General features: G+C 71.3%; 110 protein-coding genes, 1 tRNA gene and 1 pseudogene (2 of these 112 only partly in view). 57 read left to right on the top strand and 55 right to left on the bottom strand.

Annotation, left to right across the window (positions count from 1 at the left end):
- From ACFYZA_RS15230 to ACFYZA_RS15220, 3 genes are all read right to left on the bottom strand, one after another.
- Positions 1-480, bottom strand: the 5' portion of a protein-coding gene (locus tag ACFYZA_RS15230; protein ID WP_388490650.1) for a DUF6071 family protein. 402 nt of this gene lie to the left of the window's left edge; only the first 480 of its 882 coding nucleotides appear in the window; the start codon lies at positions 478-480; the stop codon falls past the left edge of the window.
- 22 nt (positions 481-502) lie between these two features.
- On the bottom strand, positions 503-1,972 hold the full coding sequence (locus ACFYZA_RS15225; protein ID WP_388490647.1) for a carbamoyltransferase: 1,470 nt from the start codon (positions 1,970-1,972) through the stop codon (positions 503-505).
- 300 nt (positions 1,973-2,272) lie between these two features.
- Positions 2,273-2,818 carry a GrpB family protein gene (locus ACFYZA_RS15220; protein WP_388490645.1) on the bottom strand — a complete coding sequence of 182 codons (546 nt, stop codon included), beginning with the start codon at positions 2,816-2,818 and terminating at the stop codon, positions 2,273-2,275.
- A 291-nt stretch (positions 2,819-3,109) separates the two neighbouring features.
- On the opposite strand from ACFYZA_RS15220, the gene ACFYZA_RS15215 reads away from it, so the two are divergent.
- Together ACFYZA_RS15215 and ACFYZA_RS15210 are read left to right on the top strand one after the other, a co-directional pair.
- Positions 3,110-4,240, top strand: a complete 1,131-nt coding sequence (locus ACFYZA_RS15215) for an FAD-dependent oxidoreductase (protein ID WP_388490643.1) — start codon at positions 3,110-3,112, stop codon at positions 4,238-4,240.
- A gap of 228 nt (positions 4,241-4,468) precedes the next feature.
- A complete protein-coding gene (locus ACFYZA_RS15210; protein ID WP_382584942.1) occupies positions 4,469-4,816 on the top strand; it encodes an STAS domain-containing protein in 348 nt (115 codons plus the stop codon).
- 47 nt (positions 4,817-4,863) lie between these two features.
- Here the strand turns inward: ACFYZA_RS15210 and ACFYZA_RS15205 are convergent, their stop codons facing one another.
- Positions 4,864-5,085, bottom strand: a complete 222-nt coding sequence (locus ACFYZA_RS15205) for a hypothetical protein (protein ID WP_382584939.1) — start codon at positions 5,083-5,085, stop codon at positions 4,864-4,866.
- 719 nt (positions 5,086-5,804) lie between these two features.
- Between ACFYZA_RS15205 and ACFYZA_RS15200 the strand changes: the two genes are divergently transcribed.
- A complete protein-coding gene (locus tag ACFYZA_RS15200; protein WP_382584937.1) occupies positions 5,805-6,410 on the top strand; it encodes a hypothetical protein in 606 nt (201 codons plus the stop codon).
- Between the two features lie 92 nt (positions 6,411-6,502).
- Here the strand turns inward: ACFYZA_RS15200 and ACFYZA_RS15195 are convergent, their stop codons facing one another.
- Entirely contained in the window at positions 6,503-6,997 is a 495-nt protein-coding gene (locus ACFYZA_RS15195; RefSeq protein WP_388490640.1) for an HD domain-containing protein, read from the bottom strand.
- 380 nt (positions 6,998-7,377) lie between these two features.
- Between ACFYZA_RS15195 and ACFYZA_RS15190 the strand changes: the two genes are divergently transcribed.
- Both ACFYZA_RS15190 and ACFYZA_RS15185 read left to right on the top strand, forming a co-directional pair.
- Positions 7,378-8,469, top strand: a complete 1,092-nt coding sequence (locus tag ACFYZA_RS15190; protein ID WP_382584930.1) for an NlpC/P60 family protein — start codon at positions 7,378-7,380, stop codon at positions 8,467-8,469.
- A gap of 6 nt (positions 8,470-8,475) precedes the next feature.
- On the top strand, positions 8,476-9,387 hold the full coding sequence (locus ACFYZA_RS15185; protein ID WP_382584927.1) for a hypothetical protein: 912 nt from the start codon (positions 8,476-8,478) through the stop codon (positions 9,385-9,387).
- Positions 9,388-9,630: 243 nt separating this feature from the next.
- Here the strand turns inward: ACFYZA_RS15185 and ACFYZA_RS15180 are convergent, their stop codons facing one another.
- From ACFYZA_RS15180 to ACFYZA_RS15155, 6 genes are all read right to left on the bottom strand, one after another.
- Complete coding sequence (locus ACFYZA_RS15180; protein WP_382584924.1) at positions 9,631-10,038, bottom strand: hypothetical protein; 408 nt, start codon at positions 10,036-10,038, stop codon at positions 9,631-9,633.
- A 161-nt stretch (positions 10,039-10,199) separates the two neighbouring features.
- Positions 10,200-10,571 carry a VOC family protein gene (locus ACFYZA_RS15175; RefSeq protein WP_382584921.1) on the bottom strand — a complete coding sequence of 124 codons (372 nt, stop codon included), beginning with the start codon at positions 10,569-10,571 and terminating at the stop codon, positions 10,200-10,202.
- 264 nt (positions 10,572-10,835) lie between these two features.
- Entirely contained in the window at positions 10,836-11,264 is a 429-nt protein-coding gene (locus ACFYZA_RS15170; RefSeq protein WP_388490637.1) for a TlpA family protein disulfide reductase, read from the bottom strand.
- 7 nt (positions 11,265-11,271) lie between these two features.
- Positions 11,272-11,721, bottom strand: coding sequence for a DUF4395 domain-containing protein (locus ACFYZA_RS15165; protein WP_388490634.1), 450 nt, complete (start codon positions 11,719-11,721; stop codon positions 11,272-11,274).
- 361 nt (positions 11,722-12,082) lie between these two features.
- A complete protein-coding gene (locus tag ACFYZA_RS15160) occupies positions 12,083-12,526 on the bottom strand; it encodes a hypothetical protein (RefSeq protein ID WP_388490631.1) in 444 nt (147 codons plus the stop codon).
- Positions 12,527-12,665: 139 nt separating this feature from the next.
- Positions 12,666-13,112 carry a TIGR03618 family F420-dependent PPOX class oxidoreductase gene (locus tag ACFYZA_RS15155; RefSeq protein ID WP_382584909.1) on the bottom strand — a complete coding sequence of 149 codons (447 nt, stop codon included), beginning with the start codon at positions 13,110-13,112 and terminating at the stop codon, positions 12,666-12,668.
- Positions 13,113-13,316: 204 nt separating this feature from the next.
- Here ACFYZA_RS15155 and ACFYZA_RS15150 point away from each other — a divergent pair, with 204 nt between their 5' ends.
- Positions 13,317-14,762 (top strand): radical SAM protein, encoded by a 1,446-nt coding sequence (locus ACFYZA_RS15150; protein WP_388490629.1) that lies wholly within the window; start codon positions 13,317-13,319, stop codon positions 14,760-14,762.
- Positions 14,763-14,808: 46 nt separating this feature from the next.
- Here the strand turns inward: ACFYZA_RS15150 and ACFYZA_RS15145 are convergent, their stop codons facing one another.
- A complete protein-coding gene (locus ACFYZA_RS15145) occupies positions 14,809-15,450 on the bottom strand; it encodes an MBL fold metallo-hydrolase (RefSeq protein WP_388490626.1) in 642 nt (213 codons plus the stop codon).
- Positions 15,451-15,529: 79 nt separating this feature from the next.
- Here ACFYZA_RS15145 and ACFYZA_RS15140 point away from each other — a divergent pair, with 79 nt between their 5' ends.
- The 3 genes from ACFYZA_RS15140 (at position 15,530) to ACFYZA_RS15130 (ending at position 17,143) form a co-directional block, all read left to right on the top strand.
- Positions 15,530-15,955, top strand: coding sequence for a MarR family winged helix-turn-helix transcriptional regulator (locus ACFYZA_RS15140; protein ID WP_388490624.1), 426 nt, complete (start codon positions 15,530-15,532; stop codon positions 15,953-15,955).
- 222 nt (positions 15,956-16,177) lie between these two features.
- On the top strand, positions 16,178-16,606 hold the full coding sequence (locus ACFYZA_RS15135; RefSeq protein ID WP_388490621.1) for a DUF6234 family protein: 429 nt from the start codon (positions 16,178-16,180) through the stop codon (positions 16,604-16,606).
- A gap of 174 nt (positions 16,607-16,780) precedes the next feature.
- Positions 16,781-17,143 carry an ATP-binding protein gene (locus tag ACFYZA_RS15130; protein ID WP_382584895.1) on the top strand — a complete coding sequence of 121 codons (363 nt, stop codon included), beginning with the start codon at positions 16,781-16,783 and terminating at the stop codon, positions 17,141-17,143.
- On the opposite strand, the gene ACFYZA_RS15125 is transcribed toward ACFYZA_RS15130, so the two are convergent.
- The gene (locus ACFYZA_RS15125; protein WP_388490618.1) at positions 17,137-19,131 is read right to left on the bottom strand and encodes a SpoIIE family protein phosphatase; all 1,995 of its coding nucleotides are present in this window, start codon (positions 19,129-19,131) and stop codon (positions 17,137-17,139) included. The two genes, ACFYZA_RS15130 and ACFYZA_RS15125, sit on opposite strands and share 7 nt — an antisense overlap.
- 190 nt (positions 19,132-19,321) lie before the next feature.
- Entirely contained in the window at positions 19,322-20,098 is a 777-nt protein-coding gene (locus ACFYZA_RS15120; RefSeq protein ID WP_388490617.1) for an isocitrate lyase/phosphoenolpyruvate mutase family protein, read from the bottom strand.
- Between the two features lie 245 nt (positions 20,099-20,343).
- Here ACFYZA_RS15120 and ACFYZA_RS15115 point away from each other — a divergent pair, with 245 nt between their 5' ends.
- Entirely contained in the window at positions 20,344-21,528 is a 1,185-nt protein-coding gene (locus tag ACFYZA_RS15115) for a serine hydrolase domain-containing protein (RefSeq protein ID WP_388490615.1), read from the top strand.
- A gap of 52 nt (positions 21,529-21,580) precedes the next feature.
- Here the strand turns inward: ACFYZA_RS15115 and ACFYZA_RS15110 are convergent, their stop codons facing one another.
- From ACFYZA_RS15110 to ACFYZA_RS15095, 4 genes are all read right to left on the bottom strand, one after another.
- A complete protein-coding gene (locus ACFYZA_RS15110; RefSeq protein ID WP_388490614.1) occupies positions 21,581-22,102 on the bottom strand; it encodes a dihydrofolate reductase in 522 nt (173 codons plus the stop codon).
- Positions 22,099-22,896 carry a thymidylate synthase gene (locus tag ACFYZA_RS15105; protein ID WP_388490612.1) on the bottom strand — a complete coding sequence of 266 codons (798 nt, stop codon included), beginning with the start codon at positions 22,894-22,896 and terminating at the stop codon, positions 22,099-22,101. Before ACFYZA_RS15105 ends, ACFYZA_RS15110 begins: the two co-directional genes overlap by 4 nt.
- A gap of 155 nt (positions 22,897-23,051) precedes the next feature.
- A complete protein-coding gene (locus ACFYZA_RS15100) occupies positions 23,052-23,582 on the bottom strand; it encodes a carbonic anhydrase (protein WP_382584877.1) in 531 nt (176 codons plus the stop codon).
- A 98-nt stretch (positions 23,583-23,680) separates the two neighbouring features.
- Positions 23,681-24,400, bottom strand: coding sequence for an alpha/beta fold hydrolase (locus ACFYZA_RS15095; protein ID WP_388490610.1), 720 nt, complete (start codon positions 24,398-24,400; stop codon positions 23,681-23,683).
- A gap of 109 nt (positions 24,401-24,509) precedes the next feature.
- Between ACFYZA_RS15095 and ACFYZA_RS15090 the strand changes: the two genes are divergently transcribed.
- Complete coding sequence (locus ACFYZA_RS15090; RefSeq protein WP_388490608.1) at positions 24,510-25,073, top strand: TetR/AcrR family transcriptional regulator; 564 nt, start codon at positions 24,510-24,512, stop codon at positions 25,071-25,073.
- 397 nt (positions 25,074-25,470) lie between these two features.
- Positions 25,471-26,199 (top strand): family 16 glycosylhydrolase, encoded by a 729-nt coding sequence (locus ACFYZA_RS15085; RefSeq protein ID WP_382584868.1) that lies wholly within the window; start codon positions 25,471-25,473, stop codon positions 26,197-26,199.
- Positions 26,200-26,226: 27 nt separating this feature from the next.
- Here the strand turns inward: ACFYZA_RS15085 and ACFYZA_RS15080 are convergent, their stop codons facing one another.
- Together ACFYZA_RS15080 and ACFYZA_RS15075 are read right to left on the bottom strand one after the other, a co-directional pair.
- Positions 26,227-27,687: a carboxylesterase/lipase family protein gene (locus ACFYZA_RS15080; protein WP_388490606.1), complete on the bottom strand. Its 1,461-nt coding sequence runs from the start codon at positions 27,685-27,687 to the stop codon at positions 26,227-26,229.
- Between the two features lie 222 nt (positions 27,688-27,909).
- A complete protein-coding gene (locus ACFYZA_RS15075; protein WP_388490603.1) occupies positions 27,910-28,812 on the bottom strand; it encodes an MBL fold metallo-hydrolase in 903 nt (300 codons plus the stop codon).
- 132 nt (positions 28,813-28,944) lie between these two features.
- Here ACFYZA_RS15075 and ACFYZA_RS15070 point away from each other — a divergent pair, with 132 nt between their 5' ends.
- A complete protein-coding gene (locus ACFYZA_RS15070; protein WP_388490602.1) occupies positions 28,945-29,790 on the top strand; it encodes a helix-turn-helix transcriptional regulator in 846 nt (281 codons plus the stop codon).
- A 467-nt stretch (positions 29,791-30,257) separates the two neighbouring features.
- The gene (locus tag ACFYZA_RS15065) at positions 30,258-31,199 is read left to right on the top strand and encodes a phospholipase (protein ID WP_388490599.1); all 942 of its coding nucleotides are present in this window, start codon (positions 30,258-30,260) and stop codon (positions 31,197-31,199) included.
- Between the two features lie 101 nt (positions 31,200-31,300).
- Here ACFYZA_RS15065 and ACFYZA_RS15060 read toward each other — a convergent pair whose 3' ends face one another.
- Entirely contained in the window at positions 31,301-32,749 is a 1,449-nt protein-coding gene (locus ACFYZA_RS15060; RefSeq protein ID WP_388490596.1) for an amidase, read from the bottom strand.
- 167 nt (positions 32,750-32,916) lie between these two features.
- Positions 32,917-33,108: a thiomuracin/GE37468 family thiazolyl RiPP peptide gene (locus ACFYZA_RS15055; RefSeq protein ID WP_382584850.1), complete on the bottom strand. Its 192-nt coding sequence runs from the start codon at positions 33,106-33,108 to the stop codon at positions 32,917-32,919.
- 238 nt (positions 33,109-33,346) lie between these two features.
- On the opposite strand from ACFYZA_RS15055, the gene ACFYZA_RS15050 reads away from it, so the two are divergent.
- The 9 genes from ACFYZA_RS15050 to ACFYZA_RS15010 all read left to right on the top strand — a co-directional run bounded on the left by ACFYZA_RS15050 (position 33,347) and on the right by ACFYZA_RS15010 (position 45,600).
- Entirely contained in the window at positions 33,347-34,372 is a 1,026-nt protein-coding gene (locus ACFYZA_RS15050) for a hypothetical protein (RefSeq protein WP_388490593.1), read from the top strand.
- Complete coding sequence (locus tag ACFYZA_RS15045; RefSeq protein ID WP_388490590.1) at positions 34,369-35,739, top strand: nitroreductase family protein; 1,371 nt, start codon at positions 34,369-34,371, stop codon at positions 35,737-35,739. The genes ACFYZA_RS15050 and ACFYZA_RS15045 overlap by 4 nt, the downstream gene beginning before the upstream one ends.
- Positions 35,739-38,420, top strand: coding sequence for a lantibiotic dehydratase (locus ACFYZA_RS15040; protein ID WP_388490589.1), 2,682 nt, complete (start codon positions 35,739-35,741; stop codon positions 38,418-38,420). The genes ACFYZA_RS15045 and ACFYZA_RS15040 overlap by 1 nt, the downstream gene beginning before the upstream one ends.
- A gap of 65 nt (positions 38,421-38,485) precedes the next feature.
- On the top strand, positions 38,486-39,400 hold the full coding sequence (locus ACFYZA_RS15035; protein WP_388490587.1) for a lantibiotic dehydratase C-terminal domain-containing protein: 915 nt from the start codon (positions 38,486-38,488) through the stop codon (positions 39,398-39,400).
- Positions 39,401-39,456: 56 nt separating this feature from the next.
- Positions 39,457-40,707: a lantibiotic dehydratase C-terminal domain-containing protein gene (locus ACFYZA_RS15030; RefSeq protein WP_388490585.1), complete on the top strand. Its 1,251-nt coding sequence runs from the start codon at positions 39,457-39,459 to the stop codon at positions 40,705-40,707.
- The gene (locus ACFYZA_RS15025; protein WP_388490582.1) at positions 40,704-42,017 is read left to right on the top strand and encodes a hypothetical protein; all 1,314 of its coding nucleotides are present in this window, start codon (positions 40,704-40,706) and stop codon (positions 42,015-42,017) included. Before ACFYZA_RS15030 ends, ACFYZA_RS15025 begins: the two co-directional genes overlap by 4 nt.
- 49 nt (positions 42,018-42,066) lie before the next feature.
- Positions 42,067-43,482 (top strand): hypothetical protein, encoded by a 1,416-nt coding sequence (locus ACFYZA_RS15020; RefSeq protein ID WP_388490581.1) that lies wholly within the window; start codon positions 42,067-42,069, stop codon positions 43,480-43,482.
- Positions 43,475-45,445: a TOMM precursor leader peptide-binding protein gene (locus ACFYZA_RS15015; RefSeq protein WP_388490578.1), complete on the top strand. Its 1,971-nt coding sequence runs from the start codon at positions 43,475-43,477 to the stop codon at positions 45,443-45,445. The genes ACFYZA_RS15020 and ACFYZA_RS15015 overlap by 8 nt, the downstream gene beginning before the upstream one ends.
- A gap of 81 nt (positions 45,446-45,526) precedes the next feature.
- A tRNA-Met gene (locus tag ACFYZA_RS15010) sits at positions 45,527-45,600 on the top strand.
- Positions 45,601-45,670: 70 nt separating this feature from the next.
- Here the strand turns inward: ACFYZA_RS15010 and ACFYZA_RS15005 are convergent.
- Complete coding sequence (locus ACFYZA_RS15005) at positions 45,671-46,330, bottom strand: TetR/AcrR family transcriptional regulator (protein WP_388491012.1); 660 nt, start codon at positions 46,328-46,330, stop codon at positions 45,671-45,673.
- A gap of 180 nt (positions 46,331-46,510) precedes the next feature.
- On the opposite strand from ACFYZA_RS15005, the gene ACFYZA_RS15000 reads away from it, so the two are divergent.
- The 5 genes from ACFYZA_RS15000 (at position 46,511) to ACFYZA_RS14980 (ending at position 50,563) form a co-directional block, all read left to right on the top strand.
- Positions 46,511-46,993 (top strand): hypothetical protein, encoded by a 483-nt coding sequence (locus ACFYZA_RS15000; protein ID WP_388490576.1) that lies wholly within the window; start codon positions 46,511-46,513, stop codon positions 46,991-46,993.
- Between the two features lie 5 nt (positions 46,994-46,998).
- Positions 46,999-48,864 (top strand): alkyl/aryl-sulfatase, encoded by a 1,866-nt coding sequence (locus tag ACFYZA_RS14995; protein WP_388490575.1) that lies wholly within the window; start codon positions 46,999-47,001, stop codon positions 48,862-48,864.
- Between the two features lie 159 nt (positions 48,865-49,023).
- A complete protein-coding gene (locus ACFYZA_RS14990; RefSeq protein WP_100575597.1) occupies positions 49,024-49,185 on the top strand; it encodes a hydrophobic protein in 162 nt (53 codons plus the stop codon).
- A 302-nt stretch (positions 49,186-49,487) separates the two neighbouring features.
- A complete protein-coding gene (locus tag ACFYZA_RS14985; protein WP_388490573.1) occupies positions 49,488-49,856 on the top strand; it encodes a WhiB family transcriptional regulator in 369 nt (122 codons plus the stop codon).
- 137 nt (positions 49,857-49,993) lie between these two features.
- Positions 49,994-50,563 (top strand): GNAT family N-acetyltransferase, encoded by a 570-nt coding sequence (locus ACFYZA_RS14980; RefSeq protein WP_388490570.1) that lies wholly within the window; start codon positions 49,994-49,996, stop codon positions 50,561-50,563.
- 41 nt (positions 50,564-50,604) lie between these two features.
- On the opposite strand, the gene ACFYZA_RS14975 is transcribed toward ACFYZA_RS14980, so the two are convergent.
- From ACFYZA_RS14975 to ACFYZA_RS14910, 14 genes are all read right to left on the bottom strand, one after another.
- Positions 50,605-51,594 (bottom strand): GlxA family transcriptional regulator, encoded by a 990-nt coding sequence (locus tag ACFYZA_RS14975; protein ID WP_388490568.1) that lies wholly within the window; start codon positions 51,592-51,594, stop codon positions 50,605-50,607.
- Positions 51,582-52,229, bottom strand: coding sequence for an HD domain-containing protein (locus tag ACFYZA_RS14970; RefSeq protein WP_388491009.1), 648 nt, complete (start codon positions 52,227-52,229; stop codon positions 51,582-51,584). Before ACFYZA_RS14970 ends, ACFYZA_RS14975 begins: the two co-directional genes overlap by 13 nt.
- Positions 52,230-52,417: 188 nt before the next feature.
- Entirely contained in the window at positions 52,418-52,930 is a 513-nt protein-coding gene (locus ACFYZA_RS14965) for a hypothetical protein (RefSeq protein ID WP_388490567.1), read from the bottom strand.
- Between the two features lie 126 nt (positions 52,931-53,056).
- The gene (locus ACFYZA_RS14960; protein WP_388490564.1) at positions 53,057-53,842 is read right to left on the bottom strand and encodes an alpha/beta fold hydrolase; all 786 of its coding nucleotides are present in this window, start codon (positions 53,840-53,842) and stop codon (positions 53,057-53,059) included.
- A gap of 222 nt (positions 53,843-54,064) precedes the next feature.
- The gene (locus ACFYZA_RS14955; protein ID WP_388490562.1) at positions 54,065-54,736 is read right to left on the bottom strand and encodes a DUF4097 family beta strand repeat-containing protein; all 672 of its coding nucleotides are present in this window, start codon (positions 54,734-54,736) and stop codon (positions 54,065-54,067) included.
- A gap of 158 nt (positions 54,737-54,894) precedes the next feature.
- Positions 54,895-55,653 carry an alpha/beta hydrolase gene (locus ACFYZA_RS14950; protein WP_388490559.1) on the bottom strand — a complete coding sequence of 253 codons (759 nt, stop codon included), beginning with the start codon at positions 55,651-55,653 and terminating at the stop codon, positions 54,895-54,897.
- Between the two features lie 191 nt (positions 55,654-55,844).
- The gene (locus tag ACFYZA_RS14945) at positions 55,845-56,018 is read right to left on the bottom strand and encodes a hypothetical protein (protein ID WP_388490556.1); all 174 of its coding nucleotides are present in this window, start codon (positions 56,016-56,018) and stop codon (positions 55,845-55,847) included.
- Positions 56,019-56,082: 64 nt separating this feature from the next.
- On the bottom strand, positions 56,083-56,721 hold the full coding sequence (locus ACFYZA_RS14940) for a DUF3887 domain-containing protein (RefSeq protein WP_382584792.1): 639 nt from the start codon (positions 56,719-56,721) through the stop codon (positions 56,083-56,085).
- Positions 56,722-56,846: 125 nt separating this feature from the next.
- A complete protein-coding gene (locus ACFYZA_RS14935) occupies positions 56,847-57,488 on the bottom strand; it encodes a ScbR family autoregulator-binding transcription factor (protein WP_388490554.1) in 642 nt (213 codons plus the stop codon).
- A gap of 123 nt (positions 57,489-57,611) precedes the next feature.
- On the bottom strand, positions 57,612-58,361 hold the full coding sequence (locus tag ACFYZA_RS14930; RefSeq protein WP_382584785.1) for a TetR/AcrR family transcriptional regulator: 750 nt from the start codon (positions 58,359-58,361) through the stop codon (positions 57,612-57,614).
- Positions 58,362-58,523: 162 nt separating this feature from the next.
- Positions 58,524-58,898 (bottom strand): VOC family protein, encoded by a 375-nt coding sequence (locus tag ACFYZA_RS14925; protein ID WP_382584782.1) that lies wholly within the window; start codon positions 58,896-58,898, stop codon positions 58,524-58,526.
- Between the two features lie 98 nt (positions 58,899-58,996).
- Positions 58,997-59,179, bottom strand: coding sequence for a hypothetical protein (locus ACFYZA_RS14920; RefSeq protein ID WP_388490552.1), 183 nt, complete (start codon positions 59,177-59,179; stop codon positions 58,997-58,999).
- Between the two features lie 109 nt (positions 59,180-59,288).
- The gene (locus ACFYZA_RS14915; protein ID WP_388490549.1) at positions 59,289-59,954 is read right to left on the bottom strand and encodes a hypothetical protein; all 666 of its coding nucleotides are present in this window, start codon (positions 59,952-59,954) and stop codon (positions 59,289-59,291) included.
- Positions 59,951-60,553, bottom strand: a complete 603-nt coding sequence (locus ACFYZA_RS14910) for a sigma-70 family RNA polymerase sigma factor (protein ID WP_382584774.1) — start codon at positions 60,551-60,553, stop codon at positions 59,951-59,953. The genes ACFYZA_RS14915 and ACFYZA_RS14910 overlap by 4 nt, the downstream gene beginning before the upstream one ends.
- 508 nt (positions 60,554-61,061) lie before the next feature.
- Between ACFYZA_RS14910 and ACFYZA_RS14905 the strand changes: the two genes are divergently transcribed.
- From ACFYZA_RS14905 to ACFYZA_RS14895, 3 genes are all read left to right on the top strand, one after another.
- The gene (locus ACFYZA_RS14905) at positions 61,062-61,616 is read left to right on the top strand and encodes a LemA family protein (RefSeq protein WP_388490547.1); all 555 of its coding nucleotides are present in this window, start codon (positions 61,062-61,064) and stop codon (positions 61,614-61,616) included.
- Positions 61,613-63,124 carry a DUF2207 family protein gene (locus ACFYZA_RS14900; RefSeq protein WP_388490544.1) on the top strand — a complete coding sequence of 504 codons (1,512 nt, stop codon included), beginning with the start codon at positions 61,613-61,615 and terminating at the stop codon, positions 63,122-63,124. The genes ACFYZA_RS14905 and ACFYZA_RS14900 overlap by 4 nt, the downstream gene beginning before the upstream one ends.
- A gap of 249 nt (positions 63,125-63,373) precedes the next feature.
- Positions 63,374-63,607: a hypothetical protein gene (locus tag ACFYZA_RS14895; RefSeq protein ID WP_382584765.1), complete on the top strand. Its 234-nt coding sequence runs from the start codon at positions 63,374-63,376 to the stop codon at positions 63,605-63,607.
- Positions 63,608-63,835: 228 nt separating this feature from the next.
- Here the strand turns inward: ACFYZA_RS14895 and ACFYZA_RS14890 are convergent, their stop codons facing one another.
- On the bottom strand, positions 63,836-66,118 hold the full coding sequence (locus tag ACFYZA_RS14890) for a hypothetical protein (protein ID WP_388490542.1): 2,283 nt from the start codon (positions 66,116-66,118) through the stop codon (positions 63,836-63,838).
- Between the two features lie 149 nt (positions 66,119-66,267).
- Between ACFYZA_RS14890 and ACFYZA_RS14885 the strand changes: the two genes are divergently transcribed.
- Positions 66,268-67,500: an aromatic acid exporter family protein gene (locus ACFYZA_RS14885; RefSeq protein WP_388490539.1), complete on the top strand. Its 1,233-nt coding sequence runs from the start codon at positions 66,268-66,270 to the stop codon at positions 67,498-67,500.
- A gap of 67 nt (positions 67,501-67,567) precedes the next feature.
- Here ACFYZA_RS14885 and ACFYZA_RS14880 read toward each other — a convergent pair whose 3' ends face one another.
- Both ACFYZA_RS14880 and ACFYZA_RS14875 read right to left on the bottom strand, forming a co-directional pair.
- The gene (locus ACFYZA_RS14880; protein WP_388490537.1) at positions 67,568-70,507 is read right to left on the bottom strand and encodes a type 2 lanthipeptide synthetase LanM family protein; all 2,940 of its coding nucleotides are present in this window, start codon (positions 70,505-70,507) and stop codon (positions 67,568-67,570) included.
- Between the two features lie 149 nt (positions 70,508-70,656).
- Positions 70,657-70,857, bottom strand: a complete 201-nt coding sequence (locus ACFYZA_RS14875) for a DUF6229 family protein (protein ID WP_382584750.1) — start codon at positions 70,855-70,857, stop codon at positions 70,657-70,659.
- A gap of 294 nt (positions 70,858-71,151) precedes the next feature.
- On the opposite strand from ACFYZA_RS14875, the gene ACFYZA_RS14870 reads away from it, so the two are divergent.
- The 3 genes from ACFYZA_RS14870 to ACFYZA_RS14860 all read left to right on the top strand — a co-directional run bounded on the left by ACFYZA_RS14870 (position 71,152) and on the right by ACFYZA_RS14860 (position 73,944).
- Positions 71,152-72,489 carry a phosphatase PAP2 family protein gene (locus ACFYZA_RS14870; RefSeq protein WP_388490535.1) on the top strand — a complete coding sequence of 446 codons (1,338 nt, stop codon included), beginning with the start codon at positions 71,152-71,154 and terminating at the stop codon, positions 72,487-72,489.
- A gap of 335 nt (positions 72,490-72,824) precedes the next feature.
- A complete protein-coding gene (locus ACFYZA_RS14865; protein ID WP_388490533.1) occupies positions 72,825-73,379 on the top strand; it encodes a hypothetical protein in 555 nt (184 codons plus the stop codon).
- Between the two features lie 58 nt (positions 73,380-73,437).
- Entirely contained in the window at positions 73,438-73,944 is a 507-nt protein-coding gene (locus ACFYZA_RS14860; RefSeq protein WP_388490530.1) for a hypothetical protein, read from the top strand.
- A 19-nt stretch (positions 73,945-73,963) separates the two neighbouring features.
- Here ACFYZA_RS14860 and ACFYZA_RS14855 read toward each other — a convergent pair whose 3' ends face one another.
- The 5 genes from ACFYZA_RS14855 to ACFYZA_RS14835 all read right to left on the bottom strand — a co-directional run bounded on the left by ACFYZA_RS14855 (position 73,964) and on the right by ACFYZA_RS14835 (position 78,973).
- The gene (locus ACFYZA_RS14855) at positions 73,964-74,461 is read right to left on the bottom strand and encodes a hypothetical protein (protein WP_388490529.1); all 498 of its coding nucleotides are present in this window, start codon (positions 74,459-74,461) and stop codon (positions 73,964-73,966) included.
- Positions 74,458-75,723, bottom strand: coding sequence for a molybdopterin-dependent oxidoreductase (locus ACFYZA_RS14850; RefSeq protein WP_388490527.1), 1,266 nt, complete (start codon positions 75,721-75,723; stop codon positions 74,458-74,460). The genes ACFYZA_RS14855 and ACFYZA_RS14850 overlap by 4 nt, the downstream gene beginning before the upstream one ends.
- 417 nt (positions 75,724-76,140) lie before the next feature.
- A complete protein-coding gene (locus ACFYZA_RS14845; protein ID WP_382584732.1) occupies positions 76,141-76,968 on the bottom strand; it encodes an aldo/keto reductase in 828 nt (275 codons plus the stop codon).
- Between the two features lie 86 nt (positions 76,969-77,054).
- Positions 77,055-78,470 (bottom strand): NAD-dependent succinate-semialdehyde dehydrogenase, encoded by a 1,416-nt coding sequence (locus ACFYZA_RS14840; RefSeq protein ID WP_388490524.1) that lies wholly within the window; start codon positions 78,468-78,470, stop codon positions 77,055-77,057.
- Positions 78,471-78,736: 266 nt separating this feature from the next.
- Positions 78,737-78,973 carry a chaplin gene (locus ACFYZA_RS14835; RefSeq protein ID WP_382584726.1) on the bottom strand — a complete coding sequence of 79 codons (237 nt, stop codon included), beginning with the start codon at positions 78,971-78,973 and terminating at the stop codon, positions 78,737-78,739.
- Between the two features lie 175 nt (positions 78,974-79,148).
- Here ACFYZA_RS14835 and ACFYZA_RS14830 point away from each other — a divergent pair, with 175 nt between their 5' ends.
- From ACFYZA_RS14830 to ACFYZA_RS14810, 5 genes are all read left to right on the top strand, one after another.
- A complete protein-coding gene (locus tag ACFYZA_RS14830) occupies positions 79,149-79,778 on the top strand; it encodes a DNA polymerase ligase N-terminal domain-containing protein (RefSeq protein ID WP_388490521.1) in 630 nt (209 codons plus the stop codon).
- A gap of 155 nt (positions 79,779-79,933) precedes the next feature.
- A complete protein-coding gene (locus ACFYZA_RS14825; RefSeq protein ID WP_388490519.1) occupies positions 79,934-80,461 on the top strand; it encodes a hypothetical protein in 528 nt (175 codons plus the stop codon).
- Between the two features lie 2 nt (positions 80,462-80,463).
- A complete protein-coding gene (locus ACFYZA_RS14820) occupies positions 80,464-81,675 on the top strand; it encodes a histidine kinase (protein ID WP_388490518.1) in 1,212 nt (403 codons plus the stop codon).
- A complete protein-coding gene (locus tag ACFYZA_RS14815) occupies positions 81,672-82,349 on the top strand; it encodes a response regulator (protein ID WP_382584714.1) in 678 nt (225 codons plus the stop codon). Before ACFYZA_RS14820 ends, ACFYZA_RS14815 begins: the two co-directional genes overlap by 4 nt.
- Before the next feature lie 142 nt (positions 82,350-82,491).
- Positions 82,492-82,848: a hypothetical protein gene (locus ACFYZA_RS14810; RefSeq protein ID WP_382584711.1), complete on the top strand. Its 357-nt coding sequence runs from the start codon at positions 82,492-82,494 to the stop codon at positions 82,846-82,848.
- Positions 82,849-83,038: 190 nt separating this feature from the next.
- On the opposite strand, the gene ACFYZA_RS14805 is transcribed toward ACFYZA_RS14810, so the two are convergent.
- The 3 genes from ACFYZA_RS14805 to ACFYZA_RS14795 form a co-directional block, all read right to left on the bottom strand.
- A complete protein-coding gene (locus ACFYZA_RS14805) occupies positions 83,039-83,488 on the bottom strand; it encodes a PRC-barrel domain-containing protein (RefSeq protein ID WP_388490516.1) in 450 nt (149 codons plus the stop codon).
- Positions 83,488-84,072 (bottom strand): PRC-barrel domain-containing protein, encoded by a 585-nt coding sequence (locus ACFYZA_RS14800; protein WP_382584706.1) that lies wholly within the window; start codon positions 84,070-84,072, stop codon positions 83,488-83,490. Before ACFYZA_RS14800 ends, ACFYZA_RS14805 begins: the two co-directional genes overlap by 1 nt.
- Before the next feature lie 258 nt (positions 84,073-84,330).
- Entirely contained in the window at positions 84,331-85,047 is a 717-nt protein-coding gene (locus ACFYZA_RS14795) for a restriction endonuclease (protein WP_382584703.1), read from the bottom strand.
- Between the two features lie 329 nt (positions 85,048-85,376).
- Between ACFYZA_RS14795 and ACFYZA_RS14790 the strand changes: the two genes are divergently transcribed.
- Positions 85,377-86,318 carry a Rieske 2Fe-2S domain-containing protein gene (locus ACFYZA_RS14790; RefSeq protein WP_388490513.1) on the top strand — a complete coding sequence of 314 codons (942 nt, stop codon included), beginning with the start codon at positions 85,377-85,379 and terminating at the stop codon, positions 86,316-86,318.
- A 55-nt stretch (positions 86,319-86,373) separates the two neighbouring features.
- Here ACFYZA_RS14790 and ACFYZA_RS14785 read toward each other — a convergent pair whose 3' ends face one another.
- Positions 86,374-87,087 carry a DUF2867 domain-containing protein gene (locus ACFYZA_RS14785; RefSeq protein ID WP_388490510.1) on the bottom strand — a complete coding sequence of 238 codons (714 nt, stop codon included), beginning with the start codon at positions 87,085-87,087 and terminating at the stop codon, positions 86,374-86,376.
- A 264-nt stretch (positions 87,088-87,351) separates the two neighbouring features.
- On the opposite strand from ACFYZA_RS14785, the gene ACFYZA_RS14780 reads away from it, so the two are divergent.
- The 4 genes and pseudogenes from ACFYZA_RS14780 to ACFYZA_RS14765 all read left to right on the top strand — a co-directional run bounded on the left by ACFYZA_RS14780 (position 87,352) and on the right by ACFYZA_RS14765 (position 90,372).
- Complete coding sequence (locus tag ACFYZA_RS14780; RefSeq protein WP_388490508.1) at positions 87,352-87,939, top strand: TetR/AcrR family transcriptional regulator; 588 nt, start codon at positions 87,352-87,354, stop codon at positions 87,937-87,939.
- Between the two features lie 147 nt (positions 87,940-88,086).
- Positions 88,087-88,371, top strand: a pseudogene (locus tag ACFYZA_RS14775) (TM2 domain-containing protein); the annotation flags it as partial.
- 76 nt (positions 88,372-88,447) lie between these two features.
- Positions 88,448-88,804, top strand: a complete 357-nt coding sequence (locus ACFYZA_RS14770) for a DUF2752 domain-containing protein (protein WP_382584691.1) — start codon at positions 88,448-88,450, stop codon at positions 88,802-88,804.
- 314 nt (positions 88,805-89,118) lie between these two features.
- Complete coding sequence (locus ACFYZA_RS14765; protein ID WP_388490506.1) at positions 89,119-90,372, top strand: MalY/PatB family protein; 1,254 nt, start codon at positions 89,119-89,121, stop codon at positions 90,370-90,372.
- 74 nt (positions 90,373-90,446) lie between these two features.
- Here ACFYZA_RS14765 and ACFYZA_RS14760 read toward each other — a convergent pair whose 3' ends face one another.
- On the bottom strand, positions 90,447-90,956 hold the full coding sequence (locus ACFYZA_RS14760; protein WP_382584684.1) for a DUF664 domain-containing protein: 510 nt from the start codon (positions 90,954-90,956) through the stop codon (positions 90,447-90,449).
- Positions 90,957-91,119: 163 nt separating this feature from the next.
- Between ACFYZA_RS14760 and ACFYZA_RS14755 the strand changes: the two genes are divergently transcribed.
- Complete coding sequence (locus tag ACFYZA_RS14755; protein WP_388490503.1) at positions 91,120-92,379, top strand: glycosyltransferase; 1,260 nt, start codon at positions 91,120-91,122, stop codon at positions 92,377-92,379.
- A 98-nt stretch (positions 92,380-92,477) separates the two neighbouring features.
- On the opposite strand, the gene ACFYZA_RS14750 is transcribed toward ACFYZA_RS14755, so the two are convergent.
- On the bottom strand, positions 92,478-96,245 hold the full coding sequence (locus tag ACFYZA_RS14750) for a hypothetical protein (protein WP_388490500.1): 3,768 nt from the start codon (positions 96,243-96,245) through the stop codon (positions 92,478-92,480).
- Between the two features lie 156 nt (positions 96,246-96,401).
- Between ACFYZA_RS14750 and ACFYZA_RS14745 the strand changes: the two genes are divergently transcribed.
- A complete protein-coding gene (locus ACFYZA_RS14745; protein ID WP_388490498.1) occupies positions 96,402-96,869 on the top strand; it encodes an RICIN domain-containing protein in 468 nt (155 codons plus the stop codon).
- Between the two features lie 107 nt (positions 96,870-96,976).
- Here ACFYZA_RS14745 and ACFYZA_RS14740 read toward each other — a convergent pair whose 3' ends face one another.
- Entirely contained in the window at positions 96,977-97,831 is an 855-nt protein-coding gene (locus ACFYZA_RS14740) for an NAD-dependent epimerase/dehydratase family protein (protein WP_388490496.1), read from the bottom strand.
- Positions 97,832-97,958: 127 nt separating this feature from the next.
- Here ACFYZA_RS14740 and ACFYZA_RS14735 point away from each other — a divergent pair, with 127 nt between their 5' ends.
- The 8 genes from ACFYZA_RS14735 (at position 97,959) to ACFYZA_RS14700 (ending at position 106,001) form a co-directional block, all read left to right on the top strand.
- Positions 97,959-98,789, top strand: coding sequence for a helix-turn-helix transcriptional regulator (locus tag ACFYZA_RS14735; protein ID WP_388490495.1), 831 nt, complete (start codon positions 97,959-97,961; stop codon positions 98,787-98,789).
- Positions 98,790-98,975: 186 nt separating this feature from the next.
- Positions 98,976-99,995, top strand: a complete 1,020-nt coding sequence (locus ACFYZA_RS14730) for a phosphoglycerate dehydrogenase (RefSeq protein ID WP_388490493.1) — start codon at positions 98,976-98,978, stop codon at positions 99,993-99,995.
- Positions 99,992-100,789, top strand: a complete 798-nt coding sequence (locus ACFYZA_RS14725) for a hydroxypyruvate isomerase family protein (protein WP_388490492.1) — start codon at positions 99,992-99,994, stop codon at positions 100,787-100,789. Before ACFYZA_RS14730 ends, ACFYZA_RS14725 begins: the two co-directional genes overlap by 4 nt.
- Positions 100,786-101,454: a hypothetical protein gene (locus ACFYZA_RS14720; protein WP_388490490.1), complete on the top strand. Its 669-nt coding sequence runs from the start codon at positions 100,786-100,788 to the stop codon at positions 101,452-101,454. Before ACFYZA_RS14725 ends, ACFYZA_RS14720 begins: the two co-directional genes overlap by 4 nt.
- Positions 101,455-101,604: 150 nt before the next feature.
- Positions 101,605-103,002 carry a gluconate:H+ symporter gene (locus tag ACFYZA_RS14715; RefSeq protein ID WP_388490487.1) on the top strand — a complete coding sequence of 466 codons (1,398 nt, stop codon included), beginning with the start codon at positions 101,605-101,607 and terminating at the stop codon, positions 103,000-103,002.
- Between the two features lie 153 nt (positions 103,003-103,155).
- Positions 103,156-104,427 carry a 3-oxo-tetronate kinase gene (gene otnK / locus ACFYZA_RS14710; RefSeq protein ID WP_388490484.1) on the top strand — a complete coding sequence of 424 codons (1,272 nt, stop codon included), beginning with the start codon at positions 103,156-103,158 and terminating at the stop codon, positions 104,425-104,427.
- Positions 104,428-104,539: 112 nt separating this feature from the next.
- Positions 104,540-105,175: a 3-oxo-tetronate 4-phosphate decarboxylase gene (otnC, locus tag ACFYZA_RS14705; RefSeq protein ID WP_388490483.1), complete on the top strand. Its 636-nt coding sequence runs from the start codon at positions 104,540-104,542 to the stop codon at positions 105,173-105,175.
- Positions 105,176-105,251: 76 nt separating this feature from the next.
- Positions 105,252-106,001 carry a substrate-binding domain-containing protein gene (locus ACFYZA_RS14700; protein ID WP_388490481.1) on the top strand — a complete coding sequence of 250 codons (750 nt, stop codon included), beginning with the start codon at positions 105,252-105,254 and terminating at the stop codon, positions 105,999-106,001.
- 34 nt (positions 106,002-106,035) lie between these two features.
- On the opposite strand, the gene ACFYZA_RS14695 is transcribed toward ACFYZA_RS14700, so the two are convergent.
- From ACFYZA_RS14695 to ACFYZA_RS14685, 3 genes are all read right to left on the bottom strand, one after another.
- On the bottom strand, positions 106,036-106,719 hold the full coding sequence (locus ACFYZA_RS14695; RefSeq protein ID WP_388490479.1) for a GntR family transcriptional regulator: 684 nt from the start codon (positions 106,717-106,719) through the stop codon (positions 106,036-106,038).
- A 140-nt stretch (positions 106,720-106,859) separates the two neighbouring features.
- On the bottom strand, positions 106,860-108,569 hold the full coding sequence (locus tag ACFYZA_RS14690) for an L-lactate permease (RefSeq protein ID WP_388490478.1): 1,710 nt from the start codon (positions 108,567-108,569) through the stop codon (positions 106,860-106,862).
- A gap of 161 nt (positions 108,570-108,730) precedes the next feature.
- A complete protein-coding gene (locus ACFYZA_RS14685) occupies positions 108,731-109,501 on the bottom strand; it encodes an IclR family transcriptional regulator (protein WP_388490476.1) in 771 nt (256 codons plus the stop codon).
- A 97-nt stretch (positions 109,502-109,598) separates the two neighbouring features.
- Between ACFYZA_RS14685 and ACFYZA_RS14680 the strand changes: the two genes are divergently transcribed.
- Both ACFYZA_RS14680 and ACFYZA_RS14675 read left to right on the top strand, forming a co-directional pair.
- Complete coding sequence (locus ACFYZA_RS14680; RefSeq protein WP_388490475.1) at positions 109,599-110,765, top strand: pyridoxal-phosphate-dependent aminotransferase family protein; 1,167 nt, start codon at positions 109,599-109,601, stop codon at positions 110,763-110,765.
- Positions 110,766-110,837: 72 nt separating this feature from the next.
- Positions 110,838-110,905, top strand: partial view of an FAD-binding and (Fe-S)-binding domain-containing protein gene (locus tag ACFYZA_RS14675; RefSeq protein WP_388490473.1) — the 5' end (the start) only. Its footprint extends 2,905 nt past the window's final position; only the first 68 of its 2,973 coding nucleotides appear in the window; it begins with the start codon at positions 110,838-110,840; the stop codon falls past the right edge of the window.

The raw sequence follows: 110,905 nt of genomic DNA, 5'->3' as shown, positions 1-110,905 counted from the left end.
GTTGAAGAACGCGTGCGCGACGCCATGCTGCTCCAGGAAGGCGTGCAGCGAGGCGACTTGGGTGACGTAGCGGTCCTCGGCCTCCTCCCGGGAGACCGCGGTCTTCCGGTACGCCGTGACGAGTCGGTCCAACTTCCTTATGTCGTAGGCGTGATGGGGCACTACCTGCCGGTACTCCCCCGCGACATGGAACTCGCGCCGGGCGGGGTGTGTCCAGCCCACTGTGACCATCAACGCCCTTGGTGACAGGCCTTGTTGGAGCCAGCGGGCGACGAAGTCGATCGTCGTGCGCACGATGCGGTCGTTGGACCCGCTGGGCATCGCGTCGTTGTACACGCCGTCGGCGTCGAGCATGGCACGCAGCTGACCCGGCCAGCTGTAGCGCCAGCGGTACTCGTGGTCCAGGCAGACTCCCGTCGAGGGGTCGTCGGCCAGTTCGGACCCGTAGGTCATGGAGCAGCCGTTGGCGTAGATGTACACCTTCCCACCGCCTTCCCCCACGTCAGAAAACCGGAACCTGGTACTTCCTCGCGAAGTCCTGGGCGTCCTGCCAGGTGTTGACCAGCGGTTGGCCCCGGATGTTGAGGCTCGTGTTGAGCAGCATCGGGCAGCCGGTGCGCTGGTGGAACAGGGATATGACCTCGTGCAGCAGCGGATTCTGGTCGCGGCGCAGTGTCTGCACTCGGCTGGTGCCGTCCACGTGGCAGACCGCCGGGTACGCCTCGGGCTCCCGGCACGCCACCACGTACTGCATGTACGGGGCTTCGCGGACGGGCATCTCGAAGATCTTGTCGGCGTACTCGGCCAGGACGACCGGCGCGAACGGCCGGTAGCGCTGCCGCTTCTTGATCGCGTTGACCTTGTCCTTGGTGGCCGGGTCACGAGGGTCCGCGAGCAGGCTGCGGTTTCCCAGCGCTCTCGGACCGTACTCCGCACGCCCGTTGGCGAGGCCGACGATCGAGGTGTCGAGCAGGGCGTCGACGATCCGGGCCGGGTCGGTCCGGCGCTGGATGTCGTGGCCGAGATAGGGGCCGTCCCACGGAATGAATTCGCGGGTGTGGGCGGCCAGCGCGCCCAGTGCCGAGCCGGCGTCCCCGGGGTTGGGCGGAATCCAGATGTCGTCGAACAGGCCCATGCCGGCGAGCCGCCCGTTGAAGAGGCAGTTCAGCGCTACGCCTCCCGTGTACACCAGGTTCTTCGACGGAACCGACCGGGCGACCCAGCGGAAGAGCCGGGTCAAGAACTCCTCCAGTACGGCCTGGGCGCTGCTCGCGAGATCGGGTGCCTCGGTGATCTCCGGATGCCAGCGTGGTCCGAGACCCCGGTGCAGGCTCCGCTTCAGTGCGAAATCCGGAGCGTCCCTCTCACTGAGCAGTTCCGTTTCGAGGAGTGCGCGGTGCCGGGGTTTTCCGTATCCCGCCATGCCCATGAGGATGTACTCCTCCTCATTGGGCTTGAGTCCGGCGCGCTGAGTGACCGCCGAATAGAACAGACCGAGACTGTGTGGATACCGGACGGAATGCACCTTTCTCAGGCGACGATTCCGCGCGTGCCACACGGTCAGCGTGTCCCATTCACCAATGGCGTCGACCACGACCACCGCCGCATCGCGGAACGGAGACGTGAAATACGCGCCCGCGGCGTGCGATTCATGATGGGAGACGAAGTGGATCGGCTTACCGCGCAGCGCGGGGAACCGCTGGATATAGCGCTGCGGACCGGCGCCGAGCGCCGCGGACACATTTCCGGCCCGGGCCTGACGCAGTCGCTTGAGCAAAGGGCGCTCGTAGTAAACGACCCCTTCGACCTTGTCGACGTGCTGCAGGGCGTCATCCAGCAAAGCCCCGTTCAGGAGAGGGTCGTTCTTCTTCCTGCTGTACCGCTCACTGTGCGACGCGAATACGATCCGGCCGTTTCTGAGGACAGCCAATCCCGCATCGTGCGCAAGACAGCTGACACCGACAAGAGCCACCCGCACCTTCCTAACGCTGGACTGTGTCTCCACCGTCCCTGCCCTGACTGTCTATCAGTTGAGGACCGGTTCAGCGGAACAGGCATACGTCAGCCTACGTACCGTCGAGAGATCGGCACAGGTGTTTTTTGGTCGCCAAAAAGACGATTCCGATCCTGTGATCCCGCGCGAGAATGGATCTTGATTACCGATGACCGCGATACGACGCCCCGGTGAACCAGCCGCCTGACCTCTGCGTTCTCCAGCCGCACGGCGGGGAACCCGGGCACCCCGTGACAGGGAACCGGCCGCGGCCTCGGGTCAGGCCGGATGCCGTCGGCCGCTCCCCGCCGATCGGTCGGCGTGGGCGCGCGTCTGCGCCAGCACACCCTCGACGAACGCGGTTTTCCCCGTGCTGTACGCGGCCCGGTCATGGCGGTACCGGGCCGCGAGATCCCGCTTGAGTTCGTCGTAGCGCCGCGCGCTGTCCGCGTGCGTCCGAAGGAAGTCACGGAAGGCGAGATGGCGGGCCAGTTCCGGGCTGTCGGCGGCGCACACATAGAGATGGTGGACGGGTGTCCCGGCAGGCGCGGCGAAGGCTTCCCGCCCGGGAATGCCCATGTCCCCTTCGTGTGCGTACCCCAACTCCCGCAAGGCTTCCACCGCCTCGGGCATCGACGCGCGCGTCGGAATGACGACATCGATGTCGATGACCGGCTTGGCCGACAGGCCCGGGACGGCTGTGCTGCCGACGTGCTCCACCCGCAGAATCAGGGAACCGAGACCCCGCCGAACAGTGTCGGCCAGCCCTGCGAAAACCAGGGGCCACTGCGGGTCGTACTCCACGATGTACACCGGCTCGGGCATGCGATCGTCCTCCCCAAAGACCTGCCCCGCTCGCGCCGGGCTCTTTCCGGATGGCTTGTATGCATCTTGCATCCTTCGGCTGCCCGAAGTGTAAATTATACCTTCGCAATTGGCCGGGCGATCTGCGCCCGGAGACCTCAATTCTGCTGCCCTCCAGGCCGTGCGGCACCAAGGAAATGACACGGATTCACGGAGGCACTACGAGACCCGCTCCTGGCCGGCCGCCCTCGGGACGGGGGGAACCGCGCCGCCGCGGAGACCACTTCTTCACGAGCGATCCGAAGGAGCACTGTGCAGGGAGACCGCGTGGCGGTGGTCGGCGGAGGGATATTCGGCTCGACAGCCGCACTGGAGCTGTCCCGAAGCGGATACTCCGTCGTGCTTTTCGAGCAGAACCGTACGTTGTTGTCGTCGGCGAGCAGAGCCAACCAACGGCGACTGCACCGTGGTTATCACTATCCACGCGGGATGGACACGGTCGCGGCGGTGTTACGCGCGTTCGGCGCCTTCAAGGCCGAGTACGGTGCGGCCATCTACCACGGGTCGGCGCACTACGTGGCCATCGCCCGCAGGAGCAGTCTGGTGACGGCCGACCGCTACCTTGCCTTCTGCGACGGCGTCGGGCTGCCGTACCGCGAGGAGTACCCGCCGTTCCTGCGAAGGTCATCGGTCGAGCTGTCGCTGCGCATCGCGGAGGCACACATCGACATCGACGAGCTGCGTCGCCTGTGCGCCGCCAAACTCGCCACCGCGGGCGTGGAGGTACGGCTGGGAACCCGGGCCGCCCGGCGCGACCTGCGCGAGTTCGACCACGTGGTGCTGGCCACGTACTCCTCGATCAACGACATCCACCCGGGGCCGGTCTCGGCCATGCCGGAGTATCAGTTCGAGGTCTGCGAGAAGCCGCTGGTCTCCCTTCCCCCCATGTACCTCGGTCACAGCCTGGTCGTCATGGACGGCCCCTTCATGTGTCTGGACCAGGTCGCCGGCACGCGCCATTTCCTCCTCGGCAACGTCGACCACGCCATTCACGCCACCACGGTGGGCAGGTTCCCGCTCGTTCCCCGTGCGCTCATGCACCACGTGAACGCCGGGCTGGTCCGCAGTCCCCGGGTGACCCGCTTTCCCGACTTCCGTCGCTTCGCCCACGAGTTCGTGACCGGCTTCGACGAGGCCCGGCACCTGGGCTCCTACTTCACCGTACGAACGGTCCTGCCCCACGTGGAGACCACGGACGACCGCCCCACCCTGGTGCGGCGCCTGGACGAGCGGAACGTCGCGCTGTTCGGCGGGAAGATCACCACGTGCGTGGACTCCGCCCGCCAGGTCGTGGCCCTCCTCGGCCAGGATCCGCCCGCGAAGGCGCGCCGCCGGGACGAACAGGCCCATTCCCAGGCCCACTTGACGTCCCCGCGTCACTGAACTCCGCGAGGTCGCCGGACGTCGCCGTGGCCCCCGCCTCTCCAGCTCGGGGCCCGACCACGAGACAGAGCCGTGTGTCCGAGCCGGCGGTGGCGGTCAGCCAGAAGATGGTGACGTCGGTCAGGATCGCGCCGGGCAGCGCGGACCGCGGGGGTGGTTCACCGGCGGGACCGAAGCGCGGGAAAATAGGGCGCGTGCCCAGACCCCGCACAGCAGGAGCCCAGCCCCATGCCCGATAGCAGTTTCCGCCCCGACCCCGTCGCAGCCCAGTACGCGAGGGGCGGCTCTTCGGTCGTCGTCGCCCGCGGCGAGCTCGACGTCGACACCGTGCCCCTGCTGGCACAGGCCCTGGAACGGGCTGCCGCCGCAGCGCCGGTGGTGGTTCTGGACGTCGGCGGCGTGACGTTCGCTGACTCCACCACGCTGAATCTGCTCCTGCGCACCCACCGGGCCACCACACTGCGCATCGCCGCGCCGCAGACCCAGCTGCTGCACCTCCTGGAAGTCACCGGCGCCGACCATGTCCTCCGCCTCTATCCGAGTACGGACGACGCCTGCGCGGCAGCGGCTTCCTGAGGCAGCGGCCGGATCCTCGGCGTCGGCCCGCACCTTGACCGGCGACGCTAGTCGCCGGTCCCGCTGTCGTCGTTCCAGCGGGGGTCCGACCCCCACTGCTCGTTCCGCGCCTTGGCTGTCTCCATGGCGTGGGAGGCGTCTTCCTGACTTGCGTACGGGCCCATGCGGTCGGCGCCCCGGCACTGCGGGCCCTGTTCGACCGTGCCGTGCTCCAGGCAGTAGAACCACTCGCCGGACTTGTCACCGGCCGTTTGCTTGATCTCGGACATGCCCCACGACTGCCCCCGCCGAGGCGCGGCAATCACGAGGCTCCACCGAGTGCCGACCATGGGCGGGCGAACGACGGGCTCGACAGCTTGGGGCCGGGATGCCGACCAGGATCGTCATCGACGCGCTGGACGTGGCACGCGGGAACCGCTTCTGGCAGGAAGCGACATGAGGCAGGACCGGCGGACTCAAGCCCGGAAAACGGGCGAGTTCCCGCGACCCTGCGGGAAACGAGTACCACCTCACTTCCTGACCCCGCGCGCCCCACGGCCGCCCCGTCGAAGCCCCGCGCGGCGATGCCGTGCCTTGCGCCCCATCAGGAAGTGACAAGGCGTCAGATCGCAACCAGCGGAGCGGGCTACACGCGGCAAGTGACCCGTGTCACAGAAAGCCCGGCGGGTATCCGGCCGTTGAGGGGTGCGAGCGGCGCGCCCCGTAGGGGCGGGAGGCGACGGCTATGGATGCGAAGCCGGACGCGTCACCGCCCCGCCCAGACCGCACGGCGGGGCGGTGAGCAGACGGCCCGAGGCGGTGCCGCCCCCGCGACGGCGGCAGCCGCGACCGACCGTGACCGCGCGCATCTCCCAGTCGTCCACGAGTCCCGCGTACCGTCAGGGACCTGCCGAGCCCCGCCGTCACCCCGTCACTCCCGCAAGCTCGACCGCCCCGCCACCCGGCCCGCCCTTTCGTCGATGTCACCGCTGGAACAGGGAGAATGTCCATGCGTCTGTACGCCCAGACCCCGGCGCGCCGGAGTCGTCAGCTGATCGCGGATCTGATCGCTCTGCTCCTGATCGCGATCACGGTGAAGTTCGCCCTGGTCGTCCGCGAGGCGATCCTGACGCTGGCCGAGCCCGGGCGGAAGGCCCAGAGCGCGGGTGACAGCCTCGCCTCCAATCTCGGGGACGCCGGGGACGCGGCCTCCAAGGTCCCCTTCGTGGGGGGCTCGTTGAAGAAGCCGCTCCAGTCCGCCGCCGACGCCGGCACCAGCCTCTCCGACGCCGGCCGGTCGTTGCAGGACACGGTGGGGCAGATCGCCACGCTCACCACGATCGCCCTGATCGTTCTTCCCACCGCCGTCATCCTGGTGCTGTGGCTCGTTCCGCGCATGCGGTGGATGCGGCGCACCGCCACCACCCGTCGCCTTCTCGACGCCTCCGGCGGGGCCGACCTCCTCGCCCTGCGAGCACTGACCGGCCCCCAGCGTCCTCTGGCCGCTGTCCCCACTCCGCCGGGCGGCCTGGCCGACGCCTGGCGTCGCGGAGACCCGGACGTCATCGCCGATCTGTCGACCCTGACGCTCCGGCGAGCCGGTCTTCGACCCTGACGAGCGGGCAGCGGTCAGGACCCCGGCCCACTGCCCGCTGCCCGCGCCGGGGACACGCACGAGCATCCTGCCCATACATGGCCGGCCTCTCCTCAACTCTCGTTCAAGAGGCCCGGGTTGACGATCGCGACGATGGCCTCGACGTCCCGTTCGTCCACGGCCGCCCACAACAGGTCCCGTGCGGCCCGGTACTTCACCGCGAGCCGCGTCCGCAGGTCCGGGGGAAGCCCGCCCGTCCGGTCGGGGCGGCTGTTGTGCGCGTTGTCGGCGATCTTGACGAGGGTGGCGTCCCGGTCGGCGGTGATGCGCCGGATCTTCGCTTCGTACGGGACGCCGTCCTGGTTGGTGACGGCCTCGACCACGGAAACCACCTGCGGCGGCACTCCGGCGGCACGCAGCCGCTCGCCCGTCCACCCGGTGTCCTCGATGACGTCGTGCAGCAGCCCCGCCATGACCAGATCGTCTCCGAACGGGACGAGACCGGCGGCAACGGCACGGACGTGCTCGACGTACGGAACGCCGAGCTTGTCGACCTGCCCCTCGTGCGCGCGGCTCGCGAAATCGTCGGCTTCCGCCACTGTCCGCATAGCGACTCCCGCACCGAGAACTGGAATGACCAAGGCGCTCGGCGCATTGATGGCGAAGCCGGGAACCGCATCAGGTTGGCGTCCAGCGACGAGCCCCTGACACGTTAGTACACGGTCTCGGCCGGGAGCCGGGGGTGGTCGAGGCATGCGATGCGATGGGCCGGCTCGGCCGGCGCAGGCAGCGCGACGAAAAGAATCGGCCAACTGTGGTGTGCGAGTTGGCCGCCTACGCGTTGACACGCGTGGGGGTACGGTGATCAGCCGTTCGTGTGAGGGTAGTGTGTTCACCGGTCGAACGGATCTCCGTATGACCCGAGTTGGCCACCTTAATGGTAGGTCGTCATCCGAACCCTCGTATCCGGCCTCCGAAAGTGGCGCTGATGAACGTGTCGACCGGCGGTAGACAGCTGCGAGGCCGGGCCTCCCTGACCGCCCTTGTCTGCGCGATGGCCCTGATGCCCGGGCTGAGTTACGCGGCTCCGAACGACCCCAAGCCCGGCGACGGCGGGTCGCTCGAGAAGATCCGGGCCGAACTGGACGGCCTCTACCGCGAGGCAGAGGTGGCCACCGAGGCGTACAACGGCGCCAACGAGAAGGCCACCCAGCAGAACAAGCGGCTGGCCTCGCTGCGCAATGACCTCGCTCACACCCAGAGCCGGGTGGACGTGCTGCACAACCTCGCGGGTGCTGCGGCCCGAACGCAGTACCGCGGGGGCTACTTCGGCTCCGCGGGCATCCAGTTGCTGCTCGGTGACCATCCCGAGCACGCGCTGGCGGACGCCGCTCAGGCCGACCAGGCAAGCCAGAGCCTCATCAGCATCTACGAGTCGCAGAAGTCCACCCGCACGGAGCTCGACCGGCAGACCGAGACCGCCACGAAGGATCTGCGGGAGCTGCAGCGCACCCTCGCGGACAAGGCCGGGGCGAAGGAGAAGATCCAGAAGAAGATCGCCGACGCCGAGCGGATCGAAGCGGGGCTGGAGAAGGAACAGGTCAGCGGGCTGGCCCAGTTGGAGAAGCAGCAGACGGAGGAAGCCAAGTCCAAGTGGCAGGGCTCCGGTCCTGGCGGCGGGTCCTCGGACAAGGGCGGCGGAGCGCCGGGCGGCGGGACGGCGGTGAGCGGAGCGGCCGGGAAGGCCGTCGCCTTCGCCATGGCCCAGATCGGCAAGCCGTACGGGTGGGGGGACGTGGGACCCTCGTCGTACGACTGCTCGGGGCTCACCTCCGTAGCATGGGCGTCGGCCGGACACCCCATCCCCCGTACCTCGCAGGCGCAGTGGCAGGGGCTGCACCGCGTCAGCCTGTCATCCGCCCAGCCCGGCGACCTCATCATCTACTTCAACGACGCCACGCACGTGGGTATGTACATAGGAGGCGGACAGATCGTCCACGCCCCGAGGCCCGGGCGTACGATCACGACCGCTCCGGCCGCCTCCATGCCCATCCTCGGCGTGGTCCGACCAGGAGGCTGAGGGGATATGTCCTACTTGCCCGCACCCCGCGACGAGGGGAACCTGCCCGCACTCAGCGCACAACCGCTGGTCCGTCTCGACGCCTACGTGGCCGAGGACGGTTCGACGGTGGTCAACGGCCATCTGCTGGTGATGGGCGGCACGCAGCCGCCCAACGAGGCGATCCTCGATGCCGTGACCATGTTCGCCCGCACCCTGGGCGCCCCGGTGGCGGCCACCGTCATCGACCGCACCGTGCAGCAGGTGGCACGGCTCCGGGTGTACCCCGACGGCTCGAGCCGCACCATCGCCGAAGAGGAGGACCTGCCGCCCGGCCACGAGCGAACCGCCGAGGAGGAGCAGGCGTTCCCCCCGCTCGCCCGGGTCGAGCGGATCATGCAGCACGCGCAGCGCGAGGAACTGCACGCCGCGTTCGTCCTCGCCAGCGCCCTGCGTGAGCACCTGACGCTGCGCAGGGGCGTGGAGGACGACCTGTCCCTTGAGGCACGGGCGATCGAGGCGTACATGGCCTACCTGCGCGGCGACTACACGGTCTCCACGGTCCTCGCGCTGACCGTCGCGCGCATCCGGTGCCGTACCGACCTGAATCGGGCCGCGCCCGAGGTGGCCCGCGCCACCGCGGCATGGCAACGGCTCGCGGACGAGGGCCAGGTGGCGGCCCGGGGGCAGGAACTGCTCTACATGTGGGACCGGTTGTCCGCCGAGGGCCTGGTGCAGCACCAGGCCCACCACACCATGGCCCTCGCCGTCCGGAACCGGCTCGAGCGGGGCAGCCACTACGTGGAGGCGCCGGCGAGGCCCCCGATGGCGGCCCTTACCGCCGGCCAGGGTCCCGCCGCCCCGGAGGACCAACCGCTCAAGCGCAGCCGCAGGGGCCTTCGGCGCTTCACCAGGTGGCCGGGCCGGGCCGCCGACTGAGCCGGATCCGGCTACAGCAGTGGGGCACGCGAAATCGGCTCGATTTGGCGTGCCCCTCTGCGCGTCGTCGCGCGTGCCCCGCTCTGCGGTATGCGTCGTCTCGCGTGCCCGCTCTGCGGCCACCGGCGACACCCATCCGTCAACAGCCCTGGCGAACGCCCCGATTCGGGCATCCGTCAACAAGCGATGGCTACGCCCCTGGTTCGGGCGGCACCCGCATTCCAAGGGAGCGGCGGTTCTCCGTTAGAAGCGACCGCCCGTGACGCGGGTGAAGGGCCCCTGCCCACGCCGGGCAGCCACCCGTCCGAGGCTGTAGGCACCGGCCAGGGCCGCCAGGGCGCCCCCTCCGGCACAGGCCGCGATCTGCTTGCGCTTGCGGACCACTGTCCACGCCGTCGAGGCGGCCTGAACGGACTTGCCCGGAATAGTGGACAGCAGCTCGCCGCCGGCCTTCGCCTTGGAGCGCAAAGCCACCACACTGCTGAGCGTGTTGTCCGTGGTCTCGGACGCTGCCGACTTGGCATCGGTCGCAGCCGATGAAGCCTTGGTCGCAGCGTTCCCAGCGGCCCTGGCTCCGCTGTTCGCAGAGCGAGTCGCGCTCTTGGCCGCGGTGCTCTTCGTGGTCTCGTTGTTCTTCGCTGTTTCCGACATGGACTCCGTTTAGCCGCTCTGGCCGAATCGAAACCGTCCGAACGCGTTGGGCGAGCCGTACGCCTGGTTCGGCGCGGCCGAGGTCGTGAGGCGCTTTCCGATCGAACTCCCCGCACGAACACGGGACTTCACTGCAAAGTCGTGGTCGGCCCGGTCTGCGACTACTGCCGCTCCGTCGTCGGGGCGGGCGGCGGCCCCTCCAGCGTGAGGAGGTAGCCATTGGGAGTCCTGAGCCGCACCGTCCAGAACCCCGCCGGGTGCGGCTGGGGCCCCTTCAGTACCGGGAGCCCGCGCCGTACTGCCAGGTCGTGCACCGCACAGACATCCACCACTTCGATCTGCCAGGCGAGATCCCACGGCGGAACGTGATACGCCGAGCTCTGCGGCCTGTGCACACCGAACAGAACGGGCCCGCACCGCAGGGACGTGAAACCGGAATAGGTGATCTCGGCAGTGAACCCCAGCGCGGAATAGAAGGCCACCTCGGCCTCCAGATCAACTACCGGTAAAACAGGCAGAAGACGCTTGAACACACTGCCTCCACGATCCCAGCCCAAACCCCACCCCAGAGACCAGAAAGCTACCCCACCGGCCGGCTCGGGGACGCACCAGCCCCGTCACGGTTCAACGAGCCGGGCCGGCGGTCGGACAGGGAGCCGGAGAAGCGCCAGTGAGGGCCAACTCGGCTGCCGCGTAAGCACTTTGACGAAGAAGCCTTCGGCCGTCCCCTCCAGGACAGCCGGCTCGACAGCGCTTCGGCGGGGCGCGGCGGGAGCCCTCGTAGCGAATAAGGCCTTTCAATCAGCCGTGGCCAGCTCCAGCGCAGAGAGAACGTCGGACTCGCTCGGCGCCCCGGAGGCGCGGCGCACGACGCGACCGGCGTGGTCGAGGACGAGGACGGTGGGCGTGCGCATCACATCGAGGCGGCGCACCAGATCGAGCCGCATCTCGGCATCGATCTCCACGTGCCGCACGCCGGGCGTGGCGGCGGCCACCCCGGCCAGCAGGCGCCGGGTTCCGGGGCAGGCCGCGCAGAGGGCCGTCGAGAACTGCACCAGCGTCGCCCGCTCACCCAACTCCGCACCCAGCTCGGTGGGGTGCAGCCTCGGCGCGTCGCCCCGGCCGCCCTCGCGGAGCCTGCCGCCACGGCGGGCCCGTGCAAGGCCGAAGACGGTCGCGGCCACCAGCACCACGGCTGCCACGATCAGCCCGGTCGGATCGCTCATGGCTTCCTCACCCCTGACTCAGCCGGGCCCGGCCGCGGATCGCGAGCAGGTAGACCTCGCAGCCCAGGCAGTAGCCGAAGACGGCGTTCAGGAAGGCAGCGGCGAGTGCGGCCGCGCTCGCGGCGATACCGAGCCAGGTGACACCCGAGAGGTAGCCGACCGTTCCGACGGCCGCGAAGCCGAGGCCGACAGCCTGCGCGAACCGCGGCGGCGTCTCGTCCTCGAGGTCCTGCGGCGGCCCGATCCGGGGCCGCACCACCCGACGGTAGAGCCAGCCGTACGGGGACCAGCGCAGTCCCAGGACGGCGCCGAGGGCGAACACGACAGCCTGGCCGGCGAGCAGCAAGCCGCTGCCCGTGACCAGAACCAGCAGCAGAACAAGTGTCGTGAGCACGGCGGCGAAGCGCGGCCCACGCGGGTCGAGTCGGGCGGACACACGGGAGGTGCGGTCGGGCATGGCGAACTCCGGGGCGTTACGAACGGATCCTGGCCTGTCGGGTGCGTGGTCACCGACACGCTGCGGACCACACCCGGCCGAAGTCGATGTGGGCCCTGCCAACCAGGAACGCCGCGGAGAACATGCCGCCATTGCAGCAGCCGCCCGCACCACGGTCAATCAACGGCCACCTGCCGGACACGGCACATGGATCCGCCGGTCGGGCGTGTGTTCTTGGCAGCAGCGCTGTGCTCCACGTGACAACCGCTGGTGCCGCCTCCGAAGAGGAGGGCCGAAGTCAGAAGAGCGGCACGGCAGGACGGGCCTGCGCCGCGCGGCCGCGAGCAGCGTTCGTGCGCGCTGTCCGCGGCCGCGCCGGCGATCAGTGGACGCGTACGGTCACCACGTCAGAGGCGTGCAGGCGCACCGGCTTCTGGTCGTGCTTGCTGGTCAAGCCGTACAGCACCGCCCGGAATCGCAGGTCCCCGCGCCGCGCGGACGTGCCCTGCGCGGTGACCTGCGCGTCGCCCTTGACCGGGGCGCTGCACGTCTCCTGGTGCCATCCCTCGCCGAAGCCGTTCTCCTCCAGGCACAGCTGATGCAGGTAGCCGGCGCTGTCGTCACCGCCGTGCGCCTTGACCGTGATGGTCTTGCCGACCTGGGCCGTCTTCGGCGCCGTGATCTCCACGGCGCCCTTGGCGGATGCCGGCGCGGCGGCGAGGGTCACCGAAGACAGGCCCAGCGCGGCAGTGGCGATACCCAGCGTGCCGATCACCACCGCCCGGCCGGCCCGCGACTTCATCCCGGTCTTCTTCGTCCTGGTCATGGACTTTCCTTCCCTGGGTCTCCCCCGCGAAGCGCCCAACGCGCTTGGCTGACTACCCAGATGGGCCGACCGGGCCGCCCGTTGCACCCCGCCGGCTCCGTTACACAGCCACGACAAAACGAGGCCCCGGTACTGCTGATCAGAGGGCAGGGCCGGGCCCGCCGGGCCGGAAACGCTCCACCCCTACGATGTGCCGCACCTTGAGCGGTCGCACGATCACCGCGACCCGCTGCTCCCCCGGCATGATCCACTCGAAGCGCTCGCTGCCGAGGTACTTGCGGGCCAGGCCGTCCATGCGCTCGTGTGCCTCATCGCCGGTGACGAAGCGGGCCACCACGCCACTGATCTGCACACGGTCGAAGGGGTCGTCGGCGTCCGCGTGCGAGAGATAGACGCGGGGGTCATGGCGCAGGTTCTCCTCCTTCACCCGGCCCACCGAGGTGTTGAACGACAGCTCCCCCTCGCCCTCCAGGTCCACCCACATCGGGCTGACCTGTGGCGCTCCGTCGGGGAACACGGTTCCGACGTACCAGATGTTGGGGGCTTGCAGTCGGGCGCGGACAACGTCGTCGAATGCGGCAGTCATCCCGGCACGCTACCCACCATGATCGGTGGCATGTCCCAAGTGGTCCACGCAAAGAGGCACCAGGTGGACTGGCGACCCCGGAATCGCCCTGCCTAACGTCAGCCGTGGTCAACGCTCCGCCGCACGTCGTGCCGCAGGGCGTCCGTCCTTCGCCACGTAACCGGGGGGTACGTCAGGATGTCTGCCGTCGGAGATTCCGGGCTCTTGGGGAGCCGGTTCGATGCACTCGCGAGCAACACGATCGACTACTGGATGCTGCCGGACGATCCGTCCCTGACCAACCACGGGGTCCTCGACGCCGTATCGGCGGCACCCGTTCTGCCCGACGCCTCCCTGCAGCTCTACATCCACGTGCCGATCTGCGCGCAGAACTGCACGTTCTGCGCGTTCACCGGCGCGAACAGCATCAGCTACAAGATGGCGGAACGCTATTCGAAGCTCGTGATGTGGCAGCTGACGGACCTCATGGACCGCGTCCAGGTGAACGGCCGGCACATCAGCTCCGTACACATCGGCGGAGGCAGCCCGGACCTCCTCGGGTCCCATGTCGGCCGGATCCTGGAAGGCGTCAGGGCGCTGCCGGGCTGCACCGACACCACCGAGTTCTCGGTCGAGATGACCCTGAGCACCACCCGTCCGGAGTTCATCGAGGAACTGGTCCGCCACGACGTGACGAAGGCGTCGTTCGGAATCCAGACGCTCGACCCGGACCTCCGGACCCACATGCGCCAGCCGCGCTCGCTCACGCACCTGTCGAAGGTGCTCGACATGATCGACGGACGCATTCCCGTCGTCAACGCGGACCTCATCACGTGTCTGCCGGGCCAGTCCCTCGCGATGGCCCTCGACGATCTGCAAGCCCTCATCGAGCACCCCTCGATCAACGCGATCAGCTCCTACCTGCTGACGTCCGGAGCCTCGCCGTCCCTGATCGGCGGGCTGCTCTCCGGCGCCCTGCCCCAGCAGGCATCCGCGCACGACCGCGCGCTGATGCGCCTCAACACCTACGGCACCCTGCTGCGCGAGGGGTGGGTGCGTCGCGGCACCAACACGTACATCGACCCGTCCGCCGTGCCCGCGACCACGCTCGACAAGATCAGCGGCAACGAGTGCCTGGGACAGAGTCACCATGCGGCGTTCCTGCTGGGCGTCGGCGCCAGCGCGATCTCCAGCATGCCGGGCGTCCGCCTTGAGCAGGTGAGCTCCCTGGGCCAGTGGATGGCCGCCGCCGAGCGCAAGGAACACCCGCTGCACCTGCCCAAGTGCGCCACCGTGCCGCAGGCCGACGCCGCCCTGTGGGTCTTCCCCCTTCGCCACGAGGGGCTGCCGCAGCACCGGTACGACTGGATGCTGGCCAACGGCGCACTCGACGACGAGCAGGTCGGAACCCTGGGGACGCTCTGCGACGAGGGACTCGTACGGCACACGGCCAAGGGTTACGAACTCACCGTCCTCGGTGAGGTGTTCATGGGCCACCTGGTACGCCTCCTGAAGAAGGAGGCCAACCGCAAGGCCGTCGACGACTACATCAGCGAGGGACTCGCCCTGGGCAACGCGATCGCCGTCGGTGAGCTGGAGGACCGCCGCAGCGTGAACAACCGCCAGGTCGCCGACCTCCACCTGAGCGCCGGCGTCGCATCGACGCCCTGACCCACCAGCGCCGAGCCGCGCGGCCGCCGTCCGTCGTCGCCCGGCCTCAGCCGACCGTGATGGACGCGCCCGCTGTCAGGTGACGGTACGGGGCGCCGGTACCGGGACCGTCGTCGCCCAGGAATCCCCGGATCATCGCGCCGCCCACCTCGTTGAGGGCGCCGTCATGTATGGCGCAGGCCTGTTGCGGGGCCACCGCACGCACGTAGTCGATGAGTTGCCCGGTGGTGGACCAGGGGCCGTGCACGGGCAGCAAGAGGGTGTCGACGGTGGTGTCCGGGACGGTGAGCGCGTCGCCCGGGTGGAACAGGGCGTCGTCGACGAGGAAGCCGATGTTGCCGACGCGCGGAACGTCGGGGTGGATGGGCGCGTGCCAGGTCCCGTAGACCTTCACGTCGAAGCCGGCCGCGGTGAAGGACTCCCCCTCGCCGACCGCGGTGACCCGAGCGCCGAGGCCGTCGAGCCGCCCGGCGACGGAGGAGTTCGTCCAGATCCTCAGGGCCGGGTTGTGCAGGGCGGCTTCGCGAAGAACGGCCTCGTTGAAGTGATCGAAGTGTTCATGGGTCACCAGGACCGCGTCGGCGCCGTCCAGTGCTTGCGGTTCGGTCAGCCCGCCCGGGTCGACGACCAGTCGGCAGCCGTCCTTCTCCATGCGAACGCAGGCGTGCCCGAACTTGGTGAGAAGCATGGTGTGTTCTCGGCCCTTCCCGGAATTTATACAACGTGGTTGTACAGATAGGTTACATACTCCGGGTAGGATTCGGACCATGAACGATGACGCGCTGGCCGAGGACCTGCGGCAAGTGATCGGAGAACTGGTCCGCACGGTGCGGGCCGCCGACACGATGCCCGCCGGCGAGGCCGCCATCCTCGGCCACCTGGCGCGGGGTGGCGCCCACACCACGGCCGACCTCGCCCAGCTGCGCGGTGTGACGCACCAGGCGGCGTCCAAGTCCGTGAAGGAGCTCCTCGGCAAGGGCCTGGTGGGATCCGAGTCCCATCCCAGCGACGGCCGCAAACTCCTCCTGCGCATCACCGACTCGGGCCGAGCCCACCTAGAGCGCGAGCGTGCCCAGCGCGCCCGATGGCTCAACACGGCCATCACCGACACGCTCGACCCCGAAGAGCGACGCCAACTCCGGCAGTGCGTAGCCCTCTTGGGCAGGCTGGCCGCCCACTCGCCCCATCAGTGACGGTTGGAAGCTCTGGGCGACCCGGTCAATTGGCTTTCACCTATGGGCAGTTGGCCGCCGTTGGCGCGACGCGCGCGGGTGGGACACGACGACCGGGCGCAGGCGGCGCATCCGGGCCCGTGGGCACCGAATCGGGGTGCGGACCGGCGTGCGGCCGACGCGTGCGGGACTGAGTACGCGTACTCAGGCGCTCCCGAGGAGGGACCTGGCAGGGTGCGCTCCATGGCACAGCCACTTCCCGAACCATCGACGCGCCGGCGCTTCCCCTGGTCCAGCAGGACGCCCCTCGGCACGGATCTGGCCGGGGGCATCCTGCTCCTCATGATCGAGGCCGCCCTTGGCGTGTGGAAGCTCTTCGGCGACGGCATGGAGGTCTGGGCGGCCCAGGGCGACCGGACGAGGATCGACGCGTCCGATCTCTCCGGCATCGCCTGGCTCGGTCACTTCCTCGTCGTCGTCCTGATCCTGGCCGTCGTCGCGGCGCTGTGCCGCGCCCCCTGGACGACGGTGCTGCAGCTCCTCGCCGCCGGCGCGGCGGGCGCGCTGCTCGTTCTCGCCCAGCACAGCTACGACCAGCACCACCCTGACCCTCCCCCGCCCCCGAACCCCCACTACACCCCGTGCTACAGCGGCAGCGGCCGGTGCAGCTGAAACACCGGGGTGGGGCGGGCCCGCCGACGCCCTGCCATTTGTCACAAGCGCCGGGGTACCTAGGTCCTCATCCATGGAGAAAACGGCCCCATCGACTGAACACCCGTCTCCTTCCCCCAAAGCCGGGCAAAGGGTGCGTACCGAAGTGCGCCCGGACGGGAGTGTTCCAGATTGATGCTGACCCTCAACTCTTCACAGATCGGCCCGTCGGCCGCCCGAAAGGCCACGGCACACTACTGCCGCGCGATGTGCCCATGGGTCGATGCCGACGAAGTCGTCCTCGTGGTAGGCGAGTTGCTCGGCAATGCCATTCGCCACACCCGCGGCCCCTGGCACCTCTACCTGGACCAGCGGCAGGGAAAGCTCGTAGCCGGAGTGCGCGACCACAGCAACCAGGCCCCCGTCCCGCGCGCCGGTGATCCTCGGGGCGGGGGCGGCTTCGGACTCGGCATCGTTCGCCGGCTGGCCACCGAATTCAGGGTGATACCTCACCAGCAGGGCAAGACCGTCCAGGCCAGTTGGAGCCGGCCTCAGTAGCCCCGGCGGACCACGAGCACGGCCCTGTCGTCGACATGGCCCGTCAACGAGTCGCCCTGTGCCATGACGGTGTCCGCTATGTCCGCCAGGGGTGCCGTGCGCCTGCGGAAGGTGACGTCGCAGACGCCGGCGAGTCCGGCGTCGATCGGCAGCTGCGGCCCCTCCACCAGGCCGTCCGTGACGAGGGCGAGCAGGTCACCGGGTGCCATGTTCAGGACGTGTACGGGAAAGTCGCTCCCCGCGAGCACACCCAGAGGAGGGCCGCCCGGGTACTCCCGGACCTCGGCCCCGCCCTCGGCGGCGTGCACCAGCGGGACGTGTCCGGCCCGCGCGGTCTTGACCCGGCCGTCGGGAGTGAGCAGGGCGTACAGACACGTCGCGAAGACCGGCAGCCTCATCTGAAGCATCAGGTCGTTGGTGCGGGCCAGCACCCGGTCCGGGGCCGGATCCTGCCAGGCGTAAGCGTGCATCGCCGTACGCACCTGTCCCATCAGCGCCGCGGCCTGCACACTGTGCCCCTGTACGTCACCGATGATGCAGGCGGTGCTGCCGTCCGGCAGGGCGATCACGTCGTACCAGTCACCGCCGACGTCCAGGCCGTGGTGGGCGGGGCTGTACTGTGCCTCGATCTCGTAGCCCGGGGCGGCCGGCAGCATGACGGGCAACAGGTTGCGCTGTACGGTGCTGGCCAGTTCGGCCCGGGCGGACTGCAGCCGGATGCGCTCCCACGCCTGGCCCGCGAGGTCCGCCATGACGCCGGCGAGGGTCTGCTCGTGGTTCGAGAGGTTGTGCGGCCGGTCGAAGGTCACGACCCATCCGCCGAGCGGGAAGGCGCCCTGGCCCCGCAGGGGGATCATGATGAACGACTCGGCGGCCGTCGCGTCCAGCAGGCCGTGGGCGAGCGGCCAGGAGCGCCGGTAGTCGTCCCGGGTGGCGATGAACAGAGGGGTTCCGGTCCGGATCGCCTCGGTCAGGGGCTTGGGCGCCTCCAGGGGCAGACCGTGCAGGGAGCGGGCGAGGGCGGGATCGATGCCCGCGCCGAACGTCACCCGCAGTCTTCCCTCCTCCACGAACGCCAACAGCGTTCCGGTGCCCCCGAAGGCGGGAGCCACCCGGTTGAGGATCGCCGTCGTCAGCTCGTCCTCCGTGGCCGCGGCGACGAACGCAGCGGCGAGCTGCTGCACGAGGTCGCCGCGGCGCCGCGCGTCGGCGTTGGCCTTGAGGAGCGACTGGTGGCGCTCCACGGCCGCGGTCGTGTTGATCGTCGTCCCCACGACGCGGCGCCTACCGTCGAAGCCGAAGCGGACCAGCCGGGCGAGGGTGCGCAGCCAGTGCGGACGGCCGTGCTCGTCCGGCATCCGGAAGTCGACGTCCACCTGTCGGGCATGCCCTTTGCGCAGTGCCCAGAACGCCTCCTCCACCCGGCCCACGTCCTCCGCGTACACCAGCCCGAGCAGCTCGGCGAGCGGCATGCGGTCCCCCGGGCCCATGCCGTTGTACAGGCGCTCCCCGTCGAGCCAGCTGAACGCGTCCGTCTCCTCGTCATAGGTCCACAGGGAGTGGTCCGCCAGTACGGTCATGGACCGCAGGGCCTCCCAGTGCAGCCACTCCCCCTCTTCCTCCTCCTCGATCTCCACCAGAAGCGCGTGACCGCCGTCGCACCCGTCGAAGCGGCGCGCCGACGTCATGCAGATGACCGCCCCGTCCGCGTGCGCGTACTCCAGCGGCTGCCGGCAGACGCGGCCGCCGCCCTCCAGCGCGTCCAGAAGGAGCTGGCGGGAGATGGCCACGCTGGTCGGGGCGAGCAGATCGGCGAAGCTCCGCCTCGGGGACGCGCCGTCGAGGAGAGCCGCCCGGACCCGCGAGCCGGCCAGGACGAGCTCTCCCGCCCCGGCGGTCTCGCCCGTGGGGGCGAGCAGCATCCACATTCCGTCGACGCCGAGTGCCTGGTAACGGGGACAGGCGTGGGCGGGGGCGTCTACACACATGGACATCGACCTCGGAAGTGAGCGGGCGCGGCAAGCCTCCCTGCGGGCGGGTCTTCCATCCCAGCCGACGCGCGGCCCGGCTGCCGCCCGCGAAAGTCATCTCCTGCGGGGCGAAGGTCCCCTACGACCCGTCAGCTTCGGGCGGCGCATTCCTTGCGGCGAGACCCGCTCCGTTCCCCTGCCCGGTACCTCAGTCCCTCTGCTGGGCCCGGTGGTGGCGCACGAGGCGTTCCTGCATAACGCGGTAAGGCGTCGCGTTGGGTGGGGTGCCGCCGTCGCGTACGTCGGTGGCGGCGCGCACGGCGGCGTCCATCGCGGAGCGGTAGGGCAGCGATCCGGTGCTGACGCGCCGCACCCCGAGCACGCCCAGCTCCGCCAGGGTGAGCTCGGGGTGGACCAGGGTGTTCACGGGTGCGTGGATGCCGTTCACGAGGTCGCGCAGCTCGGAGGGGTCGGTTGCGCCGGGGATGAAGATGCCGTCGGCGCCCGCCGCCACATAGGCGTTGGCCCGCGCAAGGCTCTCCTCGACCGTGGCCTCCTGGCCGAGCCAGTACGTGTCGACGCGGGCGTTGACGAACAGGGAGGGCGAAGTGCGTTTGATGGCTGCGACCTTGGCCGCGTGCCGGGCTGGGTCGATCAGCCTCTCGTCGGTGCTGTCCTCGATGTTGATGCCGTCGACGCCGAGGCCGGCGGCGTATGCCGCCACCTCCTCGGGGTCGTCGCCATAGCCGTCCTCGATGTCGGCGGAGAGGTAGAAGGGGGCGCCCCTCAGCTTCTGGGCCAGGACCTGCGTGGCCTGCTTGCTGGCCCGGCCGCCGTCGGGACTTCCGCCGGAGGCGGCGACGCCGAAGCTCGTGGTGCCGACGGCCGGGAATCCGGCGTCCGCGAGGGCGAGCGCCGAGGCCACGTCCCAGGCGTTGGGCAACAGGAGCGGGGCGGCTCGGTGGTGGAGGTCGGTGAACGTCATCTCCGTGGTGCCTTTCGGACTAGGTGGCCGGGCGGCCACCAGGATTCACTCGGCGGGCGTTGCGCTGCCCCACGGTACGACCCGGCACGTCGCAGCTCAGCAGGCGTGGGCGCATGCGTGCTGCGCTGGGCGGGTCACCTCGGGGCCCGGGGCGTTTCGGCGGTACGTCGGCAGGTGATGGATGGCGTGCCGGGGCAGCCAGAGCAACGGACCGTCCCCGCCCCGTCGTCCACCGGAGGCCCGTCGTGTCACTGCGCTCTCGTCGTCTGCCCCTGCCCCGCCACGCCGGGCGCGCGGCCGTCGTCCTGCTCGCCGCCTCGCTGGCGCTGGCCGGCCCCGCCGGGGCGGTGTCCGGTGGCAACGGCGACGAGGCGCTCCGCAACCGCCTCCGGGAGCTGGTCGACCGCCCGGACGGCCCGCCCGGTGCCATCGCGGTGCTGCGGGACGGCGGTCGGGTGCGGGTGGTCGAAGCCGGGGTGGCCGACATCGGCACCGGGCGTCCGCCGCACGCCAACGACCACATGCGGTTGGCCAGCGCCTCGAAGGCGTTCAGCGGCGCGGTCGCACTCCGCCTGGTCGACCGCGGACTGCTCGGTCTGGACGACACCATCGCCCGCCGGCTGCCCGAATTGCCGCGCGCCTGGGGTTCGGTGACGCTGCGTCAGCTCCTCCAGCACACCAGCGGACTGCCGGACTACAGCAGGGCACCGGAGTTCGCCGACCTGATCCGGGCCGACCCGCACCGGGTCTTCGACTCCCGGCACCTGCTCGACTTCGTCGCCGACGAGGACCTGGAATTCGCCCCCGGCTCCCGCTACCAGTACTCGAACTCCGACAACATCGCCGTTGCCCTGATGGCCGAGGCCGTGACCGGGCAGCGCTACGAAGACCTGCTGGCCTCCAAGGTCTACCGGCCCCTCGGGCTCACCCGTACGAGCCTCCCCGTCGGCTACCGACTGCCCGACCCCTACCTGCACGGCTACGACGTGGAACCGGGCAGCCCGCCGGAGGACGTCTCCACCCTGTTCGGTGCCTCCGGGTCCTGGGCCTCGGGCGGCATCGTCTCCACGCCGACGGACTTCAACACCTTCGTGGCCGCCTACGCCGGCGGCAAGCTGATCAGCGACGCGACCCGAAGGCAACAGCGGTCCTTCGTCACCGGCGCCTCCGAGCCGGCCGGCCCCGGCGCCAACCGGGCCGGGCTCGGGATCTTCTCGTACGCCACCCGGTGCGGAGTGGTGTACGGGCACACCGGCAACACCGCGGGTTACACCCAACTCGGCGTAGGCACACCGGACGGCCGCCGCAGCCTCACCGTCACCGTCACCTCACAGGTGAACCAGACGTCCAACCCCGATCTGCTGGCACACCTGCGCGCCGTCGAGGAGGACTTCGTCTGCGCCCTCCTGCGTTCACCCTCCAAGACCTGAACCGGCGCCGGTCGGCGGTCCGCCTCGTACCGGGCCGGCCCGGCACCCGGGATCAGGCCGGCGAGCCGCTCGGGTCCGGCGCGTACCGGCGGATGCGGTAGCGCAGACCGGTCACGGAGGTCTGCCAGCCCTGGTCCTCGGTGACGCCCCATCCCGGGCCCGGCGACGGGGCATGGGTGTCGCCCTTCACCGTGACGTCGACCTCGGTCACCGAGAGCGTCGTGGCGTACGCCATGGCGGCCCGGTAGATCTCACCGCCGCCGATCACCCAGATCTGCGCGGAGGCGGACGCCTCCCCCTCCGCCGCGCGCTCCAGCGCTTCGGCCACGGATCCGGCACGGTCCGCGCCCTCGGCCGCCCACCGCGGGTCACGCGTCACCACCACGTTGCGCCGGCCCGGCAGCGGACGGAATCGCGGAGGCAGCGAATCCCACGTCCTGCGTCCCATCACCACGGGATGCCCGAGGGTGGTGGCCTTGAAGTGCGCCATGTCCTCGGGCAGCCGCCAGGGGATCGTGTTGTCCGCACCGATCACACCGTCGAGGGTCTGTGCCCAGATCAGCCCGACGTTCATACGGCGACCGGGGCCTTGATGGCCGGGTGGTGCTGGTAGCCGGCCACTTCCACGTCGGAGTACGCGTAGTCGAAGAGCGAGTCGGCCTTCCGCAGCCGCAGCTCGGGGAACGCGAAGGGGCTGCGCGAGAGCTGCTCGGTCACCTGGTCCACGTGGTTGTCGTAGATGTGGCAGTCCCCGCCGGTCCAGATGAAGTCGCCGGGTTCGAGGCCGGTCTGCTGCGCCACCATGTGGGTCAGGAGGGCGTAGCTGGCGATGTTGAACGGGACGCCGAGGAACAGGTCCGCGCTGCGCTGGTACAGCTGGCACGAGAGCCTGCCGTCGGCGACGTAGAACTGGAAGAACGCGTGGCACGGCGCAAGTGCCATCTTGGACAGCTCGGCGACGTTCCAGGCGGAGACGATCATCCGACGGGAGTCCGGGTCCTGGCGCAGCGTGCCGAGAACCTCGGTGATCTGGTCGATGTGGCTGCCGTCGGGGGCGGGCCAGGAGCGCCACTGCGCGCCGTAGACCGGCCCGAGGTCGCCGTTGGCGTCAGCCCATTCGTCCCAGATGGTGACGCCGTTCTCCCGCAGCCAGCCGATGTTCGAGTCGCCGCGCAGGAACCAGAGCAGTTCGTACACGATGGACCGCATGTGCACCTTCTTCGTGGTGACCAGCGGGAATCCCTGGGCGAGGTCGTAGCGCAGCTGGTGTCCGAAGACACTTCGGGTACCGGTGCCCGTGCGGTCGGCTTTCGCGGTCCCGGAGGCGAGCACCAGCCTCAACAGGTCTTCATACTGATTGTCGGCCATGACCAGCGATTTTACCGCCGTCCCGGACCGCTCCCTTCCCCCCTCCACCGGCCGACGAGCGCGCCTGCCGTGGATGCCGGGGCACGGCGGGCCGGGCCCGCCGCCGTGGCGAAGGCCGCGACCCGCCGGTCGGAGCGCTGACCGGGGTCGGCTCCCTACTTGCGGACGACCGTGGTGAGCAGACCCGTCCCCAGGTCGTAGACGTGCCCCGACACCTCGACGCCGGCCGACAGGAGCGGGAAGGAGCGCAGCAGATCGACGTCCCTGCGCACGGTCACGGCCGGGTCGAGAACCGCCAGCTCGGCGATCGTCGAGTCGTCATAACCACCCTTGCCGACGAAGTCCCGGCGCAGCTCGTCGTCGGCGAACAGCGCGGATCCGCAGTCGGTGTGGTGGATCACGGCCAGGTCGAACCAGTCGGCGTCCGGCGTCTTGGCCTCGTGCAGGTGGCTGATCCAGGCCACGTCCTGAAGGGTGGCGGGCGTGACCCGCCCGCCCACGTTGCGCAGCACGATGGCCTCGCCGAGTTCGACGCCGAGGATCGCGGCAGGCTCCACCCGGGGATCGAGGCAGGTGATGACGAACGTCTGCTTGAAGGGAATGAAGGGGATCTCCGGCACATTGAGGCGGGCATCGGTGTTCGCGAAGGCCTGGTTGCGCTCGATGTACGTGGCGAAGTGGGACACGGTCTTCTCCTGCGACGCGATAAGGGGTTCGGGCATAGGTGAGTCGACGGGTGGGAGCGGGCGCCCGTCCAGGCACCGCGGTCTCAGGCGCTGGGGTCTCAGGCGCCGACGCGTACGGCCTCAAGGATGAGTTCGGTCACCTCCTGCGGATGCGAGACCGGGACCGCGTGTGAGGACTCGACCTCGACGGTGTGCGATCCCGCGCGCCGGGCGGTGAACCGGAGGAGCTCCGGAGGGAGCGAGAAGTCCCGGGTCGAGACCAGCGCCCAGGACGGCACGCCGTGCCAAGTGGCCTTCGCCGGCAGGGTTTCGCCCAGTGCCGCCGGGTCGATGGGGCGCTGAGCCGCAGCCATCACGGCCACCACGTCCGGTGCGACGTCACCGGCGTACACCTCGCCGAACGCCTCCGGCTCGAGGTACATGTCGTTGCCGTCGGGGCGGGCGACGACCGTCGTGGTGGCGGGGCCGAGCTTGCTGCCGGGGAACTTCTCGTTGAGCTCGGCCGAGCTCTCCCCCGCGTCGGGCTGGAAGGCGGCGATGAACACCAGCGCCCTGACCTTCGGATCCCGGGCGGCGGGATGCGAGATCACCGAGCCCGCGTAGGAGTGCGCGACGAGCACGACCGGGCCGGGCACGGTCTCCAGGAAGCTCGCCAGGTACGCGGCGTCGGACGCCAGGCCGCGCAGTGGGAGGGCAGGTGCGACGACCCGATGTCCGGCGGCCTGGGCCCGCCGGATCACCCCGTTCCACACGGACGCGTCCGTCAGCGCGCCGTGTACCAGCACGATCGTCGGGGTCGTGTCGTTCGTAGCGCTCATGGAATGGCTCCTCATCGAGGTCGATGTGAACAGAACGTTCGTTCTCCCTCTGAAGCTACGGGCGTCCCACTCGCGTGTCAACAGAACGTTCTGTCTCTACACTGGGCCCATGTCCACACCGCCCCCGAGCCCCCGCGAACGCCTCCTGGAAACGGCGAGCCGCTTGTTCTACGCCGAGGGCATCCACACCGTTCCGGTGGACCGCCTGGTCACCCAGGCCGACGTCACCCGCGCCACGTTCTACCGGCACTTCCCGGCCAAGGAGGATCTGGTCGTGGCCTACCTCCGGGCCACCGACGCCCGGCTGCGCGACGCCGTCGAGGGGGCTGTCGCCCAGGGAGCCGCCGAGCAGGGCGTCTCCGCGATCCTCGACCTGATCGGCGAGACGACGTGCGCGGCCGGTTTCCGGGGTTGCCATTTCATCAACGCGGCGGCGGAGTATCCGGACGCCTCCGACCCCGTACGCGAGGCGATCGCCGAACATCGCGCCTGGTTCCAGCGGACGGTCACCGAACTGGCCGCCCGGGCCGGCCACCCCGACCCCGCTTACGCCGGCCGCGTCCTGGTCCTGCTTCACGACGGCGCGCTGGCCGGCGCGCAACTCGACGATCCCGAAGCCGTCCGCGTGACGGTGCGCCGCGCGGGCCGCGATCTGCTGGGCCTGCGCGACTGATCCGGACCGCTGGACGGCATCGACGCCGCCGTCCGCGACCTCGCGGTCCTCGAAGCGGGCGAGGGGCTCCTGCGCGGCGGCCGCGCACGGACCTCGCCCGGCGCACTGGATGCGGGACGAGACGGGCTGAGCGGCGCGCGCGGGTGCCGGCACGTCGACTGCGATCGCGCGCCGCTCGTGAACTCCTGTTCACGCTGGTGCAGTTGAAGATGCCGAACGGCCTCCTGAAGGGTTCGGTTCGGAGGGCGACCGGATCGAACCGGACGTTCACAACCCGCACCCACAAGACAGCCGTCGCGGGCGGTCTTGTGAAGTTCTGAACGGACTTCTACAGTCCGTGGCACAACGGCCATGGAACCGCTCCCACGGTCCTGGTCATCCGAGTGAGGGAGCCGCGATGTTCTCCGCACGTGTGAGATCCGCCCGATGGGCGGGCGCGTTGCTCGCCGCCCTGTCGATGGTCCTGCTGGGACAGCCGCCTGCTCACGCCTCGTCGTGGGGTACGCCGCAGACGGTCAACTCGTGGAACGTCATCAACGGACGGTGGACCGCCAACCACGAACTCGAGACCTACACGCCCGACTGCGTCTGGTACGAAGGCAACACGCTGGTGATCAAGACGTACAACGCGGGTGGCGGCCAATACCGTTCGGGCCGCGTCGAGTCCAAGTCCCTTTATGGCTACGGCACTTACAGCTTCACCGCGAACATGCCCAATGGGCGGGGCCTGCTCCCCGCGGTCTGGGGCGCCTATCTGAACCCCTGGCTGCCCGAGATGGACGCGGCCGAGATCGTCGGACAGAACCCCACCGCCGTCTACCAGACGTTCCACGACACCAACAACGCCCAGACCCAGTGGGCCAGGAACAACGCCTCGGCCTGGACGAACAGCTACCACACCTACTCGTTCTCCTGGTGGCCCGACCACATCGACTTCTGGGTGGACGGCGGCTTCAGTGGCACGAAGTGGTACACCACACCGCCCGGCACCGGCATGCACTTCATCGTCAACACCGCGGTGGGTGGCGACTGGCCCGGCAACCCCGACGCCTCCACCTGGGCCACCGCCGACGGCGCCCGTTATCTCAAGGTCTCCGCCATCACCTACACGCCGTACTACCCCTGACCCGGGGGACCCCCAGGCCCGAGCCGCTCAACCGGCGGCTCGGCTGTGCCGGGGCGCGGCGGTTCGTGTCGCGCTCCCGGCACCGCCGAACCGGCGGATCGGCCCACCGCCGGTGAACACCGGCCAGCCGGGGTCGCCGGTCCGGGCGAAGGCGAGCCACGTCGCACGCATCTCGTCGGCCAGTGCGGCGGGCGGTTCGGGCGCCCCCAGCAGGCCTCGCTCCCCACGCAGGGCAGGGAGGCCGAGGCGGTCGAACACATAGGGAAGCTCCACCGTGTGGGCCGCGCCCAGGCTGCCGCCGATGGCGGGTGACCGCCAGGCGAATTCGTAGACGTGGGCGCGGCCATGGGCCTCGGCCAGTCTCCGGCTGCCGGCGCCGAACAGCGCGTCCCCGAGGACCGCCGAGCGCAACTCGCCCTCCCCGGCGGCCGGATGCCGGTCCCGATAGGCGGCGAGGAACGGGCCGGCGGCACCGTGGGCAGTGGCTGTCGCGCGTACGTCCTCCTCGGTCGAGGTCGTCAGTCCGCCCTGGGGTGCCAGGTACAGGTTGCCCTCCTCCGCGTTGGTGCCGATGAGCAGATCGACGTCCGCCAAGGGGCTCTCGGCCGGCTGTCGTTCGAGTACGAGGCTGAAGGCGCTGAGCCCCATGAGAGGGTCTGGCCGGTCGTCCGTCCGCAGGTCGAGGCCGGCCAGCTCGGGTATGACCCGGACGAGCGGTTCGTCGGGGACGTGTGCGAAGGCGGCGGCCGTCGGCGCGATGCCGAGGGCCGTCGCGGCCTTGCGCGTCACCCTCGCCGCCTGCTCGGCGGAGAACGCTCCCAGCCCGCTGCCGCTCTGCACGATCGCCCGGTGGACGAGCCCCGCCGCCGCGGGCGTGGCGAGTACGGCGCCCACGATCGTGGCCCCTGCGGACTGGCCGAACAGGGTGACGTTGTCCGGATCCCCGCCGAAGCCGGCGATGTTGCTCCGGACCCAGCGCAGAGCGGCGATGACGTCGAGCAGACCCCGGTTGGCCGGCGCATCGGGGAGGTCCAGGAATCCCGCGATGCCGAGCCGGTAGTTGAGCGTCACCAGGACCACTCCGTCGCGGGCGAACGCGGCACCGTCGTACAGGTCCGCGCTGGTGGAGCCGGCCACGAAACCGCCGCCGTGCACGAACACCATCACCGGGCTGCGACGGGCCTCACGCGGGGCCCATACGTTCACCGTCAGGTAGTCGTCGCCGGGGACCCAGCCCGGGCCGAAGTACGGCGACATGTCGAGGGCGCCGAAGGCGTCCCGGCGGGGCTGCGGCGCGGTGGGCCCCGGGGCCAGGGCGTCGCGCACGCCCGTCCACCCCTCGTGGGGGCGGGGCGGCGCGAAGCGACCGGTGCCCAGCGGAGGTGCGGCGTAGGGCACGGCGAGGAAGCGCCGCACCGCGTTGTCGCCGGAGCCGGCGGTGCGGCCCAGGACGCGGCCGGCAGTGGTGGTCACGATCGGTTCGGACATGGATCTCCCGCTTTCGTTCGCAGGGGGCTGGGGTGCGAGTGGGTCGTGGACGGGGTGGTGCCCCGCACGGCTCGGACGGACTGCCTTGCTCCGGATCCGGGCCACGGGGATCCGGACGACGCGGCTCTCCGGATCCGGCGCGAGGCCTTCGGCGCGGCACGGGATTAAGGCGCGCCGCAGAGCTTCCGGTGCGTCGCGGGGCTTCAGATGCGTCGCGGGGCTTCAGATGCGGGCGAAGGGCGCCCAAGCCGCGATGTCGAACGCGTCCCCGCTGCGCACCACCTCCGCCCCGCCCGAACCGGCCAAATGTGCAGGCAGGACAAGCGAGTTGGTCTCACTTGCCTGGCCCAGCAGGCGTCGGCGGGTGGCCCTCGCCTCGGCCGGGTTCTCGCAGAAGCAGCTGTTGACGTCGGGCGCGACGAACTGAAGCGGCGTATGCAGCAGGTCGCCGACGAAGAGAGCGCGATCAGTGCCGGATTCCAGTCGCAGTACGGAGGACCCGGGTGTGTGGCCGGGCGCGAGATCGAGCCGGAGGTTGCCGTCGATGACGTGGCCGTCGTCCCACAGGAGTGTCTGACCCGCCTGGTGGACCGGCGCCACGCTGTCCTCGAACACGTTCTGGTTCCCACGCCCCAGCTTCGGGACGTGACCGTTCTCCGGATTCCAGAAGTCGAAGTCGCGCGCCGGCATCAGATACGTGGCGTTCGGGAAGGTGGGCACCCAAATGCGGCCCTCCAGACGGGTGTTCCAGCCGACGTGGTCCACGTGCAGATGCGTGTTGATCACCAGATCCACATCCTCCGGCCGCACACCCGCCTTGGCGAGCTCACCGAGGAAGTCGCTGTGGCGACGGCTCCAGACCGGCGCGTAGGGACGCTCCTTGTCGTTGCCCACGCCGGTGTCGACCAGGATCGTCCTGCCCTCGCTGCGCAGCAGCCAGGTCTGGATCGCGCTCATGCACACGCCCGAGGCGGGATCGACGAAGTCCGGCTCCAGCCAGGACGCGTGCTGCCGCCATGCCTGTTCCGGCGCGTCGGGAAAGAAGGTGGCGGGATCCAACTCGACCGATCCGTAGTACTCGACGACCCGCATGATCGAGACGTTCCCGAAAACGATCTCCTGCATGACTTGCCCCGTCCGTCGGCGTGATTGAAGTCCTGCCAACTTCGCCCCGGAACGGACTCGGCACCAGTCCCGGCCCGTGCCTACGCATGACAGGGGCAGGCTGGCCGTCGAGGGCGCGGGCATACTCGACTCATGGCGGTCTCCCAGCAGCTCAGCGAGTTCCTACGGGCCCGAAGGGCCCAGGTGCGGCCCGTGGACGTGGGCCTGCCCGAACTGCCGGGCAGGCGGCGGGTGACGGGGCTGCGACGCGAGGAGCTCTCGCAACTCGCGGGCGTCAGCGTCTCCTACTACACCCGCCTCGAACAGGGCCAGTCGGTCAACGCCTCCGACGGCGTCCTGAACGCGCTCGCCACCGCGCTGCGGCTGGACGAACACGAGCGCACACACCTACGGGAACTCGCCTCGCAGCGCCGACGGCCCCTCGGGCGTCCCCCGGTGGAGTGCGTGGACGCCCCGACCCGTGACCTGCTGCGTTCGGTGGGACACACGCCCGCTCTCGTCCTCGGCCGCCGTACCGACGTACTCGCCTGGAACCCCCTGGCCCACGCCCTGCTGGCCGGCCACCTCGCCCCTACCGCACCCGACCGGCCCGAGGAACGGCCCAACCTCTCCCGCATGCTGTTCCTGGACCCGCACACCAGAGAGCTCTACGTGGACTGGGAACGCAAGGCGCGGGCGGTCGTGGGCAGCCTGCGGCAGATCGCCGGGCGCCACCCCGATGACGCGCTGCTGGCATCACTGGTCGGTGAACTGTCCATGGCGGCGCCGGAGTTCGCCGAGCTGTGGAGCGATCACCGCGTCCGGCCGTGCGAGGCGGACGCGTACCGGCTGCGTCATCCCCTGGTCGGCGAGCTCACGGTCACCCAGCAGATCCTGGTACCCGCCCGCTCCCCCGAACAGTCCCTGGTCCTGGTCACCACGAAGGAGGACTCCAGCTCCCAGGACGCGATCGCGCTCCTGCGCGAGTACGCCTTTTAACACTGGGCGGGACGGGCTTGCGGTCTGTGTGTGGGGAGATGAGCCACTGGTCGTCGCCCCAGGCCCGGGCGATCACGCCGCCGGCCATGACGATGCCGAGGGTGAGCCGTCCGCAGTTGTGATGGATTTGTGAAGGCGCGGGACGGCGTGCAACGTGCGGGGCCCTCGGCTCATCTGGATGGTCGGCGAGGCACGTCGAGTGTGGCGATGCGGGGGACTCGCCGCCCGACCTCAACCCAAGCGCCGGGCGTCCCACATTCATTCACTGCAACTCGCCTTACAGACAGTTCAGTTGACCCACCAAAGGTGAGTCAACTCTGTCGACACCTCGGTGAGCCCGACAGCAACCTCAACCGGTCACCGGCCAACGGCCGCTTCAGGACACCGACCTCTCATCCCAACTCGAAGGAGCAGTCTCCTTGACCACTCACTTACGGCGAGGCACCCGCCCTCGCGCATTGCTGGCCATGCTGGCAGCGCTGTGCGGAATCGTCGGCGCCACCGCGCTCAGTACGAGTCCGGCTTCAGCTGCCGACAATCGCCACGCGATCTACGCCATCGCCCACCGCGTCGACACTCTCGACGGGGTGGACGCCGCGATCAAGCACGGTGCCAACGGCATCGAGATCGACGTCTGCGCCTGGTGGAACCCCAACGAATGGCGCGCTTACCACGACTGCTCCTCGGCCGGTGACAACCGGTACGGACCCAGCTTCGACAGCATGATCGACCGCATCGTCTCCAACGCCAACGCCGGCCGCCGACTGGCGCTCGTCTGGCTGGACATCAAGGATCCCAACTACTGCGGAGAAGCACCCAACCGCACGTGCAGCGTCGCCGGGCTGCGCGACAAGGCACAGCGGCTCACCGCCGCCGGAATCCAGGTGCTCTACGGCTTCTTCGAGTACCACGGCGGCAGCACCCCCGACGTCGGCGGCCGGGGCTGGCAGAGCCTGGAGGGGAAGCTCGGCCCCCTGGAAGGCATCACCACGACCGGAACCCGCGACCAGGTCGTGGGCGCCTTCAACCGGTCCGGCTCGGGATTCCCCAACGGACGTCGGGTGATGGACTACGGCGACTCCGACATCACCAAGGGCTTCGGCAACTGCACGGAAGCCACCTGGAACACGTGCGCGGAGCTGAAGAAGGGCGCAGCCGACCGGTCTGCCGGACGGCTCGCGGCAACGTTGTCGTGGACGACCACGTACAACGATCCGTGGTACGTCGACAAGCTGCTCGGTGACGCGCACGTGGACGGCATCATCGCGGGCTACGGCGCCTTCACCGGGGTGCGCGAGTACGACGACAGCTGGCAGTGCGCCAACGCCGTCAACCTCGTCCGCGACTGGGTGAACAAGCACGGCTCCACCCACCGCATGGCCAACAGCTCGGACCGCCTCTTCAAGTAGCGGCGACCCGGTTCGGGGCCCTCACGCCCCGAACCGTGCGGGCCTTCGAGGCCGTCGGCCGGGATCCCGGCCGACGGCCCTTTGAGCATCCACGCTAAGCACTACGGCGCCTGGAAGCCCCCGATGCTCTGTTCAAGGAGTTCGGCCAGGCGCAGCGGGGTGCGGTCTTCGAGCATCGGCCCGATGAGCTGAACACCCACTGGCAGGCCTTCGGGCGATCGCCCGGTGGGTATGGCGGTGGCGGGCAGTCCGGGCATGGTGGCCAGGCCGGCCCAGACGAGCTGGTCGAGGTACGGGTACTCGACGCCGTCGACGTCGATCCGGCGCCCCAGCAGATCGGGGTGGTGGTCGTGCGGGAACGCGACGGTGGGTGTGATGGGACACACCACGACGTCGAACTGGGCGAAGAGCTGCCGCCAGCCGTGGCGGTGCGCCTCCCGACGGTCGTTCGCCGCGATCCAGTCCCGGTGGCTCAGGACCATGCCGCGTACCCGCGCCGCGTTGAGACTCCGGTCGTCCACGGCCAGTTGGGCGGCGTCGGCCCGCAGTTGCTCGTACACCTCGACGGGAAAGTGCGCGGTCGAGGCGGAGAACAGCAACTGCGTGTAGATCTGGGCGGCTTCGGTCAGATCGGGCAGCAGCGGGCTCGCCCGTTCGACGCGGGCGCCGCCCTCCACGAGCGCGTCCACCACCCGGTTCACGCCCGCGCGGACCGCGGATCCCGTCGCGATGAGGGGATGCCGTTCGAGGACCAGGACACGGAAGTCGCTGAGCCGGTCGTGACGCGCGGCCGGCGGCCGCACGTCGTGTGCCACCCCGAGGGTCAGCGGGTCCGGGCCGGCCATGACGTCCAGCAGAAGTGTGAGGTCACGGGCCGTGCGCGCCATCGGGCCGACCACGGCGAGGTCGAGCTCGGTCGGCAGGGCCGGCGCGGTGGGCGACACCATGCCGCGGCTGGCCGCGAGCCCGAGCGTCGGCTTGTGCGCGTAGACCCCGCAGAAGTGGGCGGGGGTGCGCAGCGACCCGCCGATGTCGGAGCCGATGGACAGTGCGCCGAATCCGGACGCCAGGGCCGCGGCCGATCCCCCCGAGGATCCACCCGACGTACGACCGTGGTCCCAGGGGTTGTTGGTCGTGCCGTAGATGTCGTTGAAGCTCTGGATGTCCCGCAGTCCGAGCGGCACGTTGGTCTTGCCGAGGATCACCGCGCCCGCGGCCTTGAGGCGGGTCACCTGTAGCGCGTCCTCGGCCGGCACATAGTCGCGGTGGGGTGCCATGCCCCAGGTCGTGGGCAGGCCCGCGACGTTGTACGACTCCTTGACCGTGACCGGAATGCCGAGCAGCGGCCGGTCCTCGCCTCGGGCGCGCGCCTGATCGGCCTCGCGCGCCGCGGCCCGCGCACGGTCGAAGTCCCGCACGCAGATCGCGTTGATCGCCTTGTCGTCCCCCTCGATGCCCGAGATCGCTTCGTCGGTCAGCTCCACCGAGGTCACCTCACCGGCGCGCAGCGCAGCGATGAGTTCTTCCGCCGTTCGAAAGTTCCACTTCATGAATCGGACGGTACGGGTGGGTTCGGGGAGCCACGAAATGTCTTTTCGCGCAACGACGTTGGCGTGGTGACATGCGCCCGACGGGAGTGCATGCGCCAGGTGTGGTCGAGGCAGGACAACCGACGCGCGTGCCGGGCCTTACGGTCCGCCCGGCACGCGCTAGCGGCTCAGGAACAGCTGCAGTTACAGCAGTTCGGCGGCGGAGCGCAGCAGAAAGACGCGCTCACCTCCGTCATGCCGTGACCTGCCGTGAGCGACTGGCTGTGCTCGTCCCCGGCCAGCGAATCCAGGTCGAGGTCCAGCGCGAGGTCCGCGACCGCGGCAGCGAGCGAGGGTGAGCCGTTGCTGTTCTCGTTCATCAAAGCCCTCCTTTCGATCCGAATGGAGCATCAACAGGCTTATTTGGACGTCCAGTTGGGACACTAGCGTGACGATTGTGAACTGTGAAGGGGGTGGACTAGACCATTCGCCTCGGCTAGTGTCGGCCGCCCGGAGGCCGCGAACGCAGCCCCGTCCGGCGCTTTCACGCCTGCGAGGGCGGGCACCGCCGGGCATTGCGTCGGGGCGATCCCTTCGAGGCATCCCGTGGAGGTGGAGATGAGGCCGAGGCTGCTTCCCGACACCCATCTGCTGCCCTCCGACCGGGGCGTGGTGATCACCGGCCCCCGGCACACGGCCGCCTTCGCGCTGCCAGGAATCCATCCGTGGCTGGAACGGCTCCGCCCGTTCCTGGACGGCGGCAACAGCCTGGAGCAGCTCACCGCCGACCTCCCGCCGCAGGCCGCGCGCCATGTCCGAACCCTGGTGGAACTCCTGGCCCGGGAAGGCTTCGTACGCGACGCCTCGGCGGATCTGCCCCACACGCTGAGCCCACAGACGCGTTCGCACCACGCCGCGCTGATCGACTACATCGCGGCACGCGCGGACTCGCCCGAGCACCGCTTCGAGCGCTATCGCGGGTGCGCGCCGCTGGTGGTCGGTTCCGGGCGGGTGGCCGGCGCGCTGGTCCTCGCTCTGCTCGGCTCGGGTGTGGCACATGTTCGCCTTCGACCGAGCGAGAGCCAAGACGCGGGCGAACAAGCTGCCGGGGCCGTCACGGATGTGGCCCGTCTCCATGAGTGCGTCGCGCTGCTCCGGAAGGAGGGCGGCTCCTTTCACTACGAGCCACTGAGCGGCGGCGACCCTTCCGAACTGCCCCCGGACGTCGGCGTGGTGCTCTTCGGCTCGGACGTGTCCGACCCGAAGTCGGCGGACCCGGCCCGCGCACTCGCGTTACGTGGCGGACTTCCGTACGGGCAGGTCGTGGGGCGGGGCGAGCACGTCGTGATCAGTGCTGTGCGTCCCGTGCAGCATGTGCGGTGTCCGTCAACACCGGCTGCCAGCAAGGGTGTTGTGCCTCATCGACGCTCGTCGGACGTGGAGTGTCCGGCTCCCGTGCGCCGGCCGAGCCCCTACCTCGGTGGTCCGATGGCCGCCCTCGCCGCGAACCAGCTCTGCCTGCGTCTCCTGCGCACGGTGGCGGGCCTCGACCACATCGCCAGGCCCAACGATCCGTCTGCGACGGCCGAGCCCGCAGTGCTGGATCTGGCCACCGGACGCTTCCTCGGCGCGGAGCCGGAATGACCGGCGTGACCGGCCAGGCCCCCCGGAGCCTGACGAGCGACGAGGTCCCCCAGAGCCGCACGGCCAAGGCCCCGTTCCCCCCGGAGCTCTGGGCGGAGGCGGTCTACTCCCGCCGGGCCATCCCGGCCACACTCGCCACGGGCCGCCCGGCCCCGGGACGGGCCGAGGCGGAACCGGACCCGCTCCCCGACGAGCCACGCCTTCCGCTGGCTTCACCGCCGCTCCACCTCGCGCCCTCCCCCGACGCCCCGGCCGGCCTCTCCGACCCCGCCGTCCTCGCCGCGCTGTTGCACTATTCCCACGGCCTCCTCCAGCACGATCTGACCCCGGGCGGCTGGCCGCTGCACCGTGCGGTGGCTTCCGCCCGATGCCGCTACCCGAGCGAACTCACCCTGGTCACACCCAACGCGTCCTTCCGGTTCGATCCGCTTCACCATCAACTCGCCCTGCTGCATGGGTCTGTGATGAGACATCAGGAGGACGAGGCAGGGGCGACCCGTTTCATCGTGATCACCAGCCGGTTCGCCCGCACGGCACGGCTCTACGGCGACTACGCTCCCCGCCTCTGCGCCCAGGAAGCGGGAATGCTCCTTGGCGCGGTGCACCTGGTCGCCGCCGCGCTCGGCCTGCGCGCCCGTCCCGGCCAGGACCAGGAGACGCTCAACGAGCTCTGCGCGGACTGGCTGCCCACCACGGGAGAGCACCCGATGGGCTACCTGGAGATCGAGCGCTCCGCAACGGCGGGCCCGCGCAGCACCACGGGCCCGCGACACCCGGCCAACCGGGCCTGGCCCCCACCCGAGCTGGCCTCGGTGCTGCGGAGCCGGCACTCGGGCGCGGCCATATTCGACCCCGAACCCGCCCTCGCTCCAGGGGAGTTGCTCACCGATCTGGACGCCGCCCTCGCCGCAGCGCCGTTCGGGGACTTCTCCTGCCATCTGCTGGTACAGCGCGTCACCGGCTTCTCGCCGGGCCACTACGTCCACAGCGATGGGCAGCTGCGGCAGGTCCGCGACCGCGACCCGCTCGCACTGCTCGAACAGATCGGGCAGACGGAAGGCCGGGTGTCGATGAACTTCCGCTCGACCGCGTGCACCGCCTACCTCGCCGTCGGGCGTGGGACCGCCGTGGCGCGGCACGGCGACGACGCCTTCCGCAGACTGCATCTGAGCGCGGGGGCGGCCGCCCACCTGCTCTGCGTGGCCGCGGCCCGCCATGGCCTGTCCGCCCGGATCCACAACGGCTACGACGCGGCCACCGCGGAACGTCTGCTCGGGCTCGCCCCGGGCGAGGAGACGGTGCTCTTCCAGGTGGCCATCGGTGCGGCCCGGCCAGGAGCGGCCTTTCGCGTCCCGGTGGTGTTCTGATGGGCCGGAACGCGCCGCCCTCAAGCCCGGCCACCACCCCCGTGTCCAGCCCGGCAGGCGTACGGACCGCCGGACTTCCCACCACCGCGCTCGACTCCTCCCGCATCCCGCGCAGTACCGAACTGGCCCTGCGCACAACGGCGTTGGACCGGCGCATCACCCTCGACGCGGCACAGATCAGCGATGCGCTGTACGCCTTGATCGGCACCGAGCGGGCCCGCCCCTTCAAGGCGCGGCTGGTGGGCCTGCGCCGAGCCGTGCACCAAGGCGCCCGCATGGGCTCACTGCTGGACACGGCCGCCCCGCCCGACCTGCTCGGCACCGCACTCACCGAGCGTCTCCAGCACCACGCCGCACTGCGCCGCACCCGCGCCGACACGTTCGCCGAGCTCGAACGCGTCCTTCCGGCCGAGACCCGGTCGGCCGCCGAGGCCCTGGCCGCGCTCATCCGTGACCAGGAGTTCGCCGCCGGTCTCGACTACGCGAGTCCGGATCTGTACGAGGACCTGCTGCGCTGGGGCGGCGAGGGCGGGGCGCCGGGGCGGCGACCGCTCGACGGGGCAGCCGTACGGCTGGCCAAATACGCGGGCCGCGCGATGGCCAAGCCCAGCCCGTTGACCACCTTCGCCGCCAGTGGCTTCGGGCGCTGGGTGCCGGGTATCGGCGTCGGCGTACGCCTGCAAGGTTCGGCCAGGGCCAAGGTGGCCGAGGTGAGTCTGCTGCCGCTGTCCCGGATGGCCGCCGCTCTCGCCCACGTGCCCGAGCTGGCCGGGGCGGTCCAGTTGCGCGTCAATCCGCTGGCCACCCCGGTGCCGTCACCCGAGGGGGAACGGTGGCTGTTCACAGCTCCGGGGCCGTCCGGCGAGGTGCGGACGCTGCCCGCCACACCGGCGCTGGCGGCGGTCCTGGCGGCGGTCCAGGAGACCGCCGGTCCTGAGCGGCTGCGCATCCTGCTCGGCGCGACCACCCCCGGGAGCGGCGCCGACGCCGTCATCGCCCGGCTGGTCCGGATCGGCCTGCTGGAGGTCCGGCTCGGCCTGCCCGACCAGGAGCTCGACGCCGCCACCCTCTGCGACTGGCTGGGTGGGCGGTTGCCCGAGCCGCCTCATGACGCCCGCCTCGCGCCCCTGCTCGCCGACCTCCGCGCCGTCCGCGAGCAGGTCGACGCGGCTCGGACCGCCCCTCCCGGCTCACACCGGCACATCGCGTCCAGCCTGCGGCAGCACCTCACGCAGGCCACGAGGCGCCTCCAACTCCTGGCCAGCGACGACGAGTTGGGACGCGATTCCCTGTACTTCCACCACATGGTCGCAGTCGGAGCCGCCGCCGAACTCGACCCGGCGCACTGGCGGCCGGCGTTGGCGGACCTCGCACTCGTACCCGCTCTGCTCGCCCCGTTCGACACCCTCACGCCGCCGCGCGAGGCACTCCGGCAGCACGCCGTGACCACCTACGGGGAGGGTTTCACACGGCCGTTCACCTCATTCCTCCAGGACTTCGGGCAGTGGTGGGCCGCCCCCGAGTCACACGCTCCCATCGAGCGTGACTCGCGGCGGCAGGACGAGCTGCGCCGCCTGATCGCCACCACACCTCACGAACCCGACGGCACCATCCGCCTCGACCCGCAGTCCGTGCGGGACCTCTGCGGCACCTGGACCGACCCGGCGGCCTCCGGCGACAGCCACGCCTGTTACGTCCAGGCGCTGCCCCATCCGAGTTCGGGCCTCGGACTGGTACTCAACACGGTCACCGGCGGCCACGGCACCGGCAGAACCCGGATCGCCCGACTACTCGGCACACGGGCGGACTTCGGGGCAGCCCGGGGCGAGGCGCTCGACGACGGGACGACGGACGGCGGGCACCTGCACGTCGAGCTCGACGCGGTCTTCGGCAGCGCCCTCAACCAGCGCCCGACCGCCACCCGTTACGCGATCGACCTGGACGGCGCGACCTCACACCGGCCACCCGAGCAGCTGATCCGCCCCGCCGAACTGGACGTCGCACACGACCGGGACACACAGCGCCTGAACCTGGTGCACCGGCCCACTGGCCGAGTAGTACGGCCACTACACCTGGGCCTGCTCGCCACGCCCCTACTCCCGCTGCCCGCAAGGCTGTTGGTGGAGGCCTTCGGGCAGACCTCGTACGCCTTCTGGTCGGACTGGCCCCAACTGTGGCAGCTGCTTCCGCCGGACCGGACCGGCCCACCCGGCCGGGAGCCGGGCACAGCGTCGAGCGCGGGCTGGGTGAAGATGCCCCGCCTGGCACTCGGCTCATTGGTGCTGCGCCGTGCGACCTGGTTCATCGACGCGGGGCAGGCTCCCGCACGTGGCGCCGGTGAGTCGGACGCCGGCTACCTGGTGCGAGTGCACACGTGGCGGGCGGCGCTCGGTCTGCCGCAGCGCTGCTTCCTGCGCGTCCTCACCCCGCGCCCCGCCGACGGCTTCACCGGCCCCGCTCTGCACGACAAGGACCGTAAGCCGGTGTATGTCGACTTCACCCACCCCCATCTCCTGCGCGTCTTCGAACGGGCGGCAGCCGGCGGCCGCCCGCTGCTGCTCGCCGAGGCCCTGCCCGACCTCCACGACGCGCCCGCGCACCGGGACGGCCTCCGTTACGCGACCGAATTCGTGATCGAGCTCCCGAGCGCCCCGGCCGACCGGCGGACGCCGACATGCTGACCCATACACCGGCAGGCGTGCCGGAACCGGGGACGGGGGACCGGCCGGCCCGCGCTGCGGCAGGCGTGCCGGAAGCGGAACAGGCCGGCCACTGGGTGAGCGCCCATGTGCATACCGGGCACTCGCTCGACCTGGTGCTGGGCACGCTCGTTCCGCCGGTCCTCGCCGAGCTGCGGCAGCGCGGCCTTGTCGACCGCTTCTTCTTCCTCCGCCACTGGCAGGGCGGCCCCCATCTGCGACTGCGGGTGCGGCTCACCGCGCCCGCGGCCGAGCCCGAGGTACGCACCGCCCTGAGCGCACACGCCGGGGCGCTTTTCCGCGACCTGCCTCCCTCGCAGGCCATGTCGGACCGTCAATACGAGTCCCTGGCAAGAGAGTTGGCGGCCCATGAGCCCGAGAGTGAGCCCGGCACTCTCGCCCCCAACGACAGCCTCGCCTTCCACGACTACCGCCCGGAGCACGGCAAGTACGGGCATGGCGGCGCTCTGCGAGCCGTCGAGGACGCGTTCGCCATCTGTAGCGAGCTGGCACTCGCCGCCGTGCTCGCCGACTGGGGCCCGGCACAGCGGACGGCACACTGTTTCGCGCTGTTGACCGGCAGCCTGGACGCCAGTGCACCGACGGGCCGGCCCACCCCTGACGTGCTGGTTCAGTACGGGAGCAGGCGTGCCGCCCTGCTCACCGTCGCCCGCGCGGCACGCGCTACAGCGGCGGCGGACCCCGGCGCGGACCCGGTGAGCCGGTGGCTCGCGGCCTGCCGGAGTGCCCAGCGCCAGTCCGCCCTTCCCTCGCGACTGGCCGGCCATCTGACCCACCTGGCGTGCAACCGGCTCGGTGTACGACTCGGCCAGGAATCCACGTTGCGCTCCCTCGCACTGCTGGCGGTAAGGGAGTTGACGGACAGTCACCCGCCGCGTGGGGCCGGTTCGCCGGGCCATCGGGGCGACCGCACCGGACACAGCGGTGCCGGACCACCGTGAACCGGTCTCCGCACCGACACACCCGGACAGCACAGACCCGTCGAGGAGCGAATCCCGTGACAGCCATCCCCCAGGCGGAAGAGCCGCAGTGGCGTGCGGCCCACATCGCGTACTTCGGTGCTGACACCGACCAGCTGATCCTGCACGCCGTACGTCCGGTGATCGAGCGCTGCACCGGCCGCGTCGAATCGGCCTACGTGCTGCGGCACTGGCGGCGCGGCCCGCATCTGCGCCTGATCGTCCGGGCCACTCCCGCCGTCTTCGACGAGGTGGTGCTGCCCGCCGTCTCCGAACTGATCGGAGGCCATCTCAGGACACACCCGTCCACCTCGGCACCCCTCGACGAGGCCGCCCTCCTGCCGTTGCACCGGCGCCTCGCGGCCGCCGAGCGCGAACCAGGGCCGCTGACTCCGTTCTATGCGGACAACTCGATCACCTGGGAGGAGCACGACCGCCGGGTCGATGTGCTGGGCTGCCCGGTCGGCGCCGACGAACTGGCCCTCTTCTACGAGCAGACCAACGGCCTGCTGTTCGAGCACCTGGAGTCCGTCGCCCTGGGACTCCCGCGCGAAACGGTGGCCCTGCGCCTGATGCTCGCCACCGCGCACACGCTCTGCCGACACCCCCAGGACCCGTCGATCCGTCGCGGGTTCGTCTCCTTCCGCTCGCATGCCGAGGGCTACTTGAGCACGGTGGGCCCGCAGGTGCGGGACGCCTTCGAGGAGCGGTACGCGGCCAACCGCGCGGTGCTCACCGCGCAGGTGCGCGCCGTGGTCGCGAGCTTCGATTCCGCTGCACCTGAGACCGGGGCGGGCTCTCACTCCGGCTCTCACTCCGGCTCCGGCTCCGGCTCCGGCTCCGGCTCCGACAAGGCATCCGCGCCGGACCGGGCCGCGGCACTTCATCGCTGGGTGGCCACGATCGACCCGCTGGGCGGCCGCTGGACCGCCCTGTACGAAGCCGGCGAGATCCCCGAGGCGGCGATTCCGACCGACGAGGAGAACGGCATCGGCGAACTGGTCACCTCCAGCCCGTTGCACCGGGCGATCAGCGGCAGCGCCACGTACAAGGAAATGATGTACCGGGACCCGAGGTTCCTGCGCTACCGCCTGATGCTCAACTACACGTACCTCCATCTCTCCCGTCTGGGCCTGCCCGGTCTGACCCGCTATCTGCTCTGCCACCTCGCCGCCAACGCGGTGGAGGAGGTCTACGGGGTCAGCGCGCTCGAACTGGTCCTTGCCACCGCCGCGGGCGGCCCCGATGCCCCGGAGGTCGCCACGGCACCCGCGCGGACGCGCGGATGAGGAGCACCTCGCCGGCTCCCCCGCACGATGCCTACCCTCCGCACGCCGAGACCGGAGGGGCGGCCGCGCGGCGCTATCACGCGCGGTACGGCTCGGTGCTGCCCGCCATCGACCCGGCGGCGGGCAGCGCCGCGCCGAAACGCCATCCGGGCACGCCGCTCCTCCCGCTGCCGTTCCCCCCAGTCCTCCCATCGCCGCCGGGCGACCGCGGTCCGGCCGCCGCCATGGAACGCCTCGGCGCTCTCCTCGCTCTGCTCAACGGCGTCACCCGGGTCGACTGGACCGGCGCGGGCGTGACCGTCGGCCGGCCCGTTCCGTCCGGCGGCGGCGCCTACCCGGGAGAGGTGTACGTGGCCACCGCCGACGGCCTCTGCCACTACCTGCCTTCGGCCCACGCCCTCGAACTCCTCTCCCCCGTCGATCACCGGGCCGACATCGCCCGCGCGCTGGATGGGCCACCGCACGATCCCCCGGAATCGGCTCTGCTGATCACGACTCGGCTGGACGCGAATCTGGCCCGCTACGGGCCCTTCGGCCACCGCCTTCAGGCACTCGACACCGGCGTCCTGACCGGGCAGGCGCTCACCTTGCTGGAGTCGGCCAACGCCGCGCCGACGGCGCACGCTCTCTTCGCGGACGAGGAACTGGGCCACCTGCTCGGCCTCGACTTCGCAACGGAGCGCGTCCACACGGTCGTCACCGCACGGACGCCCGGGGCGATCGATCCCGACGTCCCGCTCCTTCGCCGCCGTACGGCACGGTCCGGCTTCGAACCGGTCCCCCTTCCGTCGGCCACCCTTCTCGCTGTCCTGGAGGAGGCTGCCCGCCCGATCCCCCTGGACCATGCCGCCCCCGCCGACTGTGCCCTGTACGTGGTCGCCCACCGCGTCACCGGACTTGAACCCGGCTGCCACCGGCGCGACGCACGCACGGGTGAGCTGGTTCGGGTCGCCGGTGGCATCACCCCTCGTGGCCTGTTTCCACCCAACGGGCCGGGAGAACTCGCCGGTTTCGAGGCCGCCTGCGCCGTGCTCGTGACCGGCGACTACGAGTCCGGCTACCCGGGGCACGGCGACCGTTGGTACCGGATGCTCAACCTGCGGGCGGGCGTCATCGGTCAGCGGATCGGCCTGGCGGCGGCACGTGCCGGGCTCGGCGCCGGGCTCCGCTGCGATGTCGACACCCCGGCCGCCGACGCCGTACTGGACACGCATCCCGACCGCACCACGCTGCTCGCGGTCCTGCTCGGCCAGGAACGCGGCAACGGCACACCCACCTGCCATCTGCTCGGCGTTCCGGGCCCGCCGTGACCCGCCCCGGCACCCCGACCGCACCGCCCGCTCCCCGGCCGAGGAAACCTTGATCACCTCCGACTACGCACCCCTGCTTCGCCCCGACGTCTTCCTGACCCCGAGCGGCAGCGGCACCGTGTACGTGCGCTCCAGCCACGGCACCGACCTGATCGCCGCCCCCGGCATCGCCGGTTGGCTGGACCGCCTCACACCGTTCCTGGACGGCACTCGTAGCGTGGGCCAGCTGGTCGACGGCCTCGACGAGGCCCGTGGCTCCATGGTGCTGCGGGTCCTCCAACTCATGGACGAGCACGGCCTGTTGGAGGACCGAGCGGCAGCCGACCCGCGCACCGCTTCCTACCCACGGCTGAGGGCGCTGGCCCTCGGCGCTCCGGCCGCGACCGGCGCCCTGGCGAACGCATTGCGGCTGACCGGCCTGACGGCCGTCACGCCGGTGGCCGGTCACGCGGCGGCCCGAGCCGCGGTGGCGGCCGGCGGCCACGACGCACTGCTGCTGCTCGCGGGGGGCGACGACCCCCGGTCCGTCGCCCAACTCGACGAGGACTGCCGCACACACGGCCTGTGGTTCGCCGCCGCCGTGCGTGATACGGAATCCTGGTGGCTGGGCCCGGCGCTCACCCCCGGGCCGAACCGCACCGCCGGCGGCTGGCTCGGCGCCTGGCTACGCGTACAGGGGACGCGAGCGATGCCGCGCTCACCCCAACACCCCTTTCACGTAACCGAGTTGGCGGCCACCCTGCTCGCCCATCATTTCCAGCGGACCTTCCTGAGCCCGCCCACGGCCGCGCCGCAGGAGCCGGAACCACTCATCCGGCTGGACGCGGCGGCCCTCACCACGACCCGCCACCGCTACCGGCCCCACCCGGCCGCACTGCCGGTGGTGCCGGAGTCCGAAGCGGGGTTCCTGGCCAAGATCGCCTCCCTGCGCGAGGGGTCGCCCGTCAGCCCCGAGGAGTTCTCCCGGCGCGCAGCCGGCCGCATCGACCGGCGCGCCGGCCTGCTCGCGGAACTGGACGAAGGGGCGCTGCCGCAGTTCCCACGGCATGCCTCCCGGGCCGTGGTCCGCGACCCGGACACCGGTCGGGCGGAGCACCAACTCCACGCCACCGGGACCGACTTCACCAGCGCGCGCCTGCGCACCGCGCAACGCGCTCTGGTGTTCTACGCGCTACTGGCCCTCGACCCCCGGCGGTTCGTCGCCGCGCCGGACGGCCCCTCGCTGTGGGCCTGGTCTCCCGAGCACGGCACCGCCCACCTGGTCCCGGTGGCGGCCGTACGCGCTCGGGGCCCGCAGGCGCCAAGGGGGCTCGGCTCGGGCGCCACCTTCGACGAGGCGGTGGCGGCGGCGCTCCGCGACCAGCGCGGGCCCGCGCGCGGCCGGCTCATCGTGCCGCTCGATCACGATCCGGCCGCCACCGGGATACTGCCCCACCTGCTGAGAGCGGTGCGCTTCGATGACTGATGACCTCCTGCCGCCTGACATCCGGGTGCACCACGACGGCGGCGTGCTCGGCCAGGCCCTCGTGCGCCGGTCGGACGCCATGCCTCGACACCGGAGTAGGGTCGCGCTGCTCGCGGCCGATACATCTGACGCGGCGTCAGCGTACGTACAGGCACTGGTAGTTGAGCGGAACCCGTTCCTTCCAGTGGTCGCCGAGCTGGACCGCGTCGTCATCGGACCGCTGGTCCGCCCCGGCGAACCGGGCTGCCACCGCTGTCTCGCCGCGCGCCGAGCCGGAGCCCGTGGCGACGCGGCAGAGGAAGCGGCCCTGCGCGCCACCTACGGCAGCCGCCTCACCAGCGCCGTCTCCCCGCTGCTCACCCCGGTCGCCGCCGACCTCGCAGCGGCCCTCGCCCTGAGCCGGCTCACCACCACAGCCGCCGAGCACGAGGTCACCATGATCCGCCTTGCCGACCTCGAGATCACCCGGCACCGCTTCCTGCCCGACCCGCACTGCCCCGACTGCGGCGGCCTGCCCGACGACTCCCCCGTCCGTGCCACGATCCCCCGCGTCCCCCGGCCCAAGCCGGACCCTGCGGCCCTCCGCGTCCGGGACCTGCGGGCGGAGCGCGAAGTGCTGGAAGCCCGCTATGCCGACGACGAGACCGGCGTGCTCAAGGGGCTGCGCTCGCGCGGACTGCACACGCTGCCCTTCGCCGAGGCCAAGGTCGGGCCGCCCGAGTCCGTCGACGGTGGTTACGGCCGTGCGCTGGACTTCCGCAGCGCCAGGGTCACCGCGCTCGCCGAGGCGCTGGAGCGGCTGGGCGGAGGGCGCCCGGGAGGTCGCCGCACGGTGGTACGCGGCAGCCATCGCGAACTCGCCGCCCGCCACCCCGGCGGCGTACTGGATCCGGCGACCACCGGCGGCCACGAACCCCACCGCTACGAGGAGCGCGGCTTCCCCTTCCAGCCCTATCACCCCGACCTCGTCATGCCGTGGGTGTGGGGCTACTCCCTGACCCGCGAGCACCCGGTCCTGGTCCCCGAGAGCCTGGCCTACTACCGCCTTGGCCGGCACGAGCCGCAGTCCGCCCGGCCCTTCGTCTCGGAGATCTCCAACGGCTGCGCGCTAGGCGGTTGCATCGAGGAGGCGGCGCTGTACGGCCTGCTCGAACTCGCCGAACGCGACGCCTTCCTGCTCACCTGGTACGCCCGGCTCCCCGCGCCGGCGCTCGACCCGCACAGCGCGCGCGACCGGCGGATCGGGCTGCTCGCCGACCGCGTCCGCGAGCGCACCGGCTACCGCGTCGAGGTCTTCGACGTGACCGGCGCCGAGGGCATCCCCTGTTTCTGGGCCGCCGCCGTGGACGTACGGCCGCACTCCGCTCCCGGCGCCGCGCCTCCCCGCCCCAGCGTGCTGTGCGCGGGCGGCTCGGGGCTCGACCCCGAACGGGGCGTGTTCGGCGCACTGCACGAACTGGTCACCGCCATCGAGGCGTACCAGCTGATCTACCCGCAGCGTGCGCAAGACGCGGCCCGTATGCGCGACGACCCCGAGCAGGTCCGCCTGATGGACGACCACGCCCTGCTCTACTGCGACCCGATCGCCGCCCGCCGCCTCGACTTCCTGCTCGCCCCGGGCGGCCGGGAGCCGCTGGAACGCCGCAGCCTGAGCGAGCTCAGCGCCCGCTACGCCTGGCCACGCCATCCCGATCTGCGCACGGATCTGGACGAGTTGGTGGGCCGCTTCGCCGCGACCGGCCTGGAAGCGATCGTCGTGGACCAGACCACCCCGGTGCACGCAGCGTCCGGCCTCTCCTGCGTCAAGACCATCGTCCCGGGGCTGCTTCCGATGACCTTCGGCCATCACCTTCGCCGCGTCACCGGCCTCGACCGCGTACTGACCGCGCCCCACCGCCTCGGCCACGCCCCCCGCCCACTCCACCCGGAGGAGATCAACCCCCATCCCCACCCGTTTCCCTGACCATCTCCGCGTGGGGACTTGAGCGCGGTGCGACCTGTTGGTCGAAGGCACGGAATGCGTGACGTAAGCTGGGTTCACCGACGCGGGGTGGAGCAGCTCGGTAGCTCGCTGGGCTCATAACCCAGAGGTCGCAGGTTCAAATCCTGTCCCCGCTACTGCGAGACAAGGCCCGGAGCGTTCGCGCTCCGGGCCTTTCTCGTGAATTCCCTTGCCCGGTTGGGCAGTTCAGACCCCCAGCACCTCGAACGCTTCCCGGAGCAGGGCGCGGATGACCGCGGGGGCCGGCTGGGCGTGGCCCAGATCGGTGTGCGCGATCACCGCGCTGCGGACGGCCGCCACCGCGGTGCGGGCGAGGACCGAAGCCCGCAGGGAGACGCGGGGGCCGTCCGGGGTCCTGGGGGGCTCCCCCAGGCGTTCCGCCAGCGCCGTGGCGACGCCGTTCTCGAAGTCGAACAGCACGGCGAGCGCGGGCCGGGAGGCGCGCGGCGCGAAGCGGGCGGGCGGTCCGCTGAAGAGGAGGGCGAAGCCGGTTCCGGGACGTTTTTCGCCCAGGACGAGCAGGGCGTTCAGTACGGCGGTCAGCGGAGGCTCGTCGGGCGGGCGGGCGAGGATCTCGTCGCGCAGCGGGTCCAACAGGTCGATGATCTCGCTGAAGACGAGGTCTTCCTTGGAGGGGAAGTAGCGGAAGAAGGTGCGCTCGGTGACGTCCGCGGCGGCGGCGATGTCCCGGACGGTCGTCTTCTCGTAGCCGTTCTCCTCGAACATGCGCAGAGCGGCTCGCTGGAGGGCGACCCGGGTGGCCGCCTTCTTCCGCTCGCGCAGGCCCGGCCGCACACCTGACCCGGTATCGGTCCCGTTCTCCGTCTCCGCCCCCGAAGGCTTCATCGTGCTCACGTCGGGCGATTCTGGCACGCGCGCCCGGAAACCCGGCAGCCGACGCCTCACCGGCGTCAACGGTGGCGGTCGCGACATCTCTTCCAGCTCCAGCCCCCATCACCACTAGAAAAAGTCAGGACTGACACTTTACGGTGGCCCACATCCCGGCCGTCCCGTGAGGAGTCGCGCATGCCGAGCACCGAGTCACCCGGTGGGCCTCGCAGGACGCCTCGGACGGCGCGGCCCGAACCGGCGTGCCGCGCCGTCCGTCTCGGGTATCTGGCCGCCGGCCTTGTGATGTCGGGCATGTGGCTGCGTGGCGCGGATCTGCCCGCGTGGGAGCACGCGCTGCGCGTGCTCGTGGTGGTCCTGGTGGTCCCGCCGCTCGTCCACCTCGTACGCCGTCGGCGCGAGCGGCGGGCCGACACCGTGCGGTCGCCCCGAGTGCCGCTGCGGCGCCTCGTCGCGCTGAAGGTGGCTCTGGTCGCCGCCGCGCTGTGCGGTGAACGGCTGTTGCTCCGGATCGGCCTGCCAGGGGCCGACGCGATCACCGCGGCCGCTCTCCTGCTGACCGTGTCCCTCGCCGGTCCGCCCTTCCACCAGCGGCAGTTGAGCCCGGCTCCACCCGGCCGCCACGAACACGGCCCCTCCCCCGTACCGAAGGAAATGTGAGCACCATGACCGCGCACAGCACCGAGCACCTCGACTGGGACGACGACCAGGACTTCGCCGACGCCGACCGCGGCTTCCTCGGGCGGCTGGACCCCTGTGTCGTGCGGGACGCGGAAGGGCGGCTCGTGTGGGACAACGACGCCTACGCCTTCCTGGACGAAGAGCCGGTCGCGCCGTCGACGGCCCACCCCTCCCTGTGGCGCCAGGGCCGGCTGACCGCGAAACAGGGCCTGTACGAGGTGGTCCCCGGCATCTACCAGGTGCGGGGACTGGACCTGTCGAACATCACGTTCGTCGAGGGCGAGCGCGGCGTCATCGTCATCGACCCGCTCATCAGCGAGGAGGTCGCCGCTGCCGCGCTCGGGCTCTACCGCGGACATCGCGGGGAGCGACCGGTGACGGCGGTTGTCTACACCCACTCGCACGTCGACCACTTCGGCGGTGTGCGGGGCGTGGTGGACGCGGACGACGTGGCGTCCGGCGCGGTGCCGGTGCTCGCTCCGGCGGGCTTCCTGGAGCACGCGGCGAGCGAGAACGTCTTCACCGGGCCCGCGATGAGCCGCCGCGCCGCCTACATGTACGGCGCCGCCCTGCCCAAGGGGCCGGCCGGGCAGATCGGTTGCGGTCTGGGGCAGACGACCTCGCTCGGCACGGTCGGACTGATCGCACCCACCCTCGCCATCTCCCGGACGGGCCAGGAGGAGGTGGTCGACGGCGTCCGCATGGTCTTCCAGCTCACCCCGGGGACCGAGGCGCCGTCCGAAATGAACTTCCACTTCCCCGACCTGCGGACGCTGTGTGTCGCCGAGAACGCGTGCCACACCCTGCACAACGTGCTCACTCTGCGCGGCGCGCTCGTCCGCGATCCCAGCGCCTGGGCGCGCTATCTGACCGAGACGCTGAGGTTGTTCGCGGGAGACTTCGACACCGTCTTCGCCTCGCACCACTGGCCGACCTGGGGGCAGGACCGGGCGGTGCGGTTCCTGGAGGAGCAGCGCGACGCGTACGCGTATCTGCACGATCAGTCCGTGCGGCTCATCAACGCCGGCCGCACCGGAGCCGAGATCGCCGAGGAGCTGCGCTTCCCCGAGCGGCTGGACCGCGCCTGGCACGCCCGGGGCTACTACGGAACGCTCAGCCACAACGCCAAGGCGGTCTACCAGCGGTACATGGGCTGGTTCGACGGCAACCCGGCCCACCTCTGGCAGCACCCGCCCGTCGAGGCCGCCGGCCGGTACGTGGATTTCATGGGCGGGGCCGATGCCGTACTCGCCAAAGCCAAGGAGTCCTACGCGGACGGCGATCTGCGCTGGGTCGCCGAGGTGGTCGGCCACGTGCTGTTCACCGATCCGGACAACGCCGAGGCACGCGCCCTTCAGGCGGACACCTTCGAACGGCTCGGCCACGCCTCCGAGTCGGGGCCCTGGCGCAACTTCTACCTGATGGGCGCGGCGGAACTCCGCCACGGCATCATCGGCACCCCCACCCGCAGCGCCCCCGACATCCTGGCCGCGCTGACCGCCGAGCAGGTCTTCCAGTCCATGGCCGTACGGATCAACGGCCCGCGTGCCGCCGCGGCCGGACGGCTGTTGCTGCGCTGGGAGTTCACCGACACGGGCGAGGCCTGGACGCTGCTGCTGTCCAACGGGGCCCTCACCACCATGCCTGGCGACGCACCACGCGGTGAACAGCCGCAGGCGACGCTGCGGTTGACACGTACGGTCCTCAACGCCGTCCTCGGCGGGCTGACCACCTTCGGTGACCAGATCACCACGGGCACCGTGACCATCGAGGGCGACGCCATGGCACTCGCCCGATTCAGCATCCTGCTGGACGCTCCCGACCCGAACTTCCCGCTGGTCACGCCGTGAACATGCGCTCCCACCACGGTTTCGCGGGCGCCGGGGGACGGGGTATCCACGCAATCGGGCGGGCATAGCGGTGCCCTGTTAAGAATTCCATAAACAGTCGTGTCCCGGCTGTGTGGAGTCGCCCGAGCGGGGCATTCGGTGGCTCGGAGGTTGATAACTATGGTTCCCCTGCTTCTCGTTCTTCTGCTCGCTCTGATCCTCTTCGGTGCGGGCTTCGCACTGAAGGCCCTGTGGTGGATCGCGATCATCGTGCTGGTCGTCTGGCTGGTCGGCTTCGTCGCCCGCCCCAAGGGAGGAAGTGGCCGCTGGTACCGCTGGTAGGCGCCGGTCGCCGAATACATCACGTGTGGGCTCCCCGCCCGATCAGAACGGCGGGGAGCCCACACGCACGTCGAATACGGGAATTCCCGCGTCGCCCCGGACCGTTGTGTGCCGATTCCCAGGACCTGTGTCGGCACGGCGGAATATCGGACCGCCCCATGGACCGTGCAAGATCACCGATCGGGGGTAGGTGTCCGCCCGAAACGACGTATATGCCGAAGTCTGTCGCCGATCGCGCCTCCGCGCTGCGCGCCGGGACGCGCGGGCGATGTCGCTGGGCGGTGGAAAGGTGGAAGGGCGTGGTGGACGTGCTGGCTTGGAGTGAGAGAGCGGCGTGTGGGCAGGGCGACGCGGACGCGCTGTTCGCCGAGGGATCGCGGCAGCACGACGCCACCGCCCTGTGCACCAGGTGCCCGGTACGGACGGAGTGCCTGGCGCACGCCTTGGACCAGCGCATCGAGTTCGGGGTCTGGGGCGGCATGACGGAGCGCGAACGGCGCGCCCTGCTACGCCGGCGGGCCGACGTGACCTCCTGGCGCGACCTCCTCGAAAGCGCGCGTGCCCAGCACACCCACCTGGCCCGGGGCCGCACGAAGGGCCCTCGCGGGGAAGCCGGGCCGGCCCGTCCGGAGGTGCACAAGACGGCCCCGTCGGTGTATGCCCCGAGCTGAGCGGTGCACCCGGGTGGAAGGGTGCGGGTGCTTGCTCGGGTGCGTCGCCTCGTCACTCGGACCGTGGTGATCCAGTAACTGGCCACCCGGCGGGGGTAGTTGGTGCGTGCCGGCCGGACCGGTCGTAGGGTCGAGCCATGACGACCGCTGACACCGGGGACTACGAGTTCCGCGCTGCCCGGCCCGAGGACGCCGAGGCCATCGAGGCACTCGACGGGTCCTTCACCACCGACACCGTCTTCCACGTGACCGTCACCGAGGACGGTTTCGCCCTCCGGGAGATTCCGGTGGACCCGCCCCTCCACAAAGTCTTCCCGGCGGACGACACCGACTCCGAGAACGGCCTCACGGGCGACGAAGACCCCAACATCCGGACCTTCGTCGCGGTCGGCGCCGACGGCTGCCCGGCAGCCTTCGCCACTGTCACCTACGCCCCGTGGAACCGACGGCTGACCATCGCCAACCTGGAGGTCGCTCCGGCGCACCGGGGCCGGGGCGTCGGCCGCGCCCTCGTGGACCACGCCGCCGGGTTCGCACGTGAGCGCGGCGCCGGGCACATCTGGCTGGAAGTCACCAACATCAACGCCCCGGCGATCCGCGCCTACCGGCGTATGGGCTTCACCCTCTGCGGACTGGACATGGCTCTCTACGACGGCACACCGTCAGCGGGTGAACGCGCCCTCTACATGAGCATGCCCTGCCTCTGAGCCCCGCTACGGTTCCCAACTCCGCCCAGGAGACGGCCACTTCACTGGTGCGCGGTGGTGCGGAAGCGGGCGCGGTAGGCGGTCGGGGTGATGCCGAGGGCGTGCTGGAAGACACGGCGCATGGTCTCCGATGAGCCGAGGCCGGACTCGTGGGCGACCTGGTCGACGGAGTCGTTGCCCGCTTCGAGGAGGACCTGGGCCGCTTCCAGCCGTACGGATTCCAGATAGCGGCCGGGCGTCATCCCGGTCTCCCGCCGGAAGAGCCTGCCGAGGTGACGGGCACTGACACCGACATCACGCGCCAGGGACTCCAGGCTGTGCGGGGCGGCCGGGTCCGTTCCGACGCTGTCCATCACCTGCCGCACCACGGGATTCCCCGCTTCACGAGGTGCCAGGCGGGCACTGAACTGGGACTGCCCTCCGGGACGGGCCATGAAGACCACCAGTTCACGTGCCACATCCCGGGCGACATCGGCACCGTGGTCGTCCTCGACCAGGCACAGCGCGAGGTCGATGCCCGCGGTGACACCGGCGGAGGTGATGACGTCGCCGTCCTTGACGAAGACGGGGTCCGTCTCGACCGTCACTCGCGGATACGCGGTCGCCAGCTGCGTGGCGAGTTGCCAGTGCGTGGTGGCGCGCCGCCCGTTGAGCGCGCCCGTCTGCGCCAGGACGAAGGCTCCGGCGCACACCGAAGTGATCCGCCGTGCGCGGCCGGCGAGTTCCGTGACGAGGTCGAGCAGCCTCTGGTCGCCGACGGCGCGCTGCCAGTCGCGTCGGCCGGGCACGACGACCGTGTCGAGCCGCGCGGGCAGACCCTCCGACGTGTCGTCGACGCCGATGCGCACGCCCGACGAGGTGCGTACGTCGGTGCCGGTCGGCGAGACGACGCGTACGTCATACCGGGCGCCGTATGCGTTGGCCGTGGTGAAGACCTCGGCGGGGCCGGTGACGTCGAGCAGCTGTACCCCGTCGAAGGCGGTCACCACGACCGTCCTGCTCGCGGGCTCGCGGGTGGCTACTCGGCCCACGGCGAGTCCAGGATGGTGCGCACGAAGTCCCCGCGCTCGAATCCGGGCACGTAGTGCGCGAGCACATCGGCTTTGACGTTGCCGAACGTGGTCGCGGGCTTGGACCGGATCCCGTCGGTGAAGGCGTCCAGGATGCGTCGCTTGAAGCCGGGACGCGGGTGAGCCGCGACGACCTCGGCGCGGTCCGCCTCGTCCAGGTCGTGGTAGCCGATGCCGAGGACGTCGTACTCCACGCCGGCGGTCACCAGCGCCACCTCGGGCTCCATGAACTCGGGGATGCCCGGGGTGGTGTGCAGTGCGATGGCGGTCCACACCCGTCGGATGCTGTCCTCCGGTACCCGATGTGCCTGAAGGAAGCGGCGGGCTTCATCGGCACTGTCCACCTCGAACCGTCGCCCACTGCCGTGGAAGGGTTCGCCCAGGCCCAGGTCGTGGAACATCGCCGCGATGTAGAGCAGCTCGGGGTCGAAGCTGAGGTCCCGGTCGACTCCCTGGAGGCTGCCGAAGAAGTACACGCGGCGTGAGTGGTGGTAGATCAGCTCACTGGTGCTGTCCCGCACGAGCTCGGTGGTCTCCCGCGCGAGCTTCGAGTCCGGCACCCGTACGCCGGCCGGTGCGAAGGAGTCGTTCGTCATCGCCATCACCCGCTCCTCGTTCCGCCGGTCCTTCCGGCAACACCCCCAGTCTGCGAACCACCGGATCGCCGCGCCATGGCTGTACGGCCGTACAACCCACAGATACGGACACCCGGGGCCTACGGGCCCGCGTCAGCCCCTGGTGCCGCCGCGCGTGGGCCCGCGCCGGCGGCCGAGGGGGTGCTGTCTCACAGCTTGCCGAGGACCAGGCCCCGCCATGTCCAGCCGAGCTGGAGGACCAGGTCGCGCAGGGGCTCTCGCATCCGGGCGCTGTCGAAGCGGAAGGTCTCCGTCGCCTCCAGGCGTCCGTCCGCCCCACGCCCGATGGTCCACTGGCGGCTGACGGTCCGGCTCGGCCCTCGGGTGTACTGCGACGTCACCTGAAGCCTCGTCGGAGTCCCGACCCGGCTGAGCTCCCACTGCTCTTCCAGAGCACGGAGCTCGTGCGCCGTGGGGTCGAGCCGCATGCGGATCCGCACGGCGTGCGTGATCTCGGAGCGGACGAAGGTCTGCTGCCAGGCGGGCTCCGTCAGCCGCCACTCCGCCAGCAGATCGCACCGCTCACCGCCGCCGTAGCGGACGACGTACGGCTCCTCGGCCCGGTTGAGGCCGAGGAGCGCCGCTCGCAACTCCTGCGCCGGGACCGGCGATACGCCCTCGGGTGGACACCGTGTGCCGGTCAGCCTGTCGAAGATCCCCATGGGGTCAACCTACGAAGCACGCGTCCGGCCCCACAAGCGGCCGGCCACCGCCTGAGACGTGTTCCCGGTGAGCGGGCGGGCTCGTCCCGTCGTCGCCTTCGGCACGTCCCGCATCACTCGCCCGCGCTACCGAGCGAGGAACGGGACCAGCACCGAGCCGAGTTCGGAGGGCGCGTCCATGGCGATGAGGTGGGCTGCCGTGGCGAACTCGACCAGGTCGGCGCCGGGGATCGCGGTGGCGTAGCGGCGGGCGATGTCCTGGAAGTCGGGCACGTCGAGCTTGCCGACGCCGACCAGTGTGGGGACGGAGACGGTGGCGAGGTCGCCGGCCCCCGGGCCCTCGGAGTACTGGCCCACCAGCGCCTGGTTCTCGAGCGATGTCCGCAGCGGGCCGCTGAGCCGGTCGGACAGTCCGTCGGCCACGTCTGCCCAGCCGCGCGCGGGCCCGCGCAGCCACATGTCCAGGTTGATGCGTACGGCCGCGTCCAGATCGCCCGCGTCGAGGGCCGCCGTCTCCGCCTCGTCGTACGCGATCATGTCGGCCGACCAGGAATAGCGCGGCCAGGGGGCGGCGAACATCGCAAGGGAGTGCACCCGCTCCGGGTGGGCCAGCGTGAAGTCCACGGCCACGCGGCCGCCCCAGGACGCGCCCACGAGCCGGACTCGTTCATGGCCGAGGTGGTCGAGGAGACGGCGGAGGTCGTCGGTCTCGCCGAACGGGCCGGTGGGCGGCGCGGATTCGCCGAATCCGCGCAGGTCGTACCGGATCACGGTGTGGCGTTCGGCGAGCGTGGGCACGAGCGCGTCCCACATGTGGTGGTCGGCCACACCGGCGTGTATGAGCACGACGGGCGGTCCGTCGCCGGCTACGTCGTAGGAGAGCTGTCCAAGGTCGTCACTGAGCATGAGCATCCGCAGATGATCGCAGTACGACAGCGCACGGCCAACCGGGTTCCTGGGGCGGCATGGTCGCGTCCGGCCCCCAGCGGGCGGGGCGGCGAGCAGCTTGCGCGGGCCCGCGCCCCTTGGCCGGAACGGGCCGTGCGACCGGTGCTGAGCGGCACGGGGTGCTCAGCACCGGTCGCGGCGAGTGGCCCGCTTCGACCGGATCGATCTGATGGGTCGTCATTTTCCTTACAGGCTGCGGGCGGTGATGTCGCCGCTGGAGGTGGTGGCGTGGATGTTCAGGGCGGCCGCGCCGCCTTCGGTGTTGGTCAGCGCGTTGTGGATACGGCCGTGGGAGGTGCCCGCGTCCAGCGTGGCGGAGACACCATGAGCGGCGCCGACCGTGATCCTCCCCGACTCGGTACGCAGCGTCAGGGTTCCGTGGTGGGCCTCGGCGATGTTGATGTCGCCCGAGGCGACCTGGATGTCACTGTCCCCGGCCAGACGGCCCACCGAGACGTCCGCGGCATGGACGGTCAGCCGCAGACCCGCGCTCTCCTCCACCTCGACCGTGCCCTGCCCACCGTCGAAACCGACCTCACCCAGACGACCGGCCGTGCGAAGCTCGGCCGCACCCGACTTCCCCTCGACACGCGACCCCGCCGGCAGCTCGATCCGCACATCGAGGCAACCCGAAGCCCCGAAGTACTGACTCCCCGCCGGCCCCGCCCCGACCCGCAACACACCATTGTCGTAGGCGACCACGGCCCGCTCCGCGGCCTTCACATCCCGGCCCTTCGAAGCATCGGCGGGCTCGATGACGACGGTGGTCAACTCCCGCTCGGCGGCGACGATCCGAATACGCCCGGCCGGCACGTCCAGGACGGCGACGATCGGAGCGGTGGTGACGAACTTCTGCATGATGACTGAACTCCCGCGACTCGTAGGCCTCACCGCGGCGACTGTCCGCCGCGTTGGAGAACACACTGCGCCCAGCCGGTTTCAACACAGCCTTACCGCGGTTTCAGCCGACTTCAGCCAAGCCCGCGCCCGGCACGACGGCCGGGCGCGGGGCGGGGTCAGGCCGTGATCGCCGGGCCCAGGTGGCGTACGAAGAAGTGCGCCGCGCTGTCCGCCTCGAACCGGGGCAGTTCCTTGTGGCGGCCCGCATTCGCGTGCAGGGTCTTGTCCTTCGAGGCGAACGCGTCGAACAGGGCGAGGCCCTCCTCGCGCGGGATGTGCTCGTCGTCCCACTGCAGGTCGTACTGGACCGGCACGGTGATCCGCTTGGCCGTCTCGGCCAGCGGGTCGGGCCAGAACAGGCCGAAGACCGCCGCGCTGATGCGGGGTTCGGCCGCCGTCAGCGGGATGCCGATGGCGGTGCCCATGTTCAGGCCGTAGTAGCCGACCGGGCCTTCGGCGCCGATCTCGGGCAGTGCCTGGAGGGCGTCGAGGGTCGCCCGCCACTCGGGCACGGCGCGTTCGGCCAGGTGGAGGTTGTACGGGACGACGATCGGGCCGACGGGCTCGCCCGCCGCCATCGCCTTCTGCATCAGGGCGATTTCGCGCTCGTCGTGCTCGGTGCGCGGCCGGCGGCCGTGGCCCGGGGCGTCGATGGTGGCGACGTTGAAGCCGCCGATGGCCACGAGCCGTGCCGCGCGGCCGGTCATCGCCGGGGACTTGTGGTGGTTGCCGCCGCCGTGGCCCATCAGGACCAGGGGTGCGCGTTCGGCGCCGGAGGCCGGCGACCAGAGGGCGCCGTCGAAGTCGCCGAGGGTGAATTCGCGCTCGACGATGCCGTGCGACGACGTTCTGGTGGTGAAGTCAAGAGTATTCATGGCTGTTGCCTTTCGGGAGTGCCTGAGTCGAGGCGCTCCCGGCGACAGCTTCGTCAGTCGCCGACCGTAACGGAGAGGGGGAGCACCCACATGGTTACTGCGTTCATGGGTCTCACCTCCTGGTCCGGTGTCACGGCGTAGCGAACGTTACCCACCGGGGCGGGCGGTGCCAAGAGGTTTTCCTGTCCGCCCTATCGGCGCTCGTCGCGCCCGTACTTGAGGTAGGCGACAAGGCCGACCACGTTCCCGAACGCGCAGATGGCGAGCCAGAGTTGAGGGTTCAGGGTGCGGGTGCGGGGGTGGCGGGAGATGTCCAGCATGCACAGGACGGCGGGGAGCAGGGCGATCAGGGGGACGATCGCCATCCACGCGCTGGGGGGCGGGCCGGCCGACATGGGGAAGGCCTCTCTTCGCTTCGGTACAGCGGTGCTACGGGGTTTCCGGGGCCAGGATGAACAGGCCCGCGACCTTCTCGTCGGTGTCGAAGGCCACCCGGGCCTTCATGTCACCCGCCTCGTAGCGCAGCGGAATGTCGACCACCGTGTGGTCCCCGACGCGGCGGACGAAGGGGGCGTCATCGGCGAAACCCTCGAACGCGCCGACCAGACCCGCGACCGTGGCCATCCCGCTGCCGCGCACCTCATCGGTGAAGGCTTCCAGGACCTGGGCGTTGAAGGACCGTCTGGCTTCGTCCATGCGGTTGCCGAGGACGGCCTCGACGATTTCCCGCGCGCGTTCCGCCGCGTTGTCCATGCGTACCGTCTTGTCCATGGGGGCTCCCGTCCGGGGGTCGATCGGCTTGCCGAACCTCTGGAAAGCGGCCTGGCGGGTGACGCCGAGGAGGTCCCCGACCTCCTGCCAGGTGTGACCGGCGTCGCGGCTCTGCCGCACGGACAGCTTCAGCACCTGCTCCGCGAGGCCGTCCACGTCCCGGGCGCGCCGAACCAGGTCGAGGTAGGCGGGCGGCTCCAACGGGCTGCCCACCGCCCCGGCCAGCGCCGCCGCCTGCTCGGCCAGCCGTGCCACCAGTGTGCCGAGCGGCATCGCGGGGTCCGGGTCGTCGGTCATGTGTAAAGGGTGCCTTTACGGCGTCACCGCGTCAAGGTTTCCTTTACGGCCCGGCTCGCCGTACGAAGCGGTCGACGGCACCCCCGCACTCCGAGCCACTCCATCTCGCCCGAAGGGGCCGCTCCTCAGAACCGCAGCGCTTCTCCGGCTGCGGCCGTGCCCGAAGGCACCAGGGCGTCCAGGGCCAACTCCGTTGCCACGCGCGGGAGTAGCAGCCCCCAAAAACGCGTCACCGTCTCCGGGGAGAGCCACTCTGGGTCCCGGCCGCCCAGCGCCTTGAAGCCGGCCACGGCTCCAACCACCGTCAGCGCCGCGTCCCGCGCCGAGATGCCGGGGGCCAGCGCCCCCTCCCGGTCGGCCGCCGCGAACGCCGCCTGCACCCAGGTCTGCCAATGGGCACAGAGGTTCGTGACCGCACCCGCCGACTCGCGGCCCCCCAGGTCGAACCCCGCCCGCAGCACCACGTCCTGGCCGAAGCCCCGTACCAAGGTGTGGCTGGTGTCGATGAGCATCTGCAGGGCACCGGAGTCCGCGTGTCGCGCTCCGCCCTCCGTGATCCGCGTCAGCCGCTCCGCCGCCGCCTCGCGCACCGCGTCGGCCAGGGCCGCCTTGCTGGCGAAGTGGAAGTGCAGCGCGCCGTTGCTCACACCGGCGCGGGCACTGATCGTGGCGAGCGACGCCGTCTCGAAACCGTCCCGGTCGAACAACTCGGCGGCGGACTCGACCAACGCGTTGCGCGTGCGTAACGCGCGTTCCTGCCTGGCCATCAAGGCGCTCCATTACTGCAGAGGGGATGCCGTACTCCTGGAACGGGACGGCAGATCGTCGATGTGTGCGCCACGGGCATGGATTCCCCCCACTCCCCCGCGCGCGGATGGTCCCGCGTCCCGCTATCCGGCGGCCGGGCCCACCTGTCCGAGTCTGACCTCCAGGCCGTCCAGGATCCGGTCGAGGCCGTACGCGAAGTTCTCGTCGCGGGTGGTGCGCGGGTCCTTGCCCCGCTGGTCGGCGTACCCCTTCCGCAGCCGCGGATAGGCCTGCGCGGCCTGTTCGGCGGCGGGCCACAGGCGCGCCACCCACTCCTGCTCGCTCTGCCCGCTGCGCGCCAGCATGGTCAGCCACGCCGCCTCGGTGGTCGCCATCCCGGTGACGTACGCGAAGACGGTACGTACCGCGTGGTCCGACTCGTTCAGCGGGAACCCGGCCGCCTCGAACGTGGCGATCATGCGGTCCGAGAGCCGCATCAGGTTCGGACCGAGGTGGGCGACGCCGACCTCGCCGAGCACCGAGGCGATCCAGGGATGCTTGAGGATCATCGCCCGCACGCCGTTTGCGCGCTGTGTCGTGACGTCACGCCACCGCGCGGCCCGCGCGGTGGCGGGCTCGGCGATCTCCCCGTACACCTCGTCCACCACCAGCTCGATGAGCTCGTCCTTGTTGGCGACGTGCCGGTAGAGGGAGGTGGCCCCCGCGCCCAGGCGGGTGCCGAGCTTGCGCATGCTCAGCGCGTCGATGCCCTCGGCGTCGAGGAGTCGTACGGCCTCGGAGACGATCTGCTCCCGGCTCAGCGCCGGCTGCTCCCGCCGCGTACGCGGCCGGGTCCACACCGACGGGATGCGCTGCTGATCGTCGCTGGGCATGTGGTCTCCCCTGTCTCCGCACCGCGGCCACAGGGCGAACGCCCTGTACGCAGGCGCACAGCGTAAACCATTGGGTACACTGTGCGCTTCAGCGTACAGGATGTGCGGCTAGCGGTGAGGCCTCCCCAAGAGGGGTGGTTCGACGCCGCGTTGGCGGGTGCCTCAGTGCAGGCAGAGGCAGAAGGGGTGGCCGGCCGGGTCCGCGTAGACGCGCCAGTTGGTCCCCGGGTGGACCTGGTCCGTCCGCTCAAGGACCGTCGCGCCCAGGGCGAGCGCCCGCTTCTCCTCGCCTTCCAGGTCGTCCACGTCGAAGTCCAGATGGAGCTGCTGCGGAACCTGCTGGCCCGGCCATTCCGGGGGCCGGTACCCGTCCACGCGCTGACAGGCCAGGCGGGTCCCCTCGAAGCCGTGCACCTCGTACCAGCCGGAGTCCTCGGGGTCCGCGACCACCTGGCCGCCGAGAAGACCCGCGTAGAACTCCGCGAGCCGTGCCGGATCGGCGCAGTCCAACGCGATCGCCTGCAGCTTTCGAATCACTTGCGACACTCCTCGTTCGGCGGCCACTTCGGCGCTCTCTTGTACGCCGGGGTTCGTACCCGTCGCCGCAGGCGCCATGCGCGACGGTAGGGCCGCCCTCACAGGTGGCGTTGGATCCACACCGAGGTGAGGCTGACGATGCTGGTTCCCAGGCCGTAGCAGATTCCGCGCAGCAGGAACCCGGTGGCGATCCTGCGGCGGCGCGTCGTGGCCCAGCGCAGGGGCCGGGCGATCGTCACGGAGGCTGTGCGGGCGCTGCGGCGTACGGCGCCAGGGGTCATGGCAGATGTCCTTGCTCTTCGGGGGGGGCGTCGCGGGAGGAGCCCTTCCGGCCCGGAGGCCTGGAGAGCGGGGGGCGGACCAGGGCTCCCCTGCCGGTGGTGGGGCCGGTCAGCGGTGGGTGAAGTCCCTGAGGATCGCGGCCAGTTGACGGTCCGGGCGGCGGACGATGATGCAGGACGCGCCCTGGCCGGCGAGGCGGTCGACCTCCATTTCGAGGCTGCCGGTGGGGCCGTTGGCCGTGGAACCGTTGTGTCGCACATAGCTGGCGACGGCTTCGAGGCAGCCGAGGAAGTCCTCGTCCAGCACATCGGTCTCGGTCATCGAGTGCAGGAGCTGATAGCGCCAGTGGGCCGCTTCGCGCTGCTCCCCCAGCGCCAGGTGGTGCAGATGGAGGCAGTAGGCGGCGCCGCGATGTCCCGCGCCGGCGGCCAGTTGCCACCAGAACTGGGCGCTCTCGGGATGTCCGGTCAGATAGAGCAGTCCGGCGAAGACGGCGGCACCGTTCTCGTCGAGCTGGTCCTCCTCCACCGGTGACGCGGGTGGATCCTGGGCCAGGCGGTCCACGTGGAGTGCCGCGCCGGGCCCGTTGAGGAACCAGCGGGCGACCACGGCCAGGCGCTGGCCGGCCTGAGCCGCGCGCGTCACACCCGGCGTGGGCCCGGTGCGGGCCGCGTCCTCAGCGAGGCGGTGCAGCGCCGCGCCGACGTCGAAGGCGGGCGCGGCCGCCGCGGGTATGGCCGCCTCCGCCAGCAACGCGTCGATGGTGGAGGTCATTTGACCGCTCCTTTCCTGCTCTTGGACTCGGGGGCGGGCAGGCCGAGCCGTATGCGAAGCCGCTCCCTGCCCTTGCGGGCGTGATAGTCGACGGTGCGTACGTCCAGGCCCATGAACCGGGCGATCTGCGAGGTCTTGTAGCCGAGCAGATGGCGCAGCACGATCACGTTGAACTGGCGCACGGGGAGCTCGGCGATCGCCTCGTACAGGCCGTTGGAGCTGTCGGTGATTTCCAGTTCTTTGCGGACCGCGCGCAGGTTCTGGGCGATGGGCCCGTTGATGACGAAGGCGGGGCTGCGCCCCTCCCCCTGGAGCCGGCCGTAGACGTGGCGGTGCAGGACGGCCAGGGTCAGCTGTTCCAGGTCGCTCTCCTGAAGGAGTTCGTCCCAGCTCGCCAGGATTTCCAGGAACACCTGGTGGACCACGTCCTCGGCGGCCCTGCGCGCACCGAGGTGGATCTCGGCGTAGGCATGGAAGAACTCCTGGTGGCCGAGGTAGAAGCCCTCGAAGTCCAGCGGCAGGTCCAGCGCTGCGCGCACCGGCACTTCGCTGCCGGTGCCCAGCGGCAGGGCGTCACCCAGGACGCCCTCGTCACTCACGTGTCCATCCCGTGCGTGCTCATGGTGTACCCCATCGTCTTCGTTGAGGCGGTGCGGCCAACAGGCCCTGACCGAGAGCCAGTTGGGCTCTGAGCACCACAATGTCGAGAACCGGGGCCGATCACTCATCACCCGAGGCAAAGAAACGACACCAACGATCACGGTCGCGAACACCGCGCCCTCCGAAGCCCGCCGAAGAACACCCAGAAGGCGGCCCCGAACAGGCAAAACACGGCAACGAGCGGTCCGCCGGGCACCACAAGCGCTCTGCGAAGTGGCATACGTCACGCGCGAGCCGGGCGAGACCTGCGCAGAAGCGAGCACCCTCAGCACCACACCGGTCGTCGACAGCACCGCGGTCACACCACCGTCCGACCCACCCGGCACACGTGAGCCGCCGCTATTCCTGGCGACCGGCCGGGCGATGGTGACTTACGATCTCCAGGTTCGGCCGGGGGCCGAACCATCGAGTTTATTTTCTTTGGGGGGCGACACCGTGGGTGTCATCGTGGGTGGAATCGTCGCTGTGCTGGTGGTCGCACTGGCATGGTGGCTGGTCAGCACGTACAACCGGCTGGTCCGGCTGCGGAACCAGACGCAGGCGTCGTGGGCGCAGATCGACGTGCAGTTGAAGCGGCGGCACGAGCTGATACCGAACCTCGTGGAGGGTGCGCGCGGGTACGCGGCGCACGAGCGGACCACGCTCGAAGCGGTCGTCGCCGCGCGCGGTGCGGCCGTCGGCAGCGACCTGGGGGTCATGGACAAGGCGGCGGCGGAGGCCACGCTGACCGCGTCCCTGGGCGCGCTGCTCGCCCTGGGCGAGAGCTACCCGCAGCTCAAGGCGGACCGGCACTTCGCCACGCTGCAGGACGAACTGACCACGGCGGAAGACAAGATCGCCTACGCGCGGCAGTTCTACAACAGCGCCGTGCAGAGCTACCACAGTGCGCTGGAGAGCTTCCCGGGCAACGTGGTGGCCGGTCTGGGCGGCGCCCATACGCGCCGGGAGTACTTCGAGGCCGGGGACGCCCCGCAGGACGCGGTGCGGGTGCGGTTCGCGTGACGTTCGAAGCAGAGCTGTACTGGGGCGGCGCCGGGCTCATCGGTCTGTGGCTCGCGATGTTCGGCCTCGCGCTGGCGGCCACGCGCAACGGCACCGTCCAAACCGGCCCCGCCACGCAGGAGTTCGGGCCGGACCCGGAGTCCCCGGCCGTTGTCGCACTCCTCGCCAACCGGTGGCGTTCCGTCGACCGCGCCGCCGCGGCCACCCTCCTGGACCTGGCGGCGCGCGGCCTCATCGAGGTGCGCCAGCCCGACGACGACCCGGCACACAGCACGGTCCACGTCACCGGGAAGGACACGGAGGGCCTCACCGCGTACGAGCGCCGCGTCCTCGACCGGGTCGTGGAACGGGCCGGAGCGACCGGCGCCCCGATCCGGGCCATCGCCTTCCGCGCCGAGGAGAGCGCGAAGTCCTGGAACGGCTCGCTGCGCCAGGAGATCATCACGGAAGCACGGCTGCGCGGGCTTTCCCGCCCCCGGTTCGCACGGCTCCTCACCGGCGCGTTCTATGTGACCGCCTTCGCCCCTGGCGTGCCCTTCACGGTGGCCGTCATCGCCGGTGGCCACGGCGTTCGTGGCGCCGTTCTGCTCGGGGCGCTCCCGGCGGTCGCGCTGATGTGGCTCCTCGCGCGGGTGCTCGGCGAGCGCGCGACCCCTCGGGGCCTCGAACGCGCCGGGCACTGGGCGGGGGTCCGGACCTGGCTGCACGCCCACGAGGAATTCGCGCAGCTGCCGCCGGCGGCCGTCACCGTGTGGGACCGCTATCTCGGATACGGCACCGCGCTCGGCGTCACCAGCCGCGCGGGGCGCCTGCTCGGCTTCGACGCGGGTGACAAGCGCCGGGTCTGGTCGTCCTACGGCGGCACCTGGCGTCCGGTGCGGATCAGCTACCCTCGGCTGCGCCCGGGCTTCGGCGCGACCACGTCCCGGCTCCTCCAACTCGCTTGCGCCGCAGGCGTGGTGACCGTGGGCCTGTACCTCTTCGCGGTGCTGCGCCAGCCCGACTGGGCCGTCATCGACGGCCCCGACGCGGAGCACTCGCTGCGCCGCCCCGGCCTCGTGCTGAGCGCCGGCTGGGTGGTCACCGCCCTCCTCGGCGTGGCGGTGGCCGGGCGCTTCCGCCGCTGGACGCCGGTCGTGGCGTTCCTGGCGATGATGCCAGGCAACTTCGCCGGCTCCCGCGACTGGCTCACCCGGGCCATGGACGGGCCGCTGCCGGGCGAGGTGGTGGGGATCGTCTGCTTCGGCGCGCTGACCGCGTACTACCTGACCCTGGCCGTTCTGGAGCGGCGCGCCCCTCGGACCGTCACCGGCGAGGTGCTCCGCATGGAACCCCGCCGGAGCAAGGCGGCGCCGCGCTTCCTCGCGCTGGACACGGGCGACGGCGAACGCACCATCGCCTGGGCGCTGCCGCCCGGTGTACCCGCCGTCGCACCGGGCAGCGTGGTGCGGCTCTCGGTCTCTCCGGGGACGCGTGCGGTGCGCTCGGCAGCCGCGGTCACCGGCTGATCGAAGCCCCTTTGCGGGCTGCCGGGTGTGGGGCGGCGTTCCCCCGGGCGGGCCAACGGCCCGCTCCTGATCGGTGCGGCGTCCCGCGTCGTGTCGTAGCCGCGCCGATGCCGTTCGCGGACGGGAAACGGGCCGTCTCCGGCCGGTGGCCCGCCCGTGGCGGCGGTCGGGTGACACAGGTTTCACAACCGGCGGGCACCGGGGACTGATCACCCTGTTCCTCACCCCATCGCCCAGACAGGAGCAATCATGCGTATGCGCACCACCCTCGCCGCCGGCGCTCTCGCCATCGTCGCGGTCCTCGGCAGCACCGGCACCGCGCTGGCCCACGACCGGGACGACGACCACCACTCGGGCGGCGAGACCAGCGCCTGTGGCTCGTTCGCCGGCGCAGGCGGGGGTCACGCTGCCTGGGGCTCCGGCTGCCTGCACTCCCAGTGGGAGGGCAAGTTCCAGGGCCACCACCGCTTCAACGGGTTCTAAAGCCGCTTCCGGCGGGCGCGGTGTGGCTGACGGCGCTGTCAGTCACACCGATCTCGGCGTACGCGGACTGCCGGCCGGCGGCGCCGCCGGCGGACAGGACGTGACGGAGCCGGGGTGCCATGGGCACCCCGGCTCCGTCATGTCGAGGGCGGGGAAAGCGAAGGGACTAGTTTCAAGGAGTGTGAGAAGGAAGTCCGTTCATGGCCTCGCCGGGTCCCAACGTAGCAGTCACTCGGGGATCAAGTCGCGCAGGTTTTCCGGGGTGATGACGCGCGAGCCGGGGTGCAGTCCGTCCGGGCGCTCCAGGCCGATGTAGGTCACCGGGCCGTCCGGGACCGTCTTGCCGTCCCACCGAGTGGTGCGGGTGGCCCGGTCGGCCAACAGGCCGGTGAGGTGCCGCACCGTGAGGTGGTCGCGCTCGACGATGCCCCGCACCAGGGTCGCGACCGACACCTTGTTCGCCTCGACCCGGTTCGCGCTCGGGGTTCCCTTGAGGTACACGTGGAGCCACTTCGCGCGCCAGCGGCCGTCGTCCCCCCGTACGAAGACCAGCGGCAGCGCGACACGGCCGGGGCCGCGCAGCTCCGACTTCATGCGTACGGTACGTGGTTCGAAGGGGCGGCCGCCCTGGTCGCCCTCCCGCAGCATGAAGCCGAAGAACGACTCCTCGACCTCCTCGAAGCCCTCGCCCGAGAAGATGTTGACCTGCGGCACGATGTAGGTCCCGCGTGCGGCCCCCAGGCGCAGGTTGATGAACTCCGATGCCCCCTCGGGTGCGTCGGTGATGTCGCCCGAGTGCTCCCCCTCGACCTCCGTGAGAGCGGTGTAGGACAGCCAAGAGACCGTCTCGTAACCGGAGTTGAGCATCAGCGCCGACAGGTCGTAGTCGGTGGTCCGGCTCGTCTGCTTCCAGTACACGAAGAACCGCAGCAGCTCGCCGTCGACCGGGGTGAGGGAGCCGCGCGGCAGCACCCCGAGGCCGGCCGCCGTCGCCCGGCCGCTGAGCGGGAGGGCGACATCGAGGACGTCCGGATCGATGAGCAGGTGCCCCGGCTCGGGCAGCCGACGGCGCGTCTCGGCGTCGAGGACGGCGATCAGCCGCGTGCGCTCCGCCTCCGGCAGCGGCGGGCGGGACTCGGCGGTGACCCATGCACGGCCGAGACGGTTGACGAAGACACGGCGATCGCCGCTTGCCTGCGTACGGTTGTCGCCGTCTGCCTCCGTACGGTTGTCGCCGTTTGCCGGCGCGCGACCATCACCGCTTGCCCCCGCGCGGCTGTCGCCGCTCACCTCCGTACGGTTGTCGCCGCGCGCCTCCGCGCGGTTGACCACGTGCTCGCGCACCGACAGCAGGACCCGACCCGACACATCGGGGGCGAGCCGCTCCACGGCGGACACCACCACGTCCCGCTCGGCGGCCGTGCCGCAGAGGCGCAGCAGCCGGTCCAGAGAGCGGAACAGTTTGCCCGGCGCGGACTCCAACAGCCCTACCGCGCCCGGGACATCGTCCGCGCCCAGCAGTTCCTCGACACGGCTGTCGAAGGTACGGGCCCGCTTCTCACCCCGGGCCACGGCGAACACATCGGCGGCGTGCGGCCACCGGGCCTCGTATTCGCGCGCGTGAAGCCGCTCGCCCAGGCGCTTGAACTCCTCGCGGTGCGCACAGGCGTCGGCGAGCTTGGCCGGGTTCGCCGCGACGACGGAGTCCAGGCCCGCGAGCAGGGCGCGCCGGATCCGGCGGGACGGCGAGCGGAACCGGGTCGGCTCCGCCAGCGTGACATCGCCGTCCGACAGGGCGCAGGCGAGCCGGAGCACATCGGTCACCGTGTCGAGCAGGAGATCCGCGCCGCTTTCGACGCGGGCGCGGTTCACCACCGCGCGGTTCTCGCGCATCGGAATCGTCCGCGGCTGGGGGCCTGCCGCACAGTGCGCGGCGAGCACCACCAGGTCGAGCAGGCCTTCGTCGCCCAGCGGTGTGGTGCTCCCCGCCATCGCCAGATACAGGGCGGCGACCTCGTCGTCCGGGGTGCCACCGAGGTGCAGGACAGTCAGGCGGTCACCTGCGGTGGCGATCAACTCCCCATGCGCGGCGAGCAGTTCGGCATACGTGTGCTGGTACGTGCCGTACGTGGGGAGGGTCAGCAGGTCGACCACACCCTCGCCGAGCCACACCGGGTCGGCGTCGCTGCCGACCGCCTCGGCGACGCACTGCTGCCAGAAGGCGTAGGTGTCCGGCACATTGGCCGGGAAGTCGATGAAGTAGGCGTTGTGCCGGACGTGGTCCCCGACCATCGCGCGGACGGTCTCCAGCGTGCGTACGGCCGTGTCGACGACCGTCCCCTCGGACAGCGCCGACAGGTGTCCAAGGAGCTCCGCCGACAGCTTGAAGCCCACGGACATCAACGCGGCGTCGAACTGCCGCGCGGCGACGCCGCCTTGCCCTGCGGGCCCGGTGGGGGCGGGCAGGCGGTGGGTGTGCCGGACGACCAGGGGTTCGAGGCGGTGGACCATCCGGGCATGTTCCCAGAGCCGTGCGAAGGAGCGCACTCGGGTTTTCCGCGTTCCCGGCGCTGTGGGGCAGCGGCACCTGAGGGGGACCCGCGCGGCCGGCTGCCGTACGCGCCTGCGTGTGAACTCCGCCGAGGGGGAAGGGGTGGGAGGTGTGGGAGTTCACCGATCCTCTGTTCGATTTTGCTCGCCGCCGCCGTGAGCCGGCCGTGGTGCAGACCCTGCGTTCCACCGCGGCCGCTGTCATTTCCTATGTCGTGGCCCTGCGCCTGAGCAGCGAACCCGCGCCCCTCACCGCCCCGCTGACCGCCCTGCTCGTCGTGCAGGTCACCCTGTACACCACCCTGGTGACCGCAGTGCGCCGGGTGAATTCCGTCGTGGTCGGCGTGCTTCTCGCCGTCGGGTTCAGCTCCCTGGTGGGTCTCACCTGGTGGAGTCTGGGGCTGATCATCCTGGCGGCCCTCGTGGTCGGACGCTTCGTGAAGGTCGGCGAGTTCGTCCCCGAGGTGGCCATCAGCGCGATGCTCGTCCTCGGCGTGACCCGGGTCTCGGCGACCGCCTGGGACCGCGTCCTGGAGACACTGATCGGCGCGGGTGTCGGCATGCTGTTCAACGTGCTGCTGGCTCCCCCGGTGTGGGTGGACTCCGCGGGAGGGGCCATCGAGGAGCTCGCCGCGCGGATGCGGCGGCTGCTGGTGGACCTCGGGGACGAGGTGGGCGGCCACACACCGGTGGCACAGGCGGCGGCCCGCCTCCACGAGGCCCGGCGGCTCGACCACGACATCGCCCAGGTGGACGTGTCCCTGCGGCAGGCCGAGGACAGCCTCCGGCTCAACCCGCGCGTCAAGGAGGGGCTGCTGTCGCGGGTGGTGCTGCGCACCGGCCTCGACACTCTGGAGATCTCGGCGGTGGTGCTGCGCGTGGTGTGCAGGTCGCTCACCGACCTCGCGAAGGAGCGCACGCAGGAGCACCTCTTCGACACGGACGTGGGGCTCGCCCTGCGGGACGTCTTCGAGCATCTCGCCCGGGCCATCGAGAGTTTCGCCGTACTCATCACCACGCAGGTCAGTACCAACGCCGAGGAGGCGGAGCGGCGGCTGACGGACGAGTTGACGGCCGGCCGCGCCAGCCGCGACCGGGTCGCCGACCTGCTCCTGGCCGAGGTGCGGCGGCACCCCCGGCAGTGGCAACTGCACGGGGCGCTGCTCGCCGAGGTCGACCGGATCCTCGACGAACTCGACGTGGAGAAGCGGTCCGAGCGCCTGGTCGAGGAGCTCGACCGGTTGTCGCGGGAGCAGCGGCAGCGGTGGCACGTCCTGCGCCGGATCCGCAGCCGCACCCGGCAGGCCCTGCGGCTGCCGGAGCCCGAGGACCGGCGGGCCTGACGGCCGACGCCCCGGACGCGCCCGGCCTTCGTACGCCCCGTACCGCGATCCCTCGCCCGCGCCTTGTTCAGTCGAGCAGGAGGGGGTTGGGGAGGTCGGCGTCGGGGTGCATCCGGAGAAGCGTGTGGAGGACTCCGGCCAGGCCGGACATGAGGCTCGGCGAGAACGCCTCCCGGGCGAGGCCGCCGACCGGGCCGCGCTGTTCGAGACCAGTGAGGATCTCACCGTCGAGAGCCGCGAGGGCGGCCTCATCACCCCGGCGCGCGCGGCCTCCGCCCTCGGCACGCTCGGGACTGACGTCGTCAAGTCCCGCAGGCCTGTCGCCCTCGGGGCCCACGAGCCTCCCGGTGTCCGGACCGGCGGCGGCTGTCGGCCCCATGGCGGTCAGGAACTCCCAGAGGCCCAGGTCACCGTGGCACAGGGTGTGGCTCCATCCGAAGCCCTCCGCCGCGCAGGCCCGGGCGGCCCGGCGGGCCATGTCGAGGTGGGCCGGGTCGCCGGTGCGGCGGTGGAGGTCCAGCATGCCGATGCCGATGCCCGCGCTGCCGTGGCACCAGCTGGTGAAGAAGTCCTCCTCCGCGCCGACGCGGACGTCGAGCCAGTTGCCGTACTCCGGGCGGTACAGGGATTCCTGGAAGGCGAAGGCTCGCTCGGCGAGGCGGTTCCAGTCGCGGCGTTCGGCGGCGGAGCCCGCCTCCGAGAGGGCGAGCCGGGTCAGCGCCCAGCCGATGCCGGTGGCGCCGTGGGCGAAGCCGCCGATGCCCTCCGGGTTGAGGCGGGTCGGCCAGCGGACGCCCTCGCCGTCGGACACGGCGAGCTTGGCCAGCCTGCCGCCGATGTGCGCCGCGGCGTCCAGCCAGCGGCCCTGCCCGGTCGCGGCGGCCAGGTCGAGCAGCGGGACGACCGCTCCGGCCGCGCCGTTGAGGAGGTCCACCTCGACGTCCTCGTCGACCAGCGGTCCGCCCACGAGCAGCAGGGCCCGCTCGGCGGCCCGCTTCAACAGCCGGTCCTCGCCGAGGACCCGGTGCAGCGCGAGCCACGTCCACACCTGTGAAGCGGCCCCGCTGAAGGCCCCGGCCGACGGCGTCGGCGTGCGGTCCTCGGTGCTGATCAGCACGCGCAGCGCGCCCTCGAACGTCTCTCGTAAGCCCGGCACTTCATCGGCCCGCCCGGCCCGCACCTCGGACGCGTACTCGGCCAGCGTGAGGGCCACACCGCCCTGGCCGGTGTAGAGGTCGGCGGGCAGCACCCGGATCGACCATCCGGCCGGGGTGAAGACGGGGCTGATCCAGGTGACCGTGCCGTCCTCGCCGCGTACCGCGCCGTCGCACAGCCTGCGGACCATCTGCGCGGCGAGGTCACGGCGGCGGCGCTCCCGGTCGCGGGCGTGCGGATCCCGGGCGGCGGCCTGCACCCGGGCGGGCAGCGAGCGCTCGTTCAGGTACGCGCCGACCAGCGCGTCCTGGATCACCGACTCCTCGAAGGCGAGGTCGGCGCTCCGCCAGTCCGCCACGGTGTCGCGCACGGCGGAGGCGTCCACGGTGAAGCTGAACATCGGTACGTCACCCACCAGCAGGTCCGCGATCTCGGCGTCGATGGCCGCGCGGGCGGTCGGCGCGCCGGGCAGCGCGTCGGCGTTGCGCCGCAGGATGTCCCGGGCCCGCTCGACCGCCGCCGCCTCGTCGTGCAGCGAGGCCGGGTGCCACAGCATGCGCCCGATGTCGACGTACGCCTGCGTGGGCCGCAGGATCCGCCGGGCCCTGGCCCCCTCGAAGCGGCGCAGCAGTCGGTACGGGTCGAGGCCGGGGCGCCGCAGGTGCGCGGTCATCTCGCGGAATCCGGCCAGGACCCGGTCCCAGTACGTGCTCAGGACGGGCGTGGCGGCGGGGTGGTTGCCCGCGACGGGCATGGCCACCAGGTCCACCTCGAAGCGGGCCGTGGCGGTGCCGCCGCCGGCGATCACCGGGTGCGGAATCAGCGGCTGTTGCCCGGGCAGCGCGCCGATTCCGGAGATGTCGACGCCGCCGAGCGCGAAGCCGGTGCCGCGCACGGGCAGCAGGCCGGTACGCAGTACGGTGCGGCGGATCGCCGCGGCCGCCACGTCCACCGCCTCGCCCCGGCCGCTGGGCGGGAACGGAGCGGGGGCGTCGAAGAGCGTCTCGGCGTCCACGATCACCGGTACGGGCCCCGCGGCGATCATGTTCTCGGCGTGCATGTCGGTGCCGCCGGTGAACCGGAGGACGGCCAGCCAGTGTCCTAGGTTGCGGTAGAACTCGGCGAGTTCGGCCTCGTCCGCGCAGTAGCGGTGGCCAATGAACTCGGCCCAGCCGTAGCCGTCGCGAGCCAGTGTCGCGGGCACCCGGATCCGGCGGTCCGGTGCCGGGGCGCCGGGGAGGCCGGCGAACAGGTCGTCCAGGAGCGCGCCCAGCGCCACGTCGGCTTCGGACGGCCGGGGCTTGTACATCACGGTGCCGCCGGCGAAGTCGACCCGGCTCACCGTCAGTCCGCCCCGGTGGGAGTCTCCGGCCCCGAACTCGACGGCCCGCAGCTCGCCCGCCGGCCCGCCGAGGAGCGGCCCCAGCAGGTCGCGGTCCCCGGCGAGGCGCGCGGCGAAGTCCGCCGTGGCCGCCACCGACAGGCGGGCCACCGAGGCGATCCGGGGGTTGACGCTCGGGTACCGGTCGCTCAGCCCCGCGAGGTAGCCCTCCGCCCCGGCCTGCTCGATGAACGCGTCCCAGGTCGCTCTGCCCGACCCGGCGGCGGACTCCGCGTGCGCGCCCGGACCGGCGAGGCGCAGCGCGTGCAGTTCGATCAGGAACAGACGGGACAGTTTCGCGTGCAGTGACCGGAGCAGGGCCGTGTGGCCCGCCTCCAGGAGTACGTCCCGTTCCGCCCGCCCCAGGGACCCCAACTCGGCCAGTTTACCGGCCAGTTGGTCCCGCCAGGGGCGGGCGATGTTCCGTACGGGCTGGGCGAAGTGTTCCGTCTCGTCCGATGCTCCCGGCACTGGTGCGCTCCCCATCAACCGTCCCCGTCCCACCGCGAGTTCGCGCCCAGCAGGGCGCCTGAAGGGGCCCGCGAAGCGGGCGGCCGGTCAGGCGGCGGGCCCTTCGCGAGAAGTCGCTCCACGAAGGGCCCGCCGGTTGTCCTCCGGAATCAGCAACACCAGCTACCGTGCGACCCGCTCGGGCTGGAGCAGAAGCCGTAGAGGGAGTCGCTGGAGTCGGTGAGCGCGGCCTCGGCGGCGGCGCCGCCGACGTAGAGCGGACCGGCCGGGTTGAGCTGGCCGTACGCGCTTTCGGCGCCTGAGAGCCAGGCGTTGAGCAGGGCGCTTGCAGGAACACTGGTCTGCGGCATCAGCGGCCTCCGGACAGAGGGATCGGGACGGATCGCCCAGCCCCGAGTATGGCCATATCCGAACACCCGTCAGATGAGGAATCCGGCCAAAGTCAGGCGGTCGGAGATGCGCGGGGCACCTATCGGCCCGGCAGGCCTCGGAGCGTCTCCCGGTCCCCGCGAAGTCGCCCGAATCACGCCGGTGGCATGATCGATGCTCGACATGCGCCCGCCTCATCCGCCGCTCCGGCATCTAACAAATCGGCAAAACAATTGATATCTACACTTTCAAAGAGAAATGCACGAATAAGCCGCATGATCGAGTCCGCCCCCTGGCGCCGGCCACGCGTGGTTCTGTGGACGACGGCGGGCTTGGTGGCCATCGCGTTCCTCATCGGCCTGGAGATCACCGCGCGTCGCTACGGCGGTGTGGCGGGGCCGCTCACCACCCAGGTGGGCGAGGTGATATTCGCGCCGAAGCCGGGGCCGCTGTACGGCGGTCTCGCGCTGATGATGGTGGTGCTCACCTGGCGGCAGCGGTTCATCGCGGCCGGTGTCGCGGTCGGCGTCGACGTTGTGTTCGTGCTGGCGCGCTGGGCGCTCGGCGTGCATGTGCCCGAGGGCCATCTCTTCGGCAACGGCGCGCTGTGGGCGATGCTGGGATGCGCGGTCCTCGCGATCACGCGCCGCACCGGCAGGGAACGCGCCCTGCTTCTGAAGGGCGTCGGCCTTGGCCTGCTCCTCGTGACCGGCCGCAAGATCGGTGACAGCTGGCTGCTCATCACCTCGAAGACCCGCCCCACCGTGCTCGACCCCTATGTGGCGACCGCCGACCACGCCCTGGGCAACCCGTCGTGGCTGGCAGGCCGCCTGCTCGACGCCACCGGCTCGATCGGCTCGAACGTCCTCGGCCTCATCTACGCCCAGCTGGCGGTCGCCGCGATCGTCGTCGCCCTCTACCAACTGCGCAACGTGGCCGCCGAGCGTCGCTTCCCGCGCCACCACCTGGTGCGCACCTTCCTGGTGATCGGCCTCCTCGGGCCGGCCATCTACATGATCTTCCCCGTGGTCGGACCGATCTTCGCGTACGGGCCGGGCGCGTCCGGCACCGGCGGCGTGGAGTGGTCGGTGGCCAACCTGTGGCCCCACACGCCGACGCCGATCACGATGCCCCACCCGGTGCCGTACGACGGAATCACCCCGCGCAACTGCATGCCCAGCCTGCACACCGCCTGGGCCACCGCGATCTTCATCCACTCCCGCAAGGGTCCCCGCCTGCTGCGGTACGCGGGGACGTTCTGGCTGATCGCCACGCTCAGCGCCACGCTGGGCTTCGGCTACCACTACGGCGTGGACCTGGTCGCGGGCGTGGTGTTCGCGCTCACCGTCGAGATGGCTCTGCGCACGTTCGACCGCGGCTGGGACCGCTCGGGCCTGCGGCTGGTCGCCTACGGGACGGCCGTCTTCGCCGCGCTCCTGGTGTCGTACCGCTGGCTCCCGGTGGAAATGGCCACCCACCCGTGGGTGTTCGGGCCGCTCGTCCTCCTCGCGATGGGCTCGGTCATCCACGGCTACCTGCGCACCACCCGTCGTTGGGCAGTGCCGGACGCCGCCCCGGCGCTCCTGCCGCAGCCACAGCCCGAACCGGCCTGAGTCACCGCCACGGGACAGCCCCCTTCGCCCGGCTTGGCCGCCCGCGACCAGGACCTTGTCGCCGGGAGCGACAGGGAGCACGATGGAGAGCGGAGGCATAACCTCCGCATCTGCGGAGGTGACTGCCGCACAGCCTTAGGAGTCGTGCGCGATCACGACTCCCGTGGTCGTCGCGCCCGCTCCCGTCCCCCCGGGGACGCCCCGATGGCGGGCGCGGCCCCCTCCCTCCCCTGCCGGGCACGCTGTCGGGCCCCCGGTAAGGGCATCGGCCCGCCGCATGGGCTGCCGTGTACGGGCTCGGCCAATACGGGCTCGGCCAACGAGCGGAGGACTCGATGTCCCTCACCGTCATCATCATCATCGTCGCCGTCGTGGTGCTCATCGCGTGCGCGGTGGCAGCGCGCATGGTGGCCGTGCGCCGCCACGAGCTGCAGGAGCGGTTCGGCCCGGAGTACGAGCGGACCGTGGAGGAGCAGGACAGCCGCAGGGCGGGTGAGCAGGAGCTGCGCGAGCGCCAGGAGCGTCATGACGCACTGGACATCAAGCCGCTGCCCGCCGCCGCCCGCGACCGCTACTCGCAGGACTGGGCCCGGGTGCAGGAGCAGTTCGTCGACCGGCCCGACGAGGCCGTCCACGACGCGGACCGCCTGGTGACCACACTCATGAGCGAGCGCGGCTACCCGACCGAAGGGTACGAACAGCAGGTCAAGGACCTGTCGGTCGAGCACGGGGAAACTCTGGAGCACTACCGCGCCGCCCACGACATCAATGAACGCAGCGCCCGCCATCAAGCGACCACGGAGGAGTTGCGCGGCGCGATGGTGCACTACCGCGCGCTGTTCGAGGAGCTGCTCCACAACGGAGACCGGCCGGGCAGGAGCCCGGCGTGAGCTCGCGACCTACCGACGGCAGGCGGACCCAGGACGGGCCCGTCCGTCGCCCCGACGCGTGACGGACGGAAGTGAAGAGATGCGCTACGAGGAGACACCCCGCCCCGACGAGGGCGCGCTGTCCACGGAGGACCTGGCCGGCACCGGGCGGCAGGGCCCCGAGGACGAGGCTCCGGGGTTCAGCGACTCGGCGCCGGCGTACCCCGGAGAGGCCACCGCCGACCGGAACGACCGACCGGAGGACAGCGGCGGCCGGGCACCGGCCCACGAGCACCGGGAAGCGGAACCGGCCGAGGAGGACGAGCCGCTTCTGGGCGCCGAGCAGGAGGAGTTCCGTGCCAGGTGGCAGCGGATCCAGAGCCAGTTCGTCGACGATCCCCAGGACTCCGTGAACGCGGCCGATCAGTTGGTCGCCGAGACGATGCAGGCGCTCGCCACGACCTTCTCGGCACACAAGCGCGACCTCGAGAGCCAGTGGCATCGCGGCGAGGAGGTGGCGACGGAGGACCTTCGCGTCGCCCTCCAGCAGTACCGCTCGTTCTTCAACCGTCTGCTCAGCACCTGACGGCCACCCGGCGCAAGGGTCACTCCGGCTCCTCCCGCGCCCGGAGCCGGCGCTCGCGCGAGGAGCGTCGCCACATCCGTGCGAGCACGCACAGACCGGATACGGCGAAAAGACCCGCCGTCACCAGCAGCCAGCGGCCGAGGAACACATCGGACGGCAGCGCGGTGGCGGCGGTGAAGCCGTCGACCTGCCCGAGGATCAGCGGCCACCACACCAGAAGCAGCACCCCGGAGACGAAGGCCGGGACGCGGATGTGATTGACGCCCACCATCCGGTCCCCGCCATCGTGCGTTCCGCGCCGGCCGGGCAGCAGGCGCTGGGCGGCCCGGTCGGCCAGTGAGTAGAGCGGAAGCAGCACCAGGTCGTGCAGCAGGGCCGCGCCGACGAACCAGATGACGACGCCCAGTGTGTCGCCGTGGAGGAGCCGCACCCCCGCGTAGAGGGCGAGCGCGAAGGAGCACAGGACCAGCGTCAGATGCAGCGGGGATGCGCCGTAGCGCGTACGGAAGCGGTTCACGTCGGCTCTCCGAAGGTGAGGCGCGTGACCCACTTGGTGTTGTGCACCCCGGGGGCGTTCGGGACGATGATCCGCGCGGGATAGCCGTGATCCGGGGAGAGCGCGGCGCCGTTGACCTCCACCGCGAGGAGTGAGCGTGAGTCGCGTACCTGGTTGGCGGCCAGGACCACGGAGCTGAAGGATCCACCGCGCTGTACCGATTCGACCAGTACGTGCGGCAGATCGTGGGTGACGCCGACCAGCGCGGCGAGGTCGACGAGGCGTACGCCGCCCCAGAGTTGGTCGGGGGTGGACCAGCCCTCCACGCAGGCGATGGGAAGCCTCGCCGTCCGCCGGGGCAGGGCGTGCAGCTCGTCCCGGGTCAGTACGGTCTGCCGGCCGCCGGCGCGGACGGTGAGACGCCAGGCCGGGCCGATGTCGCTGGGCCGGATCCCGACCGAGGCGGCGGTCTTGTTGATCTGGAATCCGTTCGGCCCGGTACCGGGATCCTGGCCGTGCGGGGCGAGCAGCGCGGTCTTGCGCATCCACCCGCCGATGCTCTGGCCCATCGTCACGACGAGCAGGGCCGCCGACCCCGCGCCCACCAGCAGGACGGCGCCGCGCCGGGAGATCGTCGGCTCGGCTGGACGCGGCGAGACGAGGCCGGCCCCGTCCACCAGCGGCCGCGTCCGGGGCCGCTCTTCGGCGCGCGGGCCCTTCACCACCGCGATCACCGCCCGCCGCAGGCGGAAGACGACGTGCACGACGAAGGCGCCGATGAAGACCCATGCCCCGTAGAAGTGCAGGACGTAGAAGGAGCCCGGAAACACATAGTGCAGCTGCACGTTGAGAACGCCGGTCGCGAACTCGAAGCCGGCCCCGCCCACCAGCAGGAGCAGGGACAGCCGCTCCAACGCGTGACTCACCGAGCGCACCGGTGGCCACTCGAAGAGCTTCGGGATCACCGACCACAGCTTGCCGAGGAGTACGGGGATCAGCACGATCCCGAGCGTGACGTGCACGCCCTGACTGAGCCGGTACCCCCAGTACGGGGACGTGGGCCAGGTGAACAGATAGAAGCCCAGCAGCCCCTTGTCCGGGGTCTGGTCATTGACCCGGGAAAGGCCGGGACCGTACGCGGCGTACGACAGCAGCCCGGTCACGAACAGGATGCCCACCCCGCACAGCAGGATCAGGCCGAACACGGCCGTGAGCCACGGCCCGCGAATGGGGCTGCGCCAGAACTCCGGCCGCGTCGGTCCCGGAGGCGGCCCCGAGGCCATGACCGTACGCAGCCGCTCCCGCCACCTTCCGGCAACCGGGCTGGTTTCCCGGGGAGTTGGAGGGTTCTCCGGCGTCGAACCGTGGGCGGATGCCTCCGGAACCGGCGCGGGTGCGGCAGGGCGGGGATCCTCGGGGACGGGCTGCTGGCCCTGGCCGCCATCCATGAGAATCCCCTGTTCCGCCTGACGCCGGCCGGGCGCCGCGCGTTCCAGGTGAAACTTCCGCCTCCGGCCGCCCCGGCCGCGCTGACACTCCGTATCGCACCGGAGAGGCAGCCGAACGGCCCAGCCCGCCGAGAACGGGTGGACCGCCCGGGGTGAGCGCCCCCGCCCGGACGCCGGCCGGCGCCGGGACCCTGGAGGCGCCGCCCGGAGCCCAGTTCTCAACTCTCCTTGGAACAGGCCAGGTTGGGGGCTTCAGCCGTTGAAGCGGTCCGGGTCGGGGCCGGTCCGCTCGTCACGGTTGAGTGCGGAGATCTCGCCGAGGTCGCCCTCGGTCAGTTCGAAGTCGAAGAGATCGAAGTTCTCCTCGATGCGCTTCTTCGTCACCGACTTGGGGAAGACGATGTCGCCGCGCTGGAGGTGCCAGCGCAGCGTGACCTGCGCCGGGGACTTGCCCACGCGGTCGGCGATGCGGTTGATGGCCGGGTCGTCGAGCACCTTGCCCTGGGCGATGGGCGACCAGGCCTCGGTGGCGATGTCGTGCTCGGCGCCGAAGGCCCTGACGTCGTCCTGGGTGAGGTAGGGGTGCACCTCGATCTGGTTGACCGCGGGCACCACGACACTGCTCTCCATGAGCCGACGCAGGTGGTGCGGCTGGAAGTTGGAGACGCCGATGGCCTTGGCCCGACCGGAGCCGTAGATCTCCTCCATGGCCTGCCACGTCTCGGTGAAGTCGCCCTTGCCGGGCAGCGGCCAGTGGATGAGGAAGAGGTCGAGGTGGTCGAGGCCGAGCTCGTCCATGGTGCGGTCGAACGCCGCGAGGGCGTCGTCGTGCGCATGGGCGTCATTGTTGAGCTTGCTGGTCACGAAGACGTCGCCGCGGTCGAGCCCGGAGTCGCGGACCGCCTGGCCGACCTCCTTCTCGTTCCCGTACATCTGCGCCGTGTCGATGTGCCGGTACCCGGCTTCCAGCGCGGCCAGTGTGGTTTCCCGGGTCTCGTCCTTCGGGATCTGGAAGGTCCCGAAGCCGAGCTGCGGGATCCGCACGCCGTTGTTGAGGGTGATGGTGGGCACTGCGGTCATGCTGAGGCTCCTGAGTTGTTGATGAATTGAGTTCTTGATGAATGCCGCCGATCGGCTCTGGCGATCGGTGTTGTCGACGGGGTGGATCAGCCGGCGATGCCGCGCAGCTCCGCGTCGGGCGGCAGGACGCGGACCAGCTTGCGGTTCACGAACTCCCGCATGCCGAGCTTCGAGAGCTCACGGCCGTAGCCGGACCGCTTGATTCCGCCGAAGGGGAGATCGGGCTGGGTCGACGTCGGGTGGTTCACCCAGACCATGCCGGTCTCCACGCGCTCCGCCACCCGGCGCCCGCGCTCCACGTCGGCACAGAACACGGTTCCGCCGAGGCCGTACTGGCTGTCGTTGGCCAGCGCGATGGCCTCGTCCTCGTCGGCGACGCGGTAGATCACGGCGGCCGGCCCGAAGAGCTCCTCGGCGTAGGCGCGCATCCCGGGCTTGACGCCGGTGAGGATGGTGGGCTCGACGAAGGCACCCGGGCGGTCGATCCGATGGCCGCCGGTGACCAGTTCCGCGCCCTGCGCCACCGTCTCGCGGATCTGGTCGACCAGGTCGGCGGCCGCCTGCTCGGAGGAGAGCGGGCCCAGGGTGGTCGACTCGTCGGCGGGGTCGCCCGGTCGCAGCGCCTCGAACTCGCGCCGCAGCCCGGCCACGAAGTCGTCGTAGACGTCCGCGAGGACGATGAAGCGCTTCGAGGCCACACAGCTCTGCCCGGTGTTCGCCATCCGGCCCGCCACCGCGGCGCCGACCGTACGCTCTAGCCGCTCGCCGTCGAGCACGATGAAGACGTCGCTGCCGCCCAGCTCCAGCAGGCTGGGCTTCATGTTCCGCCCGGCCCGCTCGGCGACCTGGGCGCCCGCCTTCTCGCTACCGGTCAGCGAGGCGCCGCGTACGACGGGGCTGTCGATGATGCGCGCGATCTCCTCGTGACCCACGAACAGGTTGGTGTAGACACCCTCGGGCGCTTCGGCGTCGATGAACAGCGATTCCAGGGCCAGCGCCGACTGCGGGCAGATGCCGGCGTGCTTGACCAGCACGGTGTTGCCGAGCACCAGGTTGGGGCCGGCGAAGCGGACCACCTGGTAGAGCGGGAAGTTCCACGGCATGACACCCACGAGGACACCGAGGGGCTCGCTGAGGAGGTACGCCTCGCCCTCGTCGACGTCGAGCGGCTCGGCGGCGGCGAAGTCCGGGCCGTTCTTCGCGTAGTACTCCAGGATCGACGCCGCGAGGTCCACCTCGCCGCGCGCCTCGGAGATGAGCTTGCCCATCTCCAGCGTGATGAGCTGGGCCAGCTCCTCCTTGCGCTCCCGCATCAGGGCGCCGGCCCGGCCGACGACGGCCGCGCGGTCCGCGATCGGCCGCTGCCGCCACGCCTCGAACGCGCGGTTGGCCACTTCGAGCCGGGCGTCGACCTCTTCGCCCTCGATGGCGTCGAATTCCGCGACCGTCTCCCCGGTGGCCGGGCTCACGGTCGCGAACGAGCTCTTGCGCTGGTCTGACATGCATTCTCCAGAACGATGGGTGGGGAGCGAAGTGCGCCGGAATGGCACGTTCCGTCCCTCCCACGGGTAACCGCCTTCCCGATCCGCAAACCGTCCCGGACCCGCCGCGCCAGTGGGGCGACCACTGCCTGGTCATCGTCGACGAGCACCCCCCTCATGACGCACTGAACCCCGCCTCGGCACCGACGAAGCAGTCGGCACCGGGGCGGGGTGGTCATCCGCGCATCACCGGGATCCGACGTGCGGCTCCCGGCCCATGGCTCGCGTCAGGAGTTGATGCAGGTGTTACCGGCGGCCGGGTTGAGGGCGCCGGCGACGCTGATGGTGTTGCCGCAGATGTTGATCGGCACGTGCACCGGAATCTGGACGAGGTTGCCGGAGGCGACGCCAGGCGAGTTGGCGGCGACACCCTGGGCCCCGGCGTCGGCGACGGCACTGGCGCCACCGGCCAGGACACCGGCCACGGCGAGGGCGGCGGCGGCAATCGCGGTTCGCATACGCATGTCTGTCTCCCACATGGTCGAAAGAACGTCGAGCCGACATAAGACCCCGCAGCATGATCGATGAGGCCGCATTCACCACACCGGTCGCGTGTCGCCGTGGTCGGCGGACCGGTCGTTTCCCGGTCCGCATGGCGGGCAGCCGCAAACCGGCATGAAATGGCCCCCGGAGGGTGCCATGGCGAAGAAGGACGGGCTGAGCGAGTACCGCCGCGAGCGCGACTTCTCGAAGACCGCGGAGCCCAGGGGCGAGGCCGCGCACGGCAACGGGCGACAGCCCGTCTTCGTGGTGCAGATCCACCAAGCGAGCACGCTCCACTTCGACTTCCGTCTGGAGGTGGACGGGGTGCTGAAGTCCTGGGCCGTTCCCAAGGGCCCGTCCGGCGACCCGCACGACAAGCGGCTGGCGATGCCGACCGAGGACCACCCGATGGCGTACGCCGACTTCGAGGGCGTCATCGGCGAAGGGGAGTACGGCGCCGGAACCGTGATCGTCTGGGACTCGGGCACGTACCGCGGCCTGGCCACCGACCGCCACCACCACGAGGTCCCCTTCGCCGAGGCGCTGGAGCACGGACACGTCTCCTTCTGGATGGACGGCACCAAGCTGCGCGGCGGCTACGCGCTGACCCGGATCCGCAGTTCGTCGGAGGGCGACCGCGAAGCCTGGCTGCTGGTCAAGGAGGACGACGCGCACGCCTCCGCGCACAGCACCACCGAGCCCACCCGCGCCCGGTCCGCGCTCAGCGGGCGCACCCTCAGACAGGTCGCGGACGAAGCGGCGGGCACGGCGGGCCGGCCGCGCTGACCGCCCCACGCCGACACGGCCTCGCGAGCCGCGCACCGCACACGCGCGAGCCGGCCGGGTGAGGAGGGTGGAGACGGGGGCCGCGGTCGATCTCCACCCCCGATCTCCACCCATGGGTCCAGGTGCGAAAGGCCTTGTCACAGCAGTCTTGAGGCATGACAACGACCGAGTGGATCACCGACATCGCCCTCATCCTCGTCGTCTTCCGGCAGCTGCGGGAAGGCCGACTCGACGCCAAGACCTTCCTGATCCCGCTGGGCATCGTGGGCTTCGTGGCGTACTCGTACCTGGACACCATCCCCACCGCGGGCAACGACCTGGTGCTGATCGCGACCTTGATGGCCGTGGGCGCCGTGCTCGGCATCGCCGGTGGCATCTACACCCGGATCCGCGCTCTCGACGGGCACCTTCTGATCAAGGCCGGTGCCGTGTCGGCGATCCTGTGGGTGGTGGGCATGGGAGCCCGGATGGGCTTCCAGCTGTGGGTCGAGCACGGCGGTGGCGCCGACGACGTCGCGCGGTTCAGCCTCGCGCACCAGATAACCAGCCAGCAGGCCTGGGTGTCGGCCTTCGTACTGATGGCACTCACCGAGGTGGTCACCCGGGTGGCCACGATCTACCTCCGCAGCCGGACCCGCATGGCGGCGGTCCAGCCCGTACCCGTCCTCGACCGCGCGGCCTGACCGTGCGCTATGTTCTGCCCGTGTCCGGCACCCAGAGCACCCCGCCCCCTGAGAAGACCACCGTCCGGGGGGCGGCCCCACGGGCCGTTCCGGGACAGGATCCCCGTACGCAGTGGGTGCTCACCCTCTCGGTCATCGTGGTCGGAGTCCTGACCATCCGGCCCATGGGCCTGAGCGGCCAGGGCCTGGCCGTCGCCCTGCTCTTCGTCGTCAACTGCGCGGCGCTGCTGGCCCGGGGCCTGCCCGAGCACCGGGTGTCCCAGCGGGTCGCCCTCGTCTGGCTGACGCTCGGGATCATCGCGGCCGCCGCCCTGATCGGCGTCGGCCGCAGCGGAACGACCTACCTCTTCGCCTTCTTCCTGGCCGGCCACCTCGGATACCGGCTCGAGACCAGGGCGGCTCTCGTTCTCGCCGGGTTCTGCAGTCTGCTCTGCGGCGGCGTCCTGTACTTCCACCTCGGGCCGGGGCACCTCGTGCTGCCCTGGGTACTCGGTCTCGCCAGCGGGACTCCGGTCCTCGTCGGCATCGTCAACCGCAGTCAGCGCCAGGCCGTGAAGGCGGCTCTCGCGGCAGCCGAGTCCGCCGAACGCGCCGCCCGCGCGGAGGCCCGGACCGCCGTGCTGACCGAGCGCGGCCGGATAGCCCGGGATGTGCACGACGTCCTGGCGCACTCGCTGGCCGGCATCAACATGCAGCTGGAGCTTGCCGACGCACTGCTCGACACCGGGGACCTGGAAAGGGTCCGGGAAGCCAACGACAAGGCGCACAGCCTGGTCAAAGAGAGCCTCAAGCAGGCGCAGTGGACGGTGCACGCGCTCCGCGAGGACTCCCTCCCGCTTCTGGAGAGCCTGGCCGCGATGGTCGAATCGTCGGGCCACCGCGATGTCCTCACCGTCACCGGGACCGTCCGTGAGCTGCCGGCCCAGGTGACCCAGAATCTGCTGCGGATCGCCCAGGAGGCGCTGACCAACGCCACTCGGCACGCCCCCGGCGGGGACGTGGGCATGGAGCTGACGTTCGCCGCGTCGACGACCACACTGAGGATCCGCAACGGCCCGGCCACGCATAGGGTGACCCCGAGTGCCGGCAGCGGGATGGGACTGATCGGAATGCGCGAACGCGTGGCCCTGCTGGGCGGAAGCGTGACGGCGGGTCCCGTCGTCGAGGGGCCGGATCAGGGCGGGTGGCAGGTGGAGGCAGTGATCCCGGCATGAGTGAACAGACCGACGAATCAAAGCAGTTGAGGGTGATCGTCGCCGACGACCAGGCCGCGGTGCGCGAGCCGCTCGCCGCCGTGCTCGGCCTGTCCGAGGGCATCGAGGTCGTCGCGGCGGCGGCGGACGGCAGTGAGGTGCTGGCCGCCGTCGCGGCCGGGCCGGTGGACGTGGTCCTGATGGACCTGCGGATGCCCGTCCTTGACGGCATCGAGACGACGCGCAGGCTGGGCGAGGAGTACCCCGACGTGGCGGTGGTCGTGCTGACCACCTTCGCCGACGACGACTCGATCCTGGGCGCGCTGGGCGCCGGCGCGCGTGGATACCTGACCAAGAACGCGGGGCGCCAGGACATCACCCGGGCGATCCGGGCGGCTGCCGCCGGGCAGTCCGTACTCGACCGCGAGGTTCAGGACCGGCTGCTCGCCACGGCCAGGACCAAGGCGCCGGCCCAGGGCCAGGGGCGGGGTCAGTCCCTGCCGGCGGACCTCACGCCCCGCGAACGCGAGGTACTGGCACTGATCGGCCAGGGCCTGCCCAACCGGGGCATCGCCGAGCGGCTCTTCATCAGTGAGGCCACGGTCAAGACCCACATCAACAACCTGTTCGCCAAGGTGGGCATCCGCGACCGGGCCGACGCCGTCCGCCGCGCCATCGAGGCCGGCTTGGCCTGATGTGCCCCGACGTGGGCCGGCCCGGCCCGAACCGGGCGGACCCACTGCTGGTCGGCGGGGCCGGGACCGGTAGGCCCCGCCGCCCTGCGCGGTGGGGCGGCCGCACGGAGGGGCCGGCCCGCCGGTGCATAGAATCTGCCTCATGTCGAAGCCTGACGAACTGCTCGTGAACGTCGCCGCCCTGGTCGAGTCCGCGCAAAGCAATCAGATGTCCCTGACCGTGGTCACCGGCGGGACGGTCATCACCGGCCGACTGGCGCCCGAAGCCGTGTGGAGGCAGCGGGTGTCGGACGTACTCAAGGACTCGGACCAGTTGGGCGAGTTCTCCGCCGTCTTCGAGACCCCCGCGAAGAGCGGGCCGCCCACACACCTGCACTTCCACGTCGCCCGGATCCTGCAGGGCACGGTGGGGATCCCGGAGACCGGCGGGATGTACCGGGTCGCCATCGAGGACGTCAGCTCCTGGACCGTGGGCGACTTCAGCTACTCCGACCACTGAGCCACCTCCGGCCCAGCGGTCCCGCGTACGCGGTGTGGGCCGGACCGGCGTCGCCCGGTTCCGGCCCACACCCACCGGGCCGGGCCGAGGTGAGCTTCGCTCGGGACACGTTCGGATCCGTCGCCCTCGCGCGCGGGCGCGGTCGGCGGCTCGCCCCAGCCGATCGCAGCCGGCGGTGAGGACTGAGGCCTCAGGCGGCCGGGGGCGGCGGCGAGGTCTGGGCACGGACCACGAGCGCGTACGCACCCACGCCGAGCATCGAGTGGCCCGGGATCAGGCCGCGTGCCGTCTGCAGACCCTCCACCCGGCCGGTCACCGGGTCGAACGCGACATCGGTCAACTTGCCGATCTCTTCTCCTCGTTCGGTCAGTACGCGCTTGCCCACGAGGCCTTTCTGCACCTCGGCGTCGACGGGGCTGAGCCGTGCGGTACGCGCCGCATGGACCATGACCGCGTCCGGCCCGACCGCCTGCACGTCCTGCCACGCGACCGTGCCCCCGCCGGCATCCTTGGCACCCTTCAGTCGGATGGCGACGATCTGGGCTGTGGCGGGATCGATGACCAACTCCTCGACCGCGCCGATCTGTTGGGCGTCCTCGACGTTGATCACCGAGCGGCCGAGCGTCTGGCTGAGCAGCATCACAGCGTCTTCCCCTCCCCCGGCGCCGAGCCGGCGCCGTGCCCACGCATCAGCTCCTCGGCCAGGGCGTCGAGGCCGTCGGCCGCCCGCCCTGCCGTATGGCCGGGCACGACGAGCGTGTCACCGGTCATGGAGAGCCGGCCCTGCGCCGGCAGGAACACCTTGCGGCCCTTCTTGCCCAGGGCGTCGGTGGTGGTGAGGTGCACACCGACGACCCGCCCGTCCGCGCCGCCCTCGATCACCACGTCCAGGACCGTGCCGATCTCCAGGCCGCCGTCGGTGAGCACCCGCGCGCCGCGGACCTGTCCGTGCCCGGCCTCGCCCCTGGCCACCACGGCGGCCCGGTCCTCCAGTACGTCCGTCGAGGCGATCATCACCGCGTCCGGCCCGAGAGAGTGCACCCCGGACCACGGAAGGCTCTGCTTGAGGGGCCCGGCCAGCAGACCACGTCCGGCCAGCGTGAAGCCGGTGATCCGGGCGCCCGCCGCATCGAAGACGGTGTCCTTGACCTGGCCCACGGCCTCACCGCCGAGGGTGACCACAGGGCGCTTCGCAAGCTCACCGGCCAGCATCAGTACGTTCATCGACCCCTCCCAGGCCCGGAACGCCGGCCCCGGCGCACCACGATCACGCCGCCGCGGCGACGCCGGGCCTGCGTGCCCAGCACGAGCCCGCCCAGCGCGAGCACCACGATCAGCCCGGCGATCAACCATGCCCACCAGATCACAACCCGCCACCTCCCCGAACTCCCCGTCATCTCATGCCTGTCGAGTACCCCGTACCGGGCCGACGAAGAGCGAATGGGGCAGCGCAGCCGGCCGGCGGGCGCGGGGCCGGACGGCTCAGGTGTGCCAGAGTTCCCAGGGCGCCGGGCCGGTGCCGTCGTTCCAGGCGCGCAGGAGTTCGCCGTCGAAGCAGAGGATCGCGCACTGCGCGGCGTAGTCCAGGGCCGGATCCGTGAACTCGCTGGTGGTGACCACCACGGCCAGCTCGGCGTCGTGCACCGCGTAACACGTGCCGCCGAAGCGCTGCAGGTCCTGCGATCCGACCTTGTGGCCCGGCGCGTAGCACTTGCACTGGATGACGAGCCGGCGGCCGTCCGGCGCCGTGGCCACGACGTCCGCGCCGAGGTCGCCCGCGCCGCCTACCACCTGGACGTCCGAGCAGCCGTCGCGCCGGCACAGATCGGACACCGCGTCCTCGAAGGCGAACGGGTCGATGCCGGCCGAGTCCACGGCTTCCGGGGCGCCGACCTCCGGCGGAAGGACGGGGTCCGCCACGGCCGGCGCGGACAGCACGGCGGCCTCGGCCGATGCTCTGCGGGCCGCCCGGCGCAGCCACTTGCTGCGCACGGCGGCGGCCACAAGGAACAGGAGGGCGAGCAGCGCCAGCAGGGTGCCGAACGGATGCGAGTGCGGCCGTACCGCCGACTTGAAGGTGACGGCGACGCCCCAGACGACGAGCGCCACCAGGCCGAAACTCAGGGCGGTGCTCCGCAGGCTGAACCTCTGCTGGCGCCGCTGTATGACGGCGGGGTGACGGCGGACGGGCATCGTCATCGGAGGGCTCCTTCTGACTGGGGCCGCGTGGACGGCTCAAAGCCGTCCCGGGGCAGGTCGGGGCTGGTCGGGGATCGCGCGTGGAGCAAGATCAATCCCCCATCTGCCCCACTCCGCCCGATCCACGCGACCGGCCCGTGAAGCACCTGACGCACACCGACCGGGCCCAGTTGGAAGCGAAGGCGCCTACCAGTTGGAGGCGAAGGCACGTACCAGCCCTCCGCCGAACCCACCACCCGGCGGGGGCCGGTGTGCCGATGCTGCTCGTGTACGGGTAGAACCCGGCGGCCGGCCGTTTGGCTTCGCGCCACGGGGGTTAACCGGATCCCATGGGATTCCTGTCAGCGAAGTTGGCGCCGGTCGGGGTGGACTCCTCGGGTCCAGGCGATGGGGGCGGGCCTGGCGCTCGGGCGCGGGCCCTGCTCAAGGCGCTGGACGCGCTCGGCGAGGTGAAGCAGCTGGACAAGATCACTGGCCCGTTGCGGAAGGCGGTTCGCGCGCTCCCGCTGGGCCCGTACCGGGCCGTCCTCCAGGGGCGGCCCATCGGGCACCCGCTGCACCCCGTTCTCGTGCAGGTGCCGATCGGTGCGTGGTCGTCCGCGGCGGTGCTCGACCTGGTGCCGGGCGGCGGGCGCAACGCGCGGCTCCTGGTGGGCATCGGGGTCGTCTCCGCCGTCCCGGCCGCCTGGGCGGGCTGGGTGGACTGGGCGGAGCAGCCCGAGCGGCAGCTGCGCACAGGAGTGGTGCACGCCGCGTCGAACGGCGTGGCCATCGGCCTGTATGCCGGCTCCTGGGCCGTACGGGGCCGGGGCAGGCCGGTGCTCGGCCGGCTCCTCGCGTTCGCCGGCCTGAGTGTGGCCGGCGTCGGCGGGATGATCGGGGGTCACCTGGCCTTCCGGCAGGCGGTCGGCTCCAACAAGACGGAGCCGGTCGACCACCTGGTGGAGCCGGGGTGGCACACCGTGGGCGGCGCCTCGGAGTTCCCCGAGGGGCAGGGGGTCCGGCGCATGCTGGGCGAGGTCCCGCTGCTCGTGGTGCGGGAACCGGACGGCGGGTTCCACGTGCTGGTCGACCGGTGCAGCCACATGGCGGGCCCGCTGTCCCAGGGCAAGGTGGCGGACGGATGCGTCGAGTGCCCGTGGCACGGCAGTGTCTTCCGCCTGACGGACGGCCAGAACGTAGGAGGCCCCGCGACGGCGCCCCAGCCCACCTTCGAAACCCGGCTCCGCGAGGACGGCACGCTGGAGGTCAGGCTCCCGGGCGCCGTCTGAGCCCGCGAGCGCGACACGGCCCACGTCTTCCGCACGCCCCCAACAGGGCTTCCCATCAGGCCCGTTGGGGGCAGTCGCCTGTCCCCGTGGCCCTGGGCGTTCTGTTGCGCTGTCCGGCGGGCGGGGTGGTGAGGGCCACGCGGCGGTGGGCTCGGCGGAGCATGCGTCGGGCCATGTACGGGTGGACCCGGCGGACCAGCGAGAAGGAGAGCCGGCCCCGCGTGTTGTGGAGGCGTACCGCCGTCGCCAGGGTGACGGCTTCGTCGCCGACCAGGACCGAGGAGCGGATGTCCAGGTGGGACGCGTCCTTGCCGAGCATCAGCTCGCGGCCGGCGGCGCCGAGTGTGGGGAAGGGCAGCACGTGCCGCCAGTCTTGTGGGTCCCGGCTCATTCCGGGGGCGAGCGCCATGCGCCAGGCATCAGTGAAGTCGGGGCGTTCGAAGGCCTCTTGGAGGAGCCGGGCGTCCGCCGGTACGGGCACCGCGGTGGGGTGCGGCCAGGCGAGGCGGTGGAAGAGCCGTGCGCGCAGGGGCCGTTGGGCTCTTGGGCGGGACAAGGAGCCGAGGGCTGCCCGTTCGGCGTTGTCCAGGATCTCCTCGACCATCGTGTCGTGCACCGGCTTGAACGCCAGTAGCCAGGCCGCGAACAGACCTTCTGGCATGGCCAGTTGGAGGACGTGCGTGATCCGGCAGCGGTCCGGCCCCAGCGGTTCCACGTCGAGGCGGTGGTATCCGGTGCCGAGCCGCGTCCCGGTGGTGTCGAAGCGCACGGATCGGCCGGGTTCGTACGCGCCGACCCGATAGCGGGCCCTGCCGTGTCCGCCGTCCGCGCCGACCCCGAGGGGCGGTCGAGCACCATGGCCGACCAGACCGGGGTCGGGAAGAGCGGGTCGTCCGGCGCGGACAGCCGGTCGATCAGGAGGCCGACCGCGTCGGCCGGAGCCTCGACGATCCGTCGGTGAACGTTGCGTACCGTGCGCATGCCACACCTCCATACGGGAGCGTATGTTATCCGTACGGTACCGTACGGATGCATGAACGAGCACCCGGCCAACCGTCAACATCGGCCCACACGAAGGCAGTTGACCGCAGACGACTGGGCCGACGCGGCACTGAAAGCCCTGGGGGAACGCGGGCTCGCCGGGGTCGCGGTGGAGCCCCTGGCCACTCGCCTGGGCACCACCAAGGGAAGCTTCTACTGGCACTTCGCCAACCGTGACGCCCTCGTCGCAGCGGCCCTCGCGCGGTGGGAAGAGGTGTCCACCGAGCGGATCATCACCGCGACGGAGGCCGCAGAGCCCGACCCCGCGGCCCGGCTCGCCGCGCTCCTGCGCGGCGCGACCGCGCTGGCCGCCGAGAACCCGCTGGAGGTACGACTGCTCTCCGCCGCCGACCACCCCGTGGTGGCGGCGGCCCTCGCCCGCGTCACCGAACGCCGGGTCGCCTACATGGCGCACCTCTTCGAACTCCTCGGCTTCCCCCGGGCACAGGCCCGTCGGCGCGGATTCCTCGCGTACACCAGCTATGTGGGCCACGCCCAGCTGACCCACGCGATCCCGGGCGCCGTTCCGGCCGGCCCGGCATACCTGGAGGAGACGGTGGCGGCGCTGCTGCGACGCTGAGCGGGCCCTGCGGCGAAGGTTTAGCGCAGGTCAGTTTCTGATGAAGGGTAAGTAAAGGATATGGTGTTTTTGTAACGACCCCGGTGCACGGGGTCGTCTCCCATTTCTCGAGAGTGAACACATTTCATGAGCGACAAGTCCCCCAACGCGTACGGAACTCCGCAGCCCGGCGAGATGCCGCCTGCGCCGACCCCGTACGGCTACGACCCCTACGGCCGCCCGTACTCGGACAAGTCGAAGATCGTGGCGGGCGTACTCCAGCTGTTCCTCGGCACCTTCGGCATCGGCCGCTTCTACACCAAGCACTTCGGCATGGCCATCGCCCAGCTCCTCACCTGCGGCGGTCTCGGTGTCTGGGCGCTGATCGACGGCATCCTGCTCCTGGTCGGCGACGGCAAGACGGACGCGGACGGCCGCGTGCTGCGTGGCTGACAGCCCCAACTTCCGTGCGGCGCCCAGGAATTCATTCCCTGGGCGCCGCACGCGTCTGCCCTCGGCGGTGCCGCCCGTGGCCGCCACCCTCGCCGCAGCGGCAGGCCTGCTCTACCTCTACGGCCACAGCCCCTACGACCCCGCGCAGCTCCTGCCCCGCTGCCCGTTCCACTGGGCGACCGGCCTCAACTGCCCTGCATGCGGCGGCAGTCGGATGACGTACTCGCTCCTGCACGGTGACGTGAGGGCCGCCCTCGGAGCCAACCTCGCACTGTGCGCGGCCGCCCCCATCGCCGCGTACGCCTACGGCCGTTGGGCCGTCTCAGGCCTCCGCGGCCGGCGGTACCGGCTGTCGCTCGGCCGCCGGGGCGTGGCACTCATCCTGGGCACGGCGCTCGCGTGGACGGTCGTCCGCAACGTCCTGGGCCGCTGAGCGCCCGGCACCGACAGCGACCCCGCCGACCTCGACGCGGCGGATCTCGGCCTCCGCCTGCCGATGGGCAGGTCATCGGTCATCCGTTCAGTCTTCCATCCGGCCGCTCGATGCGTCCCGCTCACGCCCGCGCGGCCACCGCCCCACCCCGCGCGGCCGGTCCGCGCCGGCCAAGGTACGGCTTCATCGCGCGCGGGTAGGCCTACGCGCGGGCAGGCCGTGCCAGCAGCGCACCTTTGCGTCGAGGACCCGGCATCCTGGCAACGGCCTTCCCCGCCAAGGCAGTTACCACCACGCGAGAGGCATCGCAGACCATGCCGACCAGCCACACCAGCCGAACCACCCCGGCCACCCCGGCCACTCCGACCCGCGCCAAGTCCCCCCTGACCCACTACACCCTCGCCCAACTGCGCCGGCGCCGCAGCGTCAAATGGACCGAGTTCCCGCCGGACGTCCTGCCGATGCGCATCGCCGAGATGGACACGCCGCTCGCGGAGCCGATCGCCGATGCGCTGGCCCGCGCCGTGTCCGACGGCGACACCGGGTACGCCACGCCTGGCCGGCTGCCCGAGCTGTTCGCCGCGTTCGCCGGCCGCCGCTACCGCTGGCACCCCGGCGCTCAGGCCATGCGGATCGCCCCCGACGTCATGTCCGGCATCGTGGAGATCCTGCGGGTGACCACCGGCCCCGGCGACGCCGTCGTGGTGAACACCCCCGGATATCCGCCCTACTTCACCCAGCTCGACCGCATCGGCCTGCGTGTCGTGAGCAGTCCCTTGCTGTCCGGCCCGGACGGGTACCGACTCGACCTGGACCGGCTGGAGCACGCCTTCACGGCCGGGGCCAAGGCGTTCCTGCTCTGCAACCCGCACAACCCCACGGGGACGGTGTTCACGCCGGACGAGTTGGCGAGCGTCGCGGAGCTCGCCGAGCGCCATGATGTCCAGGTCGTCGCCGACGAGATCCTCGCGCCGCTCGTCCACCCGGGCCCCCGGCGCCACGTCGCCTTCCCCTCCCTCGACCGGCCGGCGGCCGCCCGCTCCGTCGCCCTCGTCTCGGCCTCGAAGGCGTGGAACCTCGCCGGACTCAAGGCCGCCCTGATCGTGCCCGGGCCCGAGGCGCGGGCGACCGTGGCCGCCACCGACGACGAACTCGCCGAAGCCTCCGGGCTGTTCGGGGTGCTGGCCTCCGAGGCCGCGTTCGCCGACGGCGAGCCCTGGCTGGACGAACTCCTCCGCGCTCTGGACGACAATCGGCACCTGCTCGCCGACGAACTCGGCCGACGTCTCCCCCGCGTGCGCCACCAGCTCCCCGACGCCGGCTTCACGTCCTGGCTCGATTTCCGTGAACTCCGCCTGGCGGAGGACCCGGCCGCGCAGATCCTGCGCACGGCCAGGGTCGGCGTGTCCTCCGGCCCCCGGTACAGCCCCCACTCCCCGCCCGGGGAGGCCTCTCCGGGGCACGGTTTCGTACGGCTGAACTTCGCCACACGACCCGACCTGGTCGTCGAGGCGGTGCGGCGGATGGCCACCGCTCCGGCCCCGAGCGACGGCGGCGGTACGCGGTAGGCGTCCGCCCGGCAGACGGCCGAGAGCCGACTGCCGGGGCCGACGGCGAACGGTCGGAAGCGGCCGCTCTGGTGTCAGCGGCGCTCCAACAGGCCCCGTACATAAGCGGCTTGGCCGGAGTGCTGCAAGCAGTCGGAGATGACGCTGATCAGCCGGACGCCGAGGGTGACATGGGGTGTCCATCGCTCGTCGACGACGCGGTCGAGTGCCGCGTCGTCACATGCGCCGACGTACGACAGGGTCTGCTCGTGGACGGCGTCGTAGTACCCGGCCAGCTGGTCGGCGGAGATGCCACGGACCGATGCCACCTGCTTGGCCGAGTGCCCGTACCCCGTCTCGTCCTCACCCAGCGGCAGGTCGAACCGGTCCGCCCAGCCCTCGGTGATCCACACCTGGTCCCGGCCCGCGGCGTCCGCGACGTGGTCGTCCTGGACCCGGGTCAGGTGCCAGATCAGCCAGGCGATCGAGTTCGCGCCGTCGTCGGGCCGGAACGCCAGGTCCTCCGGCGAGAGACCCTCGACGACGGTGTGCACTTCCTCCTGGACGCGCCCGAACGCGTCCGTCAAAACCTCAGCAGTGTTCATGCGTCCATAGTCGCCCATACCTCACGGGTCCCGCGTGCTGCATACCGCCGCCCGGTCGGTCCCGTGACCGGCGACCGGCAGGGCGGCCCGACGGGGGCGTATGCCCGCGCCACACAGCGGCCCTGGATGGGCACGGCTCACCGGGGCCGTGGACGGCATACTGATGGCCGTGCGAGTAGCGATCATGACGGTCGGTTCACGAGGCGATGTGGCTCCCTACGCGGGGCTTGCGGAGGGGCTTGTCCGGGCGGGGCACGACGTCACGCTGGTGACTCACGCCCGGTTCGAGCCGCTGCTGTCCCGGTCGGCCATCCGGTTCCATCCGATCCCCATCGATCCGCACGCCGAACTGCACGGCGCACGGGGCCAGTTGCTGCACCGCAGCAGGACGGGGCCGGGCAAGCTCGTCCGGGTGCTGACGATGGCGAGGTCGCTGGCCGGGGAGATGGCCGACGACCTCCTGCGAGCCGCGCAGGCCAGTGACCTCGTCCTGCTCGCCGGCTCGGTGGCCCCGCTGGGCTACGCCATCGCCGAGGCTCTCGGGCTGCCCAGCATCGGGCTCAACCTCCAGCCCCTCCATCCGACGGGCGCCTTCGTCCCGCCGTTGGCCGGTGTCGGAACCTGGGGCGCGCCGGTCAACAGGGCGGCAGGGCACGGCGTCCACCTCGCCCTTGCACACGTGTACGGGCCCGCCGCACAGCACGTACGGCGTCGCCTGGGCGGCCCCTCGCGCGGCCTGCGGGCCCAGCACCGGGAGCGCGAACGCGGCCACTGGCCCGTGCTGCACGGTTACAGCCCGCTCGTCGTGCCGCGACCCCGCGACTGGCGCCCCGGCCTCGAAGTGACGGGCTACTGGTGGCCACGGGTCTCCGAGCCCCAACTGCCCACACGGCTGCGGGACTTCCTCGCTGCCGGACCGGCGCCGGTGTTCGTCGGGCTCGGCAGTGCCACGGTGCCCGATCCGGCCCGCGTCTCCGGCCGGATCGTGCGCGCGCTGCGGGCGGCCGGGCTGCGGGGTGTCCTTCAGGAGGGCTGGGCCGGCCTGCACGCCGAGGGCGACGACATCATCACCATCGGGGACGTGCCGCACAGCGTGCTGTTCCCCCATCTGGCGGCGGTCGTCCACCACGCCGGCGCCGGGACCACGGGGGCGGGGCTGCGTGCGGGAGTTCCGGCTGTCCCGGTGCCGATCCAGTTCGACGCCGGGTTCTGGGCCGACCGCCTGGTCCGCCTCGGCGTGGCCCCCCGCGCGCTCCCCCTGCGCCGGCTGACCGCCGACGCGCTGGCGGCCGCCCTGAAGGAGGCCACTTCCGACCCCGGCTACCGCGTGCGCGCCCGGGCCGTGGCGGACCGCCTGGCCGCCGAGGACGGGGTCGGGCCGGTCCTCGACGCCGTCAACAGGGCTGTCCGGGAAGGGAGTTGAAGGCAGTCTCGTCGACGCACGTCTGACAGGCCGGTCCTGTTGTGCGGGGCGACGCCGGGTCGGAGGAGTCCGGGCCGGCGGCTGCCGGCCGCCTCCCGTCAGGTGCCGGGGCAGGGTGGGTCGAAGTCGACCGCCGTGAAGTACTGGGCCCACTGCGCTCGGGTGATGCGGGGGTACGCGCTGTCGCAGACGCGGGCGGCGACCCTGTCCAGACGGGTGTCCCAGGTCCGGATGGTGAAGTCGTTGCCGCCGGTGGCGAGGGTGCCTCCGTCCGGGCTGAACGCCACCGTCGGTACGGGGCCGGAGTGGCCGGTGAGGACCGTGGGGGCGGGCTCGCCGTTCAGGTCCCACAGCAGGGCCTTCCCGTCCGCGGCACCGGCCGCGAGTTGGCGGCCGTCCGCGGCGAAGGCGAGGGTGTAGAGCCATGAGCCGGGCCCCGGCAGGTGCCGCACCTTCACCGGCCGGTCCCTGTCGCTGACGTCGATGAGCCAGACCGCACGGTCCGCCCGGTCGATGGCGGCCAGCCGCCGGTTGTCGGGGCTGAACACGCCGTCCGTCAGCGGGTCGGACCGGAACGGGGACGGCAGTTCCCTGGGGGAGCGCGGGTCGCCGATGTCCCAGAACCGCAGCGAGCCGGACTCGCCGGTGCTCGTCACCAGCGTGCGGCCGTCCGGCCGGAACGAGGCCATCGTGACGTCGGGGCCGCCCGCGGGTACCCGGCCCAGCTGCCGAGGCCGGGTCAGGTCGGTCAAGTCCCACAGTCCGGCGGCTTGTTGGGCCCAGAAGGCGAGCAGATGGCCGTCCGGTCCGAAGCGGGCGCCGCCCACTTCGCCGGCGTCGGGGGTGAGGACCGAGGCCAGCCGGGGCGTGCGCGGCTCGCTCACGTCCCAGACGCGCAGGGTGGTGTCCTCACTGGCGGTGACGAGGGCGCGCCCGTCGGGGCTGAACGCCACGGACCGGACGAATTTGGTGTGCCCGCGCAGCGCGGCCAGCGGCCACAGGGCCCGGCCGCCGACGACCTGCCACAGCCGTGCGGTGCCGTCCCAGCTGGCGCTGGCGAGCAGTTGGCCACTTGGGCTGAACGACACGGAGGTGACCACGTCGTCGTGGGTTCCGAAGGACAGGTCCCGAAGGTCCAGGATCCGGTCGGAGTTGGCGAGGGTGCGGCCGTCCGGGCTGAAAGCGGCTTGATAGGCGCCGCCTTGGACCATGTTGATCCGCTTCGGGTTCACCGGGTCGCCGATGTCCCAGAACAGGGTGGACCCGCCGACCGAGACGAGCGTGCGGCCGTCCGGGGCGAACGCCACCGACCAGACGATCGCGGGGTGGCCACGCAGGACGGCCGGGGTCAGCGCGCGCGGGCCGTTGCCGAGGGTCCAGATGCGGGCGGTGTGGTCCCAGCTCCCGGTCGCCAGGGTCCGGCCGTCGGGGCTGAAGGCGGCCGAGGTCACCGTGTCGGCGTGCCCGCGCAGGACGTCGAGGGGGTGCGGATCCGTGGGGTCGCTGACGTTCCACAGCCTCGCGGTGGTGTCGCCGGTGGTGGCCAGCGTGCGGCCGTCGGCGCTGAACGCCATCGAGGTGACCGCGCCGGAGTGGCCCGGCAGGGTGGCGACGAGCCTCGGGTGCCGGGCATCGCTCGCGTTCCACAGCCGTGCCGTGCCGTCGGTGTGGCCGGTGCCGATGACTCCGCCGGGCCGGACGGCCACCCACGTCGGCGCGGCGAACTGCTCGGGCAGGGTGCTCAGTTCGGCGGGGGCGCGTCGGTTCGAGACGTCCCACAGCCGTACGTGCCGTTCGCCCGCCGTGGCCAGGACGAGGCCGCCGTCGCCGAACGCCACCGAGCTCAGCCGCTCCGATTGCCTCAGCACGGCGAGCTGGACCGGCCGGTGGGGGTCACGGACGTCCCAGAGCCGGGCCGTCCGGTCCCAGCTCGCGGTGGCCAGGACCGCGCCCCCGGGGGCGAAGGAGAGCGAGACCACATCGGAGGTGTGGCCGGTGAGCCTGCTCGTGTACGGGGTCGCGAACGCGCTCATGAGCTGGTCGCGTACATCGCGGGTCCGGCCCAACCGATGTGCTGCCAGGCCGAGTTGGGCGGCCAGCGCGGGGTTGTCCGGTCGCACCTCGGCCGCGTCCGCGGCGGCCTTCCTCGCGATGGCCACGTTGCGCTGCTCGATGGCCGTCCCGCGCGACCCGACGGCGAGGACCCCCGCGGTGACCGCCACGACCACCAACACGGTGAGCAGCGTGACCAGTTGGCGCAGCCGGACCGTGCGCCGTCTGACCGCCGCCATCTCGCCGGCCTGCGCCAGGCGGCTCGCGTCGAGGAAGCGGCGCTCCTTGGCGGTCAGCCGGCTGCCGTCGGCGGTGGCCAGGTCCAGCGCCGCCGCCAGGCGCGCCCCCCGGTACAGGGTGTGCGGGTCGTGGTCGTGGGCCTCCCAGTCGGCGGTCGCGTCGGTGAGCTGTCGGTGCACGACCAGCCGGTCCCGGTCCTCGGTCAGCCAACCGCGCAGGCGCGGCCAGCACCGGATGATCGCCTCGTGGGTGATCTCGACGCACTCCTCGTCGAGGGCCACCAGCCGTTGCCGGGCCAGGGATTCGAGCACGAAGGCGGTGTCGGGGCCCTGGTCCAGCTCGTCCCTGGTGATGCGGCGCCTGGTGTCCTGCGTGCCGTCGCCGAGCGCGGTCAGCCGGAGGAACAGGGACCGGGCGAGGTCCTGCTGCGCGGGTGTCAGCGTGCGGTAGGCGGCCTCGGCGGTCTGGGCGAGCGCGTGCTGGATTCCGCCGGCCGCCAGGTATCCGTCCAGGGTCAGACGGTTGCCGCTGCGGCGGCGCCAGGTCTCGACCATGGCGTGCGAGACGAGGGGCAGCGCACCTGGCTGCCCGGTCGCGTCCGCGACCACGGCCGCGAGCAGCGCCCCGGTCACCGTGCACCCGGTGAGCACGGCCGGCCGGGTGATGGCCTCGCGCAGCTCCTGGCTGCTCATCGGGCCGACCGCGATTTGCGCGTCCCGCATCACGTCGACCAGGCGGGGCTCCTGGACGCAGTGGCCGTAGAAGTCGGCGCGTACGCCGAGGACGACCCGGGTCCTGCTGGTGGCGGCCGTGGCGGCGGCGGCCAGCATGGTGATGAACGCGTCCCGCTCGGTGCGGTCCCGGCAGAGGGTGAAGACCTCCTCGAACTGGTCGACCACGATCAGCGTGTCGATGTCCGGCGGGTGGTCGGTCATGGCCTGCCGGATGCGCAGGTGCAGCGCCCCGGGATCGGCCAGGAGCTCGGCCAGCAGTGTTCCGGGCGGCTCTCCCGTCGTCGCGGCCAGCCGGATCGCGCACTCCTCCACGGGGTGCGGGCCCGGCGTGAACAGCATCACCGGCCGGCCGGAAGCACGGGCATGGGCGACAAGACCGGCCCGCAACAGGGAAGACTTTCCCGCCCCTGACGGCCCGAAGACCGCGAGGAACCGGTGGTCCCGCACCTTCGCGAGCACCTCGCCGGTCAGCCGCTCCCGCCCGAAGAACCGGTCGACGTCCTCCGGCTGGAACGCCGAAAGCCCGGCGTAGGGCGTGCTGGTGTCCCCCGGTTCGTCGCCGGGCGCGTCCGCGGCGATCTCGGCGGCGACCGCGTGCCACCTCGCCTCCCATTCCCGGCGGTCCCCCTGGCATGCCTCGACGTAGGCGAGCGTGACGGCGAGGCTCGGGAAGGCCCGGCCGCCCGCGGCGTCCGAGAGCGTGGTGGACGCGTAGTGCGCGCTCTTGGCCAGGGCCCGGTAGGGCGGCAGGCCCGCCGCCTCGCGCAGCTTCCGCAGGTCGGCCGCGAACCGCGTCAGCGGGCTGCCGTCCAGGTCGAGCGGGCGTTCGGGGCGTGGCATGGCTTCCCTCCCGAAGTCCTCACAGCCGTGCTGCGGGGTGGTTGTCCACCTTTTGATGTCCGCAATCCACGTCCCGGCGCCGGACATCCACCGGCGGCTAGACCTTGCTCAGCGCAACCGAAGCGCGACCGCGCAAGAGCGATACGGAGGAGCACCATGAGGGTTCTGAGGCGACTGATGCTGCTGGCGGCAGTGACCGGTCTCGTGGCCGGCGGTACGTTGGCGAGTTCGCCGGCGTTCGCCGCGGCACCACTGCTGAAGTCGAAGCTGAACGGGAGGTGTGCGGACATCTTCATGTTCCACCAGGAGAACGGCGCCTCCACCGTGACGTGGGACTGCACGGGCAACACCAACCAGCAGTGGCGCTGGGACGGCGAGCAGATCCGCTCCAACCTCAATGGAAAGTGCCTGGAGATCTACGCGTTCAATCCGGGCGACCAGGGCTCGGTGAGCATGTGGGACTGCGACGGCGGCATCAACCAGAAGTGGTTCCGCAACGGCGACGAGATCCGTAGCCGGATGAACGGGAAGTGTCTGGACATCCTGGCCGGCCGGCCCGAGAACGGCCAGCTCCTGGTGAGCTGGAGCTGCAACGGCGCGGCGAGCCAGGCCTGGGAATTCTGACGCCCGGCCCGGCCCGGCACCGCGTGCCGGGCCGGGCACGGTGGCGGTCCACCGCGTCCGCGCGGTCAACTGCCCATCGGCGAAAGGTGCCCCCGCCCTCGGGTCGGTTACAGCACCCCCGCGTCCCGGGCCGCCCACATCGAGGGGATCAGCGGGCGGTAGCCCAGCTCGTGGCGGATGCGGGTCGTCGACAGCACTCCGTTCCAGGGGTCGGGGAGTTCCTTGTCGTACGCCTCCGACGGCACGGGAAGGCCGTGGAACTGGAAGAGGTCGACCGTGGTCACCGGGGCGTCGTCGGCGATGTTGTAGACGCCGTGCGCGCCGGATGCGTGAAGCAGCCGCCGCAGGCCCTGGGCCACGTCCAGGTGGTGGCCCATGTGCAGGCGCTGCATGGCCGGCCAGGCGGGCGCCCATTCCAGCGCGACGGCCAGGTGCGGGTCGCCGTCCCCGTAGACGAACGGCAGCCGTCCGATGCGGAGGTCGTCGAGGCCCTCCAGCGCGCCGAGCGCTCGTTCCGCCTCCCATTTGGACTCGGGATAGGCGCCCCAGAAATGACCACCGGGCACTGTCTCGTCGCTTTCGACCAGCGCCCTGCCGCGCCCCGTGCCGTATACGAGGCCGGTGCTGACCTGCACGAACCGGCGCACGCCCGAGGCAACCGCGGCGCGCCCGAGCTCGACGGCCGCGTCCCGGTTGACCGCGCGCGCCTCCTCGTCCGGCACGCCTCGGAACGCGGCGGCGACGTTCACCACCGCGTCCGCCCCGTCCGTCGCCTTGCCCAGGACGTCCGTGTCCCGCAGATCACCGACCACCACCTGGGCGCCGAGCTCGGCGAACCGCTCGCCGCGCGCCGCGTCCCGCACCAGCACCCGCACCTCGTCGCCGGGCACCCCGCTCCGCAGCAGACGCGGTACGAACCGCTGCCCGACCTGCCCCGTAGCCCCCGTCACCAGTGTCAGCATGGCCGCCTCCTCGTTGTCGTAGCCATGTCCCCAGCGTGCGCGTCCGGCGGTGGCCGCGGGAGAGACGCGGTTGTCCAGGGACCGGCGCTCCCTGGATACGAGCCCGGATCCGAGGGATCCTCGGGGTGTGGACCGAACCGAACTCGCCGACTTCCTGCGCCGCGCCCGCACCCGGCTGACCCCCTCCGACGTGGGCCTGGGCGCGGGCCCTCGGCGTCGCACCCCGGGACTGCGCCGCGAGGAGGTGGCGCAGCTGGCCGGGATGTCCACGGACTACTACACGCGCCTGGAGCAGCGGCGCGGCTCCCACCCGTCGCGGCAGATGCTCACCGCCCTCGCCCGCGCGCTGCGGCTCACGGACGTCGAGCGCGACCATCTGTTCCACCTGGCGGGCGAGGAGCCGCCGCGGCCCGGGCGCTCCTCGGGCCATGTCCGCCCCGGTCTGCTGATGATCCTCGACCGGCTGACCGATCTGCCCGCGTCGGTGCTGAGCGACTGGGGCGAGGTCCTCGCCCAGAACACGATGTCGGTGGCCCTCACCGGCGATCACACGGGGATGAACGTGATCCGCCGCTGGTTCACGACCGGCGACAACCGCGCCCTGTTCCCGCCCGAGAACCACGAGCACCACGCCCGCTCGCACGTGGCGAGTCTGCGGGCGGTCACCGCGGCCCGCCCCGACGACCCGGGTCCGGCCGCCCTGGTCGATGAACTCCGTTCCATTTCAAGGGAGTTCGAGACGTACTGGCAGTCGCACGACGTCGTCGTGCGCCGTCCGTCGCCGAAGCGGTTCCTGCACCCGGTGGTCGGCACCCTCGACCTCGACTGCGAGGTCCTGCTCAGCGACGGGCACAGCCAGCAGCTCATCGTGCACTCGGCACGGCCGGGCACCGACACCTATCAGCGGCTCGAACTGCTCCGGGTCATCGGCCTCCAGGACCTCGCCCCCAGCTCGTAGCCGAGGCTCGCCGGATGCCGGCCCACACCTGGAACAACGCTCCCTCCGTCACCCACGGTCTAGTATCAGCCTCGTCGCTATAGTATTTTATTCGCATCCACACGATAGCGATCGATGAGCGACGGCCGTGACGGCCGGATGGGCAGGGCGGCGTTGGCTGGACAACTGGCTTATGAGGCAGGGGAATTGACGCCGATACCAGGGCGGGTCCTGGTGACCACGGGGTGGCTGAGGCCGGGGGACGAGGTACATCGCTACCTCGCCGATGCCGGGCTCGAGGCCGTACACCGTTCCTCCGGGGAGCGAGGGACCGGGGGCGAGTCCCTCCTGGAGCTGGTGGGCTCCGTCGACGCCATCGTCGCGGGGACCGAACGCTTCGGGCGGGAGGTGTTCGAGGCGGCGCCCCGGCTTCGGGTGATCGGGCGAACCGGCGTCGGCTACGACAACATCGACGTGGGGGCGGCCACCGCTCATGGCGTGGCGGTCTGCCCGACGCCCGGCGTCAACCGCCAGTCCGTGGCCGAGCACACGATGGGCCTACTGCTCGGCCTGGCCCGCAGGATTCCGCAGAACGTCGCATCGGTCCGGGCCGGGGGCTGGGACCAGTCCAGTGGGCGGGAGTTGGCGGGCGCGACGCTCGGCGTCGTCGGCCTCGGCGCCATCGGGCGGCTCGTGGCCCGCATGGCACAGGGCTTCGGGATGCGCGTCGTCGCGCACGATCCGGCCATCGACGGGGAGTACGCGGCCCAGCACGGCATCGGTGTGCTCGATCTGCCGGACCTGCTCGCCGCGTCCGACTTCGTCAGTCTGCATCTGTTCCTCAGCCCGGAGACCCACCACCTGCTGGACGCGAAGGCGTTCGCCCTGATGAAGCGCGGGGCCTTCGTGATCAACACCGCACGCGGAGGCATCGTCGACGAGCGCGCCCTCGCCGACGCGCTCGCCTCCGGCAGGCTCGGGGGCGCCGCGATGGACACCGTACAGGCGGAACCCCTGCCCCAGGACAGCCCGTTGCGCTCCTTCGACAACGTCCTGGTGACCGCCCACATCGGTGCCGCGACCGTCGAGTCGCGGGCGCGCTCGGGGATGATGGCAGCACGGTCGGTGGTGACCGTGCTGCGGGGCGGGCGTTCGGAGCACACCGTCAATCCCGAATGCGCCGGGCCCGTGGGACGCGTCCGCCCGCGAGGGACGGGGCGACGGTGACGCCGTGGCGCTGGGCCGCGAACCTCAAGTGGCTCTTCACCGAGCTGGAATTCGAGGCGCGCTTCGACGCGGCCGCCGCAGCCGGCTTCACGGGCGTGGAGTTCCCGTCGCCCTACGGCCACACCGCCGCCGCACTGCGCAAGCGGCTGTGCGACGCGGGACTGACCCAGGTGCTCATCAACACGCCCATGGGAGAACCCGGGACACCGACCCGTTCGGGGCTCGCCTGCGTCCCCGGCCTGCGAAGCGAGTTCCGCGCCGGTGTCGAGCGCGGTCTGGAGTACGCGACCGGGTTGGGCTGCGGGTTGCTGCACGTCGTCGGCGGGATCGTGCCGGCCGGGGTGAGCCGTGACCGGGCGTTCGCGCGGTACGTCGCCAACATCGCGTGGGCCGCTGAGCGCGCGCGTGGCACGGGGATCCGGATCGTGCTGGAAGCGCAGAACAAGCGGGACTGCCCCGGGTTCGTTCTGGAGTCCCAGGAGCAGGCGGCCGCGGTCGCGGAGGCGGCGGGCGACGAAGAGGTCGGCCTGTTGCTCGACTTCTACCACCTGCAGATCGACGAGGGCGATCTGGTCAACACGTACCGACGCGTCCAGGACCGGGTGCGGCACCTCCAACTGGCGGACTCCCCCGGGCGCCACGAGCCCGGGACCGGCGAGATCGGCTGGCACGCCGTGCTGCGGGCCGTTGCCGATTCCGGCTACCGGGGCTGGATCGGCTGCGAGTACGCGCCGGTCGGCGAGACCGCGGCCGGCCTCGGCTGGATGCGGCGCGTCGAGGAGGTGACGGTGTGACCGGCCCCCGGATCGCGTTGATCAGCGCCGTGCCCGCGGCGATGAAGCCGGCCGCCGAGGCGTTGCGCGCGGACTTCCCAGAGGCGGAGGTGTGGCACCTCCTGGATGACCGGCTGCTGTCGGACGCGGAGGCGCTCGGCGGCCTTACCGCGCCCCTGCGGGCCCGGATGCGTCGCCTCGTCGAGCACGCGGTGGGCGGAGGCGCCGATGCCGTCCTGCTGACCTGTTCGCTCTACGGGGTGGTGGCGCGGGAGGAGCACTGCGGCAGCACGGCTCCGGTGCTGGCTCCGGACCAGGCGGCGTTCGCACAGCTGGCCGGGGACGGGTACCAACGCGTCCTGGTGGTCGCCTCGTTGGAGGCCGCTCTCCAGGACTCCACGGACCGGCTCCGCGCCGACCTGGCTCAGCGCGCACCGGCGGCGGGCACCGAGGTCTCGGGGGTGGTTGTGCCCGGAGCCCTGACAGCGGCGGGCGATCCCGCAGAACTGGTGCGGGTGTTGGCGGGGGCGGCGTCGGGGCCGGCGGCCGAGGCCGACGCGGTCTTCCTCGCCCAGTATTCGCTGGCCCCCGCGGCCCGCGAGCTCGCGGTGGCTCTGGGGGTTCCGGTGGTGTCCGGTCCGACGAGCGCCGCACACGCGTTGCGCGCGCTGCTGAAGGGTGCCTGAGCCCGCGCGCGAAGGCCCAGCACGCGTGCGCCCGCTCGCTCCCCGCGACCCTCCCATGCCCCATGCCCCATGCCCCATGCCCGATCGGCCACCGGCCACCGGCCACCGGCCACCGGCGGGTCAACTTCCTTGCGCACAGAGAGGTTTGGCGTGGCTCCCTCATCTGACGTCGGTCTGCTGATCACCGGCTTCGTCGGCATTGTCATCGTCGTTCTGCTGATCACGACACCGCTGAAGGTCCACCCGTTCCTGGCGCTGGTGATCGGCGCCCTCGGCATCGGGCTCGTCGCCGGCGAGGCTCCCGCGGCCGTCGTCAAGTCCGTCACCACGGGCGCCGGCGGCACCCTGGGGCAGACCGGCCTGATCCTGGTCTTCGGCACCATCCTCGGCACCGTGCTCGCCGAATCCGGAGCCATCCGGCGGCTGGCCACCGTGCTGACCCGGGGCCGCTCGCTGCGCACCATCCCCTGGATGGTGAGCCTGCTGGCCCTGATTGTCGCGCTCCCGCTCTTCTTCGAGGTCGCCCTCGCGGTGCTGCTGCCGCTGCTGTTCAGCATCGCGAGGGAGGTCGAAACCTCCCTGCTCGACAGCGAGGGGCGCGACGCGAGGGGAAGGAGGACTTCGCCCTACCTCCTGGTCGGCGTCCCGGCGCTCGGCACCGTCGCCTCGGTCCACGCGCTGGTCCCGCCCCATCCGGGGCCGACCGCCGCGGCCACCGCCCTGCACGCCGATGTGGGTACCGTCATCGCGTACGGCCTGCCGATCGCCGTCATCACGATGGTGGTCTCCGGACAGTTCCTGGCCGGTCCGATCGCGCGCCGGATGTTCCCGGTGCCACCACCCAGGCTGGTCGAGCAGTTCGCGCTCAAGGCCGACGACCGAATACCTCCCGGCATCGTGCTTTCGGTCGTGCCCGTGGTGCTGCCGCTGATCCTGGTCGTGGGTCAGTCGGTGGTCACCGTCACCGGCCGGCACGGGAGTTGGGCGGATGCGCTGGGCTTCGTCGGCCAGCCCGTGGTCGCCCTGCTCATCGCGGTACTCGTCGCCGTCGTCGGGCTCGCCTGGGCACGGGGAGTGCGCGGACAACAGCTCAAGGGGCAGGTCGACGACAGCATCGCGGCGATCGCCCCGATCCTCCTGATCATCGGCGGGGGCGGCGCCCTGAGCGGTGTCATGGTGGACTCCGGGATCGGCAGGGCCATCGCCCACCTCACCCACGGGCTCGGCATCTCGCCGCTCATCCTGGCCTGGGTGATCGCGGCCCTGATCCGGCTCTCGGTCGGCTCCGCGACCGTCGCCATCATCACCGCGTCCGGCATCGTCGCGCCCATCGTGGCCGACAGCCCGGGCCTGCACCCGGCGCTGGTCGTCCTCGCCCTCGGCTGCGGCTCGATCATCTTCCCGCACATCAACAACGCGGCGTCCTGGCAGGTCAAGGAGAGCTTCGGCATGACGCTGAAGGACATGTTCCAGAGCTTCACGGTGATCGAGACCACCGTGTCCGTGCTCGGCCTCGGCTGCGTGCTCGCCGCGTCCGCCCTCCTCTAGTACCCGGCCTCCCCGCGCCGGGCCCGCACGGCACCCCGACGGCGACCACAACCGACGGGCAGGCCACGGCACTTCGACGGCAACCACAACCGCCGAACGGCCCACAGCGCCCGGGCTCCAGCGGCCCGGGCACGACGGAAGGAACCCATCACCATGATCGGCGCAATCGCCGACGACGTCACCGGCGGCACCGACGTCGCGGCCGCCCTACGACGCCAGGGACTGCGTACGCAGCTCTGCTTCGGCATCCCCGCCGGGCTCCCGGCCCGCTACCCCGCCGACGCCACCGTCATCGCTCTCAAGACGCGAACAGCCCCTGCTACCAGGGCAGTTGAGCAGAGCCGGGCCGCCGCGCGGTGGCTCTCGCGTTCCGGAGCGACCCAGCTGTACTTCAAGTACTGCTCCACCTTCGACTCCACCGACCGGGGCAACATCGGCCCCGTCCTGGACGCGCTCGCCGAAACGGCCGATGGCCACCCCGTCGTCACCACACCCAGCTCCCCCGAACACGGCCGCACCCAGTACCAGGGCCACCTCTTCGTCGACGGCACCCTGCTCGCCGAGTCCCCCATGCGACACCACCCCCTCACACCCATGCGCGACTCCTACCTCCCCCGGCTCCTTGACGCGCAGTCGGCGCACCCGGGCGCCGCGGTACTCGAGTACGCCAACGTCTCGGGCGGCCCCGAGCGGATCCGGGCCGTCCTTCGCCAGCACACCGGACGCACCCGCTACTTGCTTGCGGACGCGCTCACCGACCTCGACCTGTACGCGATCGCCCGTGCCTGTGCCGACCTGCCGCTGCTCGCCGGGGCGGCCGGGCTGGCCGGGGCCCTCGCCAAGGTGCACGCCGAGCGAAACCCCTCCGTACGGGACGGCCTGGCATCCCCACCGCCGCGCCCGGACGGGCCCGCCGTCGCCCTCGCCGGAAGCTGCTCCCGGCGCACCCTTGAGCAGATCGACGCCATGCGCTCGGCCGGCCGGCCCATCCACCCGCTCGAACCCCTGGCCGACCAGGACCCGGGCCGGCTCGCCGAGCGCGCGCTGGCCTGGTACGACGGGCTGGGCGCCGGCGGGACGGCGGCCGGGGCGCTGATCCACTCCTCGATGCCGCCCCGGGCCCTGCGTGCCGTGCAGAACGCGCTCGGGGCGGACCGGGCCGCTTCGGTCCTGGAGGATGCGCTCGGCCGCATCGCCACGGGGCTGGCCGAGCGCGGAGTGACCCGGCTCGTCGTCGCCGGAGGCGAGACGTCCGGCGCGGTGGTCACCGCGCTCGGCATCGAAGGAGGCCAGGTCGGCACCGAGGCCGCCCGGGGCGTCCCGTGGATCCACACCGCCAACGGACTCAACGTCCTCCTCAAGTCGGGGAACTTCGGCGAGAAGGACCTGCTGCTCGCCGTCACCGCCACGGGAGGCTCCGCGTGACCCGCCGGAGCGCTGCAGACGCGGCGGAGGCGTACGACTCCGCCGCGGCAGACCGTCGCGGCGGACGCGATACGACCCCGCCGGAGCGGACCGTCGCGGGCGGCGGCGCCGTATGACCTCCGCCGAACGGGCCGCCGCGGGCGAAGACATCGTGCGCACCGCACGCTCACTGTTCTCCCGCGGGCTCACCCACGGCAGCACCGGCAACCTGTCCGTGCGCATCCCGCAGGGCATCCTGGTGACTCCCACCGGGTCGAGCCTCGGCACGGTCACCGTCGGCCGGCTCTCCCTGGTCGACACCGGTGGCCGGCATCTGGACGGCCCCCCGCCCTCCAAGGAGGCCGTCCTGCACGCGGCCGTGCTGCGGGCCCGGCCCACGGCTCGGGCCGTCGTCCATACCCACTCCACGCACGCCGCCGCCGTTTCCTGTCTGGCCGGACTCGATCCCGAGAACGTCCTGCCGCCGCTGACCGCCTACTTCGCCATGCGTATCGGGCGCCTCCCGCTCCTGCCCTACTTCGCGCCGGGCGACCAACGTCTCGCGGAGGCCGCCGGGGCAGCCGCCCGGACCGGGCACGCCGCCCTCCTGCGCAACCACGGTCCCCTCGTCGCGGGCTCCTCTCTGGCCACGGCCATGGACGCGCTGGAGGAGCTGGAGGAGACGGCCCGGCTGTTCCTGCTGCTGCGCGGACTGCCGACCCGGCCGCTCACCGAGGCTGAACAGGCCGACCTCACACCACCCGCCTGACTCGCGGCCAAGCCCGCACCACCGCCGCACACCCGTAGAGCAGGTGGCGGCCTCGAGAGAAAGAAGCGAAGACACCGTGCCCGACAGCGACAACATCCCCAACTCCCCTGCGGGGGACGGCTCCACACAGCGCCCCCTCACCCTGTTCAGCGCCCTGGCCGTGCGCAAGGCCCTGGACGAGGTCGTCCTGCCCGCCTTCACCCGGCGGACCGGGGTGGCCGTCACGGCCGTGTTCGACCCCACGGTGCAGCTGGTACGCCGGATAGACGCGGGCCAGCCCTTCGACGTACTGATCGGCGTCACGGACTCGTTCGGCCCGCTCGCGGAACGCGGCCTGGTGGAAATCGGTACGCGAACCGCCCTGGCCCGTACGGGAGTTGGCATCGCCGTGCCGCCCGGAGCGCCGCGCCCCGACATCAGCACGCGCGCCGCCCTCGTCGCCACCCTGCGGGCGGCCCGCAGTGTGGCCTACTCGCGGACCGGGGCGAGCGGCCTGTACTTCGCCGGGCTGCTCGACGAGCTCGGTATCACCGCTGAGATCAACGCACGGGCGACCGTCATCGAGAAGGGCTTCATCGCCGAGGCCGTGGTCGACGGGCGGGCCGACATCGCCGTCCAGCAGCTGAGTGAACTGCTCTTCGTTCCGCGGGCGGACATCGCGGGGCCGCTCCCCGAGGAGGTGCAGCACTACAGCCACTTCTCGGCGATCCTCAGCACCGGCTCGGCCCGTTCCAGCGAGGCACGCTCGCTGCTCGGGCACCTGCGCGGGCCGCTCGCCGCCGAGGCTTACGCGGACACCCTGCTCGAAGCGGTAGCCGCGCTCTGAGGACACGGGGCCGGCGTTCCCCGGCCCCGGGTTCTCAGCGTGCGCCGGGTGCCAGGATCCGGTCCTTCGCCTCGGCGAGGTGACGGCGCATCAGTTCCGCCGCGCCTTCCGCGTCCCGGCGCTCCAGGGCCTGGTGGATCAGGCGGTGCTCCCCCGCCGCGTGCCCTGCGCCGGTCTGGCCGCGCTTGCTGAACATCCGGAAGCGCTGCACATGGCCGCCGAGCGCGAGCAGCGCCTGTTCGAGGAAGGGGTTGCCGCTCTGTGCGGCGATCAGCCGGTGGAAGGCGTCGTCGGCCCGCCAGTAGTGCTGGAACCCCTCCGCGCGGGTGTCCGCGCTGGATGCCGAGTGGTCCAGCTCGTCCACCGCCGCGCCCAGCGTTTCGAGGAACTCCGGCGTGGTGCGCAGCCCGGCCTCCAGGGTCAGTGCGGGTTCGAGCACCGCCCGGGCCTCGAAGAGCTTGCCGATCTCCCGGTCGCTCAGGGCATCGGCCACCCGGTACCCCTTGAGGGCCTCGCGCCGGACCAGGCCGGTGTGTTCAAGGCGCGCCAGCGCCTCGCGCAGCGGGGTCTGACTGACGTCGAGTTCACGCGAGAGCGCACCGATGTTCAACGGCGAGCCCGCGACCCTCTCCCCGGCGATGAACTGATCGAGCAGCACCTTGTACATGCGGTCGGCAATGGGCTCACGTACGGGACCGGACTTCGTCGACACCATCATCCTCGCGCGATTCGTACAGGATCATTCTCAGTGATGTGTAAAGGACATGAATCATATACCCGAGATTCTTTCCGCATCGCGGCTCGTCAGCATCGCGGCTCGTCAGCGGGGCCGGGCCGGCGGACGCTGTACGAGCGTGGTCACGGCACCATCCAGCCCAGTACTGAGGTGGACTGGAGCCAGGCGAGGACGCACAGAGCGGTGAGGACGGTCAGGCTCCAGCCGATCACCTTCCGGAGGATGTCTCCCTCGCGTCCGGTGAGCCCGACGGCGCCGGCGGCGATGACGAGGTTCTGCATCGCGGCGGCCTTGCCCTGCACCCCGCCAGTGCTGTTGGTGGCCGCCGCGAGCAGCGGGGAGATGCCGACGTGCCGGGCCGCGGTCACCTGCATCGCGCCGAACAAGGCGTTGGAGGAGGTGTCGGAGCCGGTGAGGGCCACCCCGAACCAGCCGAGCAGTCCGGACAGGAGCGCGAAGAGCCGGCCGGCCCCGGCCAGCCACACACCGAGCGACACCGCCATCCCGGACAGGTTCATGACGTACGACAGAGCGAGGACGCAGCTGACGGTGAGGGCGGCCCAGCGGATCTGCCGGAGGGCCTCGCCGTAGCAGCGCAGCGCACGCCGGGCAGACACGCCCAGCACGCACGCGCTCACAACACCCGTGACCAGCAGCAGTGTTCCGGCCGCGCCGAGCCAGCCGAAGTCGAAGGTGGCGACGGCCACCGGCCGCCCGCTCGCACTGGTCACACGCAATCCGGGCCAGGTGAAGGACACGTCCCGCGCGTCGACGAACCGCGCGACGGGGCCTTGATAGGAGACGAGCGAGAAGAGAAGCGTGAGGAACGCGTACGGGAAGTAGGCGCGGAACACCTCGCGGCGGGGATCGGCGGGCGGGAGAGGAGCGCTGGGCACGTGAGCGGCCGGAAGGGACACCAGGGGCGCGGTAGCGGCCAGGGCGAGCGCGGGCTCGGGTTCCGCCGGGAGCCGGGACGCGGCGGGCGCACGGCTCCCCGTGCCGGATCCGGGATCCGGAGGCTGTGGCAGGCGGCGGATGCGCAGCACCAGGAGTACCGCGCCGGCCGAGACGAACGCGGCCACCAGGTCGGTGAGTTGATAGGCCAGGTGATTGGAGCACAGGTACTGCCCCGCGCCGAAGCCCGCGCCCGCCGCGAGGGCGACGGGCCACAGTTGGCGCAGCCCACGGCTGCCGTCGAGGATGAACAGCAGGACGAACGGCACCAGGAACGCGATCACGGCGGACTGCCGTCCCACCATCGCGCCAAGGTCCGCGGCGGGGAACGAGGTCACCTTGGCGAGCGCCTGGATGGGGTTGCCCACCGAACCGAAGGCGGCGGGCGCGGTGTTGGCGAAGGTGGCGATCGCGGCCGCTTTCAGCGGTGGCTGGCCGAGGCCCACCAGGATGACCGAGGTGACGGCGATGGGAGTGCCGAATCCGGAGAGCGATTCGACCATGGCTCCGAAGCAGAAGGCGATGAGGACCGCCTGGACGCGCGGGTCGTCGGAGAGGCGGGCGAAGGTCCGGCTGATGACGGCGTCGTGCCCGGAGGCACGCTGGAGTCGGTTGATCCATACGGCGCCGAGCACGATCCAGACGATCGGGAAGAGGCCGAAGGCCGCGCCCTCGGCCGCGCCGAGGGCCGTCTGCCCGACCGGCATTCGGTAGACGACGACGGCGGTCACGGCGGCGGCGGCAAGCCCGGCGAGGGCCGCCCAGTACGCCTTGACGCGCAGGGCGCCGAGCAGCACGAGCAGGACGAGGAGCGGCGTCGCGGCGAGGAGTGCGGTGAGGGCAGGGTGGCCCAAGGGGTCGGTGATCTGGCGATACACGGAGTTCTCGCTTTCTGCGGCCGGGAAGAGGTGGCGGCAAGAACGCTCGATCCGTCTGCGGGGTGACACACAGACACGGAGGTTGATTCCGCATCGCGGAACCATGCTTCCGATTGATGTCACAGCTTGAGAGGACTCCGGGACTCCGTCAAGGGGTTACGTCAAGAACTACCGTGCATGGCAAGGGAGTTGACGTTTCCCAAGGCGTGCCCGAGCCGCTCGGCGGCGACCACGACCATGGCACCGAACTCCACGCATGAGGCGTCGGACATACGGCTGGTCGGCACATTCACGCTCAGGCTCGCCACCGGCAGGCCGTCCACACCGGTGACCGCCGCAGCGACCGCCGACACATCCGCACGCCACTCACCGCCGTTGGTCGCGTACCCACGACGCCGCACCTCGGCGAGTTCCACACGGAGCCGTTCGGGGTCCGTGATCGTGTGTGCCGTGAACTCCGCCAGCCCACTTGCCAGTTGACGCTCAAGGGTCTCCCCGGGGCTCGCGGCAAGGATCGCCTTGCCGTTGGCCGATGCGTGTACGGGCAGGTCCTGCCCGAGGGGCAGCACGATGCGCACCGGCTGACTGGTCTCCAGGCGCTCGATGAGGACGACCCGGTCACCCTCGGGCACCGCGAGGTGGACGGTCTCCCCGCAGCGCCGGCGCAGCTCCTCCATCACCGGCACCGCCGCGTCCCGCAGACCGAGCTCGCCGGTGGCCCGCCGGCCTACGTACAGGGCCTTGGCGGTGACCACCCACCGGGTCGGCGTTCCCGACGCCGGACGGATCCAGCCCGCTTCGTGCAAGGTGAGCAGGCTGCGCTGCACGGAGCTCTTGGGCAGCTCCATGGCGCGGGCGAGCTCGGCCACGCCGATCGGCTGGCGCTCGGCGATCTCCTCCAGCGCCCGAAGCGCGTTGAGCACGTTCTGCATCCTTGACTCCTCCTGGCCGACGACCCTACGCTCATCCGTGCCATAGAACGGTACGCTGTGCCGCTGAACGGCACAATCCCTGAAGGGGAGTTGGCCGATGCCATCCCGAACAGGCCGTCACTTCCTGCAGATTCCCGGTCCCGCCGATGTCCCGGACCGGGTGCGGCGCGCCATCGCGGCTCCCACCATCGATCACCGGGGGCCCGAGTTCGCCGACCTGACACACCGTCTGCTGCCCTCTCTCCAGGCCGTGTTCGCCACTCGAGGACCCGTCGTCATCTACCCCTCGTCAGGTACGGGGGCCTGGGAGGCCGCGCTGGTGAACACGCTCAGCCCGGGCGACCGCGTGCTCTGTTTCGAGACCGGTCACTTCGCGACGCTCTGGCACCGCATGGCGCGCTCCCTTGGCCTCGACGCCGACCTCGTACCCGGAGACTGGAGGCACGGCGCGGACCCGGAGGCACTGCGTCTGCGCCTGGCAGCCGACCCCCGTCACACCATCAAGGCCGTCTGCGTCGTACACAACGAGACGTCCACCGGCGTGACCAGCCGGGTGCCCGAGCTGCGGCGCGCCCTCGACGAAGCGGGACATCCCGCCCTGCTGCTCGTCGACACCGTCTCCTCGCTCGCCTGCGCCGACTACCGGCACGACGAGTGGCGCGTCGACGTCACCGTGGCCGGATCGCAGAAGGGCCTGATGCTGCCACCGGGCCTCGGATTCAACGCCATCGGCGAACGGGCCCTCGCCGCGGCGCGAACGGCCCGGCTGCCGAAGTCCTTCTGGGACTGGCAGCCCGTGCTCGACGCCAACGAGCACGGCTTCTTCCCCTGCACACCAGCGACGAACCTCCTGTACGGCCTGGACGAAGCCCTGCGCATGCTGCGGGAGGAGGGCCTTCCCGAGGTGTACGCCCGCCACGCCCGGCACGGCGCGGCGACCCGAACCGCCGTCGAGGGGTGGGGACTTGAGGTCCTGTGCCTGGACTCCCGGGAGTACTCGCCCTCGCTGACGGCCGTGCTGCTGCCCGAGGCGCACGACGCCGACAAGGTCCGCGAGGTCATCCTCGACCGTTTCGACATGTCGCTGGGCGCAGGGCTCGGCCGTCTGGCCGGACGGGTCTTGCGGATCGGGCATCTGGGCCACCTCAACGACCTCACGCTCGCCGGTGCCCTGGCCGGCGTGCAGATGGGTCTCCGACTCGCCGGGGTCCCGATTTCCCCGGCCGGACTCGATGCCGCCCTGGACGTCCTGCGTACCGGGTGACCGGCCGGTGGCCGTTCCGCTCCGCCCTCCCCCGAAAAGCTGAGAAGCCGAAGAGCCGAGGAGCCCGTCCGCATGACGACGTCCGGAGACACCACCCCGCCCTCGCCGCCCGACAGCGCGCCCGACCCCGCGCCCGACCC

The sequence above is a fragment of the Streptomyces sp. NPDC001828 genome (assembly GCF_042892175.1).
Taxonomy (GTDB): domain Bacteria; phylum Actinomycetota; class Actinomycetes; order Streptomycetales; family Streptomycetaceae; genus Streptomyces.
This window is presented reverse-complemented; position numbering and strand designations above follow the sequence as displayed.

Coding starts and splice junctions, on each gene's coding strand:
- ACFYZA_RS15220 (WP_388490645.1), bottom strand. CDS start 2,818: ATGCCCGAGCCGGTGTACATCGTGGAGTACGACCCGCAGTGGCCCCTG.
- ACFYZA_RS15210 (WP_382584942.1), top strand. CDS start 4,469: ATGCCCGATAGCAGTTTCCGCCCCGACCCCGTCGCAGCCCAGTACGCG.
- ACFYZA_RS15205 (WP_382584939.1), bottom strand. CDS start 5,085: ATGTCCGAGATCAAGCAAACGGCCGGTGACAAGTCCGGCGAGTGGTTC.
- ACFYZA_RS15200 (WP_382584937.1), top strand. CDS start 5,805: ATGCGTCTGTACGCCCAGACCCCGGCGCGCCGGAGTCGTCAGCTGATC.
- ACFYZA_RS15195 (WP_388490640.1), bottom strand. CDS start 6,997: ATGCGGACAGTGGCGGAAGCCGACGATTTCGCGAGCCGCGCGCACGAG.
- ACFYZA_RS15190 (WP_382584930.1), top strand. CDS start 7,378: ATGAACGTGTCGACCGGCGGTAGACAGCTGCGAGGCCGGGCCTCCCTG.
- ACFYZA_RS15185 (WP_382584927.1), top strand. CDS start 8,476: ATGTCCTACTTGCCCGCACCCCGCGACGAGGGGAACCTGCCCGCACTC.
- ACFYZA_RS15180 (WP_382584924.1), bottom strand. CDS start 10,038: ATGTCGGAAACAGCGAAGAACAACGAGACCACGAAGAGCACCGCGGCC.
- ACFYZA_RS15170 (WP_388490637.1), bottom strand. CDS start 11,264: ATGAGCGATCCGACCGGGCTGATCGTGGCAGCCGTGGTGCTGGTGGCC.
- ACFYZA_RS15165 (WP_388490634.1), bottom strand. CDS start 11,721: ATGCCCGACCGCACCTCCCGTGTGTCCGCCCGACTCGACCCGCGTGGG.
- ACFYZA_RS15160 (WP_388490631.1), bottom strand. CDS start 12,526: ATGACCAGGACGAAGAAGACCGGGATGAAGTCGCGGGCCGGCCGGGCG.
- ACFYZA_RS15155 (WP_382584909.1), bottom strand. CDS start 13,112: ATGACTGCCGCATTCGACGACGTTGTCCGCGCCCGACTGCAAGCCCCC.
- ACFYZA_RS15145 (WP_388490626.1), bottom strand. CDS start 15,450: ATGCTTCTCACCAAGTTCGGGCACGCCTGCGTTCGCATGGAGAAGGAC.
- ACFYZA_RS15140 (WP_388490624.1), top strand. CDS start 15,530: ATGAACGATGACGCGCTGGCCGAGGACCTGCGGCAAGTGATCGGAGAA.
- ACFYZA_RS15135 (WP_388490621.1), top strand. CDS start 16,178: ATGGCACAGCCACTTCCCGAACCATCGACGCGCCGGCGCTTCCCCTGG.
- ACFYZA_RS15130 (WP_382584895.1), top strand. CDS start 16,781: ATGCTGACCCTCAACTCTTCACAGATCGGCCCGTCGGCCGCCCGAAAG.
- ACFYZA_RS15125 (WP_388490618.1), bottom strand. CDS start 19,131: ATGTGTGTAGACGCCCCCGCCCACGCCTGTCCCCGTTACCAGGCACTC.
- ACFYZA_RS15120 (WP_388490617.1), bottom strand. CDS start 20,098: ATGACGTTCACCGACCTCCACCACCGAGCCGCCCCGCTCCTGTTGCCC.
- ACFYZA_RS15110 (WP_388490614.1), bottom strand. CDS start 22,102: ATGAACGTCGGGCTGATCTGGGCACAGACCCTCGACGGTGTGATCGGT.
- ACFYZA_RS15105 (WP_388490612.1), bottom strand. CDS start 22,896: ATGGCCGACAATCAGTATGAAGACCTGTTGAGGCTGGTGCTCGCCTCC.
- ACFYZA_RS15095 (WP_388490610.1), bottom strand. CDS start 24,400: ATGAGCGCTACGAACGACACGACCCCGACGATCGTGCTGGTACACGGC.
- ACFYZA_RS15090 (WP_388490608.1), top strand. CDS start 24,510: ATGTCCACACCGCCCCCGAGCCCCCGCGAACGCCTCCTGGAAACGGCG.
- ACFYZA_RS15085 (WP_382584868.1), top strand. CDS start 25,471: ATGTTCTCCGCACGTGTGAGATCCGCCCGATGGGCGGGCGCGTTGCTC.
- ACFYZA_RS15080 (WP_388490606.1), bottom strand. CDS start 27,687: ATGTCCGAACCGATCGTGACCACCACTGCCGGCCGCGTCCTGGGCCGC.
- ACFYZA_RS15075 (WP_388490603.1), bottom strand. CDS start 28,812: ATGCAGGAGATCGTTTTCGGGAACGTCTCGATCATGCGGGTCGTCGAG.
- ACFYZA_RS15070 (WP_388490602.1), top strand. CDS start 28,945: ATGGCGGTCTCCCAGCAGCTCAGCGAGTTCCTACGGGCCCGAAGGGCC.
- ACFYZA_RS15065 (WP_388490599.1), top strand. CDS start 30,258: ATGCTGGCAGCGCTGTGCGGAATCGTCGGCGCCACCGCGCTCAGTACG.
- ACFYZA_RS15060 (WP_388490596.1), bottom strand. CDS start 32,749: ATGAAGTGGAACTTTCGAACGGCGGAAGAACTCATCGCTGCGCTGCGC.
- ACFYZA_RS15055 (WP_382584850.1), bottom strand. CDS start 33,108: ATGAACGAGAACAGCAACGGCTCACCCTCGCTCGCTGCCGCGGTCGCG.
- ACFYZA_RS15050 (WP_388490593.1), top strand. CDS start 33,347: ATGAGGCCGAGGCTGCTTCCCGACACCCATCTGCTGCCCTCCGACCGG.
- ACFYZA_RS15045 (WP_388490590.1), top strand. CDS start 34,369: ATGACCGGCGTGACCGGCCAGGCCCCCCGGAGCCTGACGAGCGACGAG.
- ACFYZA_RS15040 (WP_388490589.1), top strand. CDS start 35,739: ATGGGCCGGAACGCGCCGCCCTCAAGCCCGGCCACCACCCCCGTGTCC.
- ACFYZA_RS15025 (WP_388490582.1), top strand. CDS start 40,704: ATGAGGAGCACCTCGCCGGCTCCCCCGCACGATGCCTACCCTCCGCAC.
- ACFYZA_RS15015 (WP_388490578.1), top strand. CDS start 43,475: ATGACTGATGACCTCCTGCCGCCTGACATCCGGGTGCACCACGACGGC.
- ACFYZA_RS15005 (WP_388491012.1), bottom strand. CDS start 46,330: ATGAAGCCTTCGGGGGCGGAGACGGAGAACGGGACCGATACCGGGTCA.
- ACFYZA_RS15000 (WP_388490576.1), top strand. CDS start 46,511: ATGCCGAGCACCGAGTCACCCGGTGGGCCTCGCAGGACGCCTCGGACG.
- ACFYZA_RS14995 (WP_388490575.1), top strand. CDS start 46,999: ATGACCGCGCACAGCACCGAGCACCTCGACTGGGACGACGACCAGGAC.
- ACFYZA_RS14990 (WP_100575597.1), top strand. CDS start 49,024: ATGGTTCCCCTGCTTCTCGTTCTTCTGCTCGCTCTGATCCTCTTCGGT.
- ACFYZA_RS14980 (WP_388490570.1), top strand. CDS start 49,994: ATGACGACCGCTGACACCGGGGACTACGAGTTCCGCGCTGCCCGGCCC.
- ACFYZA_RS14970 (WP_388491009.1), bottom strand. CDS start 52,229: ATGACGAACGACTCCTTCGCACCGGCCGGCGTACGGGTGCCGGACTCG.
- ACFYZA_RS14965 (WP_388490567.1), bottom strand. CDS start 52,930: ATGGGGATCTTCGACAGGCTGACCGGCACACGGTGTCCACCCGAGGGC.
- ACFYZA_RS14960 (WP_388490564.1), bottom strand. CDS start 53,842: ATGCTCATGCTCAGTGACGACCTTGGACAGCTCTCCTACGACGTAGCC.
- ACFYZA_RS14955 (WP_388490562.1), bottom strand. CDS start 54,736: ATGCAGAAGTTCGTCACCACCGCTCCGATCGTCGCCGTCCTGGACGTG.
- ACFYZA_RS14950 (WP_388490559.1), bottom strand. CDS start 55,653: ATGAATACTCTTGACTTCACCACCAGAACGTCGTCGCACGGCATCGTC.
- ACFYZA_RS14945 (WP_388490556.1), bottom strand. CDS start 56,018: ATGGCGATCGTCCCCCTGATCGCCCTGCTCCCCGCCGTCCTGTGCATG.
- ACFYZA_RS14940 (WP_382584792.1), bottom strand. CDS start 56,721: ATGACCGACGACCCGGACCCCGCGATGCCGCTCGGCACACTGGTGGCA.
- ACFYZA_RS14935 (WP_388490554.1), bottom strand. CDS start 57,488: ATGGCCAGGCAGGAACGCGCGTTACGCACGCGCAACGCGTTGGTCGAG.
- ACFYZA_RS14930 (WP_382584785.1), bottom strand. CDS start 58,361: ATGCCCAGCGACGATCAGCAGCGCATCCCGTCGGTGTGGACCCGGCCG.
- ACFYZA_RS14920 (WP_388490552.1), bottom strand. CDS start 59,179: ATGACCCCTGGCGCCGTACGCCGCAGCGCCCGCACAGCCTCCGTGACG.
- ACFYZA_RS14915 (WP_388490549.1), bottom strand. CDS start 59,954: ATGACCTCCACCATCGACGCGTTGCTGGCGGAGGCGGCCATACCCGCG.
- ACFYZA_RS14895 (WP_382584765.1), top strand. CDS start 63,374: ATGCGTATGCGCACCACCCTCGCCGCCGGCGCTCTCGCCATCGTCGCG.
- ACFYZA_RS14890 (WP_388490542.1), bottom strand. CDS start 66,118: ATGGTCCACCGCCTCGAACCCCTGGTCGTCCGGCACACCCACCGCCTG.
- ACFYZA_RS14875 (WP_382584750.1), bottom strand. CDS start 70,857: ATGCCGCAGACCAGTGTTCCTGCAAGCGCCCTGCTCAACGCCTGGCTC.
- ACFYZA_RS14870 (WP_388490535.1), top strand. CDS start 71,152: ATGATCGAGTCCGCCCCCTGGCGCCGGCCACGCGTGGTTCTGTGGACG.
- ACFYZA_RS14865 (WP_388490533.1), top strand. CDS start 72,825: ATGTCCCTCACCGTCATCATCATCATCGTCGCCGTCGTGGTGCTCATC.
- ACFYZA_RS14850 (WP_388490527.1), bottom strand. CDS start 75,723: ATGGCCTCGGGGCCGCCTCCGGGACCGACGCGGCCGGAGTTCTGGCGC.
- ACFYZA_RS14845 (WP_382584732.1), bottom strand. CDS start 76,968: ATGACCGCAGTGCCCACCATCACCCTCAACAACGGCGTGCGGATCCCG.
- ACFYZA_RS14840 (WP_388490524.1), bottom strand. CDS start 78,470: ATGTCAGACCAGCGCAAGAGCTCGTTCGCGACCGTGAGCCCGGCCACC.
- ACFYZA_RS14835 (WP_382584726.1), bottom strand. CDS start 78,973: ATGCGTATGCGAACCGCGATTGCCGCCGCCGCCCTCGCCGTGGCCGGT.
- ACFYZA_RS14830 (WP_388490521.1), top strand. CDS start 79,149: ATGGCGAAGAAGGACGGGCTGAGCGAGTACCGCCGCGAGCGCGACTTC.
- ACFYZA_RS14825 (WP_388490519.1), top strand. CDS start 79,934: ATGACAACGACCGAGTGGATCACCGACATCGCCCTCATCCTCGTCGTC.
- ACFYZA_RS14815 (WP_382584714.1), top strand. CDS start 81,672: ATGAGTGAACAGACCGACGAATCAAAGCAGTTGAGGGTGATCGTCGCC.
- ACFYZA_RS14810 (WP_382584711.1), top strand. CDS start 82,492: ATGTCGAAGCCTGACGAACTGCTCGTGAACGTCGCCGCCCTGGTCGAG.
- ACFYZA_RS14805 (WP_388490516.1), bottom strand. CDS start 83,488: ATGCTGCTCAGCCAGACGCTCGGCCGCTCGGTGATCAACGTCGAGGAC.
- ACFYZA_RS14800 (WP_382584706.1), bottom strand. CDS start 84,072: ATGAACGTACTGATGCTGGCCGGTGAGCTTGCGAAGCGCCCTGTGGTC.
- ACFYZA_RS14795 (WP_382584703.1), bottom strand. CDS start 85,047: ATGACGATGCCCGTCCGCCGTCACCCCGCCGTCATACAGCGGCGCCAG.
- ACFYZA_RS14790 (WP_388490513.1), top strand. CDS start 85,377: ATGGGATTCCTGTCAGCGAAGTTGGCGCCGGTCGGGGTGGACTCCTCG.
- ACFYZA_RS14780 (WP_388490508.1), top strand. CDS start 87,352: ATGAACGAGCACCCGGCCAACCGTCAACATCGGCCCACACGAAGGCAG.
- ACFYZA_RS14765 (WP_388490506.1), top strand. CDS start 89,119: ATGCCGACCAGCCACACCAGCCGAACCACCCCGGCCACCCCGGCCACT.
- ACFYZA_RS14760 (WP_382584684.1), bottom strand. CDS start 90,956: ATGAACACTGCTGAGGTTTTGACGGACGCGTTCGGGCGCGTCCAGGAG.
- ACFYZA_RS14755 (WP_388490503.1), top strand. CDS start 91,120: ATGGCCGTGCGAGTAGCGATCATGACGGTCGGTTCACGAGGCGATGTG.
- ACFYZA_RS14750 (WP_388490500.1), bottom strand. CDS start 96,245: ATGCCACGCCCCGAACGCCCGCTCGACCTGGACGGCAGCCCGCTGACG.
- ACFYZA_RS14745 (WP_388490498.1), top strand. CDS start 96,402: ATGAGGGTTCTGAGGCGACTGATGCTGCTGGCGGCAGTGACCGGTCTC.
- ACFYZA_RS14740 (WP_388490496.1), bottom strand. CDS start 97,831: ATGCTGACACTGGTGACGGGGGCTACGGGGCAGGTCGGGCAGCGGTTC.
- otnK (WP_388490484.1), top strand. CDS start 103,156: ATGATCGGCGCAATCGCCGACGACGTCACCGGCGGCACCGACGTCGCG.
- otnC (WP_388490483.1), top strand. CDS start 104,540: ATGACCTCCGCCGAACGGGCCGCCGCGGGCGAAGACATCGTGCGCACC.
- ACFYZA_RS14695 (WP_388490479.1), bottom strand. CDS start 106,719: ATGATGGTGTCGACGAAGTCCGGTCCCGTACGTGAGCCCATTGCCGAC.
- ACFYZA_RS14685 (WP_388490476.1), bottom strand. CDS start 109,501: ATGCAGAACGTGCTCAACGCGCTTCGGGCGCTGGAGGAGATCGCCGAG.
- ACFYZA_RS14680 (WP_388490475.1), top strand. CDS start 109,599: ATGCCATCCCGAACAGGCCGTCACTTCCTGCAGATTCCCGGTCCCGCC.